Genomic DNA, 88,154 nt, shown 5'->3' with positions numbered 1-88,154 from the left:
GGCCGGCTGAAGGACTGGAGACGCGTTGCCACCCGATACGACAGATGCCCGGAAACCTTCTTCTCCGCTATCGCCCTCGCAGCAACCGTCATGTTCTGGCTCTGAAACTCAATGAGTCTGGAGCCTAGCACCAGGAGCGGGCCGGTCAGATCGGGAATGAGACCCGGCCGGAACAGGCTGATCTTCTTGAGCCGTCCCTGTTTCGGGGCCGAGCGCATGGCCCGGTCCATCCGCTCCGCGAAAGGCTCATTCGGGAGATCCAGCAGCTCGACCCGCGGGTCGATTCCCGCCGGGTCATCGGTCATGCAGAAAAGGCGAAGGTCCTTTGTGGTGTTGCGGAGCAGCGCCGCATGAAGGCGGTTGACGTATTCAGGGCCGTAGGCCGTCCCGTATTTGAGACAGATGCAGTTGAGTTCAGTCATCTCACCGCTGTCCCGGACCAAGTAGATTTACCGAACCTATCATTTCCGGCTACCAACCGCTGCGTCTGCCCAAGGCCGTCACGAAGGTCGGTCCAGTTTCGGCTTGACCCGTGGGCAAGCCCCGACGACCTTCCCGGTGAACTGCCGAAACAATTTTACGAAAGCAAGAGCGAAATGCGAATCTGCATGTTCTCGCGTCTGACCCCGCAGCACCGGGCCTATGCCCCGCCGGTGCATGGGCTGCTGGGCAAGGTCTTCCGGGAGCTTGGGCATGACGTGACCATGCTGTCGACGGCGCTGCCGGGCGGAGGCGGGCAAGTGCAGGAGACGGACCACGCCACCATTCACTTCCTTTCAGGCACGACGCCGGGCAGCCTGGACGACAGGTTCTGGCGTGCCAGCGCCCGGACCTTCGATGACCTGCACCGACAGGGCCCCTTTGACCTCGTCTTTGGACGAGGCGCGGCGACCTGGGGCTTCCACCACCTCAGCAGCGCCGCCGGTCGGTTGCCCGTCATCGCGCATGAGGGAACCTATCCGCTCTGGCTGCACCAGCTGGAGCGCAGGCTGCCCGGCCAGGCCGCGGCGCTTGCCAGGCCCCTGGCCCTCCTGCGCCTGCCGCTTGACCGCCGGTACCGGGACTGTCTCCAACGGGCGAGCGTCGTCGTCTGCAATTCGCCGGCGCTGGCCCGGGCCTTGCGCCGGGTCTACTGGTGGAACCCGCCGAACACCGATTACATTCCCTACGGATTTGACCTGGAACCCTGGCCCGCCACGTCCGGCGACGCGCCACCGGAGGATCCGCCCCGGATCGTGTTCGTCGGGCGACTGACAACTGACAAGGGCGCGCTTGACTTCATCGACATCCTGGCCCGCCTGCGCCACCCGACCGCCGTGATCGAGGCGATCGGTCCCGTGTCGGACAAACTTGCCGGTCGCCTGATGGCCCTTGCCAAGGAAAAGGGCATGTCTGACCGCTTCCTCATGCCCGGCCCCGAGCGGAATGAGAACCTGCCCATGCGGCTGCGCGGGGCACGCGCCTTCCTGTTTCCGTCGACCCATCCCGAGGGCCTGAGCAAATCGGTGATGGAGGCAATGGCCGGCTCCCTTCCGGTGATCGCCTACCGCATCCCCGGCATGGACGTCCTGGTCAAGAACGACGTGACCGGATGGCTGGTAGCGCCAGGTGACACGGCAGCCATGGCCGAGCGGCTTGACCGCCTGCTGTCGGACCCCTCCCTCGCGAAGCGCACCGGACAGACCGCGCGCCAGCGGCTGGATCAGGACTTCTCACCGGCCGCAGCCTCTGCCCGCTGGGTAAACCTCCTCACCGATGTAGTCGGAAAAACCTGAACCTTCGGTAAGATGATTGAGATGTGCGAAACTTCAGGTGTGTCAGAGCCAAGGGCCGGGCTATACATCCGAAACGCTTGACATTCGAGCAGGCCCTCGCGGAACTGAACGCTCAGGATGCGACGACCCTCAGGATCGGCCAAACCCTGCGCTTGGATGAAGCAGAGGAGTTCGTTCGGCAATGCCACGGAAGGCCAAAGGCGCCAGGCTATTCTGGCGGGACCGATCTGCAGAGGGCCGCGACTCCTTCTGGGAAATCCGGGACGGAGCAACCCGCTTCTCCTGCGGCACAGTTGATCGCCAGCAGGCCGAAGAAAAACTTGCCCGATACATTGGCGAAAAATATCGGTCCACCGGGCCGGTCTCGGCACAGGATATGTATATCGATGACTGCTTCGTCATCTACGCCGAAGAGCATGCCATGCATGTCGCGGCTCCGGCCACCATTGGCTACGCCATGGGTGCGCTGCTCCAGTTCTGGAGCGGCCGCCGAGTCTCCGAAGTATCCGGCAGCACCTGCCGGGCCTATGCCAAGTCCCGGACGACCAAATTCGGCCACCCGGCCTCTCCCGGCACCGTCCGTCGCGAGTTGAACGTGTTGCAAGCCGCGATCAACTATTGCTTCAAGGAAGGCAAGCTCACCTCTGCGGCGCGGGTGGTTCTGCCGGCCCAGCCGCCTGCGAAGGAGCGTTGGCTCACAAGACAGGAGGCTGCCTGGCTCCTCAAGGCGGCCCGGTCCCTGAACGTCACCGGCAAGCACCTGACCGACTTCATCCTGCACGGGCTGTATACCGGTTCCCGGAAGTCGACGATCCTCGCGATGCGGATCAACGCCCCCTCTCTCTCCGGGGGGCATGTCGACACGGTGCAGGGCCTTCTCTACCGCAAGCCCGCGGGCAAGGTCATGACCAAGAAGCGGCAGGGCACGGCCAGGCTTCCGGCCAAATACCTCGCCCATCTCCGCAGGCAGGCGAGAAACGGTCGGAAGTACGTCGTGGAAGATTATCAGGGGAGAAGGGTAGGGGACATCAGGAAGGGGTTTGAGAACGCCACCAGGCTGGCGCAAGAACTCGCGCGAACCAAGGGAATCAGCATCGATCTCTCGGATGTCACCCCCCACACTCTGAAGCATACCGCCATTTCCTGGGCCCTGCAGAAGGGCGGCGATCTCTGGGCCGTGGCTGGCTATTTCTCGACCTCAACCCAGACGATCGAGAGCGTCTATGGCCATCACAGTCCCAACCACCAGCGCAGCGCGGTCGAGGCCTTGAACCGGCGCGCCTGAGAAATACCTGGAAGAAGCGAGTTTCGAGAGCAGCGGCTCGCGGAATGCTGGCGGCAGTTGGAACCAGACCCGGCAGAACCAACCCCTGATCCGTGCCAACATCACCGCGATGGATTTGCGACGTGCGCGTGACGGATTTCCGCCGCTGATAGGAATCGCAATCTTATCCGCACCCAATCGGAACCCCAGCGCGATCCCGCCGGTGCATCTTTTCAGCTAAGTCATTGGATTTATGGTGCTGCAAGAGAGGATTGAACTCTCGACCTCTCCCTTACCAAGGGAGTGCTCTACCACTGAGCTACTGCAGCGCCGTTGCTGGCGGGGGAGATAGACGCAATCGGAACGGGGCGCAAGGGGGTTTCGGCGGGAATCCCGTCCCTCTCTGGACCCATCCGCGCCCTTGCGGTAGAAGCCTTGACCATGCGCAGCCCCTCGGACCCGCCTGACAGCGAAAAGGCCCGGAAACCTGAACGCCCCCCCAGCCGGGAAGACCGGCTGAAAGCGGCGCTCAAGGCCAATATGGCGCGGCGGAAGGCACAGGCAAAGGCTCGGACCGCCGAAGACGCGGCCGGCGACAGCGAAAGGGACTAGGGCAGATGGATTCGATTCTGGTGCGCGGCAACGGGGCCTTGTCGGGGGCGATCCCGATCGCCGGGGCGAAGAACGCCTGCCTGACGCTGATGCCAGCGACGCTTCTGTCGGACGAGCCGCTGACGCTGACCAACGCGCCGCGCCTCTCGGACATCCGCACCATGACCCAGCTTCTGCAGTCGCTTGGCGCGGAAGTGGCCAGCCTGCAGGACGGGCTGGTGCTGGCGCTCTCCTCGCATTCGATCACCAATCACACGGCGGACTATGACATCGTCCGCAAGATGCGCGCCTCGATCCTGGTCCTGGGCCCGATGCTTGCCCGCTACGGCCATGCGGTCGTCTCGCTGCCGGGCGGCTGCGCCATCGGCGCGCGTCCCGTCGACCTGCACCTGAAGGCGCTGGAGGCGATGGGCGCCGACCTCGACCTGCGCGACGGCTATGTCCATGCGCGCGCGCCCGGCGGGCGGCTGAAGGGCGCGGTGGTGGAGTTTCCCTTCGTCTCGGTCGGGGCCACGGAAAATGCGCTGATGGCCGCGACCCTGGCCAGGGGCACCACCGTCCTGAAGAACGCCGCGCGCGAACCCGAGATCGTCGACCTCGCCCGCTGCCTGAAGAAGATGGGCGCGAAGATCGAGGGCGAGGGGACCTCCACCATCACCATCGAGGGCACCGACCGGCTGGGCGGCGCCACGCACCAGGTGGTCACCGACCGGATCGAGCTGGGCACCTACATGCTGGTCCCCGCGATCTGCGGCGGCGAGGTGGAATGCATCGGCGGCACACTGGACCTGGTGGAAAGCTTCGCCGAGAAGCTGGACGCGGCCGGGGTCTCCGTCACCCAGACCAACCGCGGCCTGAAGGTCTCGCGCAGGAACGGCCGGGTCCGGGCGGTGGATGTCACGACCGAGCCCTTCCCCGGCTTTCCCACCGACCTTCAGGCCCAGATGATGGCGCTTCTCTGCACCGCCGAGGGCACCTCGGTCCTTGAGGAGAAGATCTTCGAGAACCGCTTCATGCACGCGCCCGAGCTGCTGCGCATGGGTGCGAAGATCGAGGTCCATGGCGGCACCGCGACCGTAAGCGGGGTGGAAAAGCTGAAAGGGGCGCCGGTGATGGCGACCGACCTGCGGGCCAGCGTCTCGCTGATCCTGGCCGGGCTGGCGGCGGAAGGCGAGACCATCGTCTCGCGCGTCTACCACCTCGATCGCGGCTATGAGCGGGTCGAGGAGAAGCTCCGCGCCTGCGGGGCGCATATCGAGCGGATCCAGGCATGAGCGACGCCCGGTTCCAGGACGGCGGCGAGGCACCCCTGCGGCTGGTGGCCCGGGACGGCGAGGATCTGAAGGTGATCTCGGCCCTGGTGCAGGACGCCGTCCTCCCGGTGACCGGGCTGAAGTTCGACGCAAGGCATCGCCGATTTGCGCTGATGCTGAACCGCTTCCGCTGGGAGGACCGGGACGAGGCCGAACGGCTGGGCCGCGCCTATGAGCGTGTCCGCTCGGTCATGGTGGTGGAAGATGTGCGAAAAGTGCAAAGCATGGGCTTCGACCGGGCTGAAAGTGACCTCGTATTGTCGCTTCTGTCCATGGAGTTCGCGCCCGGCGAAGACGGCACCGGCCGCCTGGTGCTGACCCTTGCCGGCGATGGGGCCGTCGCCCTTGACGTCGAGGCGCTGGAGGTGCGGCTGGACGACGTGACCCGGCCCTACCGCGCACCCTCGGGCAAGGCGCCGCACCACGACTGACCACGCGACCGGAATTCGAGAAATTCCGGACCGGAGCCTTAAAAGGCTCCGAGGCGATTTCTTCGAAGAAATCGCGCCCGGCCTCCGCCGTCCCGCCATCGGCCTTGAGCCCGCGGTCCCGCCGCGTTATCTGACGCCCGACCAGCCCGGAGGCTCCGATGCCCGTATTCCTGAACACTGCCGACGCAGGCTTCGAGGCCGCCTTCCAGACCCTTCTCGGCCAGAAGCGCGAGGAGGCCGAGGATGTCGACCAGGCCGTCGCCGCGATCATCGCCGATGTCCGGGCCCGCGGCGACCAGGCGGTGATCGAGCTCACCCAACGCTTCGACCGCCTGGCGCTGACATCGGAGACCCTCGCCTTCTCCCCGGCCGAGATCGACGCCGAGATCGCCAAGGTCCGGCCCGAGGACCGCGACGCCCTCGAACTCGCGGCCGAGCGGATCCGCGCCTACCACGCGCGGCAAAAGCCGCAGGACGAAAGCTGGACCGACAGCGCCGGCGCCATGCTCGGCTGGCGCTGGACCCCGGTTTCCGCCGCCGGGCTTTATGTCCCCGGCGGGCTGGCCTCCTATCCCTCCAGCGTGCTGATGAACGCGATCCCGGCCAAGGTCGCGGGCGTCGAACGCCTCGTCATCGCCTGCCCGACGCCGGATGGCAAGGTGAACCCCCTCGTCCTTCTCGCCGCCCGCATCGCCGGGGTCGACACCGTCTACCGCATCGGCGGCGCGCAGGCGATCGCGGCCCTGGCCTACGGGACCGGGACCATCGCCCCGGTCGACAAGATCACCGGCCCTGGCAACGCCTTCGTCGCCGCCGCCAAGCGCCGGGTCTTCGGCCGCGTCGGCATCGACATGATCGCCGGTCCCTCGGAAATCCTGGTCATCGCCGACGCCGACAACGATCCCGACTGGATCGCGCTCGACCTCCTCTCCCAAGCCGAACACGACGAAAGCGCGCAGTCGATCCTGGTCACCGACAGCGCCGCTTTCGGCGAGGCGGTGGCGAAAGCCGTCGCCAGACGGCTGGAGGCGCTGGAGCGCCGCGCCATCGCCGGGGCCTCCTGGGCGACGAACGGGGCGGTGATCGTTGCCCGCGACCTTTCCGAGGCAGCCCGCCTCTCCAACCGCGTCGCCCCGGAACACCTGGAGCTCTGCGTGCCCGACCCCGAGGGCCTTGCCCGCGAGATCACCCATGCCGGCGCGATCTTCCTTGGCCAGTACACGCCCGAGGCCATCGGCGACTATGTCGGCGGCCCGAACCATGTGCTGCCCACCGCCCGTTCGGCCCGCTTCTCCTCGGGGCTCTCCGCGCTCGACTTCCTGAAGCGCACCACGCTGGCGAAGATGACGCCCGAGGCGCTGAAAGCGATCGGCCCCGCCGCCGAACGACTGGCGACCAGCGAAAGCCTGCAGGCACATGGGCTTTCGGTCCGGGCGCGGCTTGACCGGCTGAACGGATAAGGTGCGCTGTAGCGCACCCTACGCCCGATCCCGGCCATCGCGCTTGACCCATGGCCCAAAGGTCGGGCATCAGGGGCGGAACTCTGGGGATGCCTTGCCATGAACCGCCTTTGCCAGATCGAGATCGACGAAAACGGCCTGGCCCGGCCCACGCCGGAAATCGAGCAGGAACGCCGCGTCGCGATCTACGACCTGCTCGAGGAGAACTCCTTCGCCCTGCCGCCCCGGACCGAGCGCGAGCTGCCGCGCGGCCCCTACCGGCTGCATCTGGCGATCCGCGAGGGGCGGCTGGTCTTCGACATCGCCACCGAGGACGGGGCGAAGGCGGCGGAGTTCCATCTGTCGCTCGGTCCCTTCCGCCAGGTGGTGAAGGATTATTTCCAGATCTGCGAAAGCTATTTCGACGCGGTGAAGCGCCTGCCGCCCAGCCAGATCGAGGCCATCGACATGGCGCGGCGCGGCATCCACAACGAAGGCGCGTCGATCCTGCGCGAAAGGCTCTCGGGCAAGGCCGAGATCGACACCGACACCGCGCGGCGTCTCTTCACCCTGATCTGTGTCCTGCACTGGGGCTGAAGCTTGGGCGACTTTCCGCAATCGGTGCTGTTCTGTTGCGATCACAATGCCGTCCGCTCGCCCATGGCGGAGGGCCTGATGAAAAAGCTCTACGGCCAGCGCGCCTATGTGCAGTCGGCCGGGGTGAAGAACGACATGGAGATCGACGGCTTCACCGTCGCGGTCTGCAAGGAACTGGGGATCGAGCTTGCCCGCCACCGCTCGCGCAGCTTCGAGGAAATGCGCGACTGGGGCGACGACCTGTCGCAATACGACCTGATCGTCGCCCTCTCGCCCGCCTCGCAGCGCATGGCGCTGGAGTTGACGCGCTTTCATCACCTCGACATCGAATATTGGCCGATCCTCGATCCCACCGGCCTTGGCGAGACGCGCGAGGCCAAGCTTGCCGCCTACCGCCAGGCCCGCGACCAGATCCGCGACCGGATGCTGGCCCGCTTCGGCCCCCCCGCCGAGACCGGCGACGGTGCCGGTTCCGATGCCGATCCCGCGTAAGCTGGGCAATATTGCCCACCCTACGCCCCCGCCGGGACCGGGCCGGGTTCATCGGGCCCCTCCCTCCGGCTCCTTTCCAGTTCCTTGACGCGACACCGCAACTCCTTGATCTTGCAGCATCCGCCCGCCCGCCCGCGCGCGGGCACTCCCGCAGGTCGCTTTCGGGCCGCAATCCGTCCCCTCCGGCTTGGAAACCCCCGGCCACCCGGCTACTCTCCCCCCGCGAAAGGAAACCGCCATGACCCGCACCGACGCCCTTGCCCTGATCCGCCGCTATTACGACGCCTTCAATGCCGGCGACGCGCGGGGGATGCTCGCCTGCCTGACCGACGACATCGAGCACCGGGTGAACGAGGCCGGCCACCGGATCGGCAAGGAGAAGTTCGCCGAATTCTGCGGCCACATGGGCGTCAGCTACCGCGAGCAACTCAAGGACATGGTGATCTTCGCCAATGACGAGGGCACCCGCGGCGCGGCCGAGTTCATGGTCCATGGCGAATATCTCAAGACCGACCCCGGCCTGCCCGAGGCGAAGGGCCAGAGCTACCTCCTGCCCGCCGGCGGCTTCTTCGAGATCCGCGACGGCCTGATCTCCCGCATCACCACCTTCTACAACCTCAACGACTGGATCCAGCAGGTAAGCCGGTGAACATCGACGAGATCGACGTCCGCGCCCTTCGCGGGGCCGAGCTGGAGGCCGCGCTGGACGAGGTGGCCCGGCTGCGCATCACCGTCTTCCGCGACTGGCCCTATCTCTACGACGGCACGCTGGAGTACGAGCGGCAGTATCTCGACAGCTACCGCGACAATCCCGGCGCGCTTCTGGTCGGGGCCTTCCACGACGGCCGCCTGATCGGCGCCTCGACCTCGACGCCGATGGAGGATCACGCGCCCGAGTTTTCCGCGCCCTTCCGCGCCCTCGGCATCGCGCCGGAACGGATCCTCTACGGCGCGGAATCGGTGCTCCTGCGGCCTTACCGGGGCCTCGGCCTCGGTCACCGTTTCATCGACCTGCGCGAGGCCCATGCCCGCGCCCTTGGCCGCAGCCATGTCGCCTTCTGCTCGGTGATCCGCCCCGAGGACCATCCCGCCCGCCCCGCCGCCGCGCGGACGAACGACGCCTTCTGGCGGGGCAGGGGATACGAGCCGCTGCCGGGCGTGGTGGCCCGGTTCAGCTGGAAGGACCTCGGCGACAGCGAGGAAAGCGAGAAGCCGCTGCAGTTCTGGATGCGGGCCCTGTAACGCCCGGCGGCCAGAATCCCCTTGAAATCGAACCCCATCGGGGGCATATCGCCAGCAGAAGCCTGCGGTCCCCCGCGGGCCCTGCCATATTGGAGAGACCATGGCCAAGGAAGACATTCTCGAATTCCCCGGTGTCGTGAAGGAACTCCTGCCCAACGCGACATTCAAGGTCGAGCTCGAGAACGGCCATGAACTGATCGCGACCATGGCAGGCAAGATGCGCAAGAACCGCATCCGGGTCCTGGCCGGCGACAAGGTTCAGGTCGAGATGACCCCCTACGACCTGTCGAAGGGCCGCATCAACTATCGCTTCAAGTAAATTGCGCCTGATCCTGGGATCGGGCAGCCCGCGCCGCAAGGAATTGCTGGCGCAACTGGGGATCGTGCCCGACCTGATCCTCCCCCCCGACATCGACGAAGACCCCCGCAAGGGAGAGCTTCCCCGCCCCTATGCCATGCGACTGGCGCGGGAAAAGGCACTGGCCGTCCCGGCCGGGCCCGAGGATGTGGTTCTTTGTGCCGACACGACCGTGGCCATGGGCCGCCGCATCCTGGGCAAGCCCGGGGACGCGGGCCAGGCGGCCGAGTTCCTGACCCTGCTCGGCGGCCGGCGGCACCAGGTGATCACCGCCATCGCCGTCCGCCGGGGCGAGCGGGTGCTGACCCGCGAAAGCCTGAGCGCGGTCAAGATGAAGCGGCTTTCCGACGCCGAGCTGAACGCCTATCTCGCCAGCGGCGACTGGCAGGGCAAGGCCGGGGGCTACGGGATCCAGGGTCTCGCCGGGGCCTTCATCCCGTGGATCTCGGGCAGTTTCACCGCAATCATGGGGCTGCCGGTGGCCGAGACGGCGGCGCTTCTGGCCGCCGTGGGCTATCCGGTCTGGAGGCAGGAATGAAGGGTCGCGTGCTGGTCCTGGACGAGATCGACGGTCAGGAAGCCGCCGCGCTGATGGTCGACGGCCGGCTTGAGGAACTGGTGGTCGATCCGGTGGGCGATGTGGTCCTTCCCGGGGCGATCTTCCGCGCGGTCGCCGACCGGCCGGTGAAGGGGCAGGGCGGCATCTTCGTCAAGCTGCCGCAAGGCTCGGGCTTCCTGCGCCAGATCTCGGGCGTAGCGCCGGGCCAGCGGCTGCTGGTGCAGGTCACCGGCCCGGCGGAACCGGGCAAGGCGCTGCCGGTGACCACGCGGCTTCTGTTCAAGTCGCGCTTCGCCATCGTGACGCCGGACGCCCCCGGCCTGAACATCTCGCGCCGGATCCGCGACGAGGAACTGCGCGCCGACCTTTCCGCGCTGGCCGAGGCCGGGATGGCCGGGGCCTCCGACCGGCTGGGCCTGATCCTGCGCTCGGGCTGCGAGACGGCCGGAGAGGAGGCCATCGCCGAGGACATCGCCGCGATGCGCGGCCTGGCCGAGGCGGTGCTGGCCGACCTGACCGGCGGGCCCGAGCTTCTGGTGGACGGGCCGGGCGCGCATGACCTCGCCTTCCGCGACTGGCTGGACCCCGCCGTGGACGAGGCCGACACCGCGCCCGGCAGCTTCGACCGCCATGGCGTGACCGAGGCGCTGGAGGCGCTGCGCAGCCCCCGCGTCGCGCTGGAGGGAGGGGCCTCCATGCTAATCGAGCCGACCCGCGCGCTGGTTGCAGTGGATGTGAACACCGGCCCCGACACCTCGCCCGCCGCGAGCCTAAAGGCCAATATAGCCGCCGCCCGCGACCTGCCGCGCCAGTTGCGCCTGCGCGGCCTTGGCGGTCAGGTGGTGGTGGATTTCGCCCCGATGCCGAAACGCGATCGCAGCATCCTGGACCAGGTGCTGAAGGCCGCCTTCAAGGGCGACAGCGAGGTGAACCTTGCCGGCTGGACCACGCTCGGCCTGCACGAGCTGACCCGCAAGCGCGACCGCCTGCCGCTGGCCGAGGTGCTGCCCCGGTCCCGGTCATGAGCTGCCCGATCTGCGGCAAGCCCGCCAGCCCCGCCTACCGCCCTTTCTGCTCGCGCCGCTGCGCCGACGTGGACCTCGGCCGCTGGCTGGCCGAAGGCTACCGCATCCCCGCCGCCTCCGAGGACGAGCCCGAGGATCCCGGTGACACCCCCGCCCCACCAAAGGCGCATTAGCGGCGTTTTCCCTCTGGACAGCCCCCCGCACCTTGGGTATCACCCGCCCACCAAAGCGTGCCCAGATAGCTCAGTTGGTAGAGCAGCGGATTGAAAATCCGCGTGTCGCTGGTTCGATTCCGGCTCTGGGCACCACTTAAATCCCTGAAATATCTCGAAGAAATTTTGCGCCGCTGGGGTGAATGTCGATCTGTCGCCGTGAGGGTTGCCAATCTGGAAGGAGACCAAGCAGTAGAGGCCGTCGAGCCTGCACTCTGATCGCTTCGAAGGTTCTGCAAGGATCGGGTTGCGAAGATTCACATGCAAGGCTCGGAGGCGGATGCTGCAGGTGCATGGCAAGACGATCGTTCCCCTACCTGCCGAAAGAGACCTGGCAGATGCTATTTTCCGATGCACCGAAGCGAAGGGCGGCGGGACGCAGCCGGATAGAGGGAAGAGGGGGCGCAGGAGAGGCGCCCCCGTCGATCAGGCCAGCTGCCCGGCCAAACCGAATTGCGGAATTTCCGTATCCTGGCCGCGCGGGATGCGCTTGTCGGTATCATACATCGGCATCGGCACGATGGTCGCCTGCTGGAAGGACAGGTCGCGGCACTGGACCGAAACCTCGCGCGCCTCGACATCCCCGGCACGGTCGAGACGGATGATGGCGACGCCCGCGTCGTAAAGCGGGCTCCAGGCCGCGGCCGAGACCATGCCGATGCGGCGCCCGCCCGCGCGCAGCTCGCCGCCGATCAGCGGCTCGCCGGTGGTGCAGCGCAGCCCGTGGACCCGCACGCCGCGCGGCGCGCTCACCAGCGCCGATTTTCCGATGAAGTCCGGGCCGTCCAGTTTGATGAACGCGCCAAGCCCGGCCTCGAAGGGATTCATCGTCTCGTCCATGTCCGAGACATTGTTCAGGATCCCGGCCTCGATGCGGCGGATGTCCATGCTGTCGAGCGCGCAGACCTTCATGCCGAAGGGCTCGCCGGCCTTGAGGATGTGGTGCCAGAGCGCCTCGCCGTCATAGCCCGGCGCGTCGGGCAGGGTGTAGAATTCCCAGCCCACCTCGGCGGTCCAGCCGGTGCGCGAGAGGATGACCTTCTGCCCGCCCATCGTGGCGGTGGTCACGCCGAAATAGCCGAAGGGTTCGGTCAGCGGGGCATCGCAGGCGGCGGCCAGCACGTCGAGCGCGCGCGGCCCTTGGACCTGGGCCACCCAGGAGCGCGGATCGCCGATCCTGACGTTCAGCCCCTGGGCATGGGCGACCAGCCAGGAATAGACCGGCCCGTCCGCCTGGACATACCAGAACCGATCCTCGGCCAGCCGCATCAGCACGCCATCGCAGAGAATCCCGCCATCGGGGTAGAGCAGCAGCCCATAGGTTGCGCGGCCCGGCTTCACCTTCGAGATGTCGCGCGCAAAGACCTTGTTGCACAGCGCCAGCGCATCCGGCCCCTCGATCGCGATCGGGCGCTCGCCGGTGTCGAACAGGCCCGCGGCCTGGCGCAGGACGCGATAGCCGTCCAGCCGGTCGATCCTCTGCGAGACCGGCATCAGCCTGCCGTTGTAGACGCAGAACTTCGCGCCGTTCGCCCGGTGGAACGCGTGGTAGGGCGAGCGCATGATGCCGTAGTCCCAGCCCGGTTCCTCGAAATCCGCCACGACGGTTCTTGTCGGTCCAGCCATTCTGTTTCCTTCCCTGTTTTTGTGGTTGCCGCCCACCCGGGGGCTGAGGGGAAGTCTAGGCGGGCCGCGCGACTCATGTCCATTGATTCCTTTATGACTATATGATTATTTCTCTTTACAGGAATCTTCTCCCGCCTGACGCTTTGCCTGTGGGAACGCGTCGCGGCAAGAGGACGGCCGCAGGACAGGAGGAGAGAGGGATTGCCATGGCCTATCAGCACGACATGGCGCGCGAAGCGGCACCGGCGCAGACCGGAGCGCCGAGGAGGACATCATCGAGGCGCTGGCCCATGCCGAGACCAGCCCGCTGAACCACATGATGGGATTCGAACTGCTGATCGTCTCGACCCTCAGCTGGTGGGCCTGTATGGGGGCGATGTTCCGCATGGTCGACGGGGTCAGCACGTCGATCGTCCCCTCGATGGGCTCTCTGGGCTTCGGCCAGCTCTCGCCGCGGACGCGGCGGCTGGGATGGAATCCGCCGCTGCCGGGCGCGCTGACGGTGCTGCTGCTGTTCCCGGGGCCGTTCCACGACAATGTCGGGATCTTCCCGGCCATCATCGGGGGGACGCTGGCGCCGATGATCGCTATACAGATCACCGATTTCTTCCTCTTGCGGCGGATCGACAGCCTGCATCCGCCCTCGCTCTGCCGCTACGACGCGCGCTCGCGCTACTGGTATGCCAAGGGCTGCAGCCCGGCGGGGATCACCGCCTTGCTGGCCGGATCGCTGACCTGTATAGCGGTGCTCGATCCGCTGACCTTTCTACCGAACGCCGCATTGTTCCAGTATACTGGCGCAACGATACCGGCGGCCCTGGTCGGCGCGGTGGCCTGTCTGATCGGGACGCGGCTCAGCGTGGGGCGCTGGCAGGGCGCAGAAGGGCCGGGCGACACAGACGAGGGACGATGGCCGAGACCGACGACAAGAGACTGACCGAATTCGGACAGGCGGTGCGCGAAAGACGGAAGGCGCACCGCCTGCCCCTGCGCGAGCTGGCCGGCCGGGTCGGGATCTCGCCGAGCTATCTTTCCTCGATCGAGGTCGCCCGGAACCCGGCCACCGGGCGGCCGCCGCAGATCTCGGCCACCGTGGCCGAGCGGCTGTGCGAAGTGCTGGGACTGGACTGGATTCCCGCCGCGCGGGCCGAGGCAACTGCGGGGCATCACTGCTGCGATCACGTCCTGCTCTACCGGCTCGACCGACGGCGCGACGAACTCGGCGCGCTGGCGCCGCGGATCTTCGGGGAACGGGTGGCGGATTGGCTTTGCATCGAGGATCCGGCGGTGAAGGCTGCCGCCGCCGAGGGATTCCATGCCTGGAACTGGCCGTTCAGCGCCGAGCCCTACCCGGACATGACCCTGGATGGCGCGCGCATCGTCGCCGCTCTGGAGCGCGAGGCGATGCAGCGCCGGGACGCGATCGGCGAGGCGCCCTATGGCCTGATCATTGCGGACTGCTCGGCAGTGATGCGGTGGGTCGTCAATCCCGATGCCGAGATCGACTATGAAGAGGAATGGTGCGCCGCCTCCAACCCCGCGCTGCGCCGGGTGTTCGGGCGGGGCCCGGCGGTGAATGTCTGCGTCTACCACCAGATGGATATGGAGGTGCTGGCGGGCCGGATCGACGTGCTCGATGCCCTGCTGCGGTTGCTGCGCCACCACGACAGCGTGATCGCGGTGCGCCCCGACGGCAGCATCCGCGAAGGCACGGCGGCGATCATGGCGATTCTGGAGGAGAACCGGCCCGCCGGCATCTCGACCTCGGTCTGGCGCACCTTCGCCGCCGCGCTGGCGGCGAGCCGGGACATGCCGCACCGAACCGCCGCTTCCCGCTTCGGGCCATGCGCCGGCCATTCCGCCACCCCTGAAATCTGATGGGCGGTTCCACCTCGGCATCGGCTTTGTCCGCCGCAAGGTGAGCAGCTGTATCTGTCAGGTCGTTGGGGGCGCCCGTTTCTGACGGTTTTGCACAACGCGTTTGCGGCGGTGACCACTTCCTGGCGACAGTGGTGATGATGCCCTTGTGTGGTTACCTGCCTTGCGACCGCGTTCTGCGAAGCCTTTCAGGATTGGGTGGTGATATGCCGCGACCAGTGCCTCCTGGAAAATCGCGTGCCGCAGGGCATGTAGACCAGGCAGCGGAACGGATCGGAACTGCTTGTGGAAATGCGCCAGGTCGCTGGCGTAGCAATGGGTGTTACCGTCCTTCCCGGCAAGCGCGGGGTGCGGTCTGCGCTATTTCAGGGCGATGTAGCTTTCGGGATCAAGCGCGCTGGACCGGACCGCGACATGGGTTCCGGTGGCCGCCTCGACCATCGCCCGCAGCTTGCCGCAAACCGCCAGGATCAGCTCGCGGGTCCGCTCGGGGCGGGGCAGGATCGCCATCTCGACATTGACGCGCGGCAGGTCGGGCATCGCCGCAACCGGCATCACCGCGAACTGGAAGGCGGGAAGCTCGACCGCCAGCTCTGCCGCCAGCATGTCGCGGATCGGCCCCAGCGCCTTGAGCAGCGGCGCGCGCAGCACCGGATACAGGCCGTCGTCGACGTAGATCTTCACGTTCGGCATCTTGCGCCCCTACACCGCGGTCAGGATGAAATCGAAGGGCGAGCGCCAGGCGGTGTCCTTGCCCTCCAGCCTCTCGAAGGGGGCGACCAGGCTATCCTTCACGTCGAAGACCGCGTCGCTGTCCAGGTAGCTGTCGCCGCCGACGAAGGTATGCGTCACCAGCCGCTGGAAGCCCGGAGCGGTCACGAGGAAATGCATGTGCGCCGGGCGGTAGGGGTGGCGGCGGAGATGCGCCAGCATCTTGCCCACCGGCCCGTCGTCCGGGATCGGATAGGAGGTCGGCTTGATCCCCCGGAAGGCATAGGCCCCGTCCGCTCCAGTGTAGAAGCGACCCCGGTTGTTCCATTTCGGCTGGATGCCCGGCTGCTGCACGTCATAGAAGCCCTCGGCATTGTCGGACCAGACATCGACGCAGGCCCCCTCGATCGGCTTGCCGTCAAGGTCCAGCACCCGGCCCTCGAACAGGTAGGGCTCGCCCTTGCCGTCAAGGCAGATGGTGTCGCCCATTGCGCGGACCGGGGCGTCCTCGACATGGAAGGGGCCGAAGACGGTGTTCTCGGTCGCGCCCTCGGGCCGGCGGTTGTTGATCGCATCGACCAGCATGGAAAAGCCCAGCACGTCCGACAGCAGGATGAACTCCTGCCGCTCGGCCGAGCAGATCTGGCCGGTCCCGGTCAGGAAGTCGATGCCCCTGTCCCATTCCGCCTGGGTCAGTTGGATCTCCTTGGCGAAGGCGTGCAGGTGCTTGACCAGGCAGGCCATGACCTCGGCCAGGCGCGGGTCGACACCCGCTCCCATCCGGGCGTTGACCGTCTCGACCGAGCGTTCTTCGGAAAAGTATTGCGACATGGTTCAGGTCCTCGATGGCCGCGTCAGGCGGTGCGGCGGGAAGCTTGCGGCTGCGGGGCCGCGGATTTCGGTGGGCGGTGGGTCAGCGGCAGCAGGTCGATGCCGGTGCGGCCGGTGAACACGCCCCAAAGGCCGCGGCGGGCGAACAGCATCACCGCGATGCCGAGGCAGCCCAGCACGATGAGGTAGATCGTGCCATAATCGGCCAGCAGGCGCTGCAGGGCATAGAAGATGACGGCCCCGACGATGGGACCCGGTAGGGTGCCGATGCCGCCGATCACGGTGATGAAGATCACGAAGGCGGTCCAGTCGATGACCGAGAAGGCGGCATCCGGCGTGACCCGGGTGATCTGGATGAAGGCCAGCGCGCCGCAGAGCCCGGTGCCGAAGGCGGTCAGCAGGAAGACCAGCGCCTTCAGCCTGACCGGATCGACGCCGACCGACCGTGCCGCAGTCTCGTTGTCGCGGATCGCCTGCAGCCCCAGCCCCATGCGGCTGCGCAGGAAGACATGACCCGCCACCAGCATCGCCACGGCCAGCGTCAGCATCAGCCAGTAGGTCAGCGCATCGGCGGCCGCCGCGCTCGACACATCCAGCGCCGCCTTGATCCGGTCGACGAAGGCCATGTCCTTGGCCGTCCCCTTCGGCAGCGAGGTGCCGGTGCCGCCCCCCAGCGCCTTCCACTGGCTGATCCCCAGCCGGGCGATGTCGGCCACGACCCAGGTGCCGATGGCGAAATAGGCGCCGTTCAGGCGGAAGGCGAAAAAGGCCATCGGCAGGGCAAAGGCGGCGGCGGCAAGGCCTCCGATCAGCACGCCGACCAGCGGGTTAAGGTCCATCAGGATGATGGCGGCGAACATGGCATAGGCGCCGATCCCGACAAAGGCCTGCTGGCCGACCGAGACGAGGCCCGCGAAACCGGCCAGCGTGTTCCAGTTCAACGCCAGGACCAGCAGCGTCAGGACGCCGAACAGGTCCTGCACCAGCGCGCGGGGGGCGATGGCCGGCAGGGCGTAAAGCACGGCCAGCGCGGCAAAGGCGGCGATCAGACCAAGGGGACGGGAAGGGGTCATGGCTGCACCTCAGTCGCTTGCGCGGGGGAAAAGGCCGCGCGGGCGCAGCAGAAGGACGACGACAAAGGCGACATGCCCCGACAGGATCTGCCGTTCCGGGTTGACCGAGGCCCCCAGCGCCTGCGCCATCCCGATCACGATCCCGCCCCCCAGCGTGCCCCAGAGGCTGCCCAGCCCGCCGATGATCACCGCCTCGAAGGCGTAAAGCAGCCGCGCCGGCCCGATCGAGGGGTCGAAGTTCGCCCGCGTCCCCAGATACAGCGCCGCGATGGTCGCCACCGCCAGCGCGATCCCGGTCGCCCCGGCGAAGATGCGCTGCGGCCCGATCCCCATCAGCTCCGCCGTCACCGCGTCGTCCGAGGTGGCGCGGAACGCCCGCCCCAGCGCGGTGCGGTAGAACAGCCGGTTCAGCGCGAAGATCACCGCCACCGCCGAGGCAAAGGTCAGCAGCGGCATCACCCCCAGCGTGACCACTGCAAGATCCACCGACTGCGCCTCTATGGCGCCTGCGGCCAGCTTCCGGCTGTCGGCGGTGAAGCCGGACAGAAGCCCGTTCTGGATCACCACCGACAGGCCGAAGGTGACCAGCAGGGGCGGCAGGATGTCGGCCCCGAGCACCCGGTTCAGAAGATGCGTCTGCAACAGCCACCCCAGCCCGAACATCAGCGACGCGGCCAGAAGCACGGCCACGAAAGGATGCAGGCCGGTGATGGTGGTGACGGTCAGGATCAGATAGGCCCCTAGGATGATCAGGTCGCCATGCGCCAGGTTCACCAGCCGTATGATCCCGAAGACCAGCGAAAGCCCCGCCGCGAACAGCGCGTAGAGCCCGCCCAGAAGCAGGCCCTGCGCCAATGTGTCGATCAGCATCATGCGTGGCTCACTCCGAAATAGGCGTCGTGGATCGCGCTGCGCGACAGTTCGGCCGGGCGGCCCGAGAGCGTGATCCGCCCCTCCATCATGCAGTGGACATGGTCGGCCACCCGCAGCGCCTGGCCGATGTCCTGCTCGACCACGATGATCGAGGTGCCGCTGGCCTTGATCCGGGGGAAGGCGGCATAGATCTCCTTGATGACCACCGGGACGAGGCCCAGCGAAAGCTCATCGCACAGCAGGACGCGCGGATTGCTCATCAGTGCCCGGCCGATCGCCACCATCTGCTGCTGCCCGCCGGACAGAGCGGTGCCCGGATTGTGCCGCCGCTCCTTCAGGATCGGGAATAGCGCCTGCACCTTCTCCAGCGTCCAGTGCCCGTTGCCCTTGCGCGCATGCGCCCCGATCAGCAGGTTCTCCTCGACCGTCAGCGAGGGAAAGAGCCGCCGCCCCTCGGGCACCATGGCGATGCCCCGGGTCAGGATCTCGGGCGCGGGCAGGCGGGTGATGTCCTCTCCGGCCAGCGTGACAGTGCCGGCGGTGACCTTCGCGATCCCGGTGATGGCGCGCATCAGCGTGGTCTTGCCCGCCCCGTTCGCGCCGATGACGGCAAGGGTCTCGCCGTCCTGAAGCGTCAGGTCCACGCCGAACAGCGCCTGGAAGTCGCCGTAATGCGCGGTCAGCCCGGCAATTTGCAGAAGCGCGCTCATGCCTCGATTCCCAGATAGATTTCCCTGACCTCGGGCGAGGCCATGACCTGATCCGGCGCGCCGATCATCAGCATCCGGCCGAAGTTCAGCACCATCAGTCGCCCGACGACCGAGGTCAGCGCATGCAGCACATGCTCGATCCAGATGATCGCGGTGCCCTCGGCATGGATCGCCTTGATCGTGGCGATCAGTTCCCCGCATTCCGCATCCGTAAGCCCGCCCGCGATCTCGTCCAGCAGGATCACGCGCGGTTTTGTCGCCATGGCGCGGGCCAGTTCCAGCCGCTTGCGCTGCAACAGCGGCAACCCGCCCGAGGGCTTTTCCGCCACCGCCGCCAGACCCGTCTGCGCCAGGATATCCATGCAGAAACCGGGGGCCTCGGCCGCCCCGACCTCGCCGCCGAAACGGGCGGCGACGAGAAGGTTCTCATAGACCGACAGATGCACGAAGGGCTGCGGGATCTGGAACGACCGCCCGATCCCGGCCCGCACCCGTTCCATCGGCGGCAGGCGGGTCACGTCGCGGCCGTCGAGCAGCACCTTGCCCTGGTCCGGCGCGATATTGCCGGTGATCAGGTTGAACAACGTCGATTTCCCCGCGCCGTTGGGCCCGATGATGCCAAGCGCCTCGCCCGGCTGGACCTCGAAGCTGACCGAGTCGCTGACCTTGAGCGCCCCGAAGGATTTCGAGACGGATTGAAGGGAGAGAATCGCCATGATCTCGCCTTGTCGAAAGGATGGCCCCGGCACCGGCCGCGCCGGGGCAGGGGGTCAGGCCAGCGTTTCCAGCGTGCCGCCCAGCGGAACCTCGGGGGCCAGCGCGTTTTCGACGATCACCAGATCGAAGCTGCCGTCCTCCGTCTTGCGCCACTGCCCGCCGACCAGCGGAGTCTTCGAGATGTTCTTGCGGGCGAATTCCGGCACGTTGTCGCGGTCCCACTGGACCTTGCCCACGACCGTATCCAGGTTGGTCGCCCCGATCGCCTCGGCCAGCGCGTCGCCGTCGGTCGGGTCCCCGGTCCGCGCGATCGCATCCGCCGCGACCTCGAACAGCGCATGGACAAAGCCCACCGGCATGGTCCACTGCCGCCCCGCCGCCGCCTCGAAGGCCGCCGCCATCTCGGCCGCAGTTTCGCCCGTCAGGCTCGACTTGAACGGATGCGCGGGCGACCACCAGACCTCGGCCGTCAGGTTGTGGCCCAGGTCCCCCAGCGCGGCCACGCTTTCGGGGAAGAGAAGCGCCTTGGCGACCGAGACCAGCTTGGGGTTGAAGCCCTGCTGCTTGGCCTGGGTCCAGAAGGTCGTGAAGTCCGGCGGGATCGGGATGCCGGTCATGATCTCGCAGCCGGCCTGCTTGAAGGCATTGATCTGCGCGCTGAAATCGTCGGTCAGGTTCTGGTAGCGGCCGGGATCGGTCAGCTCATAGCCCTGCGCGGCCAGCACCGGCGGCATCCCCACATCCGAGGCCCAGGCATTGCCGTCCCCGTCGTTGGGCCACAGCGCGCCGACCTTCCTGTTGCTCTCGACCGAGTTCCACATGTTGGTGAAGACCGCGACGTTGTCCTCCAGCCCCCAGAAGAAGTGGTAGACATAGTCGAACGCCTGCCAGCTGGCCGGATCGGCCGGGTCGCCCTGCTGGCCGATGAACCAGGGCTGCCACGGCGCCACGGTCGAGATCACCGGGATCTCCTCCTGCTCGGCGATCGAGCAGACCGGGTTCGTCGTCTCGGGCGTCGAGGCGACGAGGATCAGGTTCACCTCGTCGCGGCTGATCAGCTCCTTCGCCACTTCGGCGGCGCGGTTCGGGTTCGACTGGCTGTCCTTGACGATGACCTCGACCTCCAGCCCCCGACCGGGCGCGGCGGCGAGGAACTTCTCGACCATGAAGCCGTCGGCGGCCGAGAAGGCCGACAAGGGCCCGGTCTGCAGGCTGACATAGCCGATCTTCAGTTTCTTTCCTTGCGCATAGGCCGGCATCGCCAGGCCCGAGGCGCTTGCGGCGGCAAAGCCCGCGCCGGTCTTCAGCAATCTGCGTCGCGTGATCATGTCCATTCCTCCCTGGTTCCGATGCGGGTTCCGCCCCTCCCTCCCGAGGGGCGGATCCGTTGTGCTGCCCGGATGCTACACCGGCGATTCTCCGGCTTTGATCAGATCCCCCGGCCGCACTATGTCTTTTCGTTATGGCGGGCTCACTCGGCCGCCATGGCGGCGGGCCGCGACAGGTGCAGCGCGCCGGTCACCCTGGCGAAGCGGGCCTGCAATTGCTCGGCGCTGTCGGCAGTGAGGGCGACGTAGAAATCCGGCCGGATCAGCACGTATTTCGCGCCGATCCGGTCCAGCCAGCGGCCGATCGTGCCCTCGGCATCCACCACATCCCCCTCGCCGCCCGGCGCGGCAAGGCGCACCGCGATCCCCTCCAGCGCGGCGAAGTCGCGGCGCTGCGCCTCGGTCAGCGCGGCAAGGGGGTCGGAGCCGTGGCCCAGCAGCACCCAGCCCTGGCCCACGACCTGATCGAAACGGTCGCGCTTGCCGCCCGCCTCGACCAGACCCTGTACCGAAAGCTGTCCGGCATGGGCGCTGTCGCCGCACCAGGCGCCCCGGCCCAGCTGGCAGATGTCGGTCGGCACCGGGGTCATGCCCCGCGCGGCAAGGTCCGCCATCATCCGTGCGTCGCGCCCGGCCGCCACCTCGTCATCCGCGATGCAGATGATCTGGCCCAGCTCCTGGCTGAAGCCGATGTAATGCTTGGCATGTTCGATGCGCTCCGAGGTGTAGCTGTCCAGCACCTCCAGCCCGAACCTGCCCTCCAGGATCCCGTTCAGCCGCCAGGCCATCGCCACCGCGTCGCGGATGCCGGCGCACATGCCCTCGCCGGCGAAGGGTGGCATCAGATGTGCCGCGTCGCCGCCGATCAGGCAGCGGCCCTTGTTCCACTGCCGGGCCCAGCGGGCCTGGAAACGGTAGACGGCGCTGCGCTCCAGCTCGGCATTGTCCGGGGTCAGGCCCCAGGGGGCCAGCAGCTCCCAGGCGCGCTCGGCTTTCTGCATCTCATGCGCCGATTCGCCCGGCAGGACCATGAACTCCCACCGCCGCCGCGCCGGGCCGCCCGCCACCGGGCCGGGGCCGCGACGCAGGACGTCCGCTGGGCGCAGATGCTGCATCGCTCTGAGGTGATCGCGGATGCCCTGTTCCGCATGATGGGCCCCTTTGCCATCCGCCACCTGCGGCTTGCCTCGCAGGCGGGGCGGTTCGAGATCTCGAATGCCGAGCTGGTCTGGCGGCTGACCAGCCATGCCCTGATCGGGGCAAGCCTTGCGATCACCACCGGGCAACTGCCCACCAGCGCCTTGGACCATGTCATCGTCCGGCTGCTCTGCATGACCGGCATCGGGGCCAATGCGGCGGTCGAGCTGGCGGGCCGTCCCCGTCCGGAACTGAAGCCGGAAAATCGGGCCTGAGCAAAGGCTTGACCCTTCAGTCCGTCCCCGCCAGCAGCACCGAGATTTCCAGCCCTCCCGCGTCGCCTGCGCGTTCCACCCGCACGCGGGTCCGCAGGGCCCGGGCGATTTCGGCGACGATGCTCAGGCCCAGCCCATGCGGCCCGCTGCGCGGCCCCGCCGCGCCGGTCGCGGGGTCGAGCCGCGCCGAAAGGGCCGCGAACTCGGTCCCGGAGAGGGGCGGCCCGTTGTCCGTCACGCAAAGCCGCAGGCCCTTGCCGGAAGACTGGCAATGGACCGTGACCAGCGTCCCCGGCGGACAGTGCCGTAACGCATTGTCAACGAGATTGCGCAAAAGCTCTCCCAGCAGGATCTCCTCCGAGGCGGCGGGGGCGTGGTCGGGGCCGTCGTAGCCAAGATCCTTGCCCAGCCGCAGGGCCTGCGGCATCAGCTCGGCCGTCACCTCGCGCGCAAGCGCGGCGACGTCCACTTTCGCCAAGGCGGGACGGGCCCCGGTCGCCTCGACCCGGGCCAGGAGGAGGACCTGTTCCAGCACGCGCTCGATGCGGACCAGCGCGGCGTCGGCCTTGTCCAGCGCCTCGTGCCGGCCTGTGGTCTTCATCGACACGGCAAGCTGGGTGCGGGCCACGGTCAGCGGCGTGCGGATCTGGTGGTTGGCGTTGCCGGCGAAATTCTGCAATGCTGCCATGGCCTTGTGCAGCCGTGCCAGAAAGCCGTTCAGCGCGTCCAGCACCGGGCGCAGCTCGGCCGGGGCATCGGTCGCGATCGGCGTCAGGTCGTGCGGCGCCCGCGAGGCGATCGCGCGCGACAGCCGGTCCAGCGGGCGCAGCGCATAGGTCGCCGCCGCCCAGGCCACCAGCGCCGCCCCGGCGATCAACCCGGCGATGCGCAGCGCCGAACGGGTGAGGATGGACCGCGCGAGGGCGTCGCGGGCCCGGGTGGTCTCGGCCACGGTGACGGTGAAGGGCAGACTTCCCTCGCCGCTGGTCAGCTCGCGCAGGATCGTCGCGGTGCGCACGGCGATGCCCCCATGGGTGCCGTCGGCGAGGCCGGTTTCCTGCCCGGCTGCAACGGAGGCTGGCGCAAGGTCCTGATAACCCGTGAGAATTCCCAAGGGCCCGTCCACCCGGTAGAAGACCTGATCCTGCGCGGTCGAGGAGAGCATGTCGAGCGCGGAGAAGGGGATTGCGACGGCCAGCCCGCCCTCGGCATCGACGGTGACGCCCTCGGCGATGGCCATGGCCGAGCCGACGAGGACGCGGTCCGAGACCTCGCGGGCGGTGCGCAGGGCTTCGATCCGGGTGTCGATAAGGGCGAGGATGCCGATGGCCGCGGTGGCGAGGAGGAGCCAGGCCAGGATCGAGCGGCGGAGCGAGGCGGGGTGGTCAGCCATGCTCGGCCGGGCGTTCCAGCATGTAGCCAAGCCCCCTTGCGGTGCGCAGGGTCAGGCCGTGCGGCTGCAGGCGGCGGCGGAGGCGGCTGACGTATTGCTCGATCGCATTGTCGGAAAGGCTGTCGTCGAGCGAGGTAAGTGACTGAACTATCGCCTCTTTTCCGACCACCCGCCCGGCGCGGAGGAAGAAGAGCTCCAGCAGCGCCAACTCGCGCGCGGGCAGGTCGAGTTCCTCCTCCCCGACGCTGAAGCGGCGGGCGGTCATGTCGAAGCGGACCGCGCCGATCTGCAGCTCGGCCGCGTGCAGGCCCGCCTGGCGGCGCAGGATCGAGCGGACGCGGGCCTCGAATTCGCGGACGTCGAAGGGCTTGACCATGTAGTCGTCGGCTCCGAGGTCGAGGCCCGCCACCCGTTCGGCGGGCTCGCCCCGCGCCGTAAGTATCAGGATCGGAACGGGATTCTTCCTTGCCCGAAGCGAGCGCAGGACGGAGAGCCCGTCCTTTTCCGGCAGGTTCAGGTCCAGGATCACCAGATCGAACCGCTCGGCCCCGGCCAGCGCCTCGGCGGAGAGGCCGTCGTGGGTCACGTCCACGGCATAGCCCGCGCCGAGAAGCAGCGTGGTCAGCGCCTCGGCCAGGGGAAGGTCGTCCTCGACAAGCAGGATTCGCATCGGGGGAGGGTAAGGCGGACGGGAGGGTTGCGGAAGGGTTAACGGGGCCACGGCCGGGACGGGCGGGCCGGGGGTGCAAGCATCTGGAGTCGCAGCATTAATCCTGGGGTTTGCGAGGGCGGAACCTGTCTGGCATCCGTCTGGCCCCCGTCTGGCAACTGTCCAGACGCGGGCCGGGTCCGGTGGAGGTTAACCATGACGGGCGAATCAGGGGGCTCGGCCGGGACAGGGGGTGCCCATCCCCCCTTGCGGGCGGGCGTGCTCGTCGGTGACGTCGTCCCTCCTCGCGGGTGGGGAGCGCGCTTGTCTCTCTTGCCGCTCCTCTCCGACGAGGAGACGAAGTCGAACGAGGAGGGTGTCGGGACGCAGGCGATGCGGTAGGCTGCCGCGATGCGCCTGCCTTTCGCCCTGCTCCTCTGCCTCGCCCTGCCCGCCAGGGGGGATGTCGTGGTCTTTCCCGCGCCGGAGGGCGGCGGGCGGGAGCTGGTGGTCTATTCCTCGCTGGATTCCCCCCTTGCCCGGCCGCTGATCGAGGCTTTCCAGCGCCGGGTCCCGGATGTGGCGGTGCGCTATGAGGACCTGCTGACCGGGGAGATCGCGGAGCGGGTCACGGCGGAGACCGATGCGGGGCGGGCGACGGCGGACCTGGTGTTCTCCTCGGCCATGGACGTCACGGTGAAGCTGGCCAATGACGGCTATGCGCGCCCCGTGCAGGTCCCGGGCGCGCAGGACTGGCCCGGTTGGGCGGGCTGGCGCGACATGGTCTTCGCCCTGACCTTCGAGCCGGCGGTGATCGTCTACCACAAGCCCTCGTTCCCGGACGGACCGCCGGACACGCGGGCGGCGCTGATCGACTGGCTGGCGACGGCGCCGAAGGGGGCGGTGGGGACCTATGACATCGCGCGCTCGGCGGTGGGCTATCTGTTCCTGATGCGGGACCAGGAGCATTTCGCCGACCTCTGGCCCCTGGTGCAGGCGATGGGGCGGGCGGGGGTGCAGGTCTTTCCGACCTCGCGCGAGGTGATCGAGGGGGTGAACGCCGGCCGGCTGCAGCTGGGCTACAACGTGCTGGGGTCCTATGCGGCGGACCAGACGCTGCGGCTGCCGGACCTGGGGCTGGTGCTGCCGCGCGATTATGTGGTGGTGGTCAGCCGGGTGGCGCTGGTGCCGCGGGCGGCGGAGGCGCCCGATCTGGGCGAGGCCTTCCTCGAGTTCCTGATGTCGCGCGAGGGCCAGACGGTGCTGGCCGAGCGGCTGCGGCTGCCCGCCGTCAGCCTGGAGGTCGCGGGCAAGGACAGCGCGGCGGCGATGCAGGAGGCGCTGGGCGCGCGGCTGCGGCCGGTCCCGGTCTCGCCGGGGCTTCTGGCTTATCTCGACGCGGCCAGCCGGGCGCGGGTGCTGGCGGAATGGCGCAAGGCGCTGGAGAGCCATGAGTAGGTGCGGAACATGTCAGGTTGGTGACAGGTTGCCGTGGTTCTGTAAGGGCGTTCCGGGGCGGGGGAGCCCCGGGGAGGTCTGGCGGCCCCGTGCCGCCCCATGGGAGGAAGACAGATGAAACACGCGTTCCTTGGCGCGGCCCTTGCGGCTGCGCTGGCGGTTCCGGCCTTTGCGCAGGACTACACGATCATTGCCCCGGCCAACCCCGGCGGCGGCTGGGACGGCACGGCGCGGGCCATGCAGGAGGTCCTGCAGGCGGAGGGGATCGCCCCCTCGGTCGAGGTGGTGAACGTTCCCGGCGCGGGCGGCACGGTGGGGCTGGCGCAGTTCGTGGCCGACAGCGCGGGCGATCCGACCAAGCTGATCGTCGGCGGCTATGTGATGGTGGGCGCGATCCTGACCAATGCCGCGCCGGTGACGCTGAAGGACGTGACGCCGATCGCGCGGCTGACCGGGGACACCGAGGCGATCGTGGTCCCGGCCGCCTCCGAGATCCAGACGCTGGGCGAACTGGTCGAGAAGATGAAGGCCGATCCCGGCTCGGTCAGCTGGGCCGGCGGCTCGGCGGGCGGGACGGACCATATCCTGGTCGGTCTCCTGGCCAAGGTGGCGGGGGTCGACCCGACGAAGATCAACTATGTCGCCTTCTCGGGCGGCGGCGAGGCGATGGCGGCGATCCTGGGCAACCAGGTGACGGCGGGGGTCTCCTCGGTCGGCGAGTTCCAGGAGCAGGTCAAGGCCGGGACGATGCGGCTTCTGGCGGTGTCCTCGGCCGAGCGGCTGGAGGGGATCGACGCGCCGACGATCAAGGAATCGGGCTTCGACGTGGTGGTCGAGAACTGGCGGATGGTCGCGGCGGCGCCGGGGCTGAGCGACGAGCAGGTGGCGAAGATCTCGGGCGACATCGAGAAGCTGAACGCGAGCGCGGGCTGGACCAAGATGCTGGCCGACAAGGGCTGGACCAATACCTATCTGGCGGGCGACGCCTTTGCGGCGCAGCTGGATGCCGACATCGCGGCGACCGAGGCCGTGCTGCGCGACATCGGTCTGGTGAAATGAGCCAGGGGTTCCCCCCGGAACGCCGCCCCAGGTGGGCGGCGTTCGTCATTGCGGCGGGGCTGGCGGGGCTGGCGGCGATGCTCTTGCTGGATGCGGCGGGGCTGAAGCAGGACGGGGGCTATGCGGGCGTGGGTCCGGCGGATGTGCCGCGGATCGTGGCCTATGGGTTGCTGGGGCTGGCGGTGATGACGGGGATCGCGGGCCTGCGCGGCGATCTGCCGAGGCCGCCGCGGCAGGCCCCGGCGCCGGTGATGTGGATCCTGGGCGGGCTGGGCCTGCAACTGGCGCTGCTGCATGTGGTGGGCTTCGTGATCTCGGGCGCGCTTCTCTTCGGGATGACGGCGCGGGGTTTCGGGCAGCGGCCGTTGTGGAAGGCGGTGGCCGTGGGCTTCGTGCTGGCGCTGGTGATCTACGGGGTCTTCGACCGGGTTCTGAAGCTGAACCTGCCGGGCGGGCCGTTGGAACTGCTGATCTTCCGGGGATAGGGCGATGGAAAGCTTTTCGCTGCTGCTGCAGGGCCTGTCGACGGCGCTGGAGCCGATGATCCTGCTCTATGCGCTGGTGGGCGTGACGCTGGGCACCGCCGTGGGCGTGCTGCCAGGGATCGGGCCGGCGCTGACGGTGGCGCTGCTGCTGCCGGTGACCTATGGGCTGGACCCGGCCGGGTCGCTGATCATGTTCGCGGGGATCTATTACGGGGGCATGTACGGGGGGTCGACGACTTCGATCCTGTTGAACACGCCGGGCGAGAGCGCGTCGATCGTCACCGCGATCGAGGGCAACCGGATGGCGCGGGCCGGGCGCGGGGGACCGGCGCTGGCGACGGCGGCGATCGGGAGTTTCGTGGCGGGGCTGATCGCGACGCTGCTTCTGGCCTTCCTCGCGCCGCAGGTGGTGAAGCTGGCGCTGATGCTGGGGCCGCGCGAGTATTTCGCGCTGATGGTGCTGGCCTTCGTCACCGTCTCGGCGACCTTCGGGGACAGCACGCTCCGGGGGTTGACCTCGCTGTTCATCGGGCTGGCGCTGGCCTGCGTGGGGATCGACGGGCTGACCGGGGCGGCGCGGCTGACCTATGGCGTGCCGCAACTGATGGACGGGATCGAGACCACGACGCTGGCGGTCGCGCTTTTCGCCATCGGCGAGGCGCTGGCTGTGGCGGCGACGCTGCAGCCGCCGGACGGGATGCACAAGGTCAAGGGCTCGGTCCGGATGACGGGCGAGGATTGGCGGCGGTCGTGGAAGGCCTGGCTGCGCGGGACCTTCATCGGCTTTCCCATCGGCTCGATGCCCGCGGGCGGCGCGGATGTGGCGTCCTTCCTGTCCTACGCGGCCGAGCGGAAGCTGACGAAGCACCCCGAGGAGTTCGGCAATGGCGCGATCGAGGGCGTGGCGGGGCCGGAGGCGGCGAACAACGCCGCGGCCGCCGGGACGCTGGTGCCCTTGCTGACGCTGGGCCTGCCGACGACGGCGACGGCGGCGATCATGCTGGCGGGGTTCCAGCAGTTCGGATTGCAGCCGGGGCCGCTCTTGTTCGTGATGAACGCGGAACTGGTCTGGGGGCTGATCGCCAGCCTGCTGATCGCCAACGTCATGCTGGTGGTCTTGAACCTGCCGCTGATCGGCCTTTGGATCAAGCTGCTGTCGATCCCCCGGCCCTGGCTTTACGGCGGCATCCTGCTGTTCGCCACGCTGGGAACCATCGGGGTCAACCCCTCGCCGGTGGAACTGGGGATGCTGATCCTGTTCGGCGTCATGGGCTATGGGATGCGGCTTTACGGCTATCCCGTCGCGCCGGTGGTGGTGGGGCTGATCCTGGGGCCGATGGCGGAGCAGCAATTGCGCCGGGCGCTGGCGATCGCGCAGGGCGACTGGGGCACGCTGATCTCGACCCCGGTCTCGGCGGTGCTGCTGGGGATCTCGGCGGTGTTCCTGCTGGTGCCGATGCTGATGCGGCTGCGCGGGCGCGGCTCGGTCCTCAGCCAGGTGGCGGGGGACGCGGACTGAACGCCGCGCCTTGCCGGTCAGGCGGCGGCGTAGCTGCTGAAGACCTCGGTCGTGCCGTCCTTGCGGATCAGATGGACGTCATAGGCCTCGCGCTCGGTCTCGGGACCCATGCCGGGCGAGCCGTAGGGCATCCCCGGCACGGCAAGGCCCACGGCCTCGGGCCGTTCGGCGAGAAGGCGGCGGATGTCGGCCGCCGGGACATGGCCTTCCAGCGCATAGCCCTCGACATGGGCGGTGTGGCAGGAGACCATTCCGGCGGGGATGCCGCTTGCGGCCTTGTGGGCCTGGAGCGCATCGAATTCCATCAGCTCGACCTCGGCGGTGAAACCTTCGGACTGCAGAACCTCGACCCAGGCCTCGCAGCAGCCGCAGTTCGGGTCCTTGACGACGCGCAGCATCGGCGCGGCCTGCGCCAGCGCGGGGCGGAAGGCGAGGCCGGAGGCGGCAAGGGCCAGAAGGGCGGTGCGGCGGCTGAGGTGGGTCATGGTCATGCCTTCGGATGCAGGTCGTCGGGCGGAGTCTTGCGCCTGCGGGCGGCGGGGGCAATGCGCAACCATGCCGCAGTCACGGCTTTGTGTCCCGCCTTCAGTCCGGAGGGGCGCCGCCGATGGCTTCGGTGAGCCGGGCGGCGGCCTCGATCACCGGGCGCGAGAGGCTGTCGAGCTGGCGCAGGCTGATCCGGCTGGTCGGGCCGGAGACGGAAAGCCCGGCCACCGCCTCGCGGTTGACGTCGAAGACAGGCGCGGCGATGCAGCGCATGCCGTCGTTGCGTTCCTCGTCATCCAGCGAGAAGCCCCGGGCGCGCACCTGATGCAGGCTGTCGCGCAGGGCGGCGGGGTCGGTGATCGTGCGTTCGGTGAAGGCCTGGAGGGGGCGGGCGGAGAGCCAGCGCTCCAGCCGCTCGGCCTCCATCTGCGCGAGGAGGGCCTTGCCGATGCCCGAGGCATGCATGGGCGAGAGCGTGCCGGGCGGGAAGAAGGCGCGGATCGAGGCATGGGTCTCTACCTGGGAGAGGAAGAGGACCGCGCCTTCCCGCTCGATCCCGAGGTTGGCGGTCTCGCCGGTGTCCTCCATCAGGCGGCGCATGACGGGGCGGGCACGCTCGACAAGGCTGGTGCGGCGCAGGAAGCGCGCGCCGATGACGAAGGCGCGGGGACCGATGTGCCAGAGCTGTTCCTGGGCGTCGAATTCGACCAGGCCCTTGGTCTGAAGCGTGGTGAGGATGCGGTAGATCGTGGCGGGGGACTGGTCCAGCTCCTCGGCCAGGGCAGAGAGCGTCTTGCCCTGGGCCTGGCTGAGATAGTCGAACACATCCATCGCGCGGTCGAGCGACTTGATGGTGTTCTGGTTGGGGTCGTCGTTCCAGTCGCGTGGGCGGCCACGGGCCTTGCGGGGGGAGTGCATGGAATTTTTCCCGGATGGTGAAAATTCGGTTCAGGATATGAAAAACGGAAGATACTGACAAGTATGGGTATTTTTGATTTATTGGATTTATGAAATGATTTTTCAAAAAAATGGCGTCCCGTGGCGGGGGCGGCTAGGCTGGGTGCAGCGAACAGAGGAGATCCGCCATGAGCTTCCAGAACCCCGTCTTCATCCCCGGCCCGACCAACATGCCCGAGGACGTCCGCAAGGCCTGCGACATGCCGACGATCGACCACCGCTCGCCCCTGTTCGGCACGATCCTGCAGCCCTGCCTGGAGAATGTGCGCAAGGTGATGAAATCGGACAGCGCGCGGATCTTCATCTTCCCCTCGACCGGGACCGGCGGCTGGGAGACGGCGCTGAGCAACACGCTGTCGCCCGGCGACACGGTGCTGGCGGCGCGCAACGGGATGTTCAGCCACCGCTGGATCGACATGTGCCAGCGCCACGGGCTTGGGATGCATGTGGTCGAGACCCCCTGGGGCGAGGGCATCCCGGCCGCGCGCTACGAGGAGATCCTGACCGCCGACAAGGAGCACAAGATCAAGGCGGTGCTGGCCACCCACAACGAGACCGCGACCGGCGTGCGCTCGGACATCGGGGCGATCCGGCGGGCGATGGATGCGGCGGGGCATCCGGCGATGCTGTTCGTCGATGGCGTGTCGTCGATCGGGTCGATGGACTTCCGCTTTGACGACTGGGGCGTCGATGTCGCGGTGACGGGGAGCCAGAAGGGCTTCATGCTGCCGGCAGGGCTGGCGATCGTCGGTTTCTCGGAGCGGGCGGTGGCGGCTTCGCGCACGGCCAGGCTGCCGCGGACCTTCTTCGACATCGCGGACATGGGCCGGGGCTATGCCGCCAATGCCTATCCCTATACGCCGGCAGTCGGGCTGATGAACGGGCTGAAATATTCCAGCGGCCTTCTGCTGGAGGAAGGGCTGGAGGCGGTCTTTGCCCGCCACCACCGCATCGCCGAGGGCGTGCGCCGGGCGGTGCAGGCCTGGGGGCTGCAGCTGTGTGCGGCGGATCCGTCGCTTTATTCCGACACGGTCAGCGCGATCCGCACGCCCGAGGGCTTTGACGCGACCTCCATCGTCGCCCATGCGGCGGAACGCTATGGCGTGGCCTTCGGCACCGGGCTGGGCGAGGTGGCGGGCAAGGTGTTCCGCATCGGCCACCTGGGCAGCCTGACCGACGTGATGATGCTCTCGGGCCTGGCGACGGCCGAGATGTGCATGGCGGACCTGGGGCTGGAGATCCGGCTGGGCTCGGGCGTGGCGGCGGCGCAGGAGTACTACCGCTCGGCGCGCGCGGGTGCGCTGAAGGCGGCGGCCTAGGGGCGGCCGGCGAAGATCCCGGCCGGGACCGGCGGGCCGTTCGCGCCGTCGATCCTGGCCTTCGCGGCCGATCCGGAGAGAAGGGGCCGCGATCCGGCCGGAGTGGGGTGCGGCGCAAGGCCGCGCCTTGGAAAATCCCGCGTCAGGGCAACAAGTTCCCGTTTTCCAAAGCCGCGCTCGCGGCTAGAGTCGCGGCGTGGCCTTTGTCGGGGCCAGAGTCGCATTCGTCACCGGGAGTATCCATGCGCGAGGTTTCCCGCACCGAAGTCGGGCCCGGACCTTGGCTTTCCGGTCTGTCCCGGGCTTTCGGCCTCGCGGTCGCGCTCCTCGCCGCTCCGGCGGGGGCCGAGGTCGGGATCGTCACCTTCACGGTGGACAACGTCACGTCGCAGTTCTTCCGGAACCAGATGCCCGAGTTCTTCGAGCGCGGGATCCCCGGCACGCTGTTCGGCCAGAGCCAGCCGATCACCGGCGCGCCGGGGGACATGACCTGGGAGGATGCGCGCGGCCTGGCGGGCCATGGCTGGGAGTTCGGCGCGCATGGCTATACCCATGCCTACATGCTGAGCCAGGCCAGCGACGACGTGCTGGAGATGGAGCTGGGCGTCCCGGCGGCGCAGATCTATCTGGGGACGGGCATCTTCCCGGTGACCTTCGCCTCGCCCAACGGGGATTACGACGAACGGGTGCTGCAAAGGGTGCGTGTCTATTACAAGGCGCATTTCCGCGGCTGGGGCAACGAGGGGATCAACCTGTTCGACCGGACCGACCATTACCACATCAACCGCGAGCATGTGTCGAACCAGAAGTCGGTTGACGAGATCTGCGCCGAGATGGAACGGGCGGGCCGCGAGGGGTACTGGCTGGTCTATATCTGGCACCGGGTGGTGGATGTGCCGACCTATGAATACGAGAATTCGGTTGCGCAGTTCGAGGGCGTGCTGGACTGCGCCGCCCGGCTGCGCGACGAGGGCGTCGTCCGGCTGATGACCGCCCGCGATGCGCTGGAGGTGGTCCCCCACACGCCGAAATGAGTGCAGGCCGCTATCGTTCCGTTGCCTTCGGGGGCGCCCATGTGGATTAGCCTGGGCCTTGCCGCCGCGGCGGTGGCGGTCTGGTGGCGGGCGCTGGCCTCTCGCGCAGGGGTGGCGCTGGCGGTGGCGGGGGTGCTGGCTTGCCTCTTGCTGTCGGTGGCCTGGCTGGTCGCGGACCGGCTGACCGGCTCGGGGATCGACGCCTCGGTGGTCTATCATCTGCGGACGGGGCTGGAGGCGGCGGGGTTCGGGGCCTTCCACGGGCTGATCGCCGCGGCGGTGGCGGCGGTGGCGGGATGCCTGCTGGCGGCGGGGCTGGTCTGGCGGCTGGTCCGCGCCCCGGCCGCGCCGCGGTTCGGGCGCGCGCGCGGGCTGGCCGGGACGGCGCTGCTGGCGCTGGCCTTCTGGCTGCATCCGGCGGTGGGCGACCTGGTGCGGCTGGAGGAAAGCGCGCGGCACGGCGCCATGGCCAGCGCCGGGCCGCCGCCCGAGGGCTTTGTCCCGGTCGGGCGGCTGGCCTTTCCGGGGGCGAGGCGCAACCTGGTGTTCCTGTATCTGGAATCGGTCGAGCGCAGCTATTTCGACGAGGCCCGCTTTCCCGGCCTGATGCCGGAGCTGAAGGCGTTGGAGCGTGAGGCGGTCAGCTTCACCGACCTGGGCGAGGTCGAGGAGGCGGGCTGGACCATCGCGGGCATGGTGGCCAGCCAGTGCGGGATGCCGCTGATCGGCTCGGGCGCGGGGTTCGACGAGTTCCTGCCGGGCGCGACCTGCCTGGGCGACCTGCTGCAGGCGCAGGGGTATGGGCTGTCCTATCTTGGCGGGGCGGACCTGGGCTTTGCCGGCAAGGGAACCTTCTACGACAGCCACGGCTTCGGCCTGGTCGAGGGCAAGACCCAGTTGCAGCCGCTGCTGCCCGATCCGGCCTATGTCAACGAATGGGGCCTGTTCGACGACAGCCTTTATGCCCTGGCGACCGACCGCTTCGATGCGCTGGCGGCGGGGGAGGGGCCGTTCGGCCTGGTGATTCTGACGCTGGACACGCATCATCCCTTCGGTTTCGCCTCGGCCTCTTGCGCGGACAGGCCCTATGGCGACGGCAGGAACGAGTTCCTGAACGCCGTCCATTGCGCCGACCGGCTGGCGGCGGGGTTCATCCGGCATGTGCGGGCGAGCCCGGCCTTCAAGGACACGCTCTTGGTCGTCGCCTCGGACCATATGGCGATGCCGAACCTGGCGCGCGAGGCGCTGGAGGCGGGCGAGCGGCGCAATCTGCTGATGCTGTTCGCGCCCGGCCTGGCGCCCCGGCTGGTGGACAAGCCGGGCACCACGCTGGATACCGGGCCGACCGTGCTGGGCCTCATGGGCGCGCCGACCCCGGCGCTGGGCTTCGGGCGCGACCTGCTGGCCGACGGGCCGGGGCCGGGCGACCGGGTGGACGGGCTGATCGAGGCGGGGCGGGGCTATCTCGCCGCGATGTGGGCCTTTCCGCAGATCGCCGAGGGGCTGGTGCTGGATGCCGCCGCGGGCGAGGCGGTGCTGGGCGGCCGGCGGCTGAAGGTGCCGGTCCTCTTCCAGCTGAACGAGGCGCTGGCGGTGACGGCGGTGGATTTCGACCTGAGCGCCGACATCACCCTGCCGGAGCTGGTGGCGGGGTTCCCGGGGGACCAGCGGTTCGCCTGGCTGGACCGCTGCGCCCGCACCTCGGTCCTGGCGGCGACCCCGGCGCCCGCGGGGGCGGAGACCTGCCTGCTGGCGGGCAGCCTGGACAGCCCCGGATTGCGCCAGATCGCGGTGGAGGACGGGGTGCCGGTCGCGCCCGAGGTGGTGGTGGAGGCTTTCGCGCCGGATGCGGCGCCCTTTCGCGACGAGCTGAAGCAGGACCTTGCCGCGCGGCGGCAGTTCGCCGCCGAGAAGGTGATCGACTATACGCCGCCCAACGGGCTGGGCGGCGAGGTCGCGATCCGCTCGGCCGGGTATCTGACCGGGAATTCCTGGGTGATGAACCCCGAGACCGGCGCGAAGGTGGCGCTGATCCGGGGCCTCACGCTGCTGGGCCTGAACCGGGACAGCGATCCGGTGAAGCTGGGCCATGTCGATACCTGCGGCTATGGCGGGCGGCAGGTGGACGAGGTACCGCTGGAGGGCGGGTTCCAGGCCGCGATCGAGGCGCATGGCAGGGACTATGCCGGTTTCGTCATCGTCGCGCATGACAGCGTGATCTGCTACGAGGTCGAGCCGGGGCTGGAGCCGCTGTTCGCGGGCACCGGGCTGAGCAAGTGGCGCGACCTGTGGTACGAGGAGCCCTATGTCGCGCTGATCGCGGGCGACGGGCGGGTCGAGGAATTCACCGGCGCGCGGCAGACGGCGCTGGGCCTGCATCTGCGCGACATCCTGCGCGCCCCCCGGAGCGACCGCCAGCGCGTGCTGGAGGCCCTGCCGCGCATCGCCCATGCGGGGGGGCGCTGGAACGGGATGGACTACACCAACTCGCAGGAGGCGCTGGAGGCGAATGGCGGGGATTTCGGGCTGATCGAGATCGACCTGGCCTGGACCTCGGACGAACGGCTGGTCTGCCTGCACGACTGGGACGCGGGCTTTCTGGCGCAGGATGGCGCGCTGCCCGGGGGACCGTTGCCGCTTGTCGAGTTCGAGGCGCGGGCGAAGGCCGCCCCCTATCATCCCTGCACCCTGGCGAGCCTGGCCGACTGGTTGCGCGGCCATGAGGGGGTGCGGGTCGTGCTGGACCTGAAGGCGGGCGCGCTGGACGCCTATGACGCGATCGCCGGGACCTATCCGGACCTCCTGGACCGCCTCATCCCGCAGGTCTATCAGCCCGAGGACTGGGCCAGGGTGCGCGATATGGGATATGACGACGTGATCTGGACGCTGTATCGGTATGATGGCGACACAGACGCGGTGCTGGGCTGGCTGGCGAGGATGGACCTGCCGGGCCTGGTGATGCCGCCCGAGCGGCTGGAGGCGGGCCTTGCCCTGCGGGCGCGCGCGGCGACGGGGGTGCTGACCTGGGTGCATACGGTCAACAGCCGGGCCGAGCTGGAGGCGGTGCTGGAGGCCGGGGCGGCCGAGGTCTTTACCGATGTGCTGAAACCGGCGCCGATGCTGCGGTATGAGGTGGAGTCCTCGGGCTATGTCTCGGGGGCGTCGGGCCTGCGGTCGGCCGGGGGCAAGCTGGACCTCGCGCGTGGGGTGAACCTGGTCGAGCTGGGCGAGGCCCCGAGGCTTCTGGCCCGGTTCGACGGCTGCGCGCAGCTGGACGGCGGCGGCCTGCCCGATCCGGCGCCGTTCCACCGGGCTCTGGCCGAGGGACTGGCGCGCAGGGCGGCGCTTGCGGTGGTGGTGCATGACAGCGCCTTTTGCGAGGGGGTGGCGATCGCGCCGCTGTTCGCGGGATCGCCCTTGGTCGAGGCCCCGGCGATCGGGTTCCGCGAGCCCTATGTCGGGGTGATCCGCGCCGACGGGCGGGTGAGCGAGACCTCGGGCCCGGCCGAGAGCCGCCTGAGCCGGAGCGTGGTCATGGAGGTTGCGCCATGAGGATTGCCGTCCTTGCCGCCCTGCTGCTGGGCCTTTGCCTTCCGGCCGGGGCCGGGACGCGGCCGGGGCTGGTCACGATCACCTTCGACGATGCCTCGCGGGCGCAATACGAGCACGGGCTGCGCCTGGCGCGGGACCATGGGCTGGTGGGAACGCTGTTCGTGCCGACCGGGCTGATCGGCGACACCAGGGCGCCCGAGGACTGGACGATGACCTGGGACGAGGTGCGCGAGTTCCAGGCGGCGGGATGGGAGATCGGCTCGCACGCGCGAAGCCATACCCGGCTGACGGAGATGGAGCCTGCGGCCATGGCGGCCGAGGTCGAGGGCTCGGCCGCCGATATCACCGAGCGGACCGGGGTGGCGCCGGTCTCCTTCTCCTCGCCCTTCGGTTCCTTCTCGGATGCGACGCTGGACGTGGTCATGGCGCATTTCCGGGCGCATCTGTCCTGGCAGGGCCATGGCGGGCGCAACCCGCGCGACGCCATCGACCCGCGCTACATCGGGCGGCTGGAGGTGGTGAACACGATGACCGCGGCCGAGGTCTGCGGCGAGATGGTGGCCAGCGCGCGGGACGGAACCTGGCTGGTGCTGCTGTTCCATGGGATCACGCCGGGAGAGCCGGGCGAATACGAGGTGTCGGCGGAGATGGTGGACGGGATCTTTTCCTGCGCCGCCTTCCTGGACGCGCGCGGGCTGATCGAGGTGCGGACCGTCCGCGCCGCCCTGTCCGAGCTGGAGGCGGGGCAATGATCCGCCTGACCCGCCGCCGGCTGCTGCAGGGCGGCGCGGCCCTTCTGCCGCTGCTCGGCGGTGCGGCGCGGGCGCAGGGCGGGGTCGCGCGGGTCTCGCTCTTGCTGGACGGGATCGGGCCGGGGATGGATCCGGGCCTGGTGGAGCGGATCGCGACGACCTTCCTTGCGGCGGGCCTGCCGCTGACCTGCGTGGCGGACCTGGCCGGGCTCACCGCGCCGGGGGTCGGCCACGCGCCGCTGTGCGACCTTCTCGCGCGGCTGGCGCGGCAGGAGCCGGGGCTGTTCGACCTGGCGCTGCCGATCGGGATGACCGGGCGGAACGAACGCTACTACCAGCTGCGCCGCGCGGGCGCGTTGCGCGATGCGGTGGTGCGCGCCTTCGCCGAGGGGCCGGCCGCGGACCACAGCTTTCCGGTGGTGACGCTGGTCGACCGGGGCGATGTCGCGGATATCGACCACACCGCCTTTCGCGGGGCGGGATTCCGGGTGCATCTGCGCGCGGGCGACGGGCCCTTCACCCCCGGCGTCGCCGGACGGGGCGAGCTGGTGGCGACCGGCGGGATCTGGACCCGGCTGGATGCGCCGGGGCTGGAGGCGCGGATCGGGGCCGCGCTGGCCGGGGGCGGCGATGTCCTTCTGGCGCTGTCGCTGGCGGGGGGCGCGGCGAAGGCCTTGGCCGAAAGCGCGGCGGGGATCGCGGCGCTTTTGTCCGAGGGCCTGCGCGAGGGCCGGATCGACATGGCCAGCCCGGCCCGGCGCCGGCTTTACGCGGGCACCGGCCTGACGCTGGACGTGGCGCTTCTGGTCGAGACCGGCTTTATCCAGGAGGAGCGCGAGGCGGCGCTGGCCTTCGTGCGCGAGCTGGCGGGCGCGGGCGTGCCGCTGACGCTGGCGGGCCGGGCGGAGGAGTTCGGCGAGCTGCCCGGCACGGTGCATTTCTGCGCCACCTCTGCCACCGACACCAGCCCGCCGCTGCCGCAATGCATCGAGGATGGCGCGCGGCCGGACGAGGGCGCGATCACGCTGCACCTTTCGGCCGAGCCCGCGGTCTGGCCGCGCCAGGGGATCGGCGCGGACGGCCGCCTGCGCCTGACGCTGCGCGAGCTGGGTCCCGCCGGGCCCGATGCCGTGCTGCGGCTCTCGGCGCTGGAGGACCATGTCATCGTGATCCGGCCCGAGCATGTGCTGCAACCCGTGCTGCGCGCCGGGATGGTGCAGCGGTTCCTGCAGGCGGCCCAATCGCGGCAGGCCTTCTTCCACACGCTGCCCGGCCTGGCCAGCCATCTGGTCGCCGCCGAGCCGGTGCTGGAGCGGCTCTGGTCGCTGCGGCGGCGGCGGCTGACGGATCCGGTACTGGCGCGCAGCCCCGACGCCGGGGAGCGCGCCCGGCTGATGGCGGATGCGCGGCTGGCCTGGCGCTTCATCGAGCGGTTCACCGATCCGGAGACCGGGCTTTGCGCCGGGACGGTGCAGCAGGGGCGGACCCGCATCGTCAACCGCGAGGCGACGATGTGGGACCTGGCAAGCCAGCTGCACGGGATCCGCGTCGCGCGCCAGCTGGCGCTGATCGACGCGGACGAGGCCCGCGCCCGCGTCGCGCTTCTGGTCGACAACCTGCCCCTGGCGCAGGTCGACGGCCACCCCCTGCCGCCCGCGATGTTCCGCACCGACGACAGGGCGGTGGTCACGCCCGGTTTCGACATCTGCGATGCGGGCCGCTTTGCGGTGGCGCTGGACGCGACGGTGACGGCCGGGCTTCTGGAGCGGGAGCGGGCGGTCTCGGTGCTGGCGGGCTGGGATCTGGCGGCGGCGCTGCCGGGGGGGCGGCCCCACAGCCATGTGCTGGGCCGCTGGATCGACACCACCGCCTCGCATTGCACGGCCTATATCCAGCGCGGGCTGGCGCCCTGGGGCTTCGGGATGGTCTCGCCGCTGGCCGGTCCGGGGACGGGAAGTGCCGCCGACCGGCAGATCGGGGTGCTTTACGATGTGGCGGCGATCGCCCCGGTCGGCGTGGAGCCGGTGCTTCTGGACCTGATCGAACAGGGCCCCGAGCCGAAGGCCGAGCTGATCGCCGAAGTCCTGTTCGACGCGCAGCTGGACTGGTTCGAGACGACCGGCCGGATGAAATGCGCCTCGGAAGCGCCGCTGAACTTTGCGCCCTGGTTTTCCTACCAGGGGCTGCGGGTCGGGCAGCTGGGGCCGGCCGCCTGGGTGGTGCGCGCGCTGGGCGAGGCGCCGGAGCACGACACCGAGGAGTTCCGCGACCGGGCCGAGCTTCTGAGCGCGAAATCGGCCTACCTCTGGGCGGCGCTGCGCAGCCATCCCTATTGCGACGCCCTTCTGGCCATCATGCGCGACAAGGCGAGAATCGAGGGGCTGGGATTCTCGGTCGGGGTCTTCACCGGCACCATGCAGGCGATGCCAGATTACACCGATCTGAACACCAATGGCGTGATCCTTGCGGCGATTGGGCACGCCTTGCGCTGAGCCTGCGCCATTTGGCGGCATGGTTTGCGCCAGATGGGTAATGCAGCTATCCTTTGGTCTGGGTCGATTTGCCCCGATTAGAGAGTGCGCTGCTTGGACAAGGCTTCTGAAAAAGAGCCGGATCATGTCTTTGAAGACCGGAGCGGGGTTCGCGGCAGGGTCGTTGTCTTTCTTCTGATCGTTCTTGCAATCCTGGGTTGCATATGGCTTTGGAACCTGGGCCAGAGGTTGCTGGTCGATCCGCCCTTGCCCCGGTCCCCCGACTTCGAGGCGAGCGAACATGCGGCCCGGCCTCTGGATGCGCTGGTCACCCTGCAGGGCAATTCGGCCTCGCCCTGCGACCGGCGGGCCGAGGGGCGCAAGCGGGAGGTGCTGGGTTATCTGCCCGCGGCCGACAGCACGGCTCTTACCGGCATGCGCGCCCGCTGCGGCCAGCTGGACCGGGTCATGGCCGACGCCTTCCTTCTGGGCGCGCCCAACGGAACCGTGGTGCCGCTGTGGGAAAACGGCAACCTGGCGCTGGACGAGCTGGCCGAGGAGCTGGACCTGCCGGGGGAGGGAATCCTGCCGGTGGCGCGGATCACGGCGAGCACCCGCACCGATGAACTGGCCGCGCTGATCTCGCCCGGCCCGGCGCTGGAACGGCTGGCGTCCGAGCTGGCCGAGCTTCTGTCCCGCGAGGCGCGGCCGGAGCTTTGCATCAACCTGGAGGAGCACCCGCAGCTGGACCCGGTCCTGCTGCGCCGGGCGCTGTCGCGGCTGAAATACGTCATGGCCACGCAGGCGGGACGGCCGCTTGGCCTGTGCCTGATCGCGGCGCCCGAGGCGAGGTTCTGGCGCGATCCCGAGCTGGTCAAGCTTCTGGAGCGGGCCGTTGTGCTGGGCTTTCGCAGCGACAGCTCGCCCCTGGCCTCTCCCGCGCCGCAGGACTGGTTCGAGACCGCCGTGACCGAGGTGCGCGCGCTGATCCCGGCGGAAAAGCTGGTGGTCGCGCTGGGCACCTTTGCCCGGTCCTGGCAAGGGCAGGGCTGGCCCGAGCGGCTGGGCTATGCCGAGGCCCTGTCGCATGCCGACCGTTCCGGGGCGATGCCGGTGATGGATGCCGGGGCCGGGGCCTCGCGCCTGCGCTTTCTGGATGCCGAGCGGCAGGTCAACGACCTGTGGCTCATGGATGCGGCCTCGATGCACAACCAGCTGGCGGTGCTGGACCCCGGGCAGGCGGTCGCGGTCTGGCCGCTTGGCTATGAGGACCCGGCGATCTGGCGGATCCTGCAGGCCGATGCCCAAGGCCGGCTGGCGCAGATCCTGCTGGAGGAGAAGGTGGACCTCTCGCGGCAGGTGCTGACCGAGGCCGGGGGGCCGGCGATCGCGGCCATCACTCCGGCGCGGACCGGGCGGCGCTTTGTCCTTCTGGACGGGGCGGGCGAGAAGATCGTCGGGCAACGCTACGATCCCCTGCCGCTGCCCTGGCAGGTCGAGCGGCGCGGGCTGGAGGTGCAGGGCGGGCTGATGCTGGCCTTCGACGGCCTGCCCGAGGAGGAGGACGCCGATACCGTGATCGCGACGCTGCTGCGCCACGGGGTCAAGGCCGCCTTCTTCGCCGATCTGGCCAGCGTGCTGCAACATGACGGGTCGGCCCGCAAGCTGGCCGCCGCGGGGCATGTGCTGGGCCTGCGGATGCTGCCGCCGCTGCCGGGACGGGCCGAGTCCGAGGTCACGACCCGGATGATGCTGAACTTCGAGCAGCTGTATCTGAACGCGCTGCTGCAAAAGCCCGCGCGGCTGGTCCTGCTGCGGCCGGGGGCGGGGCCGCCGTCGTTCAGCGAGGATGCCTTCCTGGCCGAATCCGGGCTGCTGGAGCGCGGTCTCATTCCGGTGCGGTCAAGCTTCGACAGCCCGTTCGGCCCGATCGACCCCGACGAATTCGCCGACCGCATCCTGCGCGAGGGCGAGCCGGATCTGACCCAGGTGATCACGCTGGACCTTCGGGTGCCGGGCAAGGGCGCGATCACGGTGCTGCCCGACCTGCTGACGCGCCTGGCGAAGGACGGTTTCCGCTTCCTGTCGCCGGGGCTGGCCACCATGACCCAGGAGCCGGCGCCTGCGGCCGAGGCCCCCCCGACCAGCCTTGGCGACTGGCTTGCCTTCCGGGTGGCCGACTTCTTCCTGAACAGCGTGACGGTCTTGTTCTTCGTGATGCTGGTGGTCTCGGCCGTGTTCTCGCTGGCCTATATCGCCCTGTCGCTGCTGCGGCATCCGCATGGGAAGATCGACCCCGGCTTCGCCCCGCCCGTCACCGTGGTGATCCCCGCCTTCAACGAGGAAAAGGTCATCGCGGCCTGCCTCGAATCCGTCCTGCGCTCGGACTATCCCGACCTTCGGGTCATCGTGGTGGACGACGGCTCGACCGACCGCACCGCCGAGGTGGTACGCGGCCTGGTGGAGAAGCATCCGCAGGTCCGGCTCTTGCAGGAGGAGAACGCGGGCAAGTGGCATGCGGCGAATTTCGCGCTGTCCGAGATCGAGACGCCGATCCTGGTGGTGGCGGACGCCGATTCCATCTTCCTGCCCGACACGGTCCGCTGGCTGGTGCAACCCTTCAGGGACGAAACGGTGGGGGCGGTGGCCGGGCTGGTCGAGGTCGGGAACCGGCAGAACATCCTGAGCGACTTCCAGCACCAGGAATACATGGTCACCCAGAACGTCCTGCGCCGCGCGCAGGAGTTCTTCGACGGCATCCTGGTGGTGCCCGGCGCGGCGGGGGCCTGGCGGCTAAAGGCGGTGCGCGAGGGGGGCAGCTTCTCGGGCGAGACGATCACCGAGGATGCCGACCTGACGGTGGCGGTGCACCGCGCGGGCTATCGCGTGCGGTTCGAGGAGCGCGCGCGCTCGATCACCGAGGCTCCGGTCAGGGTGCGGGCCTTCATGCGGCAGCGGCTGCGCTGGCAGCTGGGGATGCTGCAGGTCAGCTGGAAGCACCGGGGCGTGCTGACCTCGGGGATGCCGGTGGGCTTCGCTCTGGTCGATTCGATCTGGTTCGGGCCGGTCTCGCTGATGTTCGCGATGCTGGACGACATCCTGCTGATCACGGCGCTGACCTCGGCCTATTACATGTTCTTCCTGCGCGAGGCCTTTCCCGGCTCGACCCTGCCGACGCTGCTGTTCGCCAGCTATTTCGTGATGACGGGAATCGAGGTGCTGCGCACGCTGACCGCCTTCTGGTTCGAGCGGCGGTTCGAGTTGAAGACCCTGATGCTGATCCCGATCCTGCGCTTCGGCTATCGCCAGCTGCTGTATCTGACGGCGATCCGCGGGCTGTTCCGGGCCGCGACCGGCCACCCGACCGGCTGGTACAAGATCGAGCGCATGGGCACCCGGCTGATGGCGGCGAACGGCGGCGGCCGGCTGGAACCCGCAAAGAGCGAGGTCAGGCCGGGCGGCCGCTGAGAGGTCAGGAGTCGTTGCGCCCCGAGGTCGACAGCGTCTTGCGCGGTTCCTTCGGGCCGAAGGGCACGTCGACGTCGGCCATCCGGGCGATGTAGTTCGAGATCGGCATCCCGTAGGGGTCGCGCAGATCGGCACGGCCGTCGGTGCGGATGTATTCTTCCAGCGCGTAGGTGCCCAGAAGATGACTGGCCGCCAGCATCCCGCTGGGCGCGAGTTCCCTGCCGCCGACCTCGGTCCAGGCGTGGCGGTCAAGGTTCTCGGCCTCGATATAGTGCCACATCAGCTTGACCCAGGCCTCGGCCGCGCGGTCCTGCACGGTGCGGCTGGCGAGGAATTCCTTGGCCGAATCGACGCCGTGCTTGCCGGTCCAGCCGCCGGCATAGTTGTTGTCGTAGGGATCGCCATCGCGCCGGACATAGCCGAGGTCGATCAGCGCCGCCTCGCCGAACTGATAGGCGCCAAGGAAGTTCAGGGTGTTGACCGCCTGATAGTCGCCGCCACTTTCCATCATCCGCAGGGCGACGAGAAAGGCATTCAGGGACTGCAAGGCCATAGCTATCCTGACCCGGGCCCGAGGCCCGAATTGAATGTTGACACATCACTGGGCAAGGCCGGATCACTGCCCGATCTTCTGCCAAGCCTGCGAGCCCGCCCTAACCTGGACGGGAATTATGGCCTTTCCGTGCACAATCTTGGGCCGAGTGGCGTTTCTTCCGGAGGATCATGCCTGACGGACCCGCAACCTTGCCGCGAAAAGGGGTACGAAAACTGATAACCCGAGCTTGAGCCGACGACAAAGCCGGAAAAAGCGGGTGACGGATTTCCGCCGATTCGGTGTTTCCCGGCGCCACGGCGGCGGAAATGGCAACAATCCGAAGGATCAGCGGAGGGGGCGGGGCGCGGCCCTGGCCGGGGCGGCGCTGCTGCTCGGGCGCATTCCCTGGGCAAGCCGGGTGGGCGCGGTGCCGAAGCGGGCGCGGAAGCTTTTCGAGAAATGCGACACCGTGGCGAAGCCGCAGGCGAGCGAGACCTCGAGCAGGGTCATCTCGGTCGTGCTGAGCAGGTTGCGCCCCAGGTCCAGCCGCAGGCCGCGGTAGAAATCGGCCGGGGACTTGCCGACCGCATCGCGGAACAGCCGTTCGAGATGGCGGCGGGAATAGCCGGCGGCGGCGGCCAGTTCCTCCATCGAGAGCGGCTGGTCGAGATGGCGGTTCATCAGCGTGATCGTCGCCACCAGCACCGGATTGCGCGAGGACATCAGCGCCGCGGTCGAGCTGCGCTGCTCGGCGTTCACCCCCGGCATCACGGTGCGCAGGCACATCTCGGAGACCATGGCGGCGAAGGCGCTGCCGTGATCCTCGGCGATGATCGACAGCATCATGTCGGTCGCGGCCGCGCCGCCGCCGCAGGTCAGGAGCGGGCCGTCGACCTCGAACCGGGCGGGGCTGGGGGCGAGGCGGGGGAAGGTCTCGACGAAGCCGGGCTGGTTCTCCCAGTGCAGGGTGAAGCGCCGCCCGTCCAGCAGCCCGGCCCTGGCCAGCGCGATCGCGCCGGTGCAGACCCCGCCGACGATGCCGCCGAAACGGTGGTGCCGCTGCACCGCCGCCACGATCGCCGGGCTGGCGGCGGCCATCTGTGGATTGCCGGCGCAGACGATCAGCCGGGTCGTCTTGTCCAGCGGCTCGATCCGGCCGTCGACGCCGACCGGGATCCCCGAGGAGCTGGCGACCATCTCGCCGGTCTCGGACAGAAGGCGCCAGCGGTAGAGCGGCTTTTGCGACAGCTGGTTGGCGATGCGCAGCGGCTCCACCGCCGAGACGAAGGCGAGAAGGGTGAAGCCCGGCACGAGGAGGAAGGCATAGTTCCGCGTCGGCCCGGGGTCGGGGGCCGGGAAATAGGCGGCGCCTTTGGGGATCAGGGGCTCGTTCGGCAACATCACTGATTCGCGGTGGATGGTCCCATTGCAGGGCCGTCCGGGGGCCGGGTCAAGCCGGAGTCACGGAGCTATCAGCGCGCCGGCCAGCCGGATCACGCCCGGCGCCAGCACAAGAGCCAGCGCGGCCAGGTAGGCGGCGGCAAAAAGCCCAAGCGCGGCATAGGATCTGGCCCCGCCCCCGGGACGGCGGAAGAGGCGGATCATGCGCGTCCTCCGCAGGCGGTCTGCCCGGCAGGGGTCTTGCGGTCGTCCGGCCCGGACATGCGGTCGTCTCCTTCCCTGGGCGTCCGGGATAGAATGCAGGGATACCGACAAATGTCTATAGCATTGATCGTGTAAGAGGGCGGAATCGGAACCCGGAACAAAGCCCGCCGCCGCCGGTTCCCCACGGCATGGCAGAGGGCATGGGGGCAGGGGGCATGGCGGGACGCAGGGCATTGGGTTGGCTGATCCTGGGCGGCGGGATCGCGGCGGTTGCGGTGCTGGCCTGGCAGAGCGCACAGCCGCCACGGGGCAACCGCGACAGCGCCCCCGGACGGACCGCCCGGCGGACGCGCTGGGGGGAGTACGCGGTCACCGGCCATAGCGTCACCATCGCCCGCCCGCGGGCCGAGCTTTACGCCTTCTGGCGCCGCTTCGCCAACCTGCCGCAGTTCATGGCGAACCTGGACAGCGTGGCGGAGGAGGAAGGGCTGACCCGCTGGACGATCCGCGCGCCCATGGGCCGGACGGTCGAGGTCAGGACCCGGATCGTCACCGACCAGCCCGGCGAGGTGATCGCATGGCGCTCGGTCGAGGGGTCGGAGATCGACACCTCGGGCAAGGTCATGTTCGCCGACGCGCCCGCCGGGCGCGGCACCGTCGTCACCGCGATCATCGCCTGGGACCCGCCCTTCGGCGCGCTGGGCCAGATGGTCGCCAGGGCGTCGGGCCGCGCGCCGGGGGTGCAGTCGCGCCATGAGCTGAAGCGGTTCAAGATGCTGATGGAAACCGGCGAGATCGCGACGGCGCGCCGCCGCCCCGAGGAATAGGAGGCCGCGATGCGCGCTTTGACCTGGCAAGGCACGAAGGACGTGCGGGTGGAGACCGTTCCGGATCCGCAGATCCTCAATCCCCGCGACGCGATCATCGAGGTGACCTCGACGGCGATCTGCGGCTCGGACCTGCATATCTATGACGGGGTGATCCCGGGCATGCGGGCGGGCGACATCCTGGGCCACGAATTCATGGGCCGCGTGGTCGATGCCGGGCGAGGCAGCAGCCTGAGGAAGGGGCAGCGCGTGGTGGTGCCCTTCACCATCTCCTGCGGCACCTGCTTCTTCTGCGCCTCGGGATTTCATTCGGCCTGCGACAATTCCAACCCGGTGGAAACGCAGGACGCGACCGAGACGATGTTCGGCCATGCGATGAGCGGGATCTTCGGCTACAGCCATCTGACCGGGGGCTATGCGGGCGGGCAGGCGGAATATGTCCGGGTGCCCTTTTCCGACGTGGGGCCGATCCCGGTGCCGGATGACCTGCCGGACGACCAGGTGCTGTTCCTGTCGGACATCCTGCCGACCGGCTGGATGGCGGCCGAGAACTGCGACATCCGGCCCGGCGACACGATTGCGGTCTGGGGCTGCGGTCCGGTCGGCCTTTTCGCCGTGCAGTCGGCGCTGCTCATGGGGGCGGGGCAGGTCATCGCCATCGACCATCACCCGAATCGGCTGGAACTGGCGGCAAGCCTGGGCGCGAAGCCGGTCAACTACCGCGAGAGCCATGTCGCCGAGGCGCTGATGGAGATGACCGGCGGCATCGGCCCCGACGCGGTGATCGACGCGGTGGGGATGGAGAGCCACGGCCTTGCCCCCGACCGGCTGATGGACCGGGCGAAGCAGGCGGTGGGGATCGGGGTGGATGGCATCCATGCCCTGCGCGCGGCGATCCACGCCTGCCGCAAGGGGGGACGGGTCTCGGTCCCCGGCGTCCACGGCGGCTTTGCCGACACCTTCCCGACCGGCGCGGTGATGCAGAAGGGGCTGACGCTGCGCTCGGGCCAGACGCATGTGCAACGCTACATGCCGAGCCTTCTGCACCGCATCGCCGAGGGCGAGATCGACACCACCTTCCTGATCAGCCACCGCCTGCCGCTGGAGGAGGCCGCAAGGGGATACGAAGGCTTCCGCGACGAGCAGGACCGCTGGACCAAGGTGGTGCTGAAGACCCCGGCCGCGGACTGGAGCGGCTGATGCAAACGGCCCGGGAGTCTCCTCCCGGGCCATCCGTCACTGGTAACAGGGGTACTGGTAACAGCGATCAGGTGCGGAGGTCGAAGCGGTCGGCCTCCATGACCTTGGTCCAGGCCGCAACGAAGTCCTTCACGAACTTCTCGCGGTTGTCGTCCTGGGCATAGACTTCGGCATAGGCGCGCAGGATCGAGTTCGAGCCGAACACCAGGTCCGCGCGGGTGGCGGTCCATTTCACCGCGCCGGTCTTGCGGTCGGCGATGTCATAGAGGTTCGACCCCTTCGGGACCCATTTGTAGCCCATGTCGGTCAGCACGGTGAAGAAGTCTGTGGTCAGCGCGCCGACGCGATCGGTGAAGACCCCGTGCCGGGTGCCGCCATGGTTGGCGCCGATCACCCGCATGCCGCCCAGAAGGCAGGTCATCTCGGGCGCGGTCAGGCCCATGAGCTGCGCGCGGTCGAGCATCAGCTCCTCGGCCGTGACGGCATAGTCCTGCTTCATCCAGTTGCGGAACCCGTCCGCCAGCGGTTCGAGCACCGAGAAGCTCTCGGCGTCGGTCTGGGCGTCGGTGGCATCGCCGCGTCCGGCATGGAAGGGCACGGTCACCTCGAACCCGGCCGCCTTCGCCGCCTGTTCCACGCCCAGGTTCCCCGCCAGCACGATCACGTCGGCGACCGAAGCCCCGGCCTCACGGGCGATGGGTTCCAGCACGGACAGGACGCGGGCCAGGCGGGCGGGCTCGTTGCCCTCCCAGTCCTTCTGCGGGGCGAGACGGATGCGGGCGCCGTTCGCGCCGCCCCGGTGGTCCGAGCCGCGATAGGTGCGGGCCGAATCCCAGGCGGTGCTGACCATATCGCTGACCGACAGGCCCGAGGCGGCGATCTTCGCCTTGACGGCGGCCACGTCCCAGTCGGTGGAGCCGGCCGGAACCGGATCCTGCCACATCAGGTTTTCGGCCGGGACCCAGGGGCCCAGGTAACGCGCCTTCGGACCCATGTCGCGGTGGGTCAGCTTGAACCAGGCGCGGGCGAAGACCTCGCTGAAATAGGCGTGGTCGTCGCGGAACCGCTCGGCGATCTTGCGGAAGCCGGGGTCGAAGCGCAGCGCCATGTCGGCGTCGGTCATCATCGGCATGCGGCGAATCGAGGGATCCTCGACGTCGACCGGCATGTCCTCCTCGGCGATGCCGATCGGCTCCCACTGCCAGGCGCCGGCGGGGGATTTCTTCAGCCACCAGTCATATTTGAACAGCAGCTTGAAATAGCCGTCGTCCCATTGCGTCGGATGGGTGGTCCAGGCGCCCTCCAGGCCCGAAGTCACGGTATCGCGGCCGACCGAACGGGTGGAGTTGATCATCCAGCCCAGGCCCTGCTCCTCGAGCCCCGCGCCTTCCGGCTCGGCCCCGATCAGCGAGGCGTCGCCGTTGCCATGGGTCTTGCCGACGGTATGGCCGCCCGCGGTCAGCGCCACGGTCTCCTCGTCGTTCATCGCCATGCGGGCGAAGGTCTCGCGCACGTCATGGGCGGTGCGGGTCGGGTCGGGCTGGCCGTCGACGCCCTGCGGGTTGACGTAGATCAGGCCCATGACCACCGCTGCCAGCGGGTTGTCCAGCGACTTGCGGTCTTCCCTGGTCGGATAGCGCTGGTCGGTCAGCCATTCCTTTTCCGAGCCCCAGTAGATGTCCTTCTCGGGGGCCCAGATGTCCTCGCGGCCGAAGCCGAAGCCATAGGTCTTGAGGCCCATGGATTCGTAGGCGACGGTCCCGGCCAGGACCAGAAGGTCGGCCCAGGACAGACGGTTGCCGTATTTCTTCTTGATCGGCCAGAGCAGGCGGCGGGCCTTGTCCAGGTTGGCGTTGTCCGGCCAAGAGTTCAGCGGCGCGAACCGCTGGTTGCCGGTGCCCGCGCCGCCGCGGCCGTCGGCCATGCGATAGGTGCCGGCGACGTGCCAGCTCATCCGGATGAAGAGACCGCCGTAATGGCCCCAGTCGGCCGGCCACCAGTCCTGGCTGTCGGTCATCAGGGCGATGAGGTCGCGCTTCACCGCCTCGAAGTCCAGCTTCTTCACTTCCTCGCGGTAGTTGAAGCCGGTCAGCGGGTTCACCTTGGAGTCATGCTGGTGCAGGATGTCCAGGTTCAGCGTCTTCGGCCACCATTCCGTGACCGAGGTCGTGGTGGTGGTCATCGCGCCATGCATCACCGGGCACTTGCCCGCCGCTGCGCTGTCGTTGCCGTCCATCTTGCTCTCCTTCTTGCTCTGCCGCGAAGGGACGAGCGACTCGTCCTTTCCGTCCGGCCCTGCTGCTAGCACCGCTGCGCGATAAAGGGAATTTTCATTTTCCAATTATGGCGATAAGCTGAACTTATGACACAGCTGACCATGAAGCACCTGCGCTATTTCGATGCCCTGGCCCGGCAGCGCCATTTCGGCCGCGCGGCCGAGGCTTCGTCGATCTCGCAGCCCGCGCTTTCGCTGCAGATCAAGGAGCTGGAGGAGATCCTGGGCGCGCCGCTGGTAGAGCGCGGGCCGCGTCAGGTCCGGCTGACCGCCCTGGGCGAGGATTTCGCCCTGCGCGGGGCCGAGATCCTGCGCGCGGTGGACGAGCTGGCCGCGCTGGGCCGCACCGGGGCCGGGCCGCTGGCCGGCCGGCTGCGGCTGGGGATCATCCCCACCGTCGCGCCCTATTTCCTGCCGCAGCTGATCCGCCGGCTGGCGGAGCGTTTCCCCGACCTCGACTTGCGCCCGCGCGAGGCGGTGACGCCGCGCCTGATGCGCGACCTGGCCGAGGGGCGGCTGGACCTCGCGCTTGTCGCCCTGCCGGTGTCCGAGCCTTCGCTGGCCGAGCATCCGCTTTTCGACGAGGATTTCCTGCTGGTCCGTCCCGCCGCCATGGCCGGGGAGCCGGTGCCCGCGCTGGAGAACCTGCGCGAGATGCCGCTGCTCTTGCTGGAGGAGGGGCATTGCTTTCGCGACCAGGCGATCAGCTATTGCAAGCTGCCCCCGGCGCTGGCGGGCGAGATCATGCAGGGCTCCTCGCTTTCGACGCTGGTGCAGATGGTGGGGGCGGGGATCGGGGTGACGCTGATCCCCGAGATGGCGGCGGCGGTCGAGACGCGCTCGGCCGAGGTGGTGCTGCACCGGCTGCCCGATCCGCGCCCCAGCCGCACGATCGGGCTGGTGTGGCGGCGGACCAACCCGCTGGCGCCGCAGCTGGCCGAACTGGCCGCGGCGCTGCTCCCGCCCGCCGCGATGCCGCAGGACGGCATCGCCGGTTGACCGCCTGCGCGGTTTGGCCCATGACAGGGCCATGCTGCTGCGGTTCTTCCTTCTGGTGCAACGGCTGGCGCTGCTGGCCGTCCTCGCGGTCTCGCTGACCGCGAGCGCCTATGGCCACCGCGCGCCCGACAGCGGCGATGCCGCGCTGGCCTTCGTCACGGCGAACGGCGGCGAGCTTTGTGGCGACGGGCCCGAAGGCCACCCGCCGGGCGTGCAATGCCTGGCCTGCCAGATCGTCACGGCGCTGGACCTGCCGCCCCCGGTCGCGCTGCCGCAACGGCTGGTGCCCGTGGCGCTGGTCCTGCCGGGACCGAGGCAGGATCCCCGCGCGATGGCGCGCGTCCGCGACCCCGGACACAGCCCGCAGGGCCCGCCCGCGGCCTGACCGCGTTTCCCTTACTTCCCCAACCAACCCAGCAACGGATGGAGTCCGTCATGTCCCGTATCCTGGCCCTTCTGGCCACCCTTTTCCTTGCCGCCCCGGCGATGGCCCATGATGTCACCGCGGGCGATCTGCAGATCGTCCACCCCCATATCCCGCAGCCCGCAGCCAGCGCCAAGGCCGCCGGCGGCTTCATGAGCATCGTCAACAGCGGCACCGAGGCCGACCGCCTGATCGGCGTCGAAAGCGAGATCGCCGCCAAGTCCGAAGTCCATGAAAGCCGCGTCGGTGCCGATGGCGTCGGCACCATGGTCCATGTCGAGGCGATCGACCTGCCCGCCGGCGGGACCGTGAACCTGGAGCACGGCGGCTATCACATCATGTTCATGGGCCTGAACGGCGCCCTGACCGAAGGCGAGATGCACAAGGCCACGCTGATCTTCGAAAAGGCCGGCCGGGTGGAGATCGAGTTCCAGATCGATCCGCCGATGGGGCAGGGCGGCATGGAAGGCATGGACCATTCCCAGATGAGCAACTGACCCTCCTGCGGCAGCCGGTCCCGGCCGGTTGCCGCCACCCGCACAGCGGGCTAAACCCCGGCCACCGGGCAGGGAGAACATGATGCAGGGTTTTCAGGCGGAACCGCGGCACGACCGCTATGACGTCGTCATCATCGGCGGCGCGATCATGGGCTCGTCCACGGCCTGGTGGCTGACGCAGCTGGGCTTTCAGGGCCGCATCCTGGTGATCGAGCGCGACCCGACCTATGCGCAGGCGGCCACGACGCTGAGCTTCTCCTGCATCCGCCAGCAGTATTCGACCGAGCTCAATGTCCGCATCTCGCAGTTCGGCGCGGATTTCGTGCAGAACCTGCGGCAGCGCATGGGGGGCGACCCGCGGGTACCCGAGCTGAAGATCCAGAACTTCGGCTATCTCTACCTGGCCGACAACGAGGATTTCGCCCAGGTCCTGCGCCGGAACCATGCCGTGCAGGCCGCGGCGGGGGCGGGGACGCGGCTTCTGGCGCCCGAGGAGATCCTGGAGGAATATCCGTTCTACCGGGTGGACGACATCGTCCTCGGCAGCCTCAACCTGCGGGACGAGGGCTATTTCGACGGCTCCACCGTCTTCGACTGGTTCCACCGCAAGGCGCGCGAGGCGGGGGTGGAATATCTGGCGGACGAGGTGGCGGGGCTGGATCTGGCCCAGGGCCGGGTCACCGGCGTCCGGCTGAAATCGGGCCGGACCCTCGGCTGCGGCATGGTGGTCAACGCGGCCGGAACGCGGGGCGGGCGCATCGCCGCAATGGCCGGGATCGCCCTGCCGATCCAGCCGCGCAAACGCTTCAACTGGGTGATCCAGGCGGAAACCCCGCTCTCGCGGCCCCTGCCGCTGACCATCGACCCCTCGGGCGCCTATGTGCGCGAGGTCGGCGGCGGCACCTATATGGCCGGGGGCCATGCCGAACCGGACGGCGAGGCCGCGTTCGAGGATTTCGCCATGGAGCAGGAGGTCTGGATGGAGCATATCTGGCCCGCCATCGCCAGCCGCATCCCCGCCTTCGAGGCGGTGAAGGTGATCAGCGAATGGGCCGGGCACTACGACTTCAACCTGCTGGACCAGAACGCCGTGACCGGCCCGCATCCGGAGATCGCGAACTTCCTGTTCCTGAACGGCTTCTCCGGCCACGGGCTGCAGCAATCGCCCGCCATGGGGCGCGGGACCGCCGAGTGGATCGTCCACGGCGGCTATCGCTCGCTTGACCTGTCAGCCTTCCACTACGACCGGATCGCCGAAGAGCGCGCCCTGGTCGAGGGCGCGATCATCTGAACGTGCCGTCACTCCTCATCCATGAAGATGGCCCCCGAATGGACCGCGATGGTCTCACGCGGGGCCAGAACCACACCCAACACCCCCAGATAGACGACGATGAACAGCGCGATGGCGGCATATGTGCCATAGGCGCGCGTGCGCCGGGGCAGAGCTTGCGACATATCGGTTTCTCCTGACGTGGCAGCGGTTCGGGTTTCCGACGCCGTCAGAGATAGCACCGTTCACGATCTCTTGCCTCCTCAAGTTGCGCGGAGAGGCGGAATTATTTCCCGATCGGCGGCGTTCCGCGCAAAAAACCGCCGCTGACGGACGGTTTCTGCGGCTGCAAACAGATTCTTTTCCGCCGGGTCAGCTGCGGATGCCCGAGAAGCGGGCCTGCCAGTCGGCGCGCTCCTCGTCGGTGATCTTGCGGAACAGGTTCTCGGGCACGCTGAATTCGTGGCCCGCGGGCAGCGCGCGCATCGCGGCCGGGACGTCATGCGGCCAGCTGCGGTCGGCCGTTCCCATCGCCTTCAGCATCGCTTCCGAGGCGTCGGGGATGAAGGGGGCCGAGAGCACGGCATAGACCCGGATCAGGTTCAGCGCGAGGCGGATGATGGCCTGCGCCTGCGCGGGGTCGGTCTTCACCACCGACCAGGGCGCGGCGGATTGCAGGTATTCGTTGCCGATCACCCAGATCGCCCGCAGCTCGGCGGCGGCCTTGCGGACCTCCATCGCCTGCATGTGGGCAGTGTAGTCGGCGATCCGCGCGCCGAGGTCGGCGATCAGCGCGGTCTCGAGCGGGCCGAACTCGCCGCCCGCCGGGACCTGGTTGCCGAACTTGGACACCGCGAACTTGGTCACGCGGGAGACGAGGTTGCCGAGGACGTCGGCGAGATCCTTGTTCACCGAGGCCTGGAAGTTTTCCCAGGTGAACTCGCTGTCCGCGCTTTCCGGCGCGTGGGACAGGAGCCACCAGCGCCAGTAATCGGCGGGCAGGATCGAGAGCGCCTGGTCCATGAAGACGCCCCTCCCTTGCGAGGTGGAGAACTGGCCGCCGTCATAGTTGAGGTAGTTGAAGGACTTGAGGTAATCGACGAGCTTCCACGGCTCGCCGGACCCCAGGATCGTGGCGGGGAAGGAGAGGGTGTGGAAGGGGACGTTGTCCTTGCCCATGAACTGGTAATAGGTCACGTCCGCGGCGCCCTTGTCGGTGCGCCACCAGCGTTCCCAGTCGGCGTCCGTCTTGCCGTTGGCGTCGGCCCATTCGGCCGTGCAGGCGATGTATTCGATGGGGGCGTCGAACCAGACGTAGAAGACCTTGCCTTCCATCCCCGGCCAGGGCTGGTCGCCCTTCCTGACCGGGATGCCCCAGTAGAGGTCGCGGGTGATGCCGCGGTCCTGCAAGCCGTCGCCGTCGTTCAGCCATTTCTTCGCGATCGAGGTGGTCAGGATCGGCCAGTCGGTTTTGCTGTCGATCCAGGCCTCCAGCTTGTCGCGGAGCGCGCGCTGCTTGAGGTAAAGGTGCTTGGTCTCGCGGACCTCCAGGTTGGTGGAGCCGGAGATCGAGGAGCGCGGGTCGATCAGGTCGGTCGGGTCGAGCTGCTTGGTGCAGTTCTCGCACTGGTCGCCGCGCGCAGCCTCATAGCCGCAGTTCGGGCAGGTGCCGGTGATGTAGCGGTCGGGCAGGAAGCGGTTGTCGTCGATGGAGAAGACCTGTTTCTCCGAAACTTCCGCGATCAGGCCGTTCTCGGCCAGTTTCCCGGCGAAATGCTGGGTGAGCTTGTGGTTGCGCTGGCTGGAGGAGCGGCCGAAATGGTCGAAGGACAGGCGGAAGCCCTTCGCCAGTTCCGACTGCACCTGGTGCATCTCGGCGCAATAGTCCTCGACCGGCTTGCCGGCCTTGGCGGCGGCAAGCTCGGCGGGAGTGCCGTGTTCATCCGTTGCGCAGATGAACATCACCTCATGCCCCATCGCTCGGTTGAAGCGGGCGAAGAGGTCGGCGGGAAGCTGGGAGCCGACGAGGTTGCCCAGATGCTTGATCCCGTTGATGTAGGGAATGGCCGAGGTGATGAGGATGCGTGCCATGTCTGCGCCTTGCATGAGTCCGGCGATTGCTTAGCCGAAGCGGCGCGAAAGGGCTAGCGCAGGGAAGGGTCTAAAAATTTTCGCGAAAATTTTTAGACCCGGCCTTTGAGCATCCGGGTCAGGGTGCCGTCGCCTTCGGCCTGGCGCTTGAGCGCGCCGAGGATGTGGACCGCGATCAGCGCCATCAGGAGCTTGGTCAGGATGTCGTGCAGCCCGAACCAGAAGGTCTCGGCCTGTTCGGAGGCCTCGACCAGCGGCGGGACGATCCAGCGGTCGGCGATCATCACGTCGATGCCGGTGGCGGAACTGCCGGCCCAGCCGGTCAGCGGGAGGGCGACGAGCAGAAGGTAGATCGCCCGGTGCACGGCGCGGGCGGTCCAGAACAGCGCGTTGCGCGGACCAAGCGGCAGGGGCGGGGGGCTGGCGATGTGCCAGGCGATCCGCAGGAGAATCAGGGCAAGGGCAAGGAAACCCAGGGTCTTGTGCAAGCCGTAAAGCCAGAGGTTGGCCAGTCCCGGCTCGAGGTTCGCGAGGCGCAGGCCGAGCGCCAGCTGGCCGAGGATCAGGAGCATCATCGTCCAGTGGAGGAGGCGGGTGACAAGGCCGAACTCCTCGGGGCCGTTCTTCAGCCCCATGTCAGCCGGCCGCGTCGATGCGGGCGGTGATCAGGATCCGCACCTCGTCCCCGACCATGTCGGACCAGCCGGTCGCGCCGAAGTCCGAGCGCCTGACGCGGCCCGAGAGCTTGACGGTGAGATGCTCGAGGTCGTCGGCCGTGCTGCCGTTCGGGCGGAAGATCCGGGCGCGCAGGGTGACGGTCCTGGTCACGCCCCGGATGGTGAGCTTGCCGGTGACATCCGCCGCCGTGCCGGCGCGCCTGACCGAGGTGCTTTCGAAGGTCATCCGGGGATGGTCCCGCGCGGCCAGCACCTTCGGCCCTTTCAGCGCCTGGGCGGCGAAGGGAAAGCTCGCCTGCGCCCCGGTCACGTTCAGCGCCACCTGGACGGTGCAGTTCGCCAGGTTGTCGAAGTCGAGCCGGAGGTCCGCCTTCTCCAGCGGGATCGAGCCGGTGATGAGGTCGGGCCCGAAGTCGGTCTCGAAGGCCACGGTCGAGGCGCTGGCGTCCATCCGGTAGGCGACGGTCGCGGCCTGGGCGCAGGGCGCAAGACCGATGGCGATCAGGGCGGCAACGGCTAGGCAGCGCATGGCTTTCCCCCCGGAGGTCTGGGTCACTCTAGCATCCGGAGGGGAGTCGGGCAAAATCAAGCCGTCGTGCTACTGCGCGCAATAGGCGCCGTCGACCAGGTGGCAGGAGCCGGTGATGAAGCTGGCGCGGTCCGAAAGCAGGTATTGCGTCAGGTCCGCCACCTCATCCGCGCGGCCGAGGCGGCCGATGGGATGGGCGGCGACCAGCGCCTCCTTCGCGCCGGGGGGCAGGGCCGAGAGGAGCGGCGTGTCGATGAAGGCCGGGCCGATGGCGTTCACCCGGATGCCTTTCGCCGAATATTCCAGCGCCGCCGATTTCGTGAGCCCGACCACCGCATGTTTCGCCGCCACATAGGCCGCCGAATTGGCGAACCCGACCGAGCCCAGGATCGAGGCGATGTTGACGATGGCCCCGCCGCCGGCCTTCAGCATCTCGGGGATGGCGAAGCGCATGCCGTAGAAGACCGCGTTCAGGTTCACGTCGATCACGCGCCGCCAGCCGTCCAGCGGGTATTCCCCGGTCGGCGCCTGCGCCCCGCCGATGCCGGCGTTGTTCACCAGAAGCTGCAGGCCGCCCTGCCAGCCGGCGGCCTCGGCCACCAGGCGCTCGACCGTCGCGGGGTCGGAGACGTCGCCCGCCGCCGGAATCGCGGTTCCGCCCGCCTTGGCGATCGCGGCCGTCACGCGTTCGGCGGCCTCGGATTTCAGGTCCTGCACCACGACATTCGCGCCGCTGGCGGCAAGGCCCAGGGCAATCGCCTCGCCGATCCCCGAGCCCGCGCCGGTCACGAGGGCGGTCTTGCCGGTAAAGGTGATGTCCATGCCGGTTCTCCTTCTGTCATGCCATGGGACAGCAAGACAGGCTTTGGGCGAAAGTTCCATGACCTGCGGCAATTCGCGCGGGGATCAGCCGGGACCTTCTCCGGGCGGCAGACGGCAGACTCATGCGACCGATCCCATGATGTTCGCGCGCAGGTCCTCGATCCGGCCCTTTGCCCCGGCGCGGTTCCGGCCTAACTTGCCCCGAAGCGAACGGAGGCAGCATGCAGACCCTGACCCTTGGCACATCCGGCCTGACGGTATCGCGGCTTTGCCTTGGCACGATGACCTGGGGCAGCCAGAATACGGAATCCGAGGCCCATGCCCAGGCCGACATGGCCGTCGATCATGGCGTGACCTTCTGGGACACGGCCGAGATGTATCCGACCAACCCCGTCCGGCCCGAGACGCTGGGCCGGAGCGAGGAGATCATCGGCGCCTGGCTGGCCGCGCGCGGCGGGCGCGACCGGCTGGTGCTGGCGACCAAGATCACCGGCAAGGGCCAGACCGTCCGCCCCGGCCAGCCGATCAGCGGCGCCAGTTTCCGTGCCGCGGTCGAGGGCTCGCTGAAGCGGCTGGGGACGGATTACATCGACCTTTACCAGCTGCACTGGCCGAACCGGGGCAGCTACCACTTCCGCCAGATGTGGGATTATGCCCCCACCGCGACCGACAAGGCGGCCGAGACCGCGCATATGACCGAGGTCCTGACCACCGCACGGGCCCTGATGGACGAGGGCAAGATCCGCGCCATCGGGCTGTCGAACGAAAGCGTCTGGGGCGCGGGGCGCTGGCTGCATCTGGCCGAGGTGCTGGGCCTGCCGCGCATGGCCAGCGTGCAGAACGAATACAGCCTGCTCTGCCGCCAGTTCGACACCGACTGGGCCGAGTTCAGCCTGGCCGAGGACATGCCGCTGCTCGCCTTCTCGCCGCTGGCGGCCGGGCTTCTGTCGGGCAAATACGCCGGGGACGTGATCCCGGAAGGCTCGCGCCGCAGCTTCACGCCCGAGCTTGGCGGCCGCGTCACGCCGCAGGTCTTTCCGGCGGTCGCGGCCTATCTCGGCGTGGCCGCGCGCCATGGCCTCGACCCCTGCCAGATGGCGATCGCCTTCTGCCTGTCGCGGCCCTTCCGCACCATCCCGATCCTGGGTGCGACCAGCCTGCCGCAACTGGCCGCGAACCTGGGCGCCGCCGACCTTGCGCTTGCGCCCGAGGTGCTGGAGGAGATCGCGGAAACCCACCGGGCCTTCCCCGCGCCCTACTGAGGGCCTTGCGGCGCGGGGCGGTTCAGGGCACTCCTGAACTCCTGTCGGAGGGATCCATGCCGCACCTGCCCCGCCTCTGCCTTGCGCTTGGCCTTACGGTCCTGCTCGCCGCCTGCCAGCTGTCGCCCAAGGCGGAGACGCCGCCGCAGGACGTGACGCCGAACGCCGTCACCGGCGACGCGATCGAGGTCACGGCGCTGGACGCCCCGCCCGCCGCGGCTGACACGGTGGGCGAACCGGCCGCCAAGGTCCAGACCGCGCCCCCGGTCGCGCCCGCCCCGGTCGCCACGCCCGCGCCCCAGCCCGATCTTGCGGCCGAGGTGGCGCTGCCCGCGAAATCCGCGATGCAGCTGGCCTGCGAGAAGAAGAAGGGCCGCTGGACGCGGGCCGGCAAGGGCGATCTTCACAGCTGCGTCTACGACACGCGCGATGGCGGCAAGCAGTGCACCCGCGAGAGCCAGTGCGAGGGGGTCTGCCTGGCCCGCTCGGGCACCTGCGCGCCGGTCAGGCCGCTTTTGGGGTGCAACGAGATCCTGCAGGACAATGGCGCGAGGGTGACGCTGTGCATCGACTGATCCTCGCCGCGCTGGTGGCGCTGGCCGCCTGCGCCCCGGCGCCGCAGAAGGTCGCCGGGTTCCGCGATCCCGCGACGCCGGTCTGGTCCGCCGCCGCCTTCGCGCCGGAACGCGCGGCGGGGGAGTGGCGGCAGGTCGCGTCCCATGCCCGGCGGCCGGGCGGCTGCGCCTCGGGGGCGGTGCGGATGACCCCGGCCCAGGGGGGGCTTGCCATCGACGGCACGCTCTGCATCGACGGCGAGGCCCGGCCGGTCCATGCGCTGGCCCGCCCCGCCGGTCCCGGCCGGCTGGCGCTGGCGGGGCAGGAGGACTGGTGGATCCTCTGGGTCGACGAGGGCTACCGCACCCTTGCCATCGGCACGCCCTCGGGCCGGTTCGGCCTTGTCCTCGACCGCGGGGCGATCCCGCCCGACCGGCTGGCCGCCGCGCGCGCGGTCTTCGACTTCAACGGCTACAACCCCGCCGCCTTCCGCCCCTTCTAGCGCACCCTGTCGCACAGCGCGGCCAGATGCGCCGCCATGTCGCGCGCGCCGACCTCGGCCTCGCGCACCAGAAGGTCGAAATGGCCGGTGATCGTCTCGACCCGCGCGCTGTCGCGGAAGGCCAGGTAGTGCCGGCCGAGGTAGATCACCGCCAGAAGCGGGCCGAACACCGTCACCGGGGCGGAAAAGAGCTTCCGCGCATCGAACAGGCACAGCCGCAGCGAGGGGTACAGCTGCTCGCAGAGCCGCATCAGGTGCTGAAGCTGTTCGCGCCGGACCTCTGCCGCCAGCCCTTCGTAATAGCCGCTGCCGGTGGCGAAGGCGGTCAGCTCGTGCATCGGCAAGGCGATCTCGTAATCCGATCCGGCCCCGCGCATCCATTTCAGCCGGTCCTCGAAGGCCCCGATCGCCTGTTCCGCCGTCCGGCCCAGTTGCGGCTCGTATTCCCATTCCACCACCGCCCGCGTCTTCAGCATGTCGGGCAGCGTCGCCGGGACGTGGCGGATCTTGTAGCCCGCCGCCTCCTGGTGCCAGCCGAAGATCCGCTCGTCGATCAGGGCGCGCGGCGCTTCGGTCAGCGACAGCGAGGCCGCGAGCAGGTCGGCGATCGGTTCCGGCCGGCCCGAGAGGCCCAGAAGCCAGTCCGCGCTGATTCCCAGCGCCCGGGCGCAATCCGCCGCGAGCTGCGCATTGGGCAGGCGCGTGCCCGCCTGCAACAGCGCCGAAATGGTGGAACGGTCCACCCCCGTGCGCCGCGCGAGTTCCGCCTGGGTGAGCTTCCGGCTGGCCATCGCCTCGGCCAGGCGGGCGCGGAAGAGGGGGGCGCGGTCGCGTTTGTCGATTTTTTCCATCATCTGTCCTTTTTACAGAACAACTGCGGGGTTCAGTTTACAATATCCCGAATGTCCACCAGAGGGTCCAACCATTATCCTGATGCGACAGTTCCCCGTTCAGGTCCCGCAAGTGCAAACCCCGTCCCGCGCCATCGAATGGCCCACGCTGCTCGTCTTCGCCGCAACCTATGCCCTCTGGGCGCTTGCGACCACCGCGCTCTGGGACGCCTCGCCGGTGCTTGCCATCGCCGCCGCCGCGCTGGCGATCGGGCAGTTCTCCTCGCTGACACATGAGGTCCTGCACGGCCATCCGTTCCGCAACCAGACCCTGAACGAGGCGCTGGTCTTTCCCGGACTCTGCATCTTCGTCCCCTACCTGCGGTTCAAGGACACCCACCTCCAGCACCATTTCGACCCGGCGCTGACCGACCCCTATGACGATCCGGAGTCGAATTATTCCGACCCGGCGGTCTGGGACCGGCTTCCCGGCGCGGTCAAGGCGCTGCTGCGGTTCAACAACACGCTGTTCGGCCGGATGCTGGTGGGACCGGCGATCGGGATCTGGACCATGGTCGCGGGCGACCTGCGCCTGATGCGGCGGGGCGACCGGCGCGTCCGGCTGGCCTGGGCGCTGCATCTGCCGGGCGTGGCGCTGGTGCTGGGCTGGCTTGCCGTCGCCGCGATGCCGGTCTGGGCCTATCTCCTCTCGGCCTACCTGGGCTGGAGCCTCCTGAAGATCCGCACCTATCTGGAACACCGCGCGCATGAGGCGGCGCGGGCGCGCACGGTCGTCATCGAAAGCCGGGGGCCGCTGGCCCTGCTGTTCCTGAACAACAACTTCCACGTCGTGCATCACATGCACCCCGGCGTCGCCTGGTACAGGCTGCCGGCGCTCTACTTCGGCAACCGCGAGCATTACCTGCGGCGCAACGACGGCTATGTCTACCGCAACTATCTGGAGATCTTCCGCCGGCACCTGTTCCACGCCAAGGACCCGGTGCCGCATCCGGTCTGGCCGGTCAGGAAGGCGTCAGACCAGGCGGCGGAACTGGGGGGTGGGGCCGGAATTGTCGAAGAACGGCACGCCGGGCTGGTCGCCGCCCGCCATTAGGGCCGCGACCTCGGCCAGCACGACCTCGGTGACGAAGGGCAGGTCCAGCGCGCGGGCCTCGGGCAGCGGGAGCCAGCGCAGGAAGGCGAGCTCGCCCGAGGCATTGGCGAAATCCTCGGCATCGCCCGCAAGGCAGCCGGCATCGGCGAGGAAGAAGCGCGCGTCGAAGCGGCGCGGGCGGCCGGGCGGGGTGATCGCGCGAAAGACGAAGCGCAGCGCACCCGCGAGGGGCGCGGCCATGGTCAGGCCGGTCTCCTCGACCAGTTCGCGCCGGGCGGCGGCGACCAAGGCATCGGGCGCGGTCGCCCCGGCCATCAGCGACAGCCGCCGGGTGCAATCGGGGGCAAGGAAGCCGGGGCAGGGGGCGGCGTGATCCTCGGGATCGACCCTGCCGCCGGGAAAGACGAATTTCGACGGCATGAACACCGCGCCTGCGCCGCGCTGGCCCATCAGCACCTGCGCGCCGCCGGGCGCGTTGCGGACCAGGACCACCGTCGCCGCGGGCCGGATCGGCTCAGACATCGGGCGAGGATCCGAAGCCGTGCATCCGCTTGGCCCATTGCAGCGCCACCAGCGCGCCCTTCAGCCGGGGCAGAAGATAGAGCGACAGCGCCACCGTCCCCAGGGTGAAGCCCACCGCCATGGTCACCGGGTCCGGCCGCCATTTCGTGTAGACGATCAGCAGGAGCGGCGCGAGCAGGTGGCCCACGATCAGGATCGTCATATAGGCCGGCCCGTCATCCGCCCGCTGGTGATGCAGCGCCTCGCTGCAGACCGGGCAGGCGTCGCGCACCTTGAGATAGCCGCGCATCATCGGCCCGGCGCCGCAGTTCGGGCAGCGCCGCCGCCAGCCGCGCCACAGGGCGGGCTTCACCGGGCGGTCTTCTTCCTCGTCGGCAAGGGCGACGGTCTGGGCAGGGGTCATCGCAGCGGGTCTCCGGTCGGGCCAGACGCGCAACATAGTGACTCGGCGCCGGTTGTGAAGGGGCAAGGCCGGGTCCTGTGTCGGCATGTCGCAAATTCCGCCGAGCCGCGACGGAAACCGCCACCCCCGGCGTGAGACAGTCATCGGACCCGACGAACGGGTCCAGAAATGGAGACCGTGATGAAGAAGACCACCAGGACCACGCTTGCCGTTCTCGCCGCCGCCGGCGCTGTCGCCGCCACCGCCGCCTTCGCCGAGATGGGCCCGGGCGGGATGAGGGGCGGCATGGGCGGCCATGGCGGGATGGGCGGCGGGGCCATGCTCCTGCAGGAGTTCGACACGCTGGACGCCGACAAGGACGGCAAGGTCACCCCGGCCGAGATCGCGGCCCAGCGGCAGGCCCGCTTCACCGCGGCCGATGCCAATGGCGACGGCAAGCTGGACGCGACCGAACTGACCGCCTTCCAGACCGCAAGGATGGCCGAGCGGCTGGCCGCCCGCACCGAGCGGATGCTGAAATGGCTGGACGCCAACGGCGACGGCGCGCTTTCCGCCGACGAGATGCCCGACGGTCCCTCGGCCGACCGGCTGGCGCGGCTGGACAGCGACGGCGACGGCGCGATCTCGCGCGAGGAGGCCGACGCCGCGCTGAAGTGGATGTCCGAGCGGATGCGGCACGGCAAGGGCATGAAGGGCGGCCAAGGCATGATGGGCGACGACGACTGACCCTTGCGGCCCGGCCCGGAACGGGCGACCCTTGCGGGGATGGTGATGGCCTTCGACGCGGACATGGCTTCGGACGAGGCGCTCATGGTGCTCTATGCGAATGGGGACCCCGGCGCCGCGCGGACGCTTGCCCACCGCGTCACTCCCCGCATCCACGCCTACGCCGTCCGGATGCTGGGCGGCGACCGGGCCGAGGCCGAGGATGTCGCCCAGGAGACCATGCTGCGGCTCTGGCGCATCGCGCCCGAGTGGCGGCAGGGCGAGACCAGGGTGACGACCTGGGCCTACCGGGTCGCCACCAACCTCTGCCTCGACCGGCAGCGCGCGCGCCGGCGCAAGGCCCAGACCGCGCTGGAGGATGCGCCCGACCTCGCCGCGGACGGCCCCAGCGCCGAGGGCCGCCTGGTGCAGGCCGACCGCATGGCCGCGCTGCAGGCGGCACTTGGCGAACTGCCCGAGCGCCAGCGTCAGGCCGTGGTGCTGCGCCATATCGAGGGGCTGGCCAATCCCGAGATCGCCGCCGTCATGGAGATCGGCGTCGAGGCGGTGGAAAGCCTGACCGCCCGCGGCAAGCGCGCCCTTGCCGCGATCCTTGCCGGGCGGCGTGACGAGCTTGGATACAAGGACGACCCCGATGCCGAATGACGATCTCGACGACCTCTTCGCCAGTGCCGCGCGCCAGCGCATCGACCCGTCCGAGGCGCTCCTTGACCGGGTCGTCGCCGATGCCCTGGCGCTGCAACCCCGGCCCCTTGCCCTTTCCCCGGCCCCCGCGCCGCGCCCCGGCCTTCTGGCCCGGCTGGCGCTGGCCCTTGGCGGTGGCCCGGTGCTGGCGGGCGTCTGCACCGCCGCCGTGGCGGGGCTGATGCTGGGCTATTTCAGCCCCACGACCTATGACTACCTCACCTCGGGCCTGACCGGGGCCGAGGCGATCGACCTGTTCCCGACCACCGACTTCCTGTCCTCCGAGGGCTGACGCCATGACCGACCCCACCGCACCCCCCGCCGCGCCGCCGCGCCCCGGCCGTGGCCTGAAGATCGCGCTGGCGCTTTCGGTGGCGCTGAACCTGGCGGTGGCGGGGCTGGTCGTAGGGGCCTGGGCTTCGGGCCACGGACCGCGCCACGGCGGCCCGCGCGACCTCTCCTTCGGCCCGTTCAGCGCGGCGCTGAGCCCGCAGGACCGCCGCGCCCTGCGCCAGGCCTTCCTGGACCGGACCCCCGACCTGCGCGCCAGCCGCGAGGCGGCGCGGGCCGAGTTCCAGACCCTCCTCTCCGCCCTGCGCGCCCGGCCCTTCGATCCCGCCGCCCTCTCCACCGCCCTGGCCGCCATCGAGGCGCGCAACGCCAGCCGGCTGGAACTGGGCCGAAGCCTGCTGGAGACCCGCCTCGCCGGGATGGACGAGGCCGAGCGCCTGGCCTTCGCCGACCGGCTGGAGGCAGGCCTGCGCCGCCGCGACTAGGCCGCGCTTTTGCGGTAGGTGACCTGGTTCCGCCCCGCGCCCTTCGATTCAAGCAGGGCGAGGTCGGCCTGTTCCACCAGCGCATCCACCGACAGCGGCACCCCTTCGGCCAGCGCCGAAACCGCCACCCCGATCGAGACCGTGACCGTCAGCCCCAGCCCCGAGGGCAGGCGGATCGGACGTGCATCCAGCGCCGCGCACAGCCGCTCGGCGACCCGCCGCGCCTCGGGCGTCGCGCTGTCGGGCAGGACGGCCAGGAATTCCTCGCCGCCGATCCGGGCGAGAAGGTCGCCCTCGCGCAGGTTGGCCCGCAGCCGCCGCGCGACCTCGGCCAGGACGGCATCGCCGGCGGCATGACCATGCTGGTCGTTCACCACCTTGAAGCGGTCGAGATCCACCACCATCACCGCGAGATCCCGGCCCCGCTCCACCGCCTGGGCGGCGATCGTGGTCAGCGCCTGCGCCGCATAGCGCCGGTTGTGCAGCCCGGTCAGCGGGTCGATCATCGCCAGCCGCAGGTTGTCCTCAATCCGCGCGCGGGTGCGGTCGCCCTGCCGCTTGCGGCGCAGAAGGCTGCGGGTGCGCAGCGCCAGTTCCGTCGCGGTGACATGCGGCGCCACCACGTCGTCCGCGCCCAGGTCGAAGGCGATCGCGGCCTCGTCGCCCTCGGCCGCCCGGCCCACCACGCAGACCGCGGAATGGCGGGTGGCGAGGTTGCTCTTCAACTCGGACACCAGCCGCAGCGAGGAGCCGGCATCGCCGTCCTCGTCGTGGATGATGAAGACATCCGGCACCTCGGCCCCCTGCGCCGCCGCCGCCTCGGCCAGCGCCTGGGCGCGCGACAGGACCACCAGCCGGTCGCGCAACTGCCCGGCAAGGTCCGCCTGCAGCTGCCGCGCCACCTCGGCCTGTCCGGTCACCACCGCCACCGTGGCGCTGGGCTCAAAGGCCGCCGCGGTCTCGGCCAGGCCGGCGGGCTGCAGTTCGGCATCCGAAAAGACGATCTCGGCCCGCGTGCGCAACAGGTTGCGCACCCGCGCCAGCAGCACCTGGTCGCTGGCCGGCTTCACGATCACATCGTCCGCCCCGGCCGAGAACGCCCTGAGCCGCGTCTCGCTGTCGCGTGCGGCGGTCAGGGCGATCACCGGAATGTCGCGCAGCCGCGGATCGCCCCTGAGCCGGCGCAGCACCTCGTAGCCGGAGATGTCCGGCAGGCCGATGTCGAGGAGAATCAGGTCGGGCCGTTCCGCCAGCGCCAGCGCCAGACCGCTTTCGCCGTCGCAGGCCAGCACGGGCTCGTAGAAGGCCGCCGCCAGGCGCGCCCGGTAGACGATGCGGTTTGTCGCCACGTCGTCGACAATAAGGATCCGTCCACTCATCTTTTTGCAGCCATGCCCGGATGACCAAGGTGCTGAACAGTCTGTTACCGAGAGAGTTAAGAAATCCTTTCAGAATTGCGGCGAAGGCATTATTTCGACGCCGAGGCAGATGGAAATCAGCATGAAACAGGCCCAGAACCCGCGGGAATCCGCGCAGATGCTCGCGCTGCGGGCGCTTGCCTGGCTTGCCGCCGACGCCGGGCGGATCGGCGGTTTCATGGCCGCAACCGGCGCGGGTCCGGCGGAACTTGCCGCTCGCGCGCAGGATGCGGACTTCCAGCTGGCGATTCTCGATTTCCTGCTCATGGACGATCGCCAGGTCATCGCCTTCTGCGATGACGAAGGCCTGCCCTATACCGCACCGCTTTCCGCCCGCGCCGCCCTGCCCGGCGGGGCCGAGCCCGACTGGACCTGAAGATGATCGACGGACTGCTTTTCGACAAGGACGGAACCCTGTTCGACTTCCGCCTCTCCTGGGGCGGCTGGGCCGCTGGCTTCCTGACCTCCGTCGCCCGGGACGAGGCCCATGCCACCCGCATGGCGCAGGCCATCGGCTATGACCTTGCCGCCCGCGACTTCGCCCCGGACAGCCCGGTGATCGCCGGAACCGCGGCCCAGATCGCGGTCTCCCTTCTGCCCGAGCTTCCGGGCTACACGCTGGACGACCTCACCGACCTGATCAACGACACCGCCGGCACCGCCCCCATGGCCGAGGCCGTGCCGCTGCGCCCCTTGCTGACCGGCCTGCGCGAGCGGGGGATGCGGCTGGGGGTGGCGACCAACGATTCCGAGGCCCCGGCCCGGCGGCATCTTCAGGCGCATGGCATCACCGGGCTTTTCGACTATATCGTCGGCTACGATTCCGGCCATGGCGCCAAGCCCGGCCCCGGCATGTGCCTGGGCTTCCTGCATGCCTTCGGCCTGCCGCCCGGCCGCACCGCCATGGTGGGCGACAGCCTGCACGACCTCCACGCCGGCCGCGCCGCCGGGATGCGCACCATCGCCGTGCTGACCGGCGTGGCCGCCGCCGCCACGCTTGCGCCCCATGCCGATGTCGTCCTGCCCGACATCGGCGCCATTCCCGGCTGGCTGGCGCAACTTCCCGGCTGATCGCCTGAAAACGACGCATTTGCGTCGCTCCTGCGGTTCCCATCGCCCGCGCGCTTCCGTCATCCTGCCGCCAAGACAGCGGAGGATGCGATGACCGATGAGCCAACCCGTAAGAAACGCGCCGGTGGACGCGCGGGCATGAAGGTGCGCGCGGGCTCGGCCGCCATCGACCAGATGCCCTGGCGCATCCCGGTCAACCCCGACGCCCCGACCGAGCCCCTGGACGCCGACGGGGTGCAGCGCATCCACAAGACTGCGATGCGGATCCTGTCCGACATCGGGATCGAGTTCCTGAACCCCGCGGCGGTGGAGCACCTGCGCCGCGCCGGTTGCATCGTCACCGGCACCAACGTCCGCATGGACGAAGCCTTCGTGATGGAGATGCTCGCCCGCGCGCCGGAAAGCTTTACCATCACGCCGCGCAACCCGGACCACGAGGTGGTCATGGGCGGCAAGCACATGCTGTTCGTGAACGTCTCCTCGCCGCCGAACGCCTGGGACATGGAGCGCGGCAAGCGCTCGGGCGATTTCGAATCCTTCAAGGAATTCATGAAGCTGACGCAGTATTTCAACTGCATCCACATCGCGGGCGGCTATCCGGTGGAACCCGTGGACATCCACGCCAGCGTCCGCCACCTCGACTGCCTTCACGAAAAGCTGACCCTCACCGACAAGGTCGTCCACGCCTATTCGCTGGGGGCCGAGCGGGTCGAGGACGTGATGGAGATGGTCCGCATCGCGGGGGGGCTGACCCATTCGGAATTCGACGCGAAGCCGAGGCTCTATACCAACATCAACTCGGTCTCGCCCCTGAAGCACGACTACCCGATGCTCGACGGCGCGATGCGGATGGCGAAACGCGGCCAGCCGGTGGTGGTGACGCCCTTCACCCTGGCCGGGGCGATGGCCCCCGTCACCCTGGCCGGCGCGGTGGCGCTGTCGATCGCCGAGGCGCTGGCGGCCATCGCGCTTTTGCAATACATCGCGCCGGGCTGCCCGGTCGCCATCGGCACCTTCACCTCGAACGTGGACATGAAGTCCGGCGCCCCGGCCTTCGGCACCCCGGAATACATGCGCGCGACGCAGATGACCGGCCAGCTTGTCCGGCACTACAGGCTGCCGCTGCGCTCCTCCGGCGTCTGCGCCGCCAACGTCCCCGACGGCCAGGCGATGTGGGAGACGTCGAATTCGCTCTGGGCCTCGGTCCAGTCGCGCACCAACATGGTCTACCACGCCGCCGGCTGGCTGGAGGGCGGGCTGATCGCGAGCCCCGAGAAATTCATCATGGACTGCGAGGTCCTGCAGATGATCCAGCGCTATTTCGAGGGGGCGACCTGGGCCACCACCGAGGACGACCTCGCCTTCGACGCGATCCGCGAGGTCGGCGCAGGGGGGCATTATTTCGGCGTCCAGCACACCCAGGAGCGCTACCAGCACGCCTTCTATGCGCCCTTCGTCAGCGACTGGCGGAACTACGAGGCGTGGCAGGCGGACGGATCGGTCTGGACGGTCGAGCGCGCGCACCGGATCTACAAGCAGATCCTGGCCGAATTCGAGGCGCCGGAGATGGACCATGCGGCGCAGGAGGAACTGACCCGCTTCGTCGCCCGAAGGAAGCAGGAAGGCGGCGCGCCGACCGATTTCTAGGCGCATCCCCGGCGGCACGGGCCACCGGAAATCGAACGATTTCCGGCACGATTTCCGTTCGGAAATCGCCGTCGCGCCGGGTGAGGCCGTCCTGCCATTGACGAAAGCGGCCCTTGCGGCAAACCATTCGGGATCGCCAGCACGAGAAGCCGCCATGACCCCTGTCGAAGCCTCTCTCGCCGACCTCGCCGCCGCTTTGGCCGAGGGCCGCACCACCTCGGTCGCGCTGCTGGCCGCCTGCCTGCAGCGCATCGCCGCCTATGACCGCTGCGGCCCCCGGCTGAACGCCATTCCGGTCCTGAATCCGCAGGCCTTTGCCGACGCCCGCGCCTCCGACCTCCGGCGCGCGGCGGGAAAGGCGCTCGGCCCGCTCGACGGCATCCCCTATACCGCCAAGGACAGCTTCAAGGCCAGGGGCCTGACCGTCGCCGCAGGCTCGCCCGCCTTTGCCGGGCTCATTGCCAGCGACGATGCTTTCGCCATCGCCCGGCTGCGCGCCGCCGGGGCGGTGCTGGTCGGGCTGACCAACATGCCCCCGATGGCGAACGGCGGCATGCAGCGCGGGCTCTACGGCCGGGCGGAAAGCCCCTACAGCGCCGACTGGCTGACCGCCGCCTTCGCCTCCGGCTCCTCCAACGGCTCGGGCACGGCCACCGCCGCCAGCTTCGCGGCCTTCGGCCTGGGGGAGGAGACCTGGTCCTCCGGCCGCGCCCCCGCCGCGCTGAACGGGCTTTGCGCCTATACGCCGTCGCGCGGGGTGATCTCGGTCCGGGGCAACTGGCCGCTCGTCCCCACGATGGACGTGGTCGTCCCCCATACCCGCAGCATGGCCGACCTCCTGCTCCTTCTCGACACGCTGGTCGCAGACGATCCCGAGACGCGCGGCGACTTCTGGCGCGCCCAGCCCTGGGTTCGCTTGCCGAAACCCTCGCGACACCGCCCCACGAGTTACCCCGCCCTTGCGGCAAGCGCGACGCTGAAGGGCAAGCGCATCGCCATCCCCGCCATGTACATCAACGCCGACGCCCAGGCCGGAGGGCAGGGGATCGGCGGTCCCACCGGCCAGCGGATAATGACCCGGCCCTCGGTGATCGCGCTTTGGGAGCAAGCCCGCAAGGCGATGGAGGCGGCCGGGGCCACCATCCTTGTCACCGATTTCCCCGTGGTCACCAATTACGAAGCCGACCGCCCCGGCGCGCCCTCGATCGCCACGCGCGGCCTCGTCCCGCCGGGCTACCTCAAGCACGAGATCGTCGACCTTTCCGCCTGGTCCTGGGACGATTTCCTGCGCGCGAACGGCGGCACGCCGGGCAGCCTGGCCGAGGTGGACGGCGCGACGATCTTTCCGCACCCACCCGGCGCGCTGCCCGACCGCTATGCCGGGTTCGACGATGACATCGCGCATTACCCCGAGCAGGCCCGCGCCCATCCCTGCGACGACTTCCGCCGGATCCCCACGCTGGAGGAGGGCCTCCGGGGCCTGGAAGCCACCCGCAAGCAGGATCTCGAGGACTGGATGGACGACCTTCGGCTTGACGCCGTGGTCTTCCCGGCACTGGCCGATGTGGCGCCTGCGGACGCCGACGTGAACCCCGCCTCCGCCGATCTCGCCTGGCGCAACGGCACCTGGGTCGCGAACGGCAACCTGGCGATCCGGCACCTCGGCATCCCGACCGTCACCCTGCCGATGGGCACCATGGAAGACACCGGGATGCCCATGGGCCTGACCTTCGCGGGCCGCGCCCAGGACGATGCGGCGCTCCTGCAACTGGCCCTGGCGTTCGAGGCCACCGGCCCCCACCGCACCGCGCCGCCGCGCACCCCCGACCTGCCCGCGCCGCCGGTCCTGTCGCCCCGCGACGCAGCGGCGCCAAGGCTCACGGTCACCATCTCGCGCCAGCAGGGGCGGCTCGGCCTGACCCTGGCCGCCAGCGCGCCGATGCTCTGGGCCTGGGTGGACGGCCAGCCCGTCCCGGGCCTGCCGGCCACCTCCGCCAGCCTGACCCTGGCCGGGAACAGGCACCGGCACAGCCCCTGGCTTCCGCCCTACGGCCCGCTGGCGATCGCGCTTTTCGCGGACGGGCAGGGCGCGATGCTCGACCTCTCCGCGTCGGACAGCTGATCCTGCGCCACGCCCCCGAGGTGTGGAGGGGCGAGATGCCTCCGGCGGGGATATTCGGGCCAGTATGAAAGGCGGGACGTATCGCGAGAAGGGGGCGCGGGCCGACGCAGTTGCCTCCAGTTCACCCGACGTCGAGCGGCAGGCAGCGGTTCGGGGTCGCGCAGGAGCAGGATGGCGGGTGGTGCGAAACGTGCGAGGTCGCGCCTCCCCTCGTGGGAGTGGTAGAGGTCTGGTGCTGCGGGCCGGCGGGCAGGACGCGACGGGGCGGAGGCAGGATTGCGTGGTCATGCCTGTGCCGGCGACGGCAGCGGCCTCGTCGCCTGCCGGTGCCCGTCGCCCGTCCCATCCCTTTCCAGATCGGGGAAGGAGCGCGGGTGGCGAGGGGAACGCCTCCCCTCACCAAGGTAGGGGGCGCTCCGGTCTCAGACCCGCGCCAGCCGCCAGAACCGCCACATCAGGCTGCCGGCCGCGCAGAACAGGCCCACCACCAGCCCCAGCCACAGCCCCACCCCGCCCAGCCCCGCCTGGAAGGCCAGGAGGTAACTGCAGGGAATCCCGATCAGCCAGTAGCTCACCGCCGCCAGGATCATCGGCACCCGCGTATCCTGCACGCCGCGCAGGAGGCCCAGCGCCATGACCTGCATCCCGTCCGCCAGCTGGAACAGCCCCGCCACCATCAGGAGCACCGTGCCATAGGCCAGGATCGCCGCGCTTTCCGGCTTGGCCATGTCCAGGAACAGGCCCACGATCGGCCGGGGCATGGTCAGGAACACCGTGACCGAGCCGACCGCCACCACCAGCGACAAGGCCACCGCCACCCCGGCGGCCCGGCGCAGCGCGGGCCATTCCTGGCGCCCCTCGAACCGCGCGACCCGGATCGTCGCTGCGCTGGACAGCCCGACATGCAGCATGAAGGTCAGCGCCGCGACTTCCAGCGCGATGCCATGCGCGGCCAGTTCCACCGTGCCGATCCAGCCCATCATCAGCGCCGAGGCGTGGAACAGCCCGCCCTCGGCCAGCCCGGTCAGCCCGATCGGCAGGCCCAGCCGCCAGACCAGCCGCAGCGAGGACCAGTCCGCCCGCCAGAACCGCTGGAACAGGTGGAACTTCCGCAACTCGGGCAGAAGTCCGGCGTATAGCCCCAGCAACAGCAGCGACATGACCTGCACGCTCAGCGTCGCCACGGCCGATCCGCGCGCGCCCATCTCGGGAAAACCCCAGTTGCCGAAGATCAGCAGCCAGTTGACCGCGATGTTCAGCCCGACCGCCGCCAGAGTGACCCAGAGCACCACCTGCGTCCGCCCGAAGGCGGAGAGGTAGCTTTGCAGCACCGTCACGCAAAGCGCCGGCACCAGACCCGCCCCGGCGATCCGCAGATAGCCCTGCGCCAGGGCCGCGACCTCGGGCTTCTGGCCCAGCGCCAGCAGGATCGGCCCCGACCACCAGAAGACCGGCGCCACCGCCAGGCCAAAGCCGATCGAGAGCCACAGCCCCATCCGCGTGTCGCGCCGGACCTGCGTCTCGTCGCCCCGCGCCAGGGCGGCGGCGACCATCGGCAGCACGGCCCGCGCAAAGCCCGCGCCCAGCACATAGACGATGAAGAACGAGGACGCCCCCAGCACCACCGCCGCCAGCGGCACCACGCCATACCAGCCGACCATGACCACATCGGTCACATGCAGCGCCATCTGCGCCAGCGAGGACCCCGCAAGGGGAAGTCCCAGCGCGAGCGTCTCCCTCGCGTGGGTGGAGTTGGACATGTCCTGCGTCATGCGGTCAGGCTTAGCCAAGGGGCGCGGCCTTCACAAGCCACCGGATCCGCCGCGCCGCGGCGACAGGCCCGGCAAGGGCCCGCGGGGATAGGCCTGCCGCAATCCTGGTCAGGCCGCGCGATCGGCCAGTGCGCGCGGGCTTCGCGGACTGCCCATCCGTCGCAGCGCGACAGAGGCAGCGCCCGTCATCCCTCGCGCCCGGCGATCAGGCGGTCGGGTCGATACGGCCGCAGCCGCTCCGCAAGCCTCCCGGCGCGGCGTCAGGCCCCGCGCCACAGAAGCATCAGCGCCGCCAGCGCGATCGCCGTGCCCAAGGTCAGCTCCAGCAGCGGAAGCACCCGCGCGACCCGGCCGCCGCCAAGCCCGGCCAGCGCGCCCTCGCGCGCCCAGACCGCCATCAGCGCCACCGCCACCGTGACCAGCGCCGTGCCCAGACCCATGACGAAGGCCCCGATCACCCCCGCCGGCGCGATCCCCAATTGCCAGGTCAGCACCAGCACGAAGAGCGCGCCCGAACAGGGCCGGATCGCGATTCCCGCCACCAGCAGCGCCGCATCGCGCCAGCCGGTCACCCGCTCCACCTCGGCGACCGAGGGCCCATGCGCATGGCCGCAGCCCGGTCCGTGCTCGTGCTCATGGCCGTGGTCGTGCCCGTGATCATGCTTCAGGCCACGGACCCCGCGCAGGACCAGCCAGAGCCCCAGCCCGGCGATCATCGCATGGCCCATGGGCGTCAGCCAGTCCTCGGCCGTGCCCTCCACCGCGCCGCGCGCCAGGCCCAGCGCCGCGACCAGCGCATAGACCAGCGCCACCGCCACCGCCGCCTGCGCCAGGCTGGACAGAAGCGCGAGCCCCGCCAGCCGCCCGACCGGCACCCGCCGCGCCACGCCATAGCCGCCGATCACCAGCTTGCCATGCCCCGGCCCCGCCGCATGCAGCACGCCATAGGCGAGGCAGACGCCCCAGAACGCGGCCAGCGCCCCCGGCTCGCCGCCGCGCAGCGCCCGGATCGCGCCCGCCAGCCGCTCCTGCGTCGCGCGCTGCGCCGCCTCCAGCCACAGGGCCGGCCCGTCCAGCGCGCCAGCCAGCCACAGAAGCAGCAGGACCAGCAGCAGGGCCAGCCCGGCCAGCCCTAGCCCGCGGCGCATGTCACCCGCACCACATCGGCGAAATTCGCCCCCACCTCGGGAAACTCGGCCTCCGGATCCTCATCCGGCGCATAGCCCGCCAGCGCCGCCAGCAGCGCCTTTTGCGCCGCATCGGGATCCGGCCTGACCACCCCGGCCGAGCAGCCCTCGCCCCCGGTCAGCACCGCGCTGCCGGGGATCGCATAGGCGACGTAATAGCCCGGATCATAGGCCCGGATCACCAGCTCGCCCCCCGCCAGCGGCACCGGCGCGTCGAAGACCCGCAGATGGGTCGAGGTGATCTTCCCCCCGGCATATGAGGCCGAAAACTCCATCGGCCGCGACAGCTCCAGCCCGGCCCCGGCCAGCGCCGCATGGGTGTCGCCGGCAAAGCCCTGGTCCCAGTTCATGTCGAAACCCGACAACCGCGTCGCTTCCTCGGGCGTGAGCTTGCCGTCCCAATCCGGGTCCAGCCCCAGGTCGCCGATGATGTACAGCGAGTAAAGCTCGTCATAGGTCCAGCCGATGCGGATCCCGGTCGCCTCGTTCCGCTCGTTCAGGATCACCTCGACCGTGGCGTCGATGAACACATGCGGATGCGCCAGCGCCGGGCCCGCCGCCAGAACTCCACAGATCACGCCGATCATCCGCATGGCGCGCAACCTACCCAACCCGACTTTCAGGGCCAAGACCCGCAGCTTCCTCTTGGCAGAAATACTCTCGGGCTATGCCGACTGTTGCGCCATCGGTTCGAGAAACAGTCGGCATGGGGGGGGGCGAAGCGCCCCCAGCGACCGAGGAGGAGGGCGCAAGCCCCGACGACGAGAGGAAAAGGCTTCGCGCGCCAGCGCCCGATTCAACAGCCGCCCCTTACCCGCGCTGCATCGCCGGATGGGTCGCCGAGTCGTAGATCTCCGGCCCCATCCCCAGCACCTGCACCGCGCGGCCCACGATCAGGGGATCGGGCGTGCCGACCACGGCATGATCCTTGTTCGGATAATCCAGCGTCGACAGGAAATGCCGCATGCAGTTCAGCCGCGCCCGCTTCTTGTCGTCCGACTTGACGATCACCCAGGGCGCGTCGGCGGTATCGGTGTAGAAGAACATCGCCTCCTTCGCCTCGGTATAATCGTCCCACTTGTCCAGGGACGCCTTGTCGATCGGCGACAGCTTCCACATCTTCAGGGGATCGGTCTCCCGCGCCAGGAACCGCGCGCGCTGTTCCTTCTGCGTCACGCTGAACCAGTATTTGTAAAGCCGGATCCCCGAGCGCACCAGCATCCGCTCCAGCTCCGGCGCCTGGCGCATGAATTCCAGGTATTCGCTGGGCGTGCAGAAGCCCATCACCCGCTCCACCCCGGCGCGGTTGTACCAGCTGCGGTCGTAGAACACCATTTCCCCCGCCGTCGGCAGATGCGCGATGTAGCGCTGGAAGAACCACTGGCCCTTCTCCACGTCCGAGGGCTTGGTCAGGGCGCAGACCCTTGCGTAGCGCGGGTTCAGATGCTCCATGAAACGCTTGATCGTGCCGCCCTTGCCGGCGGCGTCGCGGCCCTCCATCAGGATCACGAACTTCTGCCCGGTCTCCTGCGCCCAGATCTGCACCTTCAGAAGCTCGGCCTGCAACCGGGCCTTTTCCGCCTCGTAGGTGGCGCGGCCCATCAGGCGGGCATAGGGGTAGCGGCCGGATTCGAAGGCCTGGTGCAGGGGGCTGTCCGCCACCGGAAAGCTTTTCGGACCCGGCGCGGCAGGGGCGCCGGCGGTCACGGCGGCGGCGGTATCGATCGTCTTGCTGTCGTCCATGGGCATCTGCGCTCCTGCACCGGGTACACCGGCGGCACCCATGCACAAAACCCTGCACGCCGCCTTGACCCGGATCAACCCCGGCGCGAAATGCGAGGGAAAAGGGGCGGCACGGATCCGGATCCTGCCGCCCCATGGATCAAGGACAGCTCGGAAAGAGATGCCGCCAATGCCTCGCGGCCCGATCAGACTAGCCGCTGGCGGAATGACCCGCATACCCCATCAAGGGTAAGCGGCCGCAGGCTGCCCCGTCGCGGCCCGCGCCTGCATCCGCTCCACCGCCTCCAGCACCTGCGGCCAGGCCGCGAAGAACAGAAGCTGCCCGGTCCCGGCCAGGAATTCCACCTCCAGATGCGGATAGTCCGCCGCCAGTTCGCGGATCGTCTGCACCGGGGACTGCGGGTCCTGATCGCCCTGCAAGAGCCGGACCGGCACCCGCACCGCGCGGACGACCGCCGACCAGTCCCTCTCGGACCCGATGCATTCGGCGGTAAAGGCCGCATGGGCCGACCATTTCGCCGCCAGGCAGACCTCGGACCCTTCCAGCACCGCCGCCTTCACCTCGGGTTGCGCGAAGGTCGCCATGTCGGCCGGACTGCCGCCGTTCACCTGGCGGAAGAAAGCCTCCTTGCCCAGGCGGCGGGCCAGGCTGAAGCCCGCCTGCACCAGGAAGGGCAAGACCCTTGGCGCATGGCGCGCATTGGCCAGGATGAAGCGCTGCCACTTGTCCATCCGCTCGTATTGCGCGGGCGTGCGCACCGGCAGCTGGCAGGCGGCGCCGACGATGCCGCATACCAGGTCGGGCCGCCGGTTCGCCAGGTTCGTCGCAAAGCGCAGGTCCGCGCCCAGGGGCAGCACCACCGCGCCCTTCAGGCCCAGATGGTCCAGCACGGCGGCATAGTCCTGCGTCACCCCCTCCAGATGGTCCGCGCCTTTCGGCAGGGGTTCCGTCCGGCCATAGCCGGCGCGGACCGGCACGACCACCCGCAACCCCCGCGCCGCCGCCGCCCGCTCGGCCGCGGCGGGCCAGCGGATCAGCCCGTAGTCGAGGTGCATGTAGAGGACCGGCCGCCCCGCCGGATCGCCGAAACCGATCCAGCTCAGCCGCCGCCCGTCCGGCCCGCGCATCTCCTGCACCGGCCGGGCCTCCAGCGCCCCGCGCGGCAGCGGCCCGGCCTGCCCGCCCAGGGGCAGCAACGCCACATCCATCAGCCCCAGCACCACGCGCACCAGTTCCGACTGGCTGTGCGTCTCGGTCTTGGCCAGGACCGAGCGCACCTGCGTCCGCACCGTCTCCAGCGACCGGCCCCGCGCCTCGGCGATGTCGCGGAGGGGCAGGCCCAGCGTCACCCCGCGCACGATCTCGACCTCGGCCGCCGTCAGGCCAAAGGCCTCCTGCACCGTGTCGGCAAAGCCCTCGGGCCAGACCAGTTCGGTCGAGACCACCAGCGCCAGCGGCCTGGGTCCCCCGCCCTCGACCGGGCTGACCCGCAGGATCACCGGGCTGCCGGTGACGGTCGAGCGGATGCGCAGCGTCACCACCTTCTCGGCCCGCCGCGCAGCCACCTTGCGGATCACGCCCTGCAAGAGTTCGCGGTCCTCGGCCTCGAAGGGCAGGGCGGCGAAGGGCCCGCCCTCGGCGATCCCGAAGGCAACTGCCGCCGCCCGGTTGCAGCAGGCGACCTGCGCCCCCCCGTCCGCCAGGAAGGCGGCCGAGCGCGGGATCTCCTCCAGCACCGAACGCGGCCCCGCCTCGCGCACGGCGGCCTCATAGCGGTCGAGGAACACCGAGGCCCGCGCCAGATGCGCCTCGATCTCGGGGTCGTCCAGCGCGATGGAACTGTCGCGCAGCGGGGCGATGCGGCCTTCCCAGGCCTCCAGCAGTTTCTCCAGCCGGATCGGATCCACCGCCACGTCGTAAAGCCGCTCGACGATCTCGGCGCGGTGGTCGCGATCGGCGAAGGACGCGGCGACGGTTTTCGGCCCGGATTCGGTCATCTCGCCACACTGGTCACGTTCAGGGCCCGCACTCCTGCGCCGGCAAACGACGCAAGGGCCCCCTTTTTCTTGTCTTCTACACCCACTAGGCTTTGCCCGTCACCACAGGAGTTTTCCGATGCCCACCCTTTACGGCGTCTTCCGCAGCCGCGCCTCGCGCCCGGTCTGGCTGATGTATGAGCTGGACATGGCCTTCGACCATGTCCCGGTGATCCAGGCCTACCGGCTGCCGCAGGCCAGCGCCCCCGACGCGCAGCTGAACACCACCTCGGCCGCCTTCCTGCAGGTCAACCCGCAGGGCCAGATCCCGGCCTATGTCGAGGGCGACCTGACGCTTACCGAATCGCTGGCGATCACCAACCACATCGCCCGCACCCGCGGCGGCGACCTCGGGCCCCGCACCCCGGCCGAACAGGCGCTGATCGACCAGTGGACGCTTCTCGCCGTGACGGCCGTCGAGGGCCCGGCGCTGGAGATCCAGAACATCGTCGGGGCCGGCGGCGACCAGACGCCCGAGGGCCAGGGCGCCATCGCGATCTGCGCCGAAAAGCTGCGCCGCCCGCTGAAGCGGCTGGAGACGCATCTGGCGGCGCACAGCCACCTGGTCGGGGACCGCTTCACCGTGGCCGACCTCAACCTCGCCGAATGCCTGCGCTATGCCCAGGGCCACCGGACGCTGATCGCCGAGTTCCCGGCGGTGCAGGCCTGGCTCGCCGCCTGCCACGCCCGCCCGGCGTTCCAGCGGATGTGGACCGCCCGGCTGGCGGAACCCGCGTAAGACCGGCGAAACGTCTCGCCGACGATCTCCAGGCAAGCCGGTTTCATACCGGCGCAAATATCCCACGGGGGGCCCGGCTGTGCCTCCCGGTCCGGCGTCACGGCCAGCGCGCCCCCCACATCTTGCGCCTCTCCCCCGCAAGGTGATCTAATACGGCCAAGCCCAGACAGGATGCCCCATGCCGAACGACCTTCTCTCCCAGGCCGCGACCACCTATGACGCCTCCTCGATCGAGGTGCTCGAGGGGCTGGAGCCGGTCCGCAAGCGCCCCGGCATGTATATCGGCGGCACCGACGAGCGCGCGCTGCACCACATGGTCGCCGAGATCCTGGACAACGCGATGGACGAGGCCGTCGCCGGCCATGCCAACCGCATCGAGGTGGAGCTTCACGCCGACGGCTCGGTCACCGTGCGCGACAACGGCCGCGGCATCCCCGTCGACCCGCATCCCAAGTTCCCCGGCAAGAGCGCGCTGGAGGTCATCCTCTGCACCCTCCACGCCGGGGGCAAGTTCTCGAACAAGGCCTATTCCACCTCGGGCGGCCTCAACGGCGTCGGCTCCTCGGTCGTCAACGCGCTCTCCGACCGGATGGTGGTCCAGGTCGCCCGCAACCGCGAGCTTTACGAACAAAGCTTCTCGCGCGGCATCCCGCAAGGCGGCATCCGGAAACTCGGCCCCACCCCGAACCGCCGCGGCACCTGGGTCACCTTCCACCCCGACCCCGAGATCTTCGGCCATCAAAGCCTGAAGCCCGCGCGCCTGTTCAAGATGACGCGGTCCAAGGCCTATCTCTTCTCGGGCGTCGAGATCCGCTGGAAATCGGCCATCCCCGACGGCGACACGCCGATGGAGGCGACCTTCCACTTCCCCGGCGGCCTGTCCGATTTCCTTAACGAAAGCCTCGCCAAGGTCTCGACCTACTCCGAACGCCCCTTCGCCGGGCGCGTCAGCTTCGAGGAGAAATACCAGGTCCCCGGCTCGGTCGAATGGGCGATCAACTGGACGCCCGCGCAGGACGGCTATCTGCACAGCTACTGCAATACCGTCCCCACCCCCGAGGGCGGCACGCATGAGGCCGGGTTCTGGGCCGCGATCCTGAAGGGCATCCGCGCCTATGGCGAACGGGTGAAGAACCGCAAGGCCGAGGCGATCACCCGCGACGACCTCCTTACGGGGGGCTGCGCGCTCCTCTCGATCTTCATCCGCGAGCCGAGCTTCGTCGGCCAGACCAAGGACCGTCTCTCCACCGAGGAAGCCGCCCGCTGGGTCGAAAACGCCGTTCGCGACCATTTCGACACCTGGCTCGCCGCCGACCCGAAGTCCGCCGGGGCGATCCTCGACTTCCTGGTCCTGCGCGCCGAGGAACGCCTGCGCCGCCGCGAGGAAAAGGAAACCGCCCGCAAGACCGCCACCAAGAAGCTGCGGCTGCCCGGCAAGCTGACCGACTGCTCCGCCAAGAACCGGGAAGGGACGGAACTCTTCATCGTCGAGGGCGACTCGGCCGGCGGCTCGGCGAAAGGCGCGCGCGACCGCAACTTCCAGGCGCTCCTGCCGCTCCGCGGCAAGGTGCTGAACGTCCTCGGCGCGGCCTCCTCGAAACTCGGCGAGAACGCCGAGATCCGCGACATCTGCGAGGCCCTGGGCACCGGCATGGGCACCAGGTTCAAGGTCGACGACCTGCGCTATGACAAGATCATCATCATGACCGACGCCGATGTCGACGGCGCCCATATCGCGAGCCTGTTGATGACCTTCTTCTTCACCCAGATGCGCCCGCTGATCGACAAGGGCCACCTCTACCTCGCCTGCCCGCCGCTCTACCGCCTGACCCAGGGCGCGCGGCGGATGTATGTCGCCGACGACGCCGAGAAGGAGACCTGGCTGGCCAAGGGCCTGGGCGGCAAGGGCAAGATCGACGTCCAGCGCTTCAAGGGCCTCGGCGAGATGGACGCCAAGGACCTGAAGGACACCACGATGAACCCTTCGACCCGCAAGCTGATCCGGGTCAGCATCGACGACGAGGACGGCGGCGAGACCGGCGACCTGGTCGAGCGCCTGATGGGCAAGAAGCCGGAATTGCGCTTCCAGTACATCCAGGAGAATGCCAGGTTCGTCGAGGAACTGGACGTGTGACCTCGCACCATCGGTCGACATCATCGTAAGGTGCGCTACAGCGCACCTTGCGCCTTTGGCCGGAAAGTGGGTTCATAACCCACCCTACATCCCGCGCAGTCGGGCCCCCATCCGGCCCCTACCACCATCCCCGGCCCGCCAGCACCCCCTGCGCCTTGGCCAGCCCCCGGTTCACCCTTCCCCTCCGCAGCCCCCGACCCGATTCCAGCCGCTCCAGCACCACCTCCACCGGACAGGCCCGCCCGCTGACCGGGTCGCGGTAGCGCGGGTACTCGACCAGCGCGGCGTGGACCAGCCGCTTCAGGCTGACCGGCCCCCGCCAGTCCGGGACCGGAGCAAGATCCCGCGTCAGGCCCCGGCCGGCGTAGAAGGGCGTGCCGAGGCAGGTGACCGGCACCCCCCGGACCAGCGCCTCGAAGCCCAGGAGCGAGGTCATCGTCCAGACCTCGTCCACCTCCGCCAGCACGGCCGCCGGATCGGCCCGCTCCAGCACCAGGTCGGCCGGCCCCGTCAGCGCCCCGGCCCGCAGGCCCGCCACCACGTCGGGATGCGGCTTGTAGATCACCACCGCCCCCGGATTCTCCGTCCTGACCGCCTGCAGCAGGGCGAGGTTCGTCCGCACCGCCCCGGCCCCCCGCAGGATCGAGGCGTCGTCCTCGACCTGGCCCGGCACCAGGATGCGGCGGCCCTTCGGCAAAGCGGGCAGGGGCGGGGCGGCGAGGTTGTATTTCGACAGGCCCCGCTGACGCAGCGCCGAAATCAGCGCCCCGGCCCGCGCCTCGCCGCCCGGCGGCATCGGAGCGGCCAGCAGCGCATCCAGCCGCGAGGGGCGCGCGGGATCGTAGTGGATGCCCCGGTCGTCGGTCACCAGCGAGAGCGGCGGCACCAGATCCGCCCCCAGCCCGCGCGAGCGCAGGAACCCGTCCTCGACCCGCAGGCAGGGCACGCGCGGGCGGAACCCCTCCGGCTCCTTCCCGGCCCAGAGCATCAGCCCGCGCCCGGTCGCCGCCGCCAGCCGATCCGCCGCCTCGGGGTCGTCGCGGAACCGCAGCGGGCCGAAGAAACCCCGCAGGTGCGGCCGCTTCCAAAGCCGCATCCCCGCCGCGACATGGCCACGCCGGTCCTCGCGGAAGGCGCGGACCTCGGCCTCGAGCTGGTCGATCACCGTCTCGACCTCGCAGAGCCGGTCGCGGCAGGGGTCGTACCAGAGCGGCGCGCGGATCATCGCGCCCGCGAACAGCTCCTCGACGGTCAGGCGGCGCGTGCGGCGGGGCAGGGGGCGCTCGTCCCGGGTCAGGCCCCAGCCGGCATAGAAGGGCTGGCCGAAGACGCGCGGGTGGTGGCCCTGCAGGATCGCCTCGAAGCCCAGCTGCGAGGACACCGTATAGACCGCCGCCGCCGCCGCCAGCAGCCGCTGCGGCGCGACCGGCGCGACCAGCAGCGAGACCCGCCCCTCGGCCCGGCCGAAATGGCCGGGACGCAGGCCGGCGGCGCTCTCGGGATGGGTGCGGATCACGATCCGGCGTTCGGGATGCTCGCGCAGCGCGGCGGCCAGCATTGCGGGAAAATCGCCGGCGCCGGCCCCGGAATGGCGGATCGCGGCATCGCCCCTGATCTGGTCCACGACCAGGACATAGCCGGGATCGGGTGCAGGCAAATCCTGGTCGAAATTGTTGTATTTTGAAAGATTAAGATGCTGAATTCTGGCAATTGCCAACCTTGCCCGGTCAAGAATGTTCGAATCCTGCAAGCCGGCCACCAGCATCCCCTCCAGCGCCGAGGGGGTGGCGCTGTCGAAATGCACGCCGAGAGGGTCCACCAGAAGCCCCAGCGGCGCCTCCCCGCCTGCCCGGCCGGGGTGGATCGAGCGCAGGAAGGCATCCTCGACCCGGACCAGCGGCAGGCCCCTTGCCGCCGCCAGCCGTTCCCCGCGCCAGGCGGTCGGGCTGCGGCCCCAGACCAGCACGCCGTCGCCGGGCCGGGGCAGGCCCAGGCGCAGCTCGTGCCCGGCAAGCTCCAGCATCCGGTGCAGGCGGCGGTCGCGCGCCAGCGACAGGTTCTGATGCCAGAGCCGTCGCGGAACCCCGGCCAGGCCCTTGCCCGCCACGGCCGGGTCAGTTGCCGGAAGTGGCGGTATTGGCCAGGTTCGACGCCGCCCCGGTCGTGCCGGTGACTGCGCCCAGCGTCTTTTGCCACTGCACGAAGGGGGCCTCGGTCACGTAAAGCGTGTCGCCGTCGCGGATCTGGAAATCCCGCGCCTCGAAAAGGCCGGTGGGTTCGGTCAGGTCCAGCACATAGATCATGCGCTGCTCGCCCACCAGATCGGCCTGTCCCAGCACTTCCCGCGCCACCGCCTCGCCCTCCTCGCGCAGGACGAAGATGCCGGTCGGGTCGGCCGAGGCGGTCGAAAGCCCGCCGACCGTGGCGATCGCCTCCAGCGCCGACATGGTCTCGGATTCGAAGGGCACCAGGCTTTGCCCGCCGGTCGCGCCGAGCGCGATGAAACTGCGGCTGTCCTCCTCGATCACGATCTTGTCGCCGGGGCGCAGCGCGATGTCCAGCGCGGGGTTCGCGTAGAGGTCCTTCAGCCAGATCTTGCCGGTCTGGCTGCCGCGCGTCACCCGCACGATGGCGACGCCGGGATCGATCGCCACGCCGCCGGATTTTGCCAGCATCGTGGCCAGCGTCCGTGTCGGGGCCTCGATCGGGTAGACGCCGTTCGCCCCCGCCTGGCCCGAGATCGAGACCGTCGCCCCGTCCCCCGCCACGCGGGTGACGCTGACCTGCGGGTCCGGGGTCTGGTCCTCGAGCTGGCGGGTGATCGCCTGGCGCAGCCCCTCGGGCGTCTGGCCGGCGGCCTTGAGGCGCCCGGCATAGGGGATGTAGATGAAACCCTGCCCGTCGACCTGGATTTGCTGCAGGCTGGTGACCCGCTGGCCGGTATTGCCCAGAAGCGGGTCGTCCTTCACGTTCTCGAAGACGCTGACGCCCAGCACATCGCCGGCGCTGATCACGTCCGAACCCATCAGCCCCGCCTTGCGGAAGGCGTCGCTGAAGCCGAAGCTCGGCTGCATCGCGGTGGCCCGGCTGACGGCGGGGGTCACGGGAACGACATGGGCATCGCCCGCGCGTTCGACCGCGCCGGCGAGGACCTCGCGCTTGGTCGGACCCGAGCGGGGCAGCCCGCAGGAGGAAACCATGGAAACCAGGGTCAGAAGGGCAACTGCCCTGACCAGATACCGCTTACGCACTGCCGGATTCCTTACGCTCCGCCCGATGCGGGGAAACTAGCGAAACTGCCGGGGCTGCGCCAGCCGGTCCTGCCGGAATCAGCGCACCAGGCGCAAATTCTGCCGTGGCGCCGCACTGCCGGACAGAAGCGCCTGATAGGGGTCGTCGGACGCAAGCATCAGGTCCACCACCTGTCGCAGCAGGTACCGCCGGCCGTTTGCGGAATAGAAGCCCCCGACCAGCTGCGAGGTTTCCAGCAGGAACTGCCGGTAGTCGCGATAGGCGCGGGTATCCGGGCGATTCGGGGCGGCGAAGAACTCGGCCAGCGGCTGCGAGGAGATGAACTCCGGCTTGGCATAGACCGCCGCGCCGAAGCTGCGCAGCGGCACCCCGCGCCACAGGGCCTGTTGTCCGGCGGTGGAATTGACCGTCACGGCGGTGCGCGCCTCGGCCAGAAGCCCGGCCAGCTTGCCGCCCCGGACGAAATGCACGCGCGCGTCGATCCCGTGCAGCCGCGCCAGACGCCGGATCTCGGGCAGCAGCGGCACGCGGCCGTCTTCCAGCGGATGGGCCTTGAACACCAGATGGTGATGCGGCGGCGCGCCACGGGCGAAGCTTTCCACGACCAGCGCCAGAAAGTCGGTCATGCTGGCGAAGGGCGAATGGTCGCGGAAACTGGCGTCATGCTCCAGCTGCAGGATCGCCAGATGATAGGGAAACCCCCCGTGCCGGATGCGAAGCGTGGCAAGCCGGCGCTCGACCCGGTAGAGCGGCATCAGGAAGAAGCGCCGCAGATGCAGCCGGAACTCCTGCCCCACGGTGAGGGCGCGATGCGGGCGGAAGTTGCGATAGGCCCGGCGGCCAAGCGCCACGAAGGCGTGATAGATCGCGCCCCAGAACATGTGCTGGCGCATGTCGCCCCAGGTGCCGGGCGAATCGGGCAGGTCGCGGTCCACCCGGTCCAGCGCGGCCTGCATCTCGGGCAGGGTCAGCTGCATCAGCCGCGAATGGCCGTTCGACCCGCCGCGTTCATAGCTGACCCAATAGGGGCGCAGGTAGCCTTCCTCGAAGACATGCACGGTGATCCCGCGCGCCCGGGCCAGGCGGACGGCCTCGGCATGGATCGGCCGCGTGTCGCCGTAAAGCACCAGGTCGGTGATCCGCAGCCTGTCCAGCAGCGCGGCGCAGGTCGCGGGCCAGAGGTCGTGGCTTTCCCGGAACGGGATATAGCCTTTCCCGCGCCAGAACATCCGGTCGCCGAGATTGAACCCCACCCGCCAGACCTGCGCCCCGGCCGCACGCAGCATCCGCCCCAGGCGGTGGAACCAGGGCCCATGCGGCCCTTGCAGGAACAGGAAACGACGGTCGCTCAACCAAGGTCACTCGTGTACATCACGCCCTTTTCCTGTCCGATCGCGGCAGGCGTGGCAAGAAGTCAGACGCGGATCATGGCACTTTGGCCCTTGGGCTTGCAAGCCGGTCGGGGCGGCTTTACCTCAGGGGAAAAGCGGGAGAAGCGGATGTTCACCGGAATTGTCACCGATGTCGGCCGGATCGTCGAGACGAAGCTCACCGGCGACCTGCGCGCCCGGATCGCGACGCGCTATGACGTGGCGGGCATCGACATCGGCGCCTCGATCGCCTGCGACGGGGTCTGCCTGACGGTGGTGGCGCTGGGGCCGGAAGGCTGGTTCGACGTCGAGATCTCGGCCGAGACCCTGTCCAAGACCAATCTCGGCGGCTGGATGCCCGGCAAAAGGGTGAACCTGGAGCGCGCGCTGAAGGTCGGGGACGAGCTGGGGGGGCATATCGTCTCGGGCCATGTCGACGGGCTGGCCGAGGTGGTGGGGGTGCGGCATGAGGGCGGCTCGGTCCGCGTGACCTTCCGCGCGCCCGAGGCCCTGGCGCGGTTCATCGCGCCGAAGGGGTCGGTGGCGCTGAACGGCACCTCGCTGACGGTGAACGAGGTCGCGGGGGCCGAGTTCGGCGTGAACCTGATCCCGCATACCCAGGAGGTGACCACCTGGGGCGAGGTGAAGGCCGGGGACCGCGTGAACCTGGAGGTCGACACCATGGCCCGCTACGTGGCGCGGCTGCGCGAGTTCGACTGAGCGCGCGCCTCTGGCCGGCCGCCGGGGGTTTCACACCCCCCGCGTCCAGTGGTGCTTGAACCAATGGCGCAACAACTGGACGCACCCGTGGAGTATTTCTCCAAGAGAAAGCACAATTTGAATCGAATTGTGCCGAAAGGGCAGGGCCATGAAAAACGGCGGCCCCGAAGGACCGCCGTTCAGTCAGTGTCGGGCAGATCAGGCCGCGCGGCCGACCAGGACCGAATCGACCTGCTTGGCCGCGCCGGCCTCGTCCACGCCGGAGACGGCGGCGACTTCGCGGGTCAGACGCTCCAGCGCCGCCTCGTAGAGCTGACGCTCGGAATAGGACTGCTCGCGCTGGTCGTCGGCGCGGTGCAGGTCGCGCACCACCTCGGCGATCGACAGGAGGTCGCCCGAGTTGATCTTCTGCTCGTATTCCTGCGCCCGGCGCGACCACATCGCGCGCTTGACCTTGGCCTTGCCCTTCAGCGTGTCCAGCGCCTTGGTCACCACATCCGGGGCCGACAGCGCGCGCATGCCGATGTCCAGCGCCTTGTGGGTGGGGACGCGCAGGGTCATCTTGTCCTTCTCGAAGGAGATGACGAAAAGCTCCAGCTGAATCCCGGCGATCTGCTGCTCCTCGATCGAGATGATCTTGCCCACGCCATGCGCGGGGTAGACCACGAAATCGTTCGGGCGGAATTCAGGCTTCTTCGGTTTGGTCATACGGCACATTCCCCAGATCGGAACCCTGTTCCGCAACAAACTCCGCCCACCGAGGCACCCCAGCCCTGGTGTGTGGAGTTGGCTAGTCGCAGAAACACACGGCCGGGCGGAATGCGCCAAGCCGTCAGACAGGCTTCCATGCTTGTTTGTAAACAAACCATAACACAAAATGCGCCTGATTCCAACTGCCGCGGAACAGGGTTCCTGGCAGGGAAAGCATTGTATTGTCGCGGTTTATCCGGGCGAAGCCCGGCCTGCGTCTTTCCGGGGCCCGAATCGGTCGGCGATCAGCCGCCGGTTCCGGGCGCTTCGGAGAAATACTTCTCGCGCTTGTTCGGTTCCCCGTCGCGCTCCTCATACCCGGGCAGCGGGTCCTTTTTCGTCACGATGACCGGCCATTGCACCGCATATTTGCGGTTGAAGGCCACCCATTCCTCGAGGTTGGGCTCGGTGTCGGGGCGGATCGCGTCGGCGGGGCATTCCGGCTCGCAGACGCCGCAGTCGATGCATTCATCCGGATGGATGACAAGCATGTTCTCGCCTTCGTAGAAGCAGTCGACCGGGCAGACCTCGACGCAGTCGGTGTATTTGCAGGCGATGCAGTTGTCGATGACGACATAGGTCATGGCGTGACTCGGATGCGATGTGTTCAGGGTTAGCTAGAGCAGGCGGGCGGATCATTCAAGCGGCTCCGGCGTCGCAGGCGGCTCGAGATCGAGGTAAAGCGCCTGTGCCTCGCCTGCGGGGCCGCGCCGCTGGCCCAGGGCCAGGATGCGGACCACCCGGATGCGGTTGCCTTGCGCAAAGGTCAGGACATCGCCCGCGCCGACGTCGCGGCCGGGGCGGGTGACGCGGGTGCCGTTCACCCGGACCGAGCCGGATTCGATCATTTCGGCGGCCAGGCCACGGCTCTTGAAGAACCGGGCCTGCCACAGCCATTTGTCCAGACGCAGGCCGGGGGCTGCCGAAGGGTTCGGCTTTCCCGACGGCCCGGCCAATCAGACCTTGCCCTTGAGCGCGAGGAGCGCGGCGAAGGGGTTGTCGGGGTCGATCGGCTTTTCGGCGCGCGGCGGGCGGGCCTCGAAGCTTTTCTGCCGGTCATCGCGCTGCGGCTTGCCGCCCTTGCGGTCGGGACGGTCGCCCTTGGGCCGGTCGTGCTTCGGCCGGTCGCCCTGCGGACGCTCGCCCTGGCCTTCGCGCCGGGGACGGTCGCCGCGCGGGCGGTCGCCCTCTTTCCGCTCGGGCCGGGGGCCGCGCTCGCCGCCACGTTCGGGGCGCGGACGCGGCTTCGGCGCCCAGGTGAAGGTGTAGAAGGACTCCATCTCCGGCGCGGCCTCGGGTTCCGGCGCGGGCTCGGGGGCGAGGATCGAGACCTCTTCCGGGATCGGCACGCCTGCCGCGATGGCGGCGGCGGCCTCCTCGGAGATTTCGGGGGCCTTCGGCGCCTCGGCCGCCTTGACCTTGACCCGCTCGGCCTTCTCGCCCTTGTAGCCCAGGCCCGCCATCAGGTCGGCGAACTGGTCCAGCGTCATGCCGGTGATCGAGAGCATGTCGGGCGTCGCCTCGAAACCGGCGCGGCTGTCCTTTTGCCGCAGGATGTCGGCCAGGCGTTCCAGCATGTCGATGCGGATCGCCCGCGCGCCGGCCGGGTGGTAGCCCGCGAGCGTGTAATGCTGCTTCGGCACTTCCTGGACGTTCGGAATGGTGACCAGGCCCGGAGGCGGCGATTCCGGGAACTCCTGCAACCCGTTCCACAGCGACCACAACACCAGCCGCAGCCGGGTGGGCGCGGGCTTCAAGAGCGCGGGCAGGAAGATGGTGAACTGGCCGAAGCGGACGCCATGCTTGCGCAGCGCCCCGCGCGCCTCCTGGTCCAGATCCTTGACCTCGGCGGCCACGGTATCGCGGGGCAGGACGCCCATCGCCTCGGTCAGGCGGAAGGCGAAACCGCGGGCGAGGCCGGTCAGCGTCTCGTCCCGGCCCATTGCCAGAAGCGGGTCGAACTGCGCCGCGACCTTGCGGTCGATGA

General features: G+C 69.2%; 85 protein-coding genes, 2 tRNA genes and 1 pseudogene (1 of these 88 only partly in view). 49 read left to right on the top strand and 39 right to left on the bottom strand.

Annotated features, from left to right (window positions below; all coding sequences use genetic code 11):
• The 3 genes and pseudogenes from I7S92_RS03195 to I7S92_RS03185 form a co-directional block, all read left to right on the top strand.
• Positions 1-105, top strand: a pseudogene (locus tag I7S92_RS03195) (IS5/IS1182 family transposase); the annotation flags it as partial.
• A gap of 503 nt (positions 106-608) precedes the next feature.
• Positions 609-1,775, top strand: coding sequence for a glycosyltransferase family 4 protein (locus tag I7S92_RS03190; RefSeq protein ID WP_197642020.1), 1,167 nt, complete (start codon positions 609-611; stop codon positions 1,773-1,775).
• Positions 1,776-1,956: 181 nt separating this feature from the next.
• Positions 1,957-3,060, top strand: a complete 1,104-nt coding sequence (locus I7S92_RS03185; RefSeq protein ID WP_197642019.1) for a tyrosine-type recombinase/integrase — start codon at positions 1,957-1,959, stop codon at positions 3,058-3,060.
• 233 nt (positions 3,061-3,293) lie between these two features.
• On the opposite strand, the gene I7S92_RS03180 is transcribed toward I7S92_RS03185, so the two are convergent.
• A tRNA-Thr gene (locus I7S92_RS03180) sits at positions 3,294-3,368 on the bottom strand.
• Positions 3,369-3,656: 288 nt separating this feature from the next.
• Between I7S92_RS03180 and murA the strand changes: the two genes are divergently transcribed.
• The 12 genes from murA to I7S92_RS03120 all read left to right on the top strand — a co-directional run bounded on the left by murA (position 3,657) and on the right by I7S92_RS03120 (position 11,415).
• Positions 3,657-4,925: a UDP-N-acetylglucosamine 1-carboxyvinyltransferase gene (gene murA / locus I7S92_RS03175; RefSeq protein WP_197642018.1), complete on the top strand. Its 1,269-nt coding sequence runs from the start codon at positions 3,657-3,659 to the stop codon at positions 4,923-4,925.
• Positions 4,922-5,395 (top strand): DUF2948 family protein, encoded by a 474-nt coding sequence (locus I7S92_RS03170; protein ID WP_197642017.1) that lies wholly within the window; start codon positions 4,922-4,924, stop codon positions 5,393-5,395. The genes murA and I7S92_RS03170 overlap by 4 nt, the downstream gene beginning before the upstream one ends.
• Positions 5,396-5,553: 158 nt before the next feature.
• The gene (hisD, locus tag I7S92_RS03165; protein ID WP_197642016.1) at positions 5,554-6,855 is read left to right on the top strand and encodes a histidinol dehydrogenase; all 1,302 of its coding nucleotides are present in this window, start codon (positions 5,554-5,556) and stop codon (positions 6,853-6,855) included.
• 99 nt (positions 6,856-6,954) lie between these two features.
• Positions 6,955-7,431 (top strand): UPF0262 family protein, encoded by a 477-nt coding sequence (locus tag I7S92_RS03160; RefSeq protein WP_197642015.1) that lies wholly within the window; start codon positions 6,955-6,957, stop codon positions 7,429-7,431.
• A gap of 3 nt (positions 7,432-7,434) precedes the next feature.
• Positions 7,435-7,923, top strand: a complete 489-nt coding sequence (locus I7S92_RS03155; protein ID WP_197642014.1) for an arsenate-mycothiol transferase ArsC — start codon at positions 7,435-7,437, stop codon at positions 7,921-7,923.
• Between the two features lie 238 nt (positions 7,924-8,161).
• Positions 8,162-8,572: a ketosteroid isomerase-related protein gene (locus I7S92_RS03150; RefSeq protein ID WP_197642013.1), complete on the top strand. Its 411-nt coding sequence runs from the start codon at positions 8,162-8,164 to the stop codon at positions 8,570-8,572.
• Positions 8,569-9,165: a GNAT family N-acetyltransferase gene (locus I7S92_RS03145; protein ID WP_386003300.1), complete on the top strand. Its 597-nt coding sequence runs from the start codon at positions 8,569-8,571 to the stop codon at positions 9,163-9,165. Before I7S92_RS03150 ends, I7S92_RS03145 begins: the two co-directional genes overlap by 4 nt.
• Before the next feature lie 100 nt (positions 9,166-9,265).
• Complete coding sequence (gene infA / locus I7S92_RS03140) at positions 9,266-9,484, top strand: translation initiation factor IF-1 (RefSeq protein ID WP_050527196.1); 219 nt, start codon at positions 9,266-9,268, stop codon at positions 9,482-9,484.
• A 1-nt stretch (position 9,485) separates the two neighbouring features.
• Entirely contained in the window at positions 9,486-10,061 is a 576-nt protein-coding gene (locus I7S92_RS03135) for a Maf family protein (protein ID WP_197642012.1), read from the top strand.
• Positions 10,058-11,107: a ribonuclease E/G gene (locus I7S92_RS03130; protein ID WP_197642011.1), complete on the top strand. Its 1,050-nt coding sequence runs from the start codon at positions 10,058-10,060 to the stop codon at positions 11,105-11,107. The genes I7S92_RS03135 and I7S92_RS03130 overlap by 4 nt, the downstream gene beginning before the upstream one ends.
• Positions 11,104-11,280 carry a DNA gyrase inhibitor YacG gene (locus tag I7S92_RS03125; protein ID WP_197642010.1) on the top strand — a complete coding sequence of 59 codons (177 nt, stop codon included), beginning with the start codon at positions 11,104-11,106 and terminating at the stop codon, positions 11,278-11,280. The genes I7S92_RS03130 and I7S92_RS03125 overlap by 4 nt, the downstream gene beginning before the upstream one ends.
• Before the next feature lie 59 nt (positions 11,281-11,339).
• Positions 11,340-11,415 (top strand) — tRNA-Phe (locus tag I7S92_RS03120).
• A 330-nt stretch (positions 11,416-11,745) separates the two neighbouring features.
• Here the strand turns inward: I7S92_RS03120 and I7S92_RS03115 are convergent.
• Entirely contained in the window at positions 11,746-12,945 is a 1,200-nt protein-coding gene (locus tag I7S92_RS03115) for an aminomethyl transferase family protein (protein ID WP_197642009.1), read from the bottom strand.
• Between the two features lie 319 nt (positions 12,946-13,264).
• Between I7S92_RS03115 and I7S92_RS03110 the strand changes: the two genes are divergently transcribed.
• Entirely contained in the window at positions 13,265-13,882 is a 618-nt protein-coding gene (locus tag I7S92_RS03110) for a hypothetical protein (RefSeq protein ID WP_197642008.1), read from the top strand.
• A complete protein-coding gene (locus I7S92_RS03105; RefSeq protein WP_197642007.1) occupies positions 13,855-14,823 on the top strand; it encodes a helix-turn-helix domain-containing protein in 969 nt (322 codons plus the stop codon). The genes I7S92_RS03110 and I7S92_RS03105 overlap by 28 nt, the downstream gene beginning before the upstream one ends.
• A 360-nt stretch (positions 14,824-15,183) precedes the next feature.
• Here the strand turns inward: I7S92_RS03105 and I7S92_RS03100 are convergent, their stop codons facing one another.
• The 8 genes from I7S92_RS03100 to I7S92_RS03065 form a co-directional block, all read right to left on the bottom strand.
• Positions 15,184-15,516 carry a hypothetical protein gene (locus I7S92_RS03100; RefSeq protein ID WP_197642006.1) on the bottom strand — a complete coding sequence of 111 codons (333 nt, stop codon included), beginning with the start codon at positions 15,514-15,516 and terminating at the stop codon, positions 15,184-15,186.
• Between the two features lie 9 nt (positions 15,517-15,525).
• Positions 15,526-16,365 (bottom strand): intradiol ring-cleavage dioxygenase, encoded by an 840-nt coding sequence (locus I7S92_RS03095; protein WP_197642005.1) that lies wholly within the window; start codon positions 16,363-16,365, stop codon positions 15,526-15,528.
• 23 nt (positions 16,366-16,388) lie between these two features.
• Positions 16,389-17,438 (bottom strand): branched-chain amino acid ABC transporter permease, encoded by a 1,050-nt coding sequence (locus I7S92_RS03090; protein ID WP_197642004.1) that lies wholly within the window; start codon positions 17,436-17,438, stop codon positions 16,389-16,391.
• A gap of 9 nt (positions 17,439-17,447) precedes the next feature.
• On the bottom strand, positions 17,448-18,311 hold the full coding sequence (locus I7S92_RS03085; protein WP_197642003.1) for a branched-chain amino acid ABC transporter permease: 864 nt from the start codon (positions 18,309-18,311) through the stop codon (positions 17,448-17,450).
• On the bottom strand, positions 18,308-19,021 hold the full coding sequence (locus I7S92_RS03080) for an ABC transporter ATP-binding protein (protein ID WP_197642002.1): 714 nt from the start codon (positions 19,019-19,021) through the stop codon (positions 18,308-18,310). The genes I7S92_RS03085 and I7S92_RS03080 overlap by 4 nt, the downstream gene beginning before the upstream one ends.
• A complete protein-coding gene (locus tag I7S92_RS03075; RefSeq protein ID WP_197642001.1) occupies positions 19,018-19,737 on the bottom strand; it encodes an ABC transporter ATP-binding protein in 720 nt (239 codons plus the stop codon). The genes I7S92_RS03080 and I7S92_RS03075 overlap by 4 nt, the downstream gene beginning before the upstream one ends.
• Before the next feature lie 54 nt (positions 19,738-19,791).
• Entirely contained in the window at positions 19,792-21,066 is a 1,275-nt protein-coding gene (locus tag I7S92_RS03070; RefSeq protein WP_197642000.1) for an ABC transporter substrate-binding protein, read from the bottom strand.
• 143 nt (positions 21,067-21,209) lie between these two features.
• Positions 21,210-22,181, bottom strand: a complete 972-nt coding sequence (locus I7S92_RS03065) for an FAD-dependent monooxygenase (protein ID WP_242070042.1) — start codon at positions 22,179-22,181, stop codon at positions 21,210-21,212.
• On the opposite strand from I7S92_RS03065, the gene I7S92_RS23095 reads away from it, so the two are divergent.
• Complete coding sequence (locus I7S92_RS23095; protein ID WP_242070041.1) at positions 22,173-22,478, top strand: hypothetical protein; 306 nt, start codon at positions 22,173-22,175, stop codon at positions 22,476-22,478. The genes I7S92_RS03065 and I7S92_RS23095 overlap by 9 nt on opposite strands.
• Positions 22,479-22,494: 16 nt before the next feature.
• Here the strand turns inward: I7S92_RS23095 and I7S92_RS03060 are convergent, their stop codons facing one another.
• Together I7S92_RS03060 and I7S92_RS03055 are read right to left on the bottom strand one after the other, a co-directional pair.
• Positions 22,495-23,871: a sensor histidine kinase gene (locus tag I7S92_RS03060; protein WP_197641998.1), complete on the bottom strand. Its 1,377-nt coding sequence runs from the start codon at positions 23,869-23,871 to the stop codon at positions 22,495-22,497.
• Positions 23,864-24,541: a response regulator transcription factor gene (locus I7S92_RS03055; RefSeq protein WP_197641997.1), complete on the bottom strand. Its 678-nt coding sequence runs from the start codon at positions 24,539-24,541 to the stop codon at positions 23,864-23,866. The genes I7S92_RS03060 and I7S92_RS03055 overlap by 8 nt, the downstream gene beginning before the upstream one ends.
• Positions 24,542-24,931: 390 nt before the next feature.
• Between I7S92_RS03055 and I7S92_RS03050 the strand changes: the two genes are divergently transcribed.
• The 4 genes from I7S92_RS03050 to I7S92_RS03035 all read left to right on the top strand — a co-directional run bounded on the left by I7S92_RS03050 (position 24,932) and on the right by I7S92_RS03035 (position 29,041).
• Complete coding sequence (locus I7S92_RS03050) at positions 24,932-25,978, top strand: ABC transporter substrate-binding protein (RefSeq protein ID WP_197641996.1); 1,047 nt, start codon at positions 24,932-24,934, stop codon at positions 25,976-25,978.
• Between the two features lie 114 nt (positions 25,979-26,092).
• Positions 26,093-27,037: a tripartite tricarboxylate transporter substrate binding protein gene (locus I7S92_RS03045; RefSeq protein WP_197641995.1), complete on the top strand. Its 945-nt coding sequence runs from the start codon at positions 26,093-26,095 to the stop codon at positions 27,035-27,037.
• The gene (locus I7S92_RS03040) at positions 27,034-27,522 is read left to right on the top strand and encodes a tripartite tricarboxylate transporter TctB family protein (protein WP_197641994.1); all 489 of its coding nucleotides are present in this window, start codon (positions 27,034-27,036) and stop codon (positions 27,520-27,522) included. Before I7S92_RS03045 ends, I7S92_RS03040 begins: the two co-directional genes overlap by 4 nt.
• 4 nt (positions 27,523-27,526) lie before the next feature.
• Positions 27,527-29,041, top strand: a complete 1,515-nt coding sequence (locus I7S92_RS03035; RefSeq protein ID WP_197641993.1) for a tripartite tricarboxylate transporter permease — start codon at positions 27,527-27,529, stop codon at positions 29,039-29,041.
• Between the two features lie 17 nt (positions 29,042-29,058).
• Here I7S92_RS03035 and I7S92_RS03030 read toward each other — a convergent pair whose 3' ends face one another.
• Positions 29,059-29,532 carry a DUF411 domain-containing protein gene (locus I7S92_RS03030; protein ID WP_197641992.1) on the bottom strand — a complete coding sequence of 158 codons (474 nt, stop codon included), beginning with the start codon at positions 29,530-29,532 and terminating at the stop codon, positions 29,059-29,061.
• Between the two features lie 94 nt (positions 29,533-29,626).
• Positions 29,627-30,445 carry an HTH-type transcriptional regulator BhcR gene (gene bhcR / locus I7S92_RS03025; RefSeq protein ID WP_197641991.1) on the bottom strand — a complete coding sequence of 273 codons (819 nt, stop codon included), beginning with the start codon at positions 30,443-30,445 and terminating at the stop codon, positions 29,627-29,629.
• A gap of 167 nt (positions 30,446-30,612) precedes the next feature.
• On the opposite strand from bhcR, the gene bhcA reads away from it, so the two are divergent.
• The 6 genes from bhcA to I7S92_RS02995 all read left to right on the top strand — a co-directional run bounded on the left by bhcA (position 30,613) and on the right by I7S92_RS02995 (position 43,080).
• Positions 30,613-31,803, top strand: coding sequence for an L-aspartate--glyoxylate aminotransferase BhcA (gene bhcA / locus I7S92_RS03020; protein ID WP_197641990.1), 1,191 nt, complete (start codon positions 30,613-30,615; stop codon positions 31,801-31,803).
• A 242-nt stretch (positions 31,804-32,045) separates the two neighbouring features.
• Positions 32,046-32,837, top strand: coding sequence for a polysaccharide deacetylase family protein (locus tag I7S92_RS03015; RefSeq protein WP_197641989.1), 792 nt, complete (start codon positions 32,046-32,048; stop codon positions 32,835-32,837).
• A 39-nt stretch (positions 32,838-32,876) separates the two neighbouring features.
• A complete protein-coding gene (locus I7S92_RS03010) occupies positions 32,877-36,389 on the top strand; it encodes a sulfatase-like hydrolase/transferase (protein WP_197641988.1) in 3,513 nt (1,170 codons plus the stop codon).
• On the top strand, positions 36,386-37,141 hold the full coding sequence (locus I7S92_RS03005; RefSeq protein WP_197641987.1) for a polysaccharide deacetylase family protein: 756 nt from the start codon (positions 36,386-36,388) through the stop codon (positions 37,139-37,141). The genes I7S92_RS03010 and I7S92_RS03005 overlap by 4 nt, the downstream gene beginning before the upstream one ends.
• Entirely contained in the window at positions 37,138-39,633 is a 2,496-nt protein-coding gene (locus tag I7S92_RS03000; RefSeq protein WP_197641986.1) for a DUF3131 domain-containing protein, read from the top strand. Before I7S92_RS03005 ends, I7S92_RS03000 begins: the two co-directional genes overlap by 4 nt.
• A 246-nt stretch (positions 39,634-39,879) precedes the next feature.
• Complete coding sequence (locus I7S92_RS02995) at positions 39,880-43,080, top strand: trifunctional glycoside hydrolase family 18/polysaccharide deacetylase/glycosyltransferase family 2 protein (RefSeq protein ID WP_197641985.1); 3,201 nt, start codon at positions 39,880-39,882, stop codon at positions 43,078-43,080.
• Between the two features lie 4 nt (positions 43,081-43,084).
• Here I7S92_RS02995 and I7S92_RS02990 read toward each other — a convergent pair whose 3' ends face one another.
• The 3 genes from I7S92_RS02990 to I7S92_RS02980 form a co-directional block, all read right to left on the bottom strand.
• Positions 43,085-43,633, bottom strand: a complete 549-nt coding sequence (locus I7S92_RS02990) for a hypothetical protein (protein WP_197641984.1) — start codon at positions 43,631-43,633, stop codon at positions 43,085-43,087.
• 327 nt (positions 43,634-43,960) lie between these two features.
• Complete coding sequence (locus tag I7S92_RS02985; protein ID WP_197641983.1) at positions 43,961-45,016, bottom strand: GlxA family transcriptional regulator; 1,056 nt, start codon at positions 45,014-45,016, stop codon at positions 43,961-43,963.
• A gap of 60 nt (positions 45,017-45,076) precedes the next feature.
• On the bottom strand, positions 45,077-45,220 hold the full coding sequence (locus I7S92_RS02980) for a hypothetical protein (protein ID WP_197641982.1): 144 nt from the start codon (positions 45,218-45,220) through the stop codon (positions 45,077-45,079).
• Positions 45,221-45,408: 188 nt separating this feature from the next.
• Between I7S92_RS02980 and I7S92_RS02975 the strand changes: the two genes are divergently transcribed.
• Positions 45,409-46,047, top strand: a complete 639-nt coding sequence (locus tag I7S92_RS02975) for an SRPBCC family protein (protein WP_242070040.1) — start codon at positions 45,409-45,411, stop codon at positions 46,045-46,047.
• A gap of 9 nt (positions 46,048-46,056) precedes the next feature.
• Positions 46,057-47,247, top strand: a complete 1,191-nt coding sequence (locus I7S92_RS02970; RefSeq protein ID WP_197641981.1) for a zinc-dependent alcohol dehydrogenase — start codon at positions 46,057-46,059, stop codon at positions 47,245-47,247.
• A 67-nt stretch (positions 47,248-47,314) separates the two neighbouring features.
• Here the strand turns inward: I7S92_RS02970 and katG are convergent, their stop codons facing one another.
• Complete coding sequence (gene katG, locus I7S92_RS02965; RefSeq protein ID WP_197641980.1) at positions 47,315-49,483, bottom strand: catalase/peroxidase HPI; 2,169 nt, start codon at positions 49,481-49,483, stop codon at positions 47,315-47,317.
• A 126-nt stretch (positions 49,484-49,609) separates the two neighbouring features.
• Between katG and I7S92_RS02960 the strand changes: the two genes are divergently transcribed.
• The 4 genes from I7S92_RS02960 to I7S92_RS02945 all read left to right on the top strand — a co-directional run bounded on the left by I7S92_RS02960 (position 49,610) and on the right by I7S92_RS02945 (position 52,733).
• Complete coding sequence (locus I7S92_RS02960) at positions 49,610-50,521, top strand: hydrogen peroxide-inducible genes activator (protein ID WP_197641979.1); 912 nt, start codon at positions 49,610-49,612, stop codon at positions 50,519-50,521.
• A 31-nt stretch (positions 50,522-50,552) separates the two neighbouring features.
• Positions 50,553-50,906 carry a hypothetical protein gene (locus tag I7S92_RS02955; protein WP_197641978.1) on the top strand — a complete coding sequence of 118 codons (354 nt, stop codon included), beginning with the start codon at positions 50,553-50,555 and terminating at the stop codon, positions 50,904-50,906.
• 50 nt (positions 50,907-50,956) lie between these two features.
• Positions 50,957-51,442 (top strand): copper chaperone PCu(A)C, encoded by a 486-nt coding sequence (locus I7S92_RS02950; RefSeq protein WP_197641977.1) that lies wholly within the window; start codon positions 50,957-50,959, stop codon positions 51,440-51,442.
• Between the two features lie 82 nt (positions 51,443-51,524).
• A complete protein-coding gene (locus tag I7S92_RS02945; protein ID WP_197641976.1) occupies positions 51,525-52,733 on the top strand; it encodes an NAD(P)/FAD-dependent oxidoreductase in 1,209 nt (402 codons plus the stop codon).
• A gap of 8 nt (positions 52,734-52,741) precedes the next feature.
• Here the strand turns inward: I7S92_RS02945 and I7S92_RS02940 are convergent, their stop codons facing one another.
• The 5 genes from I7S92_RS02940 to I7S92_RS02920 all read right to left on the bottom strand — a co-directional run bounded on the left by I7S92_RS02940 (position 52,742) and on the right by I7S92_RS02920 (position 56,831).
• The gene (locus I7S92_RS02940; RefSeq protein WP_197641975.1) at positions 52,742-52,897 is read right to left on the bottom strand and encodes a hypothetical protein; all 156 of its coding nucleotides are present in this window, start codon (positions 52,895-52,897) and stop codon (positions 52,742-52,744) included.
• Between the two features lie 187 nt (positions 52,898-53,084).
• The gene (gene metG / locus I7S92_RS02935; protein WP_197641974.1) at positions 53,085-54,803 is read right to left on the bottom strand and encodes a methionine--tRNA ligase; all 1,719 of its coding nucleotides are present in this window, start codon (positions 54,801-54,803) and stop codon (positions 53,085-53,087) included.
• 92 nt (positions 54,804-54,895) lie between these two features.
• The gene (locus tag I7S92_RS02930) at positions 54,896-55,438 is read right to left on the bottom strand and encodes a cytochrome b (protein ID WP_197641973.1); all 543 of its coding nucleotides are present in this window, start codon (positions 55,436-55,438) and stop codon (positions 54,896-54,898) included.
• A 1-nt stretch (position 55,439) separates the two neighbouring features.
• Complete coding sequence (locus I7S92_RS02925) at positions 55,440-56,036, bottom strand: YceI family protein (RefSeq protein WP_197641972.1); 597 nt, start codon at positions 56,034-56,036, stop codon at positions 55,440-55,442.
• Positions 56,037-56,078: 42 nt separating this feature from the next.
• Positions 56,079-56,831, bottom strand: coding sequence for an SDR family NAD(P)-dependent oxidoreductase (locus I7S92_RS02920; RefSeq protein WP_197641971.1), 753 nt, complete (start codon positions 56,829-56,831; stop codon positions 56,079-56,081).
• A 221-nt stretch (positions 56,832-57,052) separates the two neighbouring features.
• Between I7S92_RS02920 and I7S92_RS02915 the strand changes: the two genes are divergently transcribed.
• From I7S92_RS02915 to I7S92_RS02905, 3 genes are read left to right on the top strand one after another with little or no spacing between them, the layout of a single operon-like run.
• Positions 57,053-58,093, top strand: a complete 1,041-nt coding sequence (locus tag I7S92_RS02915) for an aldo/keto reductase (protein WP_197641970.1) — start codon at positions 57,053-57,055, stop codon at positions 58,091-58,093.
• Positions 58,094-58,149: 56 nt separating this feature from the next.
• On the top strand, positions 58,150-58,668 hold the full coding sequence (locus I7S92_RS02910) for a hypothetical protein (protein ID WP_197641969.1): 519 nt from the start codon (positions 58,150-58,152) through the stop codon (positions 58,666-58,668).
• Positions 58,656-59,150, top strand: coding sequence for a lipocalin/fatty acid-binding family protein (locus I7S92_RS02905; RefSeq protein ID WP_197641968.1), 495 nt, complete (start codon positions 58,656-58,658; stop codon positions 59,148-59,150). The genes I7S92_RS02910 and I7S92_RS02905 overlap by 13 nt, the downstream gene beginning before the upstream one ends.
• On the opposite strand, the gene I7S92_RS02900 is transcribed toward I7S92_RS02905, so the two are convergent.
• Positions 59,147-60,004, bottom strand: a complete 858-nt coding sequence (locus tag I7S92_RS02900; RefSeq protein WP_197641967.1) for a helix-turn-helix domain-containing protein — start codon at positions 60,002-60,004, stop codon at positions 59,147-59,149. The genes I7S92_RS02905 and I7S92_RS02900 overlap by 4 nt on opposite strands.
• A gap of 79 nt (positions 60,005-60,083) precedes the next feature.
• On the opposite strand from I7S92_RS02900, the gene I7S92_RS02895 reads away from it, so the two are divergent.
• Positions 60,084-61,094: a fatty acid desaturase gene (locus tag I7S92_RS02895; protein WP_197641966.1), complete on the top strand. Its 1,011-nt coding sequence runs from the start codon at positions 60,084-60,086 to the stop codon at positions 61,092-61,094.
• On the opposite strand, the gene I7S92_RS02890 is transcribed toward I7S92_RS02895, so the two are convergent.
• Positions 61,014-61,616 (bottom strand): NUDIX hydrolase, encoded by a 603-nt coding sequence (locus I7S92_RS02890; protein WP_197641965.1) that lies wholly within the window; start codon positions 61,614-61,616, stop codon positions 61,014-61,016. The genes I7S92_RS02895 and I7S92_RS02890 overlap by 81 nt on opposite strands.
• A complete protein-coding gene (locus tag I7S92_RS02885; protein WP_242070039.1) occupies positions 61,609-62,019 on the bottom strand; it encodes a DUF983 domain-containing protein in 411 nt (136 codons plus the stop codon). The genes I7S92_RS02890 and I7S92_RS02885 overlap by 8 nt, the downstream gene beginning before the upstream one ends.
• 180 nt (positions 62,020-62,199) lie before the next feature.
• Between I7S92_RS02885 and I7S92_RS02880 the strand changes: the two genes are divergently transcribed.
• The 4 genes from I7S92_RS02880 to I7S92_RS02865 are packed head-to-tail and all read left to right on the top strand — an operon-like array spanning position 62,200 to position 64,205.
• A complete protein-coding gene (locus I7S92_RS02880; protein ID WP_242070038.1) occupies positions 62,200-62,745 on the top strand; it encodes an EF-hand domain-containing protein in 546 nt (181 codons plus the stop codon).
• A gap of 39 nt (positions 62,746-62,784) precedes the next feature.
• Positions 62,785-63,390: an RNA polymerase sigma factor gene (locus tag I7S92_RS02875; RefSeq protein ID WP_197641963.1), complete on the top strand. Its 606-nt coding sequence runs from the start codon at positions 62,785-62,787 to the stop codon at positions 63,388-63,390.
• Positions 63,380-63,721: a dihydroorotate dehydrogenase gene (locus I7S92_RS02870; protein WP_197641962.1), complete on the top strand. Its 342-nt coding sequence runs from the start codon at positions 63,380-63,382 to the stop codon at positions 63,719-63,721. Before I7S92_RS02875 ends, I7S92_RS02870 begins: the two co-directional genes overlap by 11 nt.
• A gap of 4 nt (positions 63,722-63,725) precedes the next feature.
• Complete coding sequence (locus I7S92_RS02865) at positions 63,726-64,205, top strand: periplasmic heavy metal sensor (RefSeq protein ID WP_197641961.1); 480 nt, start codon at positions 63,726-63,728, stop codon at positions 64,203-64,205.
• On the opposite strand, the gene I7S92_RS02860 is transcribed toward I7S92_RS02865, so the two are convergent.
• On the bottom strand, positions 64,202-65,584 hold the full coding sequence (locus I7S92_RS02860) for a diguanylate cyclase (protein ID WP_197641960.1): 1,383 nt from the start codon (positions 65,582-65,584) through the stop codon (positions 64,202-64,204). The two genes, I7S92_RS02865 and I7S92_RS02860, sit on opposite strands and share 4 nt — an antisense overlap.
• 121 nt (positions 65,585-65,705) lie before the next feature.
• Here I7S92_RS02860 and I7S92_RS02855 point away from each other — a divergent pair, with 121 nt between their 5' ends.
• From I7S92_RS02855 to I7S92_RS02840, 4 genes are all read left to right on the top strand, one after another.
• Entirely contained in the window at positions 65,706-65,999 is a 294-nt protein-coding gene (locus I7S92_RS02855; protein ID WP_197641959.1) for a DUF3572 family protein, read from the top strand.
• A 2-nt stretch (positions 66,000-66,001) separates the two neighbouring features.
• Positions 66,002-66,694, top strand: coding sequence for an HAD family hydrolase (locus tag I7S92_RS02850; protein WP_197641958.1), 693 nt, complete (start codon positions 66,002-66,004; stop codon positions 66,692-66,694).
• Positions 66,695-66,784: 90 nt separating this feature from the next.
• Positions 66,785-68,341: a trimethylamine methyltransferase family protein gene (locus tag I7S92_RS02845; RefSeq protein ID WP_197641957.1), complete on the top strand. Its 1,557-nt coding sequence runs from the start codon at positions 66,785-66,787 to the stop codon at positions 68,339-68,341.
• A gap of 154 nt (positions 68,342-68,495) precedes the next feature.
• Positions 68,496-70,463 carry an amidase gene (locus tag I7S92_RS02840; protein WP_197641956.1) on the top strand — a complete coding sequence of 656 codons (1,968 nt, stop codon included), beginning with the start codon at positions 68,496-68,498 and terminating at the stop codon, positions 70,461-70,463.
• Positions 70,464-70,885: 422 nt separating this feature from the next.
• On the opposite strand, the gene I7S92_RS02835 is transcribed toward I7S92_RS02840, so the two are convergent.
• The 5 genes from I7S92_RS02835 to I7S92_RS02815 all read right to left on the bottom strand — a co-directional run bounded on the left by I7S92_RS02835 (position 70,886) and on the right by I7S92_RS02815 (position 77,163).
• Entirely contained in the window at positions 70,886-72,235 is a 1,350-nt protein-coding gene (locus tag I7S92_RS02835; protein WP_197641955.1) for an MATE family efflux transporter, read from the bottom strand.
• Positions 72,236-72,495: 260 nt separating this feature from the next.
• Positions 72,496-73,383 (bottom strand): nickel/cobalt transporter, encoded by an 888-nt coding sequence (locus tag I7S92_RS02830; RefSeq protein ID WP_197641954.1) that lies wholly within the window; start codon positions 73,381-73,383, stop codon positions 72,496-72,498.
• On the bottom strand, positions 73,368-74,015 hold the full coding sequence (locus tag I7S92_RS02825) for a DUF1007 family protein (protein ID WP_197641953.1): 648 nt from the start codon (positions 74,013-74,015) through the stop codon (positions 73,368-73,370). The genes I7S92_RS02830 and I7S92_RS02825 overlap by 16 nt, the downstream gene beginning before the upstream one ends.
• Positions 74,016-74,232: 217 nt before the next feature.
• A complete protein-coding gene (ppk2, locus tag I7S92_RS02820) occupies positions 74,233-75,165 on the bottom strand; it encodes a polyphosphate kinase 2 (RefSeq protein WP_242070037.1) in 933 nt (310 codons plus the stop codon).
• Positions 75,166-75,387: 222 nt separating this feature from the next.
• Positions 75,388-77,163: a bifunctional helix-turn-helix transcriptional regulator/alpha/beta hydrolase gene (locus I7S92_RS02815; protein ID WP_197641951.1), complete on the bottom strand. Its 1,776-nt coding sequence runs from the start codon at positions 77,161-77,163 to the stop codon at positions 75,388-75,390.
• Between the two features lie 118 nt (positions 77,164-77,281).
• Between I7S92_RS02815 and I7S92_RS02810 the strand changes: the two genes are divergently transcribed.
• Positions 77,282-77,941, top strand: coding sequence for a glutathione S-transferase family protein (locus tag I7S92_RS02810; RefSeq protein ID WP_197641950.1), 660 nt, complete (start codon positions 77,282-77,284; stop codon positions 77,939-77,941).
• 178 nt (positions 77,942-78,119) lie between these two features.
• Positions 78,120-80,075, top strand: coding sequence for a DNA topoisomerase IV subunit B (parE, locus tag I7S92_RS02805; protein WP_197641949.1), 1,956 nt, complete (start codon positions 78,120-78,122; stop codon positions 80,073-80,075).
• Between the two features lie 118 nt (positions 80,076-80,193).
• Here parE and I7S92_RS02800 read toward each other — a convergent pair whose 3' ends face one another.
• From I7S92_RS02800 to I7S92_RS02790, 3 genes are all read right to left on the bottom strand, one after another.
• Complete coding sequence (locus I7S92_RS02800; RefSeq protein WP_435532919.1) at positions 80,194-82,182, bottom strand: capsule polysaccharide biogenesis protein; 1,989 nt, start codon at positions 82,180-82,182, stop codon at positions 80,194-80,196.
• A gap of 7 nt (positions 82,183-82,189) precedes the next feature.
• Complete coding sequence (locus I7S92_RS02795) at positions 82,190-83,275, bottom strand: polysaccharide biosynthesis/export family protein (RefSeq protein ID WP_197642033.1); 1,086 nt, start codon at positions 83,273-83,275, stop codon at positions 82,190-82,192.
• A gap of 129 nt (positions 83,276-83,404) precedes the next feature.
• Positions 83,405-84,679, bottom strand: a complete 1,275-nt coding sequence (locus tag I7S92_RS02790; RefSeq protein WP_242070036.1) for a capsule polysaccharide biogenesis protein — start codon at positions 84,677-84,679, stop codon at positions 83,405-83,407.
• A gap of 147 nt (positions 84,680-84,826) precedes the next feature.
• Here I7S92_RS02790 and I7S92_RS02785 point away from each other — a divergent pair, with 147 nt between their 5' ends.
• On the top strand, positions 84,827-85,417 hold the full coding sequence (locus I7S92_RS02785) for a riboflavin synthase (protein WP_197641948.1): 591 nt from the start codon (positions 84,827-84,829) through the stop codon (positions 85,415-85,417).
• A 198-nt stretch (positions 85,418-85,615) separates the two neighbouring features.
• On the opposite strand, the gene I7S92_RS02780 is transcribed toward I7S92_RS02785, so the two are convergent.
• The 4 genes from I7S92_RS02780 to I7S92_RS02765 all read right to left on the bottom strand — a co-directional run.
• The gene (locus I7S92_RS02780) at positions 85,616-86,125 is read right to left on the bottom strand and encodes a CarD family transcriptional regulator (RefSeq protein ID WP_197641947.1); all 510 of its coding nucleotides are present in this window, start codon (positions 86,123-86,125) and stop codon (positions 85,616-85,618) included.
• Positions 86,126-86,412: 287 nt separating this feature from the next.
• A complete protein-coding gene (gene fdxA / locus I7S92_RS02775) occupies positions 86,413-86,751 on the bottom strand; it encodes a ferredoxin FdxA (RefSeq protein WP_197641946.1) in 339 nt (112 codons plus the stop codon).
• A 51-nt stretch (positions 86,752-86,802) separates the two neighbouring features.
• The gene (locus I7S92_RS02770; RefSeq protein WP_197641945.1) at positions 86,803-87,123 is read right to left on the bottom strand and encodes an RNA-binding S4 domain-containing protein; all 321 of its coding nucleotides are present in this window, start codon (positions 87,121-87,123) and stop codon (positions 86,803-86,805) included.
• Positions 87,124-88,154, bottom strand: partial view of a helicase-related protein gene (locus I7S92_RS02765; protein WP_197641944.1) — the 3' portion only. The gene runs 1,816 nt beyond the window's last position; only the last 1,031 of its 2,847 coding nucleotides appear in the window; the start codon falls outside the window, past its right edge; its stop codon occupies positions 87,124-87,126.

This window comes from Tabrizicola soli (assembly GCF_015999335.1).
GTDB classification, from domain to species: Bacteria; Pseudomonadota; Alphaproteobacteria; order Rhodobacterales; family Rhodobacteraceae; genus Tabrizicola; species Tabrizicola soli.
Note: the sequence above shows the minus strand (reverse complement) of the source record. Positions and strands in the feature narration are given on the sequence as shown.

What these genes read in the sequence shown, in the direction of transcription:
- I7S92_RS03190 (WP_197642020.1), top strand. Translation starts at nt 609, where the DNA reads ATGTTCTCGCGTCTGACCCCGCAGCACCGGGCCTATGCCCCGCCGGTG.
- I7S92_RS03185 (WP_197642019.1), top strand. Translation starts at nt 1,957, where the DNA reads ATGCCACGGAAGGCCAAAGGCGCCAGGCTATTCTGGCGGGACCGATCT.
- murA (WP_197642018.1), top strand. Translation starts at nt 3,657, where the DNA reads ATGGATTCGATTCTGGTGCGCGGCAACGGGGCCTTGTCGGGGGCGATC.
- I7S92_RS03170 (WP_197642017.1), top strand. Translation starts at nt 4,922, where the DNA reads ATGAGCGACGCCCGGTTCCAGGACGGCGGCGAGGCACCCCTGCGGCTG.
- hisD (WP_197642016.1), top strand. Translation starts at nt 5,554, where the DNA reads ATGCCCGTATTCCTGAACACTGCCGACGCAGGCTTCGAGGCCGCCTTC.
- I7S92_RS03160 (WP_197642015.1), top strand. Translation starts at nt 6,955, where the DNA reads ATGAACCGCCTTTGCCAGATCGAGATCGACGAAAACGGCCTGGCCCGG.
- I7S92_RS03150 (WP_197642013.1), top strand. Translation starts at nt 8,162, where the DNA reads ATGACCCGCACCGACGCCCTTGCCCTGATCCGCCGCTATTACGACGCC.
- infA (WP_050527196.1), top strand. Translation starts at nt 9,266, where the DNA reads ATGGCCAAGGAAGACATTCTCGAATTCCCCGGTGTCGTGAAGGAACTC.
- I7S92_RS03130 (WP_197642011.1), top strand. Translation starts at nt 10,058, where the DNA reads ATGAAGGGTCGCGTGCTGGTCCTGGACGAGATCGACGGTCAGGAAGCC.
- I7S92_RS03125 (WP_197642010.1), top strand. Translation starts at nt 11,104, where the DNA reads ATGAGCTGCCCGATCTGCGGCAAGCCCGCCAGCCCCGCCTACCGCCCT.
- I7S92_RS03115 (WP_197642009.1), bottom strand. Translation starts at nt 12,945, where the DNA reads ATGGCTGGACCGACAAGAACCGTCGTGGCGGATTTCGAGGAACCGGGC.
- I7S92_RS03110 (WP_197642008.1), top strand. Translation starts at nt 13,265, where the DNA reads ATGGGATTCGAACTGCTGATCGTCTCGACCCTCAGCTGGTGGGCCTGT.
- I7S92_RS03105 (WP_197642007.1), top strand. Translation starts at nt 13,855, where the DNA reads ATGGCCGAGACCGACGACAAGAGACTGACCGAATTCGGACAGGCGGTG.
- I7S92_RS03100 (WP_197642006.1), bottom strand. Translation starts at nt 15,516, where the DNA reads ATGCCGAACGTGAAGATCTACGTCGACGACGGCCTGTATCCGGTGCTG.
- I7S92_RS03095 (WP_197642005.1), bottom strand. Translation starts at nt 16,365, where the DNA reads ATGTCGCAATACTTTTCCGAAGAACGCTCGGTCGAGACGGTCAACGCC.
- I7S92_RS03090 (WP_197642004.1), bottom strand. Translation starts at nt 17,438, where the DNA reads ATGACCCCTTCCCGTCCCCTTGGTCTGATCGCCGCCTTTGCCGCGCTG.
- I7S92_RS03085 (WP_197642003.1), bottom strand. Translation starts at nt 18,311, where the DNA reads ATGATGCTGATCGACACATTGGCGCAGGGCCTGCTTCTGGGCGGGCTC.
- I7S92_RS03080 (WP_197642002.1), bottom strand. Translation starts at nt 19,021, where the DNA reads ATGAGCGCGCTTCTGCAAATTGCCGGGCTGACCGCGCATTACGGCGAC.
- I7S92_RS03075 (WP_197642001.1), bottom strand. Translation starts at nt 19,737, where the DNA reads ATGGCGATTCTCTCCCTTCAATCCGTCTCGAAATCCTTCGGGGCGCTC.
- I7S92_RS03070 (WP_197642000.1), bottom strand. Translation starts at nt 21,066, where the DNA reads ATGATCACGCGACGCAGATTGCTGAAGACCGGCGCGGGCTTTGCCGCC.
- I7S92_RS23095 (WP_242070041.1), top strand. Translation starts at nt 22,173, where the DNA reads ATGCTGCATCGCTCTGAGGTGATCGCGGATGCCCTGTTCCGCATGATG.
- I7S92_RS03065 (WP_242070042.1), bottom strand. Translation starts at nt 22,181, where the DNA reads ATGCAGCATCTGCGCCCAGCGGACGTCCTGCGTCGCGGCCCCGGCCCG.
- I7S92_RS03060 (WP_197641998.1), bottom strand. Translation starts at nt 23,871, where the DNA reads ATGGCTGACCACCCCGCCTCGCTCCGCCGCTCGATCCTGGCCTGGCTC.
- I7S92_RS03055 (WP_197641997.1), bottom strand. Translation starts at nt 24,541, where the DNA reads ATGCGAATCCTGCTTGTCGAGGACGACCTTCCCCTGGCCGAGGCGCTG.
- I7S92_RS03050 (WP_197641996.1), top strand. Translation starts at nt 24,932, where the DNA reads ATGCGCCTGCCTTTCGCCCTGCTCCTCTGCCTCGCCCTGCCCGCCAGG.
- I7S92_RS03045 (WP_197641995.1), top strand. Translation starts at nt 26,093, where the DNA reads ATGAAACACGCGTTCCTTGGCGCGGCCCTTGCGGCTGCGCTGGCGGTT.
- I7S92_RS03040 (WP_197641994.1), top strand. Translation starts at nt 27,034, where the DNA reads ATGAGCCAGGGGTTCCCCCCGGAACGCCGCCCCAGGTGGGCGGCGTTC.
- I7S92_RS03035 (WP_197641993.1), top strand. Translation starts at nt 27,527, where the DNA reads ATGGAAAGCTTTTCGCTGCTGCTGCAGGGCCTGTCGACGGCGCTGGAG.
- I7S92_RS03030 (WP_197641992.1), bottom strand. Translation starts at nt 29,532, where the DNA reads ATGACCATGACCCACCTCAGCCGCCGCACCGCCCTTCTGGCCCTTGCC.
- bhcR (WP_197641991.1), bottom strand. Translation starts at nt 30,445, where the DNA reads ATGCACTCCCCCCGCAAGGCCCGTGGCCGCCCACGCGACTGGAACGAC.
- bhcA (WP_197641990.1), top strand. Translation starts at nt 30,613, where the DNA reads ATGAGCTTCCAGAACCCCGTCTTCATCCCCGGCCCGACCAACATGCCC.
- I7S92_RS03015 (WP_197641989.1), top strand. Translation starts at nt 32,046, where the DNA reads ATGCGCGAGGTTTCCCGCACCGAAGTCGGGCCCGGACCTTGGCTTTCC.
- I7S92_RS03010 (WP_197641988.1), top strand. Translation starts at nt 32,877, where the DNA reads ATGTGGATTAGCCTGGGCCTTGCCGCCGCGGCGGTGGCGGTCTGGTGG.
- I7S92_RS03005 (WP_197641987.1), top strand. Translation starts at nt 36,386, where the DNA reads ATGAGGATTGCCGTCCTTGCCGCCCTGCTGCTGGGCCTTTGCCTTCCG.
- I7S92_RS03000 (WP_197641986.1), top strand. Translation starts at nt 37,138, where the DNA reads ATGATCCGCCTGACCCGCCGCCGGCTGCTGCAGGGCGGCGCGGCCCTT.
- I7S92_RS02990 (WP_197641984.1), bottom strand. Translation starts at nt 43,633, where the DNA reads ATGGCCTTGCAGTCCCTGAATGCCTTTCTCGTCGCCCTGCGGATGATG.
- I7S92_RS02985 (WP_197641983.1), bottom strand. Translation starts at nt 45,016, where the DNA reads ATGTTGCCGAACGAGCCCCTGATCCCCAAAGGCGCCGCCTATTTCCCG.
- I7S92_RS02980 (WP_197641982.1), bottom strand. Translation starts at nt 45,220, where the DNA reads ATGATCCGCCTCTTCCGCCGTCCCGGGGGCGGGGCCAGATCCTATGCC.
- I7S92_RS02975 (WP_242070040.1), top strand. Translation starts at nt 45,409, where the DNA reads ATGGCAGAGGGCATGGGGGCAGGGGGCATGGCGGGACGCAGGGCATTG.
- I7S92_RS02970 (WP_197641981.1), top strand. Translation starts at nt 46,057, where the DNA reads ATGCGCGCTTTGACCTGGCAAGGCACGAAGGACGTGCGGGTGGAGACC.
- katG (WP_197641980.1), bottom strand. Translation starts at nt 49,483, where the DNA reads ATGGACGGCAACGACAGCGCAGCGGCGGGCAAGTGCCCGGTGATGCAT.
- I7S92_RS02960 (WP_197641979.1), top strand. Translation starts at nt 49,610, where the DNA reads ATGACACAGCTGACCATGAAGCACCTGCGCTATTTCGATGCCCTGGCC.
- I7S92_RS02955 (WP_197641978.1), top strand. Translation starts at nt 50,553, where the DNA reads ATGCTGCTGCGGTTCTTCCTTCTGGTGCAACGGCTGGCGCTGCTGGCC.
- I7S92_RS02950 (WP_197641977.1), top strand. Translation starts at nt 50,957, where the DNA reads ATGTCCCGTATCCTGGCCCTTCTGGCCACCCTTTTCCTTGCCGCCCCG.
- I7S92_RS02945 (WP_197641976.1), top strand. Translation starts at nt 51,525, where the DNA reads ATGCAGGGTTTTCAGGCGGAACCGCGGCACGACCGCTATGACGTCGTC.
- I7S92_RS02940 (WP_197641975.1), bottom strand. Translation starts at nt 52,897, where the DNA reads ATGTCGCAAGCTCTGCCCCGGCGCACGCGCGCCTATGGCACATATGCC.
- metG (WP_197641974.1), bottom strand. Translation starts at nt 54,803, where the DNA reads ATGGCACGCATCCTCATCACCTCGGCCATTCCCTACATCAACGGGATC.
- I7S92_RS02930 (WP_197641973.1), bottom strand. Translation starts at nt 55,438, where the DNA reads ATGGGGCTGAAGAACGGCCCCGAGGAGTTCGGCCTTGTCACCCGCCTC.
- I7S92_RS02920 (WP_197641971.1), bottom strand. Translation starts at nt 56,831, where the DNA reads ATGGACATCACCTTTACCGGCAAGACCGCCCTCGTGACCGGCGCGGGC.
- I7S92_RS02915 (WP_197641970.1), top strand. Translation starts at nt 57,053, where the DNA reads ATGCAGACCCTGACCCTTGGCACATCCGGCCTGACGGTATCGCGGCTT.
- I7S92_RS02910 (WP_197641969.1), top strand. Translation starts at nt 58,150, where the DNA reads ATGCCGCACCTGCCCCGCCTCTGCCTTGCGCTTGGCCTTACGGTCCTG.
- I7S92_RS02900 (WP_197641967.1), bottom strand. Translation starts at nt 60,004, where the DNA reads ATGATGGAAAAAATCGACAAACGCGACCGCGCCCCCCTCTTCCGCGCC.
- I7S92_RS02895 (WP_197641966.1), top strand. Translation starts at nt 60,084, where the DNA reads ATGCGACAGTTCCCCGTTCAGGTCCCGCAAGTGCAAACCCCGTCCCGC.
- I7S92_RS02890 (WP_197641965.1), bottom strand. Translation starts at nt 61,616, where the DNA reads ATGTCTGAGCCGATCCGGCCCGCGGCGACGGTGGTCCTGGTCCGCAAC.
- I7S92_RS02885 (WP_242070039.1), bottom strand. Translation starts at nt 62,019, where the DNA reads ATGACCCCTGCCCAGACCGTCGCCCTTGCCGACGAGGAAGAAGACCGC.
- I7S92_RS02880 (WP_242070038.1), top strand. Translation starts at nt 62,200, where the DNA reads ATGAAGAAGACCACCAGGACCACGCTTGCCGTTCTCGCCGCCGCCGGC.
- I7S92_RS02875 (WP_197641963.1), top strand. Translation starts at nt 62,785, where the DNA reads ATGGTGATGGCCTTCGACGCGGACATGGCTTCGGACGAGGCGCTCATG.
- I7S92_RS02870 (WP_197641962.1), top strand. Translation starts at nt 63,380, where the DNA reads ATGCCGAATGACGATCTCGACGACCTCTTCGCCAGTGCCGCGCGCCAG.
- I7S92_RS02865 (WP_197641961.1), top strand. Translation starts at nt 63,726, where the DNA reads ATGACCGACCCCACCGCACCCCCCGCCGCGCCGCCGCGCCCCGGCCGT.
- I7S92_RS02860 (WP_197641960.1), bottom strand. Translation starts at nt 65,584, where the DNA reads ATGAGTGGACGGATCCTTATTGTCGACGACGTGGCGACAAACCGCATC.
- I7S92_RS02855 (WP_197641959.1), top strand. Translation starts at nt 65,706, where the DNA reads ATGAAACAGGCCCAGAACCCGCGGGAATCCGCGCAGATGCTCGCGCTG.
- I7S92_RS02850 (WP_197641958.1), top strand. Translation starts at nt 66,002, where the DNA reads ATGATCGACGGACTGCTTTTCGACAAGGACGGAACCCTGTTCGACTTC.
- I7S92_RS02845 (WP_197641957.1), top strand. Translation starts at nt 66,785, where the DNA reads ATGACCGATGAGCCAACCCGTAAGAAACGCGCCGGTGGACGCGCGGGC.
- I7S92_RS02840 (WP_197641956.1), top strand. Translation starts at nt 68,496, where the DNA reads ATGACCCCTGTCGAAGCCTCTCTCGCCGACCTCGCCGCCGCTTTGGCC.
- I7S92_RS02835 (WP_197641955.1), bottom strand. Translation starts at nt 72,235, where the DNA reads ATGACGCAGGACATGTCCAACTCCACCCACGCGAGGGAGACGCTCGCG.
- I7S92_RS02830 (WP_197641954.1), bottom strand. Translation starts at nt 73,383, where the DNA reads ATGCGCCGCGGGCTAGGGCTGGCCGGGCTGGCCCTGCTGCTGGTCCTG.
- I7S92_RS02825 (WP_197641953.1), bottom strand. Translation starts at nt 74,015, where the DNA reads ATGCGGATGATCGGCGTGATCTGTGGAGTTCTGGCGGCGGGCCCGGCG.
- ppk2 (WP_242070037.1), bottom strand. Translation starts at nt 75,165, where the DNA reads ATGGACGACAGCAAGACGATCGATACCGCCGCCGCCGTGACCGCCGGC.
- I7S92_RS02815 (WP_197641951.1), bottom strand. Translation starts at nt 77,163, where the DNA reads ATGACCGAATCCGGGCCGAAAACCGTCGCCGCGTCCTTCGCCGATCGC.
- I7S92_RS02810 (WP_197641950.1), top strand. Translation starts at nt 77,282, where the DNA reads ATGCCCACCCTTTACGGCGTCTTCCGCAGCCGCGCCTCGCGCCCGGTC.
- parE (WP_197641949.1), top strand. Translation starts at nt 78,120, where the DNA reads ATGCCGAACGACCTTCTCTCCCAGGCCGCGACCACCTATGACGCCTCC.
- I7S92_RS02795 (WP_197642033.1), bottom strand. Translation starts at nt 83,275, where the DNA reads ATGGTTTCCTCCTGCGGGCTGCCCCGCTCGGGTCCGACCAAGCGCGAG.
- I7S92_RS02785 (WP_197641948.1), top strand. Translation starts at nt 84,827, where the DNA reads ATGTTCACCGGAATTGTCACCGATGTCGGCCGGATCGTCGAGACGAAG.
- I7S92_RS02780 (WP_197641947.1), bottom strand. Translation starts at nt 86,125, where the DNA reads ATGACCAAACCGAAGAAGCCTGAATTCCGCCCGAACGATTTCGTGGTC.
- fdxA (WP_197641946.1), bottom strand. Translation starts at nt 86,751, where the DNA reads ATGACCTATGTCGTCATCGACAACTGCATCGCCTGCAAATACACCGAC.